This is a genomic window from Streptomyces sp. NPDC088733, assembly GCF_044751185.1.
Lineage (GTDB): Bacteria > Actinomycetota > Actinomycetes > Streptomycetales > Streptomycetaceae > Actinacidiphila.
Genome location: NZ_JBIVLH010000033.1, coordinates 1 through 87,436 on the forward strand (window position 1 = coordinate 1; position 87,436 = coordinate 87,436).

At 73.7% G+C, this 87,436-nt stretch carries 73 protein-coding genes and 2 pseudogenes; 39 read left to right on the plus strand and 36 right to left on the minus strand.

Annotated elements, in window-relative coordinates:
• Nucleotides 1-100, plus strand: a pseudogene (locus tag ACIP64_RS37245) (IS481 family transposase); the annotation flags it as partial.
• Nucleotides 101-151: 51 nt separating this feature from the next.
• On the opposite strand, the gene ACIP64_RS37250 reads toward ACIP64_RS37245, so the two are convergent.
• On the minus strand, nucleotides 152-1,318 hold the full coding sequence (locus ACIP64_RS37250; RefSeq protein WP_401596083.1) for a helix-turn-helix domain-containing protein: 1,167 nt from the start codon (nucleotides 1,316-1,318) through the stop codon (nucleotides 152-154).
• Nucleotides 1,319-1,551: 233 nt separating this feature from the next.
• Between ACIP64_RS37250 and ACIP64_RS37255 the strand changes: the two genes are divergently transcribed.
• Both ACIP64_RS37255 and ACIP64_RS37260 read left to right on the plus strand, forming a co-directional pair.
• Nucleotides 1,552-2,076 carry a hypothetical protein gene (locus ACIP64_RS37255; protein ID WP_401596086.1) on the plus strand — a complete coding sequence of 175 codons (525 nt, stop codon included), beginning with the start codon at nucleotides 1,552-1,554 and terminating at the stop codon, nucleotides 2,074-2,076.
• Between the two features lie 110 nt (nucleotides 2,077-2,186).
• Nucleotides 2,187-2,870, plus strand: a complete 684-nt coding sequence (locus tag ACIP64_RS37260) for a CPCC family cysteine-rich protein (protein WP_401596088.1) — start codon at nucleotides 2,187-2,189, stop codon at nucleotides 2,868-2,870.
• Nucleotides 2,871-2,879: 9 nt separating this feature from the next.
• Here ACIP64_RS37260 and ACIP64_RS37265 read toward each other — a convergent pair whose 3' ends face one another.
• Nucleotides 2,880-3,290 carry an NTP pyrophosphohydrolase gene (locus tag ACIP64_RS37265; protein WP_401596091.1) on the minus strand — a complete coding sequence of 137 codons (411 nt, stop codon included), beginning with the start codon at nucleotides 3,288-3,290 and terminating at the stop codon, nucleotides 2,880-2,882.
• A gap of 101 nt (nucleotides 3,291-3,391) precedes the next feature.
• On the opposite strand from ACIP64_RS37265, the gene ACIP64_RS37270 reads away from it, so the two are divergent.
• The 3 genes from ACIP64_RS37270 to ACIP64_RS37280 all read left to right on the plus strand — a co-directional run bounded on the left by ACIP64_RS37270 (nucleotide 3,392) and on the right by ACIP64_RS37280 (nucleotide 6,559).
• The gene (locus tag ACIP64_RS37270; protein ID WP_401596094.1) at nucleotides 3,392-4,273 is read left to right on the plus strand and encodes a DsbA family protein; all 882 of its coding nucleotides are present in this window, start codon (nucleotides 3,392-3,394) and stop codon (nucleotides 4,271-4,273) included.
• Nucleotides 4,274-4,361: 88 nt separating this feature from the next.
• Entirely contained in the window at nucleotides 4,362-5,606 is a 1,245-nt protein-coding gene (locus ACIP64_RS37275) for a peptidoglycan-binding protein (protein ID WP_401596097.1), read from the plus strand.
• On the plus strand, nucleotides 5,603-6,559 hold the full coding sequence (locus tag ACIP64_RS37280) for an SPFH domain-containing protein (RefSeq protein WP_401596100.1): 957 nt from the start codon (nucleotides 5,603-5,605) through the stop codon (nucleotides 6,557-6,559). The genes ACIP64_RS37275 and ACIP64_RS37280 overlap by 4 nt, the downstream gene beginning before the upstream one ends.
• 70 nt (nucleotides 6,560-6,629) lie before the next feature.
• Here the strand turns inward: ACIP64_RS37280 and ACIP64_RS37285 are convergent, their stop codons facing one another.
• The 5 genes from ACIP64_RS37285 to ACIP64_RS37305 form a co-directional block, all read right to left on the minus strand.
• On the minus strand, nucleotides 6,630-8,768 hold the full coding sequence (locus ACIP64_RS37285) for a 3-hydroxyacyl-CoA dehydrogenase NAD-binding domain-containing protein (protein ID WP_401596103.1): 2,139 nt from the start codon (nucleotides 8,766-8,768) through the stop codon (nucleotides 6,630-6,632).
• Nucleotides 8,765-9,985: a thiolase family protein gene (locus ACIP64_RS37290; RefSeq protein ID WP_401596106.1), complete on the minus strand. Its 1,221-nt coding sequence runs from the start codon at nucleotides 9,983-9,985 to the stop codon at nucleotides 8,765-8,767. The genes ACIP64_RS37285 and ACIP64_RS37290 overlap by 4 nt, the downstream gene beginning before the upstream one ends.
• A 671-nt stretch (nucleotides 9,986-10,656) precedes the next feature.
• Nucleotides 10,657-11,892 carry an HRDC domain-containing protein gene (locus ACIP64_RS37295; protein WP_401596109.1) on the minus strand — a complete coding sequence of 412 codons (1,236 nt, stop codon included), beginning with the start codon at nucleotides 11,890-11,892 and terminating at the stop codon, nucleotides 10,657-10,659.
• 80 nt (nucleotides 11,893-11,972) lie between these two features.
• Nucleotides 11,973-12,635 carry a LuxR C-terminal-related transcriptional regulator gene (locus tag ACIP64_RS37300; protein WP_401596112.1) on the minus strand — a complete coding sequence of 221 codons (663 nt, stop codon included), beginning with the start codon at nucleotides 12,633-12,635 and terminating at the stop codon, nucleotides 11,973-11,975.
• A 208-nt stretch (nucleotides 12,636-12,843) separates the two neighbouring features.
• Entirely contained in the window at nucleotides 12,844-13,491 is a 648-nt protein-coding gene (locus ACIP64_RS37305) for a DUF3000 domain-containing protein (RefSeq protein ID WP_401596115.1), read from the minus strand.
• A gap of 89 nt (nucleotides 13,492-13,580) precedes the next feature.
• Between ACIP64_RS37305 and hemE the strand changes: the two genes are divergently transcribed.
• Nucleotides 13,581-14,624 carry a uroporphyrinogen decarboxylase gene (gene hemE / locus ACIP64_RS37310; protein ID WP_401596117.1) on the plus strand — a complete coding sequence of 348 codons (1,044 nt, stop codon included), beginning with the start codon at nucleotides 13,581-13,583 and terminating at the stop codon, nucleotides 14,622-14,624.
• 58 nt (nucleotides 14,625-14,682) lie between these two features.
• On the opposite strand, the gene ACIP64_RS37315 is transcribed toward hemE, so the two are convergent.
• Complete coding sequence (locus tag ACIP64_RS37315) at nucleotides 14,683-15,636, minus strand: DUF4349 domain-containing protein (RefSeq protein WP_401596120.1); 954 nt, start codon at nucleotides 15,634-15,636, stop codon at nucleotides 14,683-14,685.
• Nucleotides 15,637-15,762: 126 nt separating this feature from the next.
• On the opposite strand from ACIP64_RS37315, the gene hemG reads away from it, so the two are divergent.
• Together hemG and hemQ are read left to right on the plus strand one after the other, a co-directional pair.
• Complete coding sequence (gene hemG / locus ACIP64_RS37320; protein WP_401596123.1) at nucleotides 15,763-17,226, plus strand: protoporphyrinogen oxidase; 1,464 nt, start codon at nucleotides 15,763-15,765, stop codon at nucleotides 17,224-17,226.
• Nucleotides 17,227-17,230: 4 nt separating this feature from the next.
• Nucleotides 17,231-17,962, plus strand: a complete 732-nt coding sequence (hemQ, locus tag ACIP64_RS37325; RefSeq protein ID WP_401596125.1) for a hydrogen peroxide-dependent heme synthase — start codon at nucleotides 17,231-17,233, stop codon at nucleotides 17,960-17,962.
• Nucleotides 17,963-18,029: 67 nt separating this feature from the next.
• On the opposite strand, the gene ACIP64_RS37330 is transcribed toward hemQ, so the two are convergent.
• From ACIP64_RS37330 to ACIP64_RS37350, 5 genes are all read right to left on the minus strand, one after another.
• The gene (locus ACIP64_RS37330) at nucleotides 18,030-18,776 is read right to left on the minus strand and encodes a TIGR04222 domain-containing membrane protein (protein WP_401596128.1); all 747 of its coding nucleotides are present in this window, start codon (nucleotides 18,774-18,776) and stop codon (nucleotides 18,030-18,032) included.
• A 70-nt stretch (nucleotides 18,777-18,846) separates the two neighbouring features.
• A complete protein-coding gene (locus ACIP64_RS37335; protein ID WP_360914719.1) occupies nucleotides 18,847-20,013 on the minus strand; it encodes a DUF1996 domain-containing protein in 1,167 nt (388 codons plus the stop codon).
• 13 nt (nucleotides 20,014-20,026) lie between these two features.
• A complete protein-coding gene (locus tag ACIP64_RS37340) occupies nucleotides 20,027-20,764 on the minus strand; it encodes a DUF4142 domain-containing protein (RefSeq protein WP_401596132.1) in 738 nt (245 codons plus the stop codon).
• A 160-nt stretch (nucleotides 20,765-20,924) separates the two neighbouring features.
• On the minus strand, nucleotides 20,925-22,289 hold the full coding sequence (locus ACIP64_RS37345) for a DUF692 domain-containing protein (protein ID WP_401596135.1): 1,365 nt from the start codon (nucleotides 22,287-22,289) through the stop codon (nucleotides 20,925-20,927).
• Between the two features lie 1,045 nt (nucleotides 22,290-23,334).
• The gene (locus tag ACIP64_RS37350) at nucleotides 23,335-24,012 is read right to left on the minus strand and encodes a peptidyl-tRNA hydrolase (protein ID WP_401596138.1); all 678 of its coding nucleotides are present in this window, start codon (nucleotides 24,010-24,012) and stop codon (nucleotides 23,335-23,337) included.
• A gap of 68 nt (nucleotides 24,013-24,080) precedes the next feature.
• On the opposite strand from ACIP64_RS37350, the gene ACIP64_RS37355 reads away from it, so the two are divergent.
• Genes ACIP64_RS37355 through ACIP64_RS37365 form a run of 3 tightly spaced genes read left to right on the plus strand, consistent with a single transcriptional unit; the run spans nucleotide 24,081 to nucleotide 26,276 of the window.
• Complete coding sequence (locus ACIP64_RS37355) at nucleotides 24,081-24,758, plus strand: AIM24 family protein (protein WP_401596141.1); 678 nt, start codon at nucleotides 24,081-24,083, stop codon at nucleotides 24,756-24,758.
• A gap of 1 nt (nucleotide 24,759) precedes the next feature.
• The gene (locus ACIP64_RS37360; protein WP_401596266.1) at nucleotides 24,760-25,608 is read left to right on the plus strand and encodes an ATP-binding cassette domain-containing protein; all 849 of its coding nucleotides are present in this window, start codon (nucleotides 24,760-24,762) and stop codon (nucleotides 25,606-25,608) included.
• Nucleotides 25,605-26,276: an ABC transporter gene (locus ACIP64_RS37365; protein ID WP_401596143.1), complete on the plus strand. Its 672-nt coding sequence runs from the start codon at nucleotides 25,605-25,607 to the stop codon at nucleotides 26,274-26,276. Before ACIP64_RS37360 ends, ACIP64_RS37365 begins: the two co-directional genes overlap by 4 nt.
• A 15-nt stretch (nucleotides 26,277-26,291) precedes the next feature.
• On the opposite strand, the gene ACIP64_RS37370 is transcribed toward ACIP64_RS37365, so the two are convergent.
• The 5 genes from ACIP64_RS37370 to ACIP64_RS37390 form a co-directional block, all read right to left on the minus strand.
• The gene (locus ACIP64_RS37370; RefSeq protein ID WP_401596146.1) at nucleotides 26,292-26,936 is read right to left on the minus strand and encodes a LysE family translocator; all 645 of its coding nucleotides are present in this window, start codon (nucleotides 26,934-26,936) and stop codon (nucleotides 26,292-26,294) included.
• Nucleotides 26,937-27,021: 85 nt separating this feature from the next.
• Complete coding sequence (gene msrB / locus ACIP64_RS37375; RefSeq protein WP_401596148.1) at nucleotides 27,022-27,429, minus strand: peptide-methionine (R)-S-oxide reductase MsrB; 408 nt, start codon at nucleotides 27,427-27,429, stop codon at nucleotides 27,022-27,024.
• A 37-nt stretch (nucleotides 27,430-27,466) separates the two neighbouring features.
• Nucleotides 27,467-28,858 (minus strand): UDP-N-acetylmuramate--L-alanine ligase, encoded by a 1,392-nt coding sequence (gene murC / locus ACIP64_RS37380; RefSeq protein ID WP_401596151.1) that lies wholly within the window; start codon nucleotides 28,856-28,858, stop codon nucleotides 27,467-27,469.
• A 102-nt stretch (nucleotides 28,859-28,960) separates the two neighbouring features.
• Nucleotides 28,961-29,434: an indole-3-glycerol phosphate synthase gene (locus ACIP64_RS37385; protein ID WP_401596153.1), complete on the minus strand. Its 474-nt coding sequence runs from the start codon at nucleotides 29,432-29,434 to the stop codon at nucleotides 28,961-28,963.
• 168 nt (nucleotides 29,435-29,602) lie between these two features.
• Entirely contained in the window at nucleotides 29,603-30,382 is a 780-nt protein-coding gene (locus tag ACIP64_RS37390) for a pyrimidine reductase family protein (RefSeq protein WP_401596156.1), read from the minus strand.
• 87 nt (nucleotides 30,383-30,469) lie between these two features.
• Here ACIP64_RS37390 and zapE point away from each other — a divergent pair, with 87 nt between their 5' ends.
• On the plus strand, nucleotides 30,470-31,564 hold the full coding sequence (gene zapE, locus ACIP64_RS37395; RefSeq protein WP_401596158.1) for a cell division protein ZapE: 1,095 nt from the start codon (nucleotides 30,470-30,472) through the stop codon (nucleotides 31,562-31,564).
• A 338-nt stretch (nucleotides 31,565-31,902) separates the two neighbouring features.
• Entirely contained in the window at nucleotides 31,903-32,853 is a 951-nt protein-coding gene (locus ACIP64_RS37400) for a PPK2 family polyphosphate kinase (protein WP_401596161.1), read from the plus strand.
• 22 nt (nucleotides 32,854-32,875) lie between these two features.
• Here ACIP64_RS37400 and treZ read toward each other — a convergent pair whose 3' ends face one another.
• Both treZ and ACIP64_RS37410 read right to left on the minus strand, forming a co-directional pair.
• Nucleotides 32,876-34,633 (minus strand): malto-oligosyltrehalose trehalohydrolase, encoded by a 1,758-nt coding sequence (gene treZ, locus ACIP64_RS37405; RefSeq protein ID WP_401596164.1) that lies wholly within the window; start codon nucleotides 34,631-34,633, stop codon nucleotides 32,876-32,878.
• A 29-nt stretch (nucleotides 34,634-34,662) separates the two neighbouring features.
• Complete coding sequence (locus ACIP64_RS37410; RefSeq protein ID WP_401596166.1) at nucleotides 34,663-35,571, minus strand: GNAT family N-acetyltransferase; 909 nt, start codon at nucleotides 35,569-35,571, stop codon at nucleotides 34,663-34,665.
• A gap of 276 nt (nucleotides 35,572-35,847) precedes the next feature.
• Here ACIP64_RS37410 and ACIP64_RS37415 point away from each other — a divergent pair, with 276 nt between their 5' ends.
• Complete coding sequence (locus ACIP64_RS37415) at nucleotides 35,848-36,414, plus strand: FHA domain-containing protein (protein ID WP_401596168.1); 567 nt, start codon at nucleotides 35,848-35,850, stop codon at nucleotides 36,412-36,414.
• 37 nt (nucleotides 36,415-36,451) lie between these two features.
• On the opposite strand, the gene ACIP64_RS37420 is transcribed toward ACIP64_RS37415, so the two are convergent.
• Genes ACIP64_RS37420 through glgX form a run of 3 tightly spaced genes read right to left on the minus strand, consistent with a single transcriptional unit; the run spans nucleotide 36,452 to nucleotide 41,662 of the window.
• Nucleotides 36,452-36,985 carry a hypothetical protein gene (locus ACIP64_RS37420; protein ID WP_401596170.1) on the minus strand — a complete coding sequence of 178 codons (534 nt, stop codon included), beginning with the start codon at nucleotides 36,983-36,985 and terminating at the stop codon, nucleotides 36,452-36,454.
• A 54-nt stretch (nucleotides 36,986-37,039) separates the two neighbouring features.
• Entirely contained in the window at nucleotides 37,040-39,490 is a 2,451-nt protein-coding gene (treY, locus tag ACIP64_RS37425; RefSeq protein ID WP_401596173.1) for a malto-oligosyltrehalose synthase, read from the minus strand.
• A 51-nt stretch (nucleotides 39,491-39,541) separates the two neighbouring features.
• Complete coding sequence (glgX, locus tag ACIP64_RS37430) at nucleotides 39,542-41,662, minus strand: glycogen debranching protein GlgX (protein ID WP_401596176.1); 2,121 nt, start codon at nucleotides 41,660-41,662, stop codon at nucleotides 39,542-39,544.
• Nucleotides 41,663-42,013: 351 nt separating this feature from the next.
• Here glgX and ACIP64_RS37435 point away from each other — a divergent pair, with 351 nt between their 5' ends.
• From ACIP64_RS37435 to ACIP64_RS37450, 4 genes are all read left to right on the plus strand, one after another.
• On the plus strand, nucleotides 42,014-42,772 hold the full coding sequence (locus ACIP64_RS37435; protein ID WP_401596178.1) for a Tat pathway signal sequence domain protein: 759 nt from the start codon (nucleotides 42,014-42,016) through the stop codon (nucleotides 42,770-42,772).
• A 19-nt stretch (nucleotides 42,773-42,791) separates the two neighbouring features.
• Complete coding sequence (locus ACIP64_RS37440) at nucleotides 42,792-44,084, plus strand: copper amine oxidase (protein ID WP_401596180.1); 1,293 nt, start codon at nucleotides 42,792-42,794, stop codon at nucleotides 44,082-44,084.
• Nucleotides 44,085-44,207: 123 nt separating this feature from the next.
• Entirely contained in the window at nucleotides 44,208-45,455 is a 1,248-nt protein-coding gene (locus ACIP64_RS37445) for an SAV2148 family HEPN domain-containing protein (protein ID WP_401596183.1), read from the plus strand.
• A 98-nt stretch (nucleotides 45,456-45,553) separates the two neighbouring features.
• Complete coding sequence (locus tag ACIP64_RS37450) at nucleotides 45,554-46,261, plus strand: 3'-5' exonuclease (RefSeq protein ID WP_401596185.1); 708 nt, start codon at nucleotides 45,554-45,556, stop codon at nucleotides 46,259-46,261.
• A gap of 32 nt (nucleotides 46,262-46,293) precedes the next feature.
• Here ACIP64_RS37450 and ACIP64_RS37455 read toward each other — a convergent pair whose 3' ends face one another.
• The gene (locus ACIP64_RS37455; RefSeq protein WP_401596188.1) at nucleotides 46,294-47,154 is read right to left on the minus strand and encodes a phosphotransferase; all 861 of its coding nucleotides are present in this window, start codon (nucleotides 47,152-47,154) and stop codon (nucleotides 46,294-46,296) included.
• Nucleotides 47,155-47,187: 33 nt separating this feature from the next.
• Between ACIP64_RS37455 and ACIP64_RS37460 the strand changes: the two genes are divergently transcribed.
• Both ACIP64_RS37460 and ACIP64_RS37465 read left to right on the plus strand, forming a co-directional pair.
• A complete protein-coding gene (locus tag ACIP64_RS37460; protein WP_401596191.1) occupies nucleotides 47,188-47,544 on the plus strand; it encodes a hypothetical protein in 357 nt (118 codons plus the stop codon).
• Nucleotides 47,545-47,546: 2 nt separating this feature from the next.
• A complete protein-coding gene (locus tag ACIP64_RS37465) occupies nucleotides 47,547-48,446 on the plus strand; it encodes a hypothetical protein (protein ID WP_401596194.1) in 900 nt (299 codons plus the stop codon).
• A 28-nt stretch (nucleotides 48,447-48,474) separates the two neighbouring features.
• Here ACIP64_RS37465 and ACIP64_RS37470 read toward each other — a convergent pair whose 3' ends face one another.
• The 7 genes from ACIP64_RS37470 to ACIP64_RS37500 form a co-directional block, all read right to left on the minus strand.
• The gene (locus ACIP64_RS37470; protein WP_401596196.1) at nucleotides 48,475-52,158 is read right to left on the minus strand and encodes a CHAT domain-containing protein; all 3,684 of its coding nucleotides are present in this window, start codon (nucleotides 52,156-52,158) and stop codon (nucleotides 48,475-48,477) included.
• A 1,522-nt stretch (nucleotides 52,159-53,680) separates the two neighbouring features.
• Nucleotides 53,681-54,760 carry a glutamate--cysteine ligase gene (locus ACIP64_RS37475; RefSeq protein ID WP_401596198.1) on the minus strand — a complete coding sequence of 360 codons (1,080 nt, stop codon included), beginning with the start codon at nucleotides 54,758-54,760 and terminating at the stop codon, nucleotides 53,681-53,683.
• Between the two features lie 46 nt (nucleotides 54,761-54,806).
• Nucleotides 54,807-56,033 (minus strand): condensation domain-containing protein, encoded by a 1,227-nt coding sequence (locus ACIP64_RS37480; protein ID WP_401596201.1) that lies wholly within the window; start codon nucleotides 56,031-56,033, stop codon nucleotides 54,807-54,809.
• Between the two features lie 41 nt (nucleotides 56,034-56,074).
• Entirely contained in the window at nucleotides 56,075-56,983 is a 909-nt protein-coding gene (locus tag ACIP64_RS37485) for an NAD-dependent epimerase/dehydratase family protein (RefSeq protein WP_401596204.1), read from the minus strand.
• A complete protein-coding gene (locus ACIP64_RS37490) occupies nucleotides 56,980-58,161 on the minus strand; it encodes a GNAT family N-acetyltransferase (RefSeq protein WP_401596207.1) in 1,182 nt (393 codons plus the stop codon). The genes ACIP64_RS37485 and ACIP64_RS37490 overlap by 4 nt, the downstream gene beginning before the upstream one ends.
• On the minus strand, nucleotides 58,158-59,399 hold the full coding sequence (locus ACIP64_RS37495; RefSeq protein WP_401596209.1) for an aminotransferase class I/II-fold pyridoxal phosphate-dependent enzyme: 1,242 nt from the start codon (nucleotides 59,397-59,399) through the stop codon (nucleotides 58,158-58,160). Before ACIP64_RS37495 ends, ACIP64_RS37490 begins: the two co-directional genes overlap by 4 nt.
• Nucleotides 59,400-59,552: 153 nt before the next feature.
• The gene (locus ACIP64_RS37500; protein WP_401596211.1) at nucleotides 59,553-60,827 is read right to left on the minus strand and encodes a cytochrome P450; all 1,275 of its coding nucleotides are present in this window, start codon (nucleotides 60,825-60,827) and stop codon (nucleotides 59,553-59,555) included.
• A 361-nt stretch (nucleotides 60,828-61,188) separates the two neighbouring features.
• On the opposite strand from ACIP64_RS37500, the gene pstC reads away from it, so the two are divergent.
• The 14 genes from pstC to ACIP64_RS37570 all read left to right on the plus strand — a co-directional run bounded on the left by pstC (nucleotide 61,189) and on the right by ACIP64_RS37570 (nucleotide 78,099).
• Complete coding sequence (pstC, locus tag ACIP64_RS37505; protein ID WP_401596214.1) at nucleotides 61,189-62,214, plus strand: phosphate ABC transporter permease subunit PstC; 1,026 nt, start codon at nucleotides 61,189-61,191, stop codon at nucleotides 62,212-62,214.
• Between the two features lies 1 nt (nucleotide 62,215).
• On the plus strand, nucleotides 62,216-63,475 hold the full coding sequence (pstA, locus tag ACIP64_RS37510; RefSeq protein WP_401596217.1) for a phosphate ABC transporter permease PstA: 1,260 nt from the start codon (nucleotides 62,216-62,218) through the stop codon (nucleotides 63,473-63,475).
• Nucleotides 63,475-65,151 carry a phosphate ABC transporter substrate-binding protein PstS gene (locus tag ACIP64_RS37515; protein WP_401596220.1) on the plus strand — a complete coding sequence of 559 codons (1,677 nt, stop codon included), beginning with the start codon at nucleotides 63,475-63,477 and terminating at the stop codon, nucleotides 65,149-65,151. Before pstA ends, ACIP64_RS37515 begins: the two co-directional genes overlap by 1 nt.
• Nucleotides 65,148-67,760, plus strand: a complete 2,613-nt coding sequence (locus ACIP64_RS37520) for a hypothetical protein (RefSeq protein ID WP_401596225.1) — start codon at nucleotides 65,148-65,150, stop codon at nucleotides 67,758-67,760. Before ACIP64_RS37515 ends, ACIP64_RS37520 begins: the two co-directional genes overlap by 4 nt.
• A gap of 134 nt (nucleotides 67,761-67,894) precedes the next feature.
• Entirely contained in the window at nucleotides 67,895-69,865 is a 1,971-nt protein-coding gene (locus ACIP64_RS37525; RefSeq protein ID WP_401596228.1) for an Ig-like domain repeat protein, read from the plus strand.
• A 75-nt stretch (nucleotides 69,866-69,940) separates the two neighbouring features.
• On the plus strand, nucleotides 69,941-70,861 hold the full coding sequence (locus tag ACIP64_RS37530) for a sortase (RefSeq protein ID WP_401596231.1): 921 nt from the start codon (nucleotides 69,941-69,943) through the stop codon (nucleotides 70,859-70,861).
• A 225-nt stretch (nucleotides 70,862-71,086) separates the two neighbouring features.
• Nucleotides 71,087-71,851: a phosphate ABC transporter ATP-binding protein PstB gene (gene pstB, locus ACIP64_RS37535; RefSeq protein WP_401596268.1), complete on the plus strand. Its 765-nt coding sequence runs from the start codon at nucleotides 71,087-71,089 to the stop codon at nucleotides 71,849-71,851.
• Between the two features lie 106 nt (nucleotides 71,852-71,957).
• Nucleotides 71,958-73,085, plus strand: a complete 1,128-nt coding sequence (locus ACIP64_RS37540; RefSeq protein ID WP_401596233.1) for an LLM class flavin-dependent oxidoreductase — start codon at nucleotides 71,958-71,960, stop codon at nucleotides 73,083-73,085.
• Nucleotides 73,082-73,714 carry an FMN reductase gene (locus ACIP64_RS37545; protein WP_401596236.1) on the plus strand — a complete coding sequence of 211 codons (633 nt, stop codon included), beginning with the start codon at nucleotides 73,082-73,084 and terminating at the stop codon, nucleotides 73,712-73,714. The genes ACIP64_RS37540 and ACIP64_RS37545 overlap by 4 nt, the downstream gene beginning before the upstream one ends.
• Nucleotides 73,715-73,730: 16 nt before the next feature.
• A complete protein-coding gene (locus ACIP64_RS37550) occupies nucleotides 73,731-74,054 on the plus strand; it encodes a GNAT family N-acetyltransferase (RefSeq protein WP_401596238.1) in 324 nt (107 codons plus the stop codon).
• Between the two features lie 129 nt (nucleotides 74,055-74,183).
• Nucleotides 74,184-75,173, plus strand: coding sequence for a pirin family protein (locus ACIP64_RS37555; protein WP_401596241.1), 990 nt, complete (start codon nucleotides 74,184-74,186; stop codon nucleotides 75,171-75,173).
• A complete protein-coding gene (locus ACIP64_RS37560; protein ID WP_401596244.1) occupies nucleotides 75,170-75,562 on the plus strand; it encodes a tetratricopeptide repeat protein in 393 nt (130 codons plus the stop codon). Before ACIP64_RS37555 ends, ACIP64_RS37560 begins: the two co-directional genes overlap by 4 nt.
• Before the next feature lie 111 nt (nucleotides 75,563-75,673).
• Entirely contained in the window at nucleotides 75,674-77,866 is a 2,193-nt protein-coding gene (locus ACIP64_RS37565) for a VC0807 family protein (RefSeq protein WP_401596247.1), read from the plus strand.
• A 50-nt stretch (nucleotides 77,867-77,916) separates the two neighbouring features.
• On the plus strand, nucleotides 77,917-78,099 hold the full coding sequence (locus ACIP64_RS37570; RefSeq protein ID WP_401596249.1) for a hypothetical protein: 183 nt from the start codon (nucleotides 77,917-77,919) through the stop codon (nucleotides 78,097-78,099).
• Between the two features lie 108 nt (nucleotides 78,100-78,207).
• On the opposite strand, the gene ACIP64_RS37575 is transcribed toward ACIP64_RS37570, so the two are convergent.
• Both ACIP64_RS37575 and ACIP64_RS37580 read right to left on the minus strand, forming a co-directional pair.
• Nucleotides 78,208-80,436 (minus strand): MMPL family transporter, encoded by a 2,229-nt coding sequence (locus tag ACIP64_RS37575; RefSeq protein WP_401596270.1) that lies wholly within the window; start codon nucleotides 80,434-80,436, stop codon nucleotides 78,208-78,210.
• A gap of 332 nt (nucleotides 80,437-80,768) precedes the next feature.
• Complete coding sequence (locus ACIP64_RS37580) at nucleotides 80,769-81,980, minus strand: pyridoxal phosphate-dependent aminotransferase (RefSeq protein WP_401596251.1); 1,212 nt, start codon at nucleotides 81,978-81,980, stop codon at nucleotides 80,769-80,771.
• Between the two features lie 107 nt (nucleotides 81,981-82,087).
• Between ACIP64_RS37580 and ACIP64_RS37585 the strand changes: the two genes are divergently transcribed.
• From ACIP64_RS37585 to ACIP64_RS37600, 4 genes are all read left to right on the plus strand, one after another.
• Nucleotides 82,088-82,705: a winged helix-turn-helix transcriptional regulator gene (locus ACIP64_RS37585; RefSeq protein WP_401596273.1), complete on the plus strand. Its 618-nt coding sequence runs from the start codon at nucleotides 82,088-82,090 to the stop codon at nucleotides 82,703-82,705.
• Nucleotides 82,706-82,727: 22 nt separating this feature from the next.
• Nucleotides 82,728-83,516 (plus strand): class I SAM-dependent methyltransferase, encoded by a 789-nt coding sequence (locus ACIP64_RS37590; protein ID WP_401596254.1) that lies wholly within the window; start codon nucleotides 82,728-82,730, stop codon nucleotides 83,514-83,516.
• Nucleotides 83,517-83,575: 59 nt separating this feature from the next.
• The gene (locus ACIP64_RS37595; RefSeq protein ID WP_401596257.1) at nucleotides 83,576-85,051 is read left to right on the plus strand and encodes a glycosyltransferase family 39 protein; all 1,476 of its coding nucleotides are present in this window, start codon (nucleotides 83,576-83,578) and stop codon (nucleotides 85,049-85,051) included.
• A 365-nt stretch (nucleotides 85,052-85,416) separates the two neighbouring features.
• Nucleotides 85,417-86,112 carry a DUF4232 domain-containing protein gene (locus ACIP64_RS37600; protein ID WP_401596259.1) on the plus strand — a complete coding sequence of 232 codons (696 nt, stop codon included), beginning with the start codon at nucleotides 85,417-85,419 and terminating at the stop codon, nucleotides 86,110-86,112.
• Between the two features lie 85 nt (nucleotides 86,113-86,197).
• Here the strand turns inward: ACIP64_RS37600 and ACIP64_RS37605 are convergent, their stop codons facing one another.
• The 3 genes and pseudogenes from ACIP64_RS37605 to ACIP64_RS37615 all read right to left on the minus strand — a co-directional run.
• Nucleotides 86,198-86,638 (minus strand): hypothetical protein, encoded by a 441-nt coding sequence (locus ACIP64_RS37605; RefSeq protein ID WP_401596262.1) that lies wholly within the window; start codon nucleotides 86,636-86,638, stop codon nucleotides 86,198-86,200.
• Between the two features lie 203 nt (nucleotides 86,639-86,841).
• Entirely contained in the window at nucleotides 86,842-87,333 is a 492-nt protein-coding gene (locus ACIP64_RS37610) for an MEKHLA domain-containing protein (RefSeq protein ID WP_401596264.1), read from the minus strand.
• Nucleotides 87,326-87,436: pseudogene (locus tag ACIP64_RS37615) on the minus strand (ketol-acid reductoisomerase); the annotation flags it as partial. The gene ACIP64_RS37610 and the pseudogene ACIP64_RS37615, both read right to left, overlap by 8 nt.

Genomic DNA, 87,436 nt, shown 5'->3' on the forward strand with positions numbered 1-87,436 from the left:
AGACTTCCTCCACACCTACAACCACCATCGCTGCCACACCGCACTCGGAGGCAAGCCCCCGATCAGCCGCGTCAACAACGCTCCGGGCCAATACAGCTAGATCGTTCGTGCGGACGTACGGGGCCGGTGGGAGGGCGGGTGCCGGCCCCGCTCAGCCGGTGATCGGGGTCCAGCCGTTGCTGGCGTACCAGTAGTGCGGCAGGCCCCTGATGCCGCTCGTACGGAACGGCCGACCGCGGTCGTCGATGCGCTCGGTGCCCGTGCGGCCCTGCGAGGACCAGTCGAGCTCCAGGTACCAGCGGCAGTCGCAACCGGCGGTTCGGGCGTCGACCAGCAGCGCCTCGGGATCCTTCGAGGACACCCGGTAGGGCATGGGCATCGCCGGGGTGCTGGTGCCGTTCTCACTGCCCGGGACCGGGCGGGCGATCGGCCGGCCCTTGTCCAGGTCCACGGCGAAGGAGCGGGGAGTCATGTCGCTGCCGCAGCCCTGGCCCGTGGCGTAGACGGTGCCCTTCACGGGTGCCGCCCGCCCCACGACGCGGACCCGCAGTGCCTCCAGGACGACGGCGGCCTCCGTCCGCCCCTGCACGGTGATGTCCACCAGCGTCCGGCCGCCGTGGACCGCGCCTTGCGCAAGCGCCCATGAGCCGGCGTCCTGCGGGGCCGGAGGCGGCGGCACCTGCGGGGGTGCCTTGTCGATGACGTAGTCGTGATCGCAACCGGTCTCCCAGAGCTGGGAGTTCGCGGACCAGGTGAGGGGCGCGGCGGCTGAGGGCGGTGTCGGGGAGCCGTACGGTGCGCCCGCGGTCCTCGGGGCCGCCGTGCCGGCGGCCTTGTGGTCGCCGGCGGCCCGGGAGTGCCCGGACGGCAGCAGGGACAGGCCGCCCACGGTGGCGATGGTCGCGGTCACGACAGCCGCGACGACCGCGGCACGACGCCTTGGCCAGGGCTGCCGCGGTGCTGCCGCGGGCTCGGCGGCCTCCTCCGGCACGAGCTCGGCCGCCTCGTCGGCCGCGTGGTCGTCAATGCCCGCCGGACGCGCCGCGGCGTCCTCGGTCCGGGGCCGTTGCCGTGCCGCCACCGCCAGGACCCACCGCCGGTGCAGCTCGATCCGTTCGGCCGTACTGGCCTCGCACAGCACGGCGAAGCGCTCCACGGGCGCGAAGCCGAGCGGCACGGTGTCCCCCGTGCAGTACCGGTGCAGCGTCGAGGCGTTCATGTTCAGGCGGCGGGCGAGTGCCGCGTAACTGCGGTCCGTGCGGGCCTTCAGACGCCGCAACAGCGCCGCGAACTCCTCCACCTCGTCCTGGGACGGCATCGCTTCCCCCGCTCGGCGTCCCGGGACGGCATCCCAGGCACTCCCATAAGAAGAGGTCACAGGGCCTGGGACGGTTCCACCGTTGCGGAGGTGCCGTCGTCCGTTGTGCCCGGACCGCAGTGGCGCGGACGCTCTTGCTGTCGCCGGGGCCGCCCCTGACTCCTCCTGGGTCGAGGAGGCCGCTCCGTCCATGGCGACGCACTCCCGCATCGATCCGGAACGAGGAAGCACAGATGAACACGAGGACGACCGTCCGTAAGCACGCCCGCCGTACCGCTCTGATCGCCGGCTCTGTCGCCGCGGCGGTGGCCCTGCCGTTGGGGCTCACGGCGTCGGCCCAGGGAGCCGCCCCTGCCCCCGCGGCGGTGTCGGCCGCCGCGCCGGGGCCGGTCAGCGGCACGCCCGGCCAGGCGGTGACCCGGGTCGCCGACTTCTACGGCGCGTACATCGACGCGAAGGGCGACTACGAGGACCCCGACGGCGCGCTGGCCGCGGCGCTCCGCACGCACTACCTGACGCCCGACTTCGCCCGCCGGCTGGCGACCTGGGAGGAGGAGAACGGGGCGGACGGCGTCCTGCGTGCCCAGAACGTCCCCGCGCGGTGGACGGTGCGGGACAACGGTGCCGTGGGCAACGGTCACGAGGTCGTCGTCACCCTGACCTACGGCAGCGGCGGGACGACGCAGAAGAACAAGCTCTTCGTGCTGCTGGAGCGGTACGACCGCATCGTCGACATCGAGACGACGAGCAGCCGCTGACGGCGAAGCCGCGCGGGGGAAGCGGCGAAAGGGCTGCCCGGCATCCCACCGGGCAGCCCCGGGCCGGAACGCGGTCGCGTCGCGCGGGCGCGCTCGGCCACACTGCTGCGGTGGATACCCGCCGCCCCTGTCCGTGCTGCGGTCACCTCGTCCTCGTCCTCGACGCCGGGGACGGATGGCCGGGGACCTACGTCGTCTGCCCCGTGTGCCACTGGGAGGACGACCCCGAGCGGCTGCGGTGGCCGTACCGGCGGGGCGCCGCGCACCGGGCCCCCTTGGCCGAGGCCCAGCGCAATGTCGGGGCCTACGGCGCCTGCGATCAGTACGGGCGGCGCTTCGCACGGCCGCCGGCGGACGACGAGCCGCTGGACCCCGACTGGCGCCCGATCGATCCGGCCGTGGACCTCTTCGAGGAGTGGACGGGCGGGGCGCACCGCCCCTGGCCCGAGGACCGGACGGTGCTCTGCTGGTGGCTGCCGTCCTTCTGGGGGCGTCCCGAGGAGCCGGAGCCGCAGGCGCTCCCGCGCGTGGTGATCGACGTCGGCGCGGTCCGGGGCGATCGGGACCTTCACGCGGTCCTGAAGCGCGAGCTCGGTTTCCCGTCCTTCTACGGCATGAACCGGGCCGCCTTCTGGGACGCGATCACCGGGCTGGTCCCGATGCCCGCGGAGCTGTGCTTCACCGGCTGGGCCGGTCTTGAGCGCCGGGTCCCGGAGTCGGCGGCGGCGCTCCGCGGCGAACTCGCTGGGTACGCGGCGGCCGCTCCGGGCTTCACCGTCGTGTACGACGCGTGATCCGGGCGGCTACGGGCGCACTGCCCGCGGGCCGGCCACCGCGGCGCCGTGCGCGGTCACGCGCTCGCGCAGTTCGCGGTCGGCGGTGACGACGAGGCAGGGCCGGTCCGGCGGGTCGCGGTCCGTGACGAGCTCCACGATCAGCTCGTCGCCTGGACCCGCGGCGGCCGCGACCCGGACCCCGGCGACCGCGGCCACGTCGCGGGCCGCGCCCTCCACCACGAGCAGCAGCTCCAGCGGCGGTCTGCGGGCCCACTCCGGCACGTCCGCCCGCTCCCGGAGCCCTGTCCCCGTGAGGGGGGCGAGCGCGTCCCGCAGCCGCTCGGCCGCCCCGCGCCGGTCGCGCCACCAGCCGTCGGGCACGGAGCCCACGACGTTGGCGGCGTCGACGACGACCAGCGGGACGGTGATGCGGTTCACACCCACCAGCCTGGCACAACGGCCGGGGAGGCGGCCCCCGGTTCCGCCGGGACGGCCCCCCGCCCTCATCCGGGCACCGGGCCCGGTGGTAGAAAGACCCGGTGAAGCAGACGAAGTCCAAGCGCTTGCGGTCGTACGCCGGGACCGTGGTCGTCCTGGCCGTGGTGTTCGGCGGGTCGGCCGTCATCGGCGCGCATGTGCGTTCCGAGAAGCAGCACTCGGCCAAGGCGCCGACCGGTGCCGCCGGTCAGGACAGCCTCGCCGTGCCGGTGCGGCCCGATGTCCTGCCGGTGACGCTGACGGTGTACGAGGACCTGCGTGCCCCGGAGTCCAAGGCGTTCGCCGCCGAGTACGCGGACACGTTCGCGCGGCTGCTGGCGGCGGGACAGGTCCAGATCGACTACCGCCTGGTGACGCCCTCCGACGCCGCCAACGGCGGTGAGGGCGCCCTGACCGCGGCCAACGCGGCCGCCTGTGCGCAGGACCAGGGGCACTTCACGCAGTTCGTGGACGCGCTGTGGGCCGTGCAGCCCGTCGACGTGCAGGACGACGGCCTCAACAGCGAGAAGCTGCTCAAGGCCGTGTCGCGGCAGGCCGACGGGATCGACGAGGCCAAGTTCGTGCCGTGCGTCGAGGAGCGCGACCACGACGGCTGGGTGAAGAAGTCCCAGCAGCAGTTCACCGAGGCCGGGTTCACCACCGCCCCGGTCGTGCAGGTCAACGGTGAGACGGTCACCGCCCCGACGGGCGGCGCGGACGGGCTGACGCCGGCGCGGCTGCGCGCTCTGGTGCAGAAGGCCGTGAACCTGGCGGTCCGTCAGGCCGTGAGTCCCAGCCCGAGTTCGTCGGCGGGCGCCACGGACGGCAGCACGGCGGCCGGCACCGGTACCCCGTCGGACGCTGCCACGAGCGGCACGGACACGGCGGGCATCGGCGCCGATCCGTCCGCGACCACGAGCGAGAGCGTCACTCCGGTCGGCTGATCGCGCGCACTCTTACCCCATTTCGCAGCTTTTCCTATGAAATGGGGTAAGGGGGGCGTGTGGCATCCGATTCAGAGGAGTGGTGCGCATGTCCCCGCCGGTGTTCGTCGACGTCGAGCCGCGGCCCGGTTGCGGGTGCGAGGACTGCGCCCGCACACGGTTGGTCCGGTTGACGGCGCGCAGGTCAGGACGGTTCTCCAGGCCGCATGCGGCACCCGCGGCAGTGGCGGTGGTGGCCGTGGCGGGCGCCGTCGCCGCGGTCCCCGGCGTGACCGTCGCGGCCCCGGCGCCGGCCCAGGCCGGCCCCGAACTCGCCGCAGCCCCCCTGCGCCTGTCGGGCAATGAGATCCTGGACCGGGCGCGGAGCTGGGTGGACGCCGAAGTCCCGTACCGCATGAACGAGTACTGGAGCGACGGCTACCGGCAGGACTGCTCGGGCTTCGTCTCCATGGCCTGGGGACTGAACCGCAACGAGTGGACCGGCAGTCTGCCCCGCTTCGCCTACCGCATCGACGTCGACGACCTCGAGCCCGGCGACATCCTGCTCTACCAGAGCCGCAGGAGCCCCCACGGCGGCTCGCACGTGCGGATCTTCGTCGGCTGGGCGGACGACGAGCACACCGCCTACAACGCCTACGAGCAGGCCCCGCCGCACACCCAGATGTCCGAGATCCCGCTGCCGCCGGACTCCGGCTACCGGCCCTACCGCTACAAGTACCTGAGCGAGGGCGGCGACTCCGGCGGCGACCTGTTCGACGACTTCCCCGGGAGCTGGTCGTTCGGCGCCGGTACGTCCAACGCCAACGTCACCCGCCTCGGCCGGATGCTGCGGACCCGCGGCGGCGGCCCGTACTACCAGGCCGGGCCCGGGCCCCGCTGGGGCGCGGCGGACCAGCGCGCCACCCGTGCCTTCCAGCGGGCGCAGGGCTGGAAGGGCCCGGCCGCCAACGGCATCCCCGGTCCGGCGACATGGCGCTACCTCGTCGACGGCCGGGGGGCCGACATCGGGCGGGGAGCACCGGGCCCCGCCTCCCCGGCACCCGCCGCGGCCCCCGTGCCGGCGCAGGACCCGGCCGGCACGGCGCCGGGCGCCGTCCCGGCCTACCCCGGACCCGGCGCCTTTCAACCCGGCCGATCCGGCCCCCACGTCCTCGCTCTGGGCCGGCGACTGGTCGCCAAGGGGTTCGGCACGTCCTACCGGTCCGGTCCCGGCCCCACCTGGGGCGAGGCCGACCGCCGCGCCGTCGAGGCGTTCCAGCGCGCACAGGGCTGGTCGGGCCGCGAGGCCGACGGCCACCCCGGACCCGAGACCTGGAGGCGACTGTTCTCGTGACCACCACCGACACGACGCCCATGCCCGGCTTCCCCGGCCCGAAGCCCGCGGGCCCGCTCATCCCCGCGCCGTCCCCCACCCCCCAGCTCTCCCCTGCGGGCTTCCCGCAGCAGACCACCGACTCCGACTCCGACATCGCGGAGCGCCCGGCACGCGGCCTGCCCGGCATCCCGGTGCTGGCCCTCGCCGTCACCGCGGCGCTCGCGGCGGTCGTCGTCCCGCTGCGCTTCGGCGGCGACCCGCACTCGCTGGGCTACCTGTTCACCGTCATCCTGGCGGCGCTCGCGGCCTTCGCCGCGCTGGGCCTGGCCCGGGGCCGCCCCGGCGCCGTCTGGGTGCTCACCCGGCACGGCGCCTACCGCGGCACCGTACGGCGCACGGGGCTGCTGTGGCTCAACCCGCTGCTGCCGCGGCGGCGTGTGGACATCACCGTCCGGCACTGGCGCGGCAGCCCCGTCGAGGCCACCGACTCCGCCGGCACGCCGGTGCTCGTCACCGTCCTGCTGGTGTGGCGGGTCCGTGACACCGCCCGCGCCTGCTTCGCCGTCGAGGAGCACGAGCGGTTCCTGCGGGAGCAGACCGAGGCCGCCGTGACGCGCTGCGCGTCCCGGCTGCCCGCCGACGACTTCCGCGGCTCCGGCCCCACCCTCCGCGACGTCGACATCCTCGCGGAGGAACTCACCCGTGTGCTTGCCCGGGACCTGCGCCCGGCGGGCGTCGAGGTCTTCTCCGCGCAGCCCGTGCGCGTCGCCTACGCGCCCTCCGTCGCGCCCGCCATGGAGCGGGCCCGGCTGGCGGCCCTGGACGCCCGGCACCGCCGTGCCGTGCTGGACGACGTGCTGACGGCCGTTGACGACACCGTGCGCGGCCTCACCGAGCGCGGTCTGGTCGAACTCGACGACTACGAACGCAGGGCGCTCGTACGGGACCTGACGGTCGCTTACGCGAAGTAGGCCGGCCGCCGTCACGACGAAGGGCCGCCCGGGCACGAAGCCCGGGCGGCCCTTCCCGCGTGCGGCGGCGTTACGCCGGGACGCTCGCGACGCCCGGGGCGAGGAACGGCTTGCCGTTCACCCGCTCGGAGACGCCCTCACGGTCCAGGTACGGCGTGATCCCGCCGAGGTGGAACGGCCAGCCGGCACCGGTGATCAGGCACAGGTCGATGTCCTGCGCCTCGGCGACGACGCCCTCCTCCAGCATGATGCCGATCTCCTGCGCGACGGCGTCCAGGACGCGGGCGCGCACCTGATCCTCCGTCAGCACGCTGTCGCCCTGCACCAGGAGCGCGGCGACCTCCGGGTCCAGCTCCGGCTTGAAGCCGTTCTCGGCGGTGTAGACGTAGAAGCCGCGCTTGCCCGCCTTGACGACGGCCGCGAGGTTCGCCGAGACCGTGAAGCGGTCCGGGAAGGCGCGGTGCAGCGTCTCGGAGACGTGCAGGCCGATCGCCGGGCCGACCAGTTCCAGCAGCACCAGCGGCGACATCGGCAGACCGAGCGGCTCGATGGCCTTCTCCGCGGTCGCCACCGGGGTGCCCTCGTCGATGACGTTCTGGATCTCGCCCATGAAGCGGGTGAGGATGCGGTTGACGACGAACGCCGGGGCGTCCTTCGTCAGGACCGCGGTCTTCTTCAGCTTCTTCGCCACGGCGAACGCGGTGGCCAGCGACGCGTCGTCGGTCTGCTCGCCGCGCACGATCTCCAGCAGCGGCAGCACCGCGACCGGGTTGAAGAAGTGGAAGCCGACGACCCGCTCCGGGTGCTCCAGCTTCGAGGCCATCTCGCTCACCGACAGCGAGGAGGTGTTGGTGGCCAGGATCGCCCCCGGCTTCACCACCGCCTCGACCTCGGCGAACACCTGCTGCTTGACGCCGATCTCCTCGAAGACCGCCTCGATGACGAAGTCCGCGTCGCCGAAGGCCGCGGCCTTGTCGAGCGAGCCGGAGACCAGGCCCTTGAGGCGGTTCGCCTTGTCCTGGTTGACGCGGCCCTTGAGGAGCAGCTTGTCGATCTCGCCGTGGACGTAGCCGACGCCCTTGTCCACGCGCTCCTGGTCGATGTCGGTGAGGACCACCGGCACCTCCAGGCGGCGCGCGAACAGCAGCGCCAGCTGGGAGGCCATCAGACCGGCACCGACGACGCCCACCTTGGTGACCGGGCGGGCCAGGTTCTTGTCGGGGGCGCCGGCGGGGCGCTTGGCGCGCTTCTGCACCAGGTTGAAGGCGTAGATGCCGGAGCGCAGTTCGCCGCCCATGATGAGGTCCGCCAGGGCCTCGTCCTCGGCGTCGAAACCGGCCGACAGGTCACCGCTCTTGGCGGCGGCCATGATGTCCAGCGCCCGGTACGCGGCCGGGGCGGCGCCGTGCACCTTGGAGTCGGCGAAGGCACGGCCCTTGGCGACGGCCTCGTCCCAGGCCGCGCCGCGGTCCACCTCGGGGCGGATGATCTGGATCTCGCCCTTGAGGACGGCGGCGGTCCAGGCGAGCGACTGCTCCAGGAAGTCCGCGGCCTCGAACAGCGCGTCGGCGATGCCGAGGTCGTAGACCTGGCCGCCCTTCAGCTGCTTGTTCTGGTTGAGCGAGTTCTCGATGACGACGCTCACCGCGCGCTCCGCGCCGATGAGGTTCGGCAGCAGCGCGCAGCCGCCCCATCCCGGGACCAGGCCCAGGAAGACCTCGGGGAGGGAGAACGCCGGGATCGCGTCGGAGACCGTGCGGTACGAGCAGTGCAGGCCGATCTCGACACCGCCGCCCATGGCCGCGCCGTTGTAGAACGCGAACGTCGGCACCGCGAGGCCCTGCAGGCGGCGGAAGACGTCGTGGCCGCTCTTGCCGATGGCCAGCGCGTCCTCGCGGCGGCGCAGCAGCTCGACGCCCTTGAGGTCGGCGCCCACCGCGAAGATGAACGGCTTGCCGGTGAGGCCGACGCCGACGATCTCGCCGTCCGCGGCCTCCTTCTCCACCTGGTCGAGAGCGGCGCTCAGGTTGGCCAGCGACTGCGGGCCGAAGGTGGTCGGCTTGGTGTGGTCCAGGCCGTTGTCCAGGGTGATGAGCGCGAAACGCCCGGCGTCCTGGGGGAGGTCGAGGTGGCGCACGTGCGCCTGCGTCACGACCTCGTCCGGGAACAGCTCGGCGGCTCCCTTGAGGAGCTCGGCGGTGGTGGTCACTTGCTGCCTCCGTCGAAGTGCGGGTTCTCCCAGATCACGGTGCCGCCCATGCCGAAACCGACGCACATGGTGGTCAGGCCGTAGCGGACGTGCGGCTGCTCCTCGAACTGACTGGCCAGCTGCGTCATCAGACGGACGCCGGAGGAGGCGAGCGGGTGGCCGAACGCGATGGCGCCGCCGTACTGGTTGACGCGCGCGTCGTCGTCGGCGATGCCGTAGTGGTCGAGGAACGACAGCACCTGCACGGCGAACGCCTCGTTGACCTCGAACAGGCCGATGTCGGAGATCGACAGGCCCGCCTTGGCGAGCGCCTTCTCCGTCGCCGGGACCGGGCCGATGCCCATGACCTCGGGTTCGACGCCCACGAAGGCGTACGACACCAGGCGCATCTTGACCGGGAGGCCCAGCTCCCGGGCGACGTCCTCGGCCGCGATCAGCGACGCGGTGGCACCGTCGTTCAGACCGGCCGAGTTGCCCGCGGTCACATTGCCGTGGGCGCGGAACGGGGTCTTCAGGCCCGCCAGGTTCTCCAGCGTGGTGCCCGGGCGCATCGGCTCGTCGGCCGTCGCCAGGCCCCAGCCGGTCTCCCCGCCCTCGGGGGAGGTGCGGCGCACCGAGACCGGCACCAGGTCCTGCTGGATCCTGCCGTTCGCGTACGCCTTCGCGGCCTTCTCCTGGCTGCGGACCGCGTACTCGTCGGCGCGCTGCCGGGTCAGGTGCGGGAAGCGGTCGTGCAGGTTCTCCGCCGTCATGCCCATGAACAGGGCGGAGTCGTCGACCAGCTTCTCCGACACGAAGCGCGGGTTGGGGTCCACGCCCTCGCCCATCGGGTGGCGGCCCATGTGCTCCACACCGCCGGCCACCGCCACGTCGTACGCGCCGAAGGCGACACCGCCGGCGACACTGGTCACCGCGGTCATCGCGCCCGCGCACATGCGGTCGATCGAGAAGCCGGGCACCGACTTGGGCAGCCCGGCCAGGATCGCGGCCGTACGGCCCAGGGTCAGGCCCTGGTCGCCGATCTGGGTGGTCGCGGCGATGGCGACCTCGTCGATCCGCTCCGGGGAGAGGGCGGGGTTGCGCCGCAGCAGCTCCCTGATGGACTTGATCACCAGGTCGTCGGCACGGGTCTCGTGGTAGATACCCTTCGGGCCCGCCTTGCCGAACGGGGTGCGGACGCCGTCGACGAAGACGACGTCCCTAGCGGTACGAGGCACGTTGGCTCTCCTCAGGATGCGGGTTCGCTTGCCGCGGGCAGAAGACGGCGGCTCCGGGCTCCATGCTACTCATCGGTAACCGATGTGCCCAGTGCGGGTGTGCGGGGTCACACGTTGTGTCTTCCCCGCTTTTTCCCCCACCCTCCCACCCGTGTGCCCCATGAAGTCACGCACCCCGACGCCAGTCGTTGGGGGACCAGGTGCGGGCCCTCCGGGGCTGCCATTCTGGACAGCACATTTAGGTGCCTCAGGTACCCGGTTTGATCACTCCGGGTTGTGCACCCAAATATGCTCCAGTGTCCAGAACGCCACCCCTACGACCCCGCCCCCTCCGTAGCTGCAAGCGCCTGATCCCCGGTGGGTGGATAGAGACCGCACCGTGCTCGGGCACGCGTTGGCGCGGCGCTGTCCAAGTACGCAGCCGTCACCGCCCACAGACATCCCACCGGCCGTAAGTCGCCCCAACGGACCCGGAGGGGGTGTGGCGGGGTGCGCCCGGAAGCGACGAGCGGCGACCGCGGCGCCAGCATGTTGGCGTAACCCGCGAGCGCTGAGGACGTACCCCGGCGCGGCACCGACCCCGCGGCAAACGGGCGGGGCCCGCACTTACCGCGCCGGGCAATCGGGAGGGCGGGCGGGGGAAAAACCCAGGCGGCCAGCGCAGCGCGGCCTCAGGGGTGGGCCGCGAGCGCCTCCGCGAGGATGGGCGTCGTGAGCTCGACCTGCCAGCGCCGCGCCCCCGCATCCGCGAGGAACTCCGCGACAGCGTCCCGCGTCCGCTCCCGCGGCGGCGCCCAGCACAGGCGCCGTACGGTGTCCGGGGTGATGAGGTTCTCCTGCGGCAGATTGAGCTGCTCCGCGAGTTCGGAGACGGCGCTCCGCGCCGCCGTGAGGCGGGCCGCGGCGACCGGGTCCTTGTCGGCCCAGGCGCGCGGCGGCGGGGGGCCGGTGAAGGCGGGGCCCGGCTGGGGGAGCTCGCGTTCGGGGATGAGGCGGGCGTGGTCGATCGCGGCCTGCCACTGCTCCAGTTGGCGCCGTCCCATGCGGTGCCCGAAGCCGGGCAGTGCGGCCAGCGCGTGCGCGTTCGCGGAGGGCTCCAGGGCCGCGGTGACGATGGCGGCGTCGGTGAGGACGCGGCCGGGGGAGACGTCGCGTTCGCGGGCGAGCCGGTCGCGGAGGTTCCACAGTTCGCGGACGACGGCCATCTGGCGGCGGCGGCGCACCTTGTGCATGCCGGAGGTGCGGCGCCAGGGGTCGATCCGCGGCGGGGGCGGCGGGGCGGCCGCGATGGCCTCGAACTCCTGCATCGCCCAGTCCAGCTTGCCCTGCTCGCGCAGTTCCGCCTCCAGCGCGTCGCGGAGGTCGACCAGGAGCTCGACGTCGAGCGCGGCGTAGCGCAGCCACGGTTCGGGGAGCGGCCGGGTGGACCAGTCGACGGCGGAGTGCCCCTTCTCCAGGGCGTAGCCGAGGACGTTCTCCACCATCGCGCCGAGTCCGACCCGTGCGAATCCGGCCAGGCGCCCCGCGAGCTCGGTGTCGAACAGCCGCGTGGGCCGCATGCCGGCCTCGTCGAGGCAGGGCAGGTCCTGCGTGGCGGCGTGGAGCACCCATTCCGTGCCGTCCAGCGCCTCGCTCAGCGGCGACAGGTCGGGGCAGGCGACGGGGTCGATCAGCGCGGTCCCTGCTCCGGTGCGGCGCAGCTGGACCAGGTAGGCCCGCTGTCCGTAGCGGTAACCGGATGCGCGCTCGGCGTCGACGGCGACAGGTCCGGAGCCCGCGGCGAAGGCCGCCACGACGTCGGCGAAGGCCTCCGGGCTTGCGGTCACCGGCGGGATTCCCTCGCGCGGGTCCAGCAGCGGGACCGGCGCCGGTGGTGCTTCTGTTGCGGTCTCTCGGGCGTCGGTCACCAGTCAAGAGTATCCGTGTACGGCGGGCGCCCGCCGACGGAACGTTCCGTCGGCGGGCGCAAAGGGGCCGGTGAACGCGATCAGTGGATGATGCCGGTACGCAGCGCTACCGCGACCATTCCCGCGCGGTCGCCCGTGCCGAGCTTGCGGGCGATGCGCGCCAGATGGCTCTTGACGGTGAGCGCGGACAGGCCCATCGAGACGCCGATCGCCTTGTTCGACTGGCCCTCCGCGACCAGCCGGAGCACTTCGACCTCGCGGCCCGACAGTTCGCGGTAGCCGCCGCCGTGGCCGGGGGCGCCGGGGGGCCGGCGCTGGATGCGCTGTCCTGCCGCGCCGATGGGGGCGCCGCCGGGGCGTCCGGGGATGCCGAGGTTGGTCCGCGTACCGGTCACGACGTAGCCCTTGACGCCGCCGGCGAGGGCGTTGCGGACGGCGCCGATGTCGTCGGCGGCGGACAGGGCCAGGCCGTTGGGCCAGCCCGCGGCGCGGGTCTCTGCGAGCAGGGTCAGCCCGGATCCGTCGGGGAGGTGAACGTCGGCGACGCAGATGTCTCGGGGGGTGCCGACCCGCGGCCTGGCCTCAGCGACGGAGGACGCCTCGATCACGTCGCGCACCCCGAGCGCCCACAGATGGCGGGTCACGGTGGAGCGAACGCGGGGGTCGGCGACAACCACCATTGCGGTCGGCTTGTTCGGGCGGTAGGCGACCAGGCTTGTGGGGTGCTCGAGAAGAACCGACACCGGGCCTCCTGGGACTTGGCTGAAAGGGTCACAGGTTCCTTCGGCAGCAACTTCGCCCGGCTTTAGAGAAAGATCACGATTTGTTTAGTAACAATTCCGGCAATTCGGACGCCCTGTCGATCGTTGTCGATCGAAGGTGTGAAGATCGCGTTCATCGCGTGTGAGGGCGTGTTGACGGCGGTAAAGCGCGAGGTCGGACGGCCGGGGGTCAGCGGGTCTGCTGCGGACCGCGACGCTTCGGCAGCGGTACGACGGACGGCGCGCCGCCCAGCGGCGCGCGCGGCTCGGCCGGCGCCGGGGGCAGCCCGGCGCTCGTGCACATCAGGTCGCACCAGCCCGCCAGGTGCGCGGCGACGTCCGGAACGCCGCCCGTCGGTGCCACCGGTGTCCAGGAGGCGCGGATCTCGATACGGGTGGAGTCCTCGCGCTCCGCGAGCGCGCCGAAGTGGTGCGAGGAACTGCGCGAGACCGTGCCGCCCGCCGCGTCGAAGGCGGCGCCGTGCGTCTCCAGCGCGCCGGTCAGCCACGACCAGCTCACCTCGGGCAGCAGCGGGTCGCCCGCCATCTCCGGTTCCAGCTCGGCCCGGACCAGCGTCACCAGACGGAAGGCGCCCTGCCAGCCCTCCTGGCCGTCGGCGTCGTACAGCAGCACCAGCCGGCCGTCGGCCAGCTCCTCGCCGTCCACCACGACGGCCGCCTCCAGGGCGTACGCGTGGGGGGCCAGGCGCTTGGGCGGCGGTACGGGTTCGAGCTCGACCTCGCTCCGTACGCGAGCGCGCCGCAGCGCGTCGACCGCGTGCTGGAACGGGAGAGGGGCGTCGTTCCCGTCCGAGAGGTGCCCATGAGCCGCTGCCATGCCCGGAAGCGTAGGCCGAAGGGCGGCTTCAGTGAGGGAGGACACCCGGTTGGGCGGGTCGCCCACTTGGCGCATGCGAAGATTCGGGGGTGAGTGCGCACCAGCAGACCGCTGCTTCCCCCTTCATCCTGGCGTGCCGCCGCCGGCACGTGCCGCACACCCCCGTGTGGTTCATGCGCCAGGCAGGCCGCTCCCTGCCCGAGTACCTCAAGGTGCGCGAGGGCATCCCGATGCTCGAGTCGTGCACGCGACCCGACCTCGTCACCGAGATCACGCTGCAGCCGGTGCGCCGCCACAAGGTCGACGCGGCCGTGTACTACAGCGACATCGTGGTCCCCCTCAAGGCCATCGGCCTCGACCTCGACATCAAGCCCGGCGTCGGCCCCGTCGTCGCCGAGCCCATCCGCACCGCCGCCGACCTCGACCGGCTGCGCCCGCTGGAGCCCGACGACGTCAAGTACGTCACCGAGGCGATCGGCATGCTCACCGGCGAACTCGGCGCCACGCCGCTGATCGGCTTCGCCGGCGCGCCCTTCACGCTCGCCAGCTACCTGGTCGAGGGCGGCCCCTCGCGCAACCACGAGCGCACCAAGGCGCTGATGTACGGCGAGCCCGAGCTGTGGGCGCAGCTGCTGGACCGGCTCGCGGACATCACCTCCGCGTTCCTCAAGGTGCAGATCGAGGCCGGCGCGAGCGCCGTGCAGCTCTTCGACTCCTGGGTCGGCGCGCTGGCACCTGAGGACTACCGGCGCTACGTGATGCCGGCCTCGGTGAAGGTCTTCGACGCCGTCGCCGGGTACGACGTGCCGCGCATCCACTTCGGCGTCGGCACCGGCGAACTGCTGGGGCTGATGGGCGAGGCGGGCGCGGACGTCGTCGGCGTCGACTGGCGGGTGCCGCTGGAGGAGGCGGCGCGGCGCGTCGGCCCCGACAAGGCGCTCCAGGGGAACCTGGACCCGGCGGTGCTGTTCGCCCCGACCGCGGCCGTGGAGAAGAAGACGCGCGAGGTGCTGTACTCGGCGCAGGCCGCGCCCGGGCACATCTTCAACCTCGGGCACGGCGTCCTGCCGTCGACCGACCCGGACGCGCTGACGCGGCTCGTGGAGTTCGTCCACCAGGAGACGGCGCGCTGAAGCCTGCCGCTACCGCGCCCGGTCTGTGCGGCACCGCACGGACCGGGCGCGCGGCGCGTCAGGGACGCGGCTGCTCGACCGCGGCGGGCTCGGTGACCGGCGCCGGCGCGACGGGGTCGCGGCGGCGGCGCAGCAGCCGGAAGGCCAGCAGACCCAGCAGGGCGAGGACGGCGAACGGCAGCGCGGCGGCCAGGGCGATCAGCAGGGCGCGCAGGGTCACGTACAGCGCGTGCCAGCCCGCGCCGAGCGCGTCGCCCACGGACGCCCAGAACCCGTCGGCCTTCGCCGGCGCCGCGACCCGGTCCGGCTCGGTGAGGACGAGTGTCACCGTCGCCATGCCGGTGCGCTCCTTGAGCGAGGCCTGCTGCGCCTCCAGCGCCTCCAGATCGGCCTGGCGGCTGCTGAGTTCCCCCTCCAGCGTGACCACGTCGCTCAGCTTCGTCGCCCGGTCCATCAGTTCCCGCACCCGCGCGACGCTCGCCCGCTGCGTCTTGATGCGGCTCTCCACGTCGACGACCTGGCTCGTCACGTCCTGCGCGCTGACCTTGCGCTCCAGGAGCCTGCCGAGGCCCGCGAGGTCGCCGAGCACCCGCTCGTAGTCGGTCGGCGGGACGCGCAGGGTGACGCGGGAGTGCTCATGGCCCTCGTCGTCCAGGGACGTGCTCTCGTCGCCGATGTACCCGCCCGCGGCCTCGACGAGGGTGCGGGACCGGGCGAGCGCGTCGGGGACGTTCCCGGCCTCGACGGTGAGCGTCGCGGTGCGGACGATGAGGGAGCGGTCGAGGACGGGCGGCACCTTGCTCTTGCTCTCCGGCACTCCGGCGGCGTCCGAGTCCTGCTTCACCGGTCCGGCCTCCGGCGCCGGTCCCTGTGCCGGTTCGGCCACGGACTTGTCGTCCGCACTGCTCTGCAGGCTGCCGCCGTCGGACGCGCTGCAACCGGTCAGGACGAGCACACCCGCCAGCGCGACGGCGGCAAGTGCTCTGCGGACGGCGGTCGTTGGTGCGTTCATGGGGTCCCCCCTGGGGCCGGCTCGGATGTCGCAGGTTCGACGCCGCCGAACGGCAGGGGGTTTCGGGCCCGCGATCCCGAAGAGGTCACGGTTAGGGCTCGTTCCGGCGTCTGAGACAGTGGAGGCATGAGCGAAACGCAGCCCCGGGCCGGACATGTGGTGGTCGTCGGCGGCGGGGTCTCCGGACTCTCCGCGGCGCACTTCCTGCTGGAGGGCGGTGCGGCGCGCGTGACGGTGCTGGAGTCCTCCGGCCGGCTCGGCGGCAAGCTGTACGCGGACGAGATCGCCGGCGTGCCCGTCGACCTCGGCGCGGAGTCGCTGCTGGCCCGCCGCCCCGAAGCGGTGGACCTGGCCCGCGCCGTCGGCCTCGGCGACGACCTGGAGCCGCCCGCGACGACCACCGCGGGGCTCTGGACGCGCGGCAGGATGCGCCCGATGCCCAAGGGCGGGGTCATGGGCGTCCCCGGTGACATCGGCTCGCTCGCCGCTTCCGGCGTGCTCTCCGCCGCCGGTCTGGCGCGGCTGCCGCTCGACCACGTGCTGCCCCGCACCAAGGTGGGCGACGACGTCGCCGTCGGCACCTATGTCGCGGCCCGGCTCGGCCACGAGGTCGTCGACCGGCTCGTCGACCCGCTGCTGGGCGGGGTGTACGCGGGCAACGCGTACGAGATCTCCCTGCGCGCCGCCATTCCGCAGCTGTACGAGAGCGCCCGCTCCGGCCGCTCCCTCATCGAGGCGGTCCGCGAGACCCAGCGCCGCGCCGCGACGGCGGCGAGCGCGTCCACCGGGAAGGAGCCGGCGCCGGTCTTCGCGGGCATCCGCGGCGGCGTCGGACGGCTGCCGGTCGCGGTCGCCGAGGCGTGCCGCGCCGCCGGCGCCCGCATCCTCACCGACGCCCCCGTACGGCAGCTGCGGCGCACCCCGGACGGCTGGCAGGTCACCTGGGACCACGACGGCGCGAGCGAGGTGATGGAGGCCGACGCGGTCGTGCTGGCGGTGCCGGCCCCCGCCGCGGCCAGGCTGCTGGGCTCGGAGTCGCCGGGCGCCGCGGCAGATCTGGCGGCGGTGGAGTACGCGAGCGTCGCCCTGGTGACGATGGCCTTCCGGCGCCGCGAGATCACGCACGCCCTGCCCGGCAGCGGCTTCCTCGTGCCGCCGGTCGACGGCCGCACCATCAAGGCGTCCACCTTCTCCAGCCAGAAGTGGCACTGGAGCGGCACCGCCGACTCCGACGTCTACGTGCTGCGCACCTCCGTCGGGCGGTACGGCCAGGAGGCCGACCTCGCCTGGGACGACACCGACCTCGTCCGGCTCTCCCGGGAGGACCTCGGCGAGGCCGTCGGGCTCACCGCCGCGCCGGTCGCCGCCCGGGTCACCCGGTGGGACGGCGGCCTCCCGCAGTACCCGGTCGGCCACCTCGCCCGGGTCGCCCGCGTGCGCGAGCAGGTCGCCAAGCTGCCGGGCCTCGCGGTGTGCGGGGCGGTGTACGAGGGCGTGGGCGTGCCCGCGTGCGTGGCGAGCGCGCGCGGCGCGGCGGACCAGGTCCTGGGCACCCTGCGGCCGTCGGCGGAACCCGGCGCGGGACAATAGCCCCATGACCGACTCGACTGCTTCCGACGCACCGGCCAAGGCCCCCAACGCGGGCAAGAAGGCCAAGGACCTCAACGAGGTCATCCGCTACACCCTCTGGTCGGTGTTCCGGCTCCGCGACGTCCTGCCCGAGGACCGCGCCGGCTGGGCGGAGGAGGTCGAGGAGCTCTTCGAACAGCTCGCCGCCAAGGACGTGACGGTCCGTGGCACCTACGACATCTCCGGTCTGCGTGCCGACGCCGACCTCATGATCTGGTGGCACGCGGAGACCGCGGACGCCCTCCAGGACGCCTACAACCGGTTCCGCCGCACCCGCCTCGGCGGCCGTCTGGAGCCGGTCTGGTCCAACATGGCGCTGCACCGGCCCGCGGAGTTCAACAAGAGCCACATCCCGGCCTTCCTGGCCGACGAGACGGCCCGCGACTGGGTCTCCGTCTACCCCTTCGTCCGCTCCTACGACTGGTACCTGCTGCCCGACGAGGACCGCCGCCGCATGCTCGCCGACCACGGCAAGATGGCGCGCGGCTACCCGGACGTGCGGGCGAACACGGTGGCGTCGTTCTCGCTGGGCGACTACGAGTGGATCCTGGCCTTCGAGGCGGACGAGCTGCACCGCATCGTCGACCTGATGCGGCACCTGCGGGCCTCCGAGGCGCGGATGCACGTCCGCGAGGAGGTCCCCTTCTACACCGGCCGCCGCCGGTCGGTCGCGGAGCTGGTGGCGGGGCTGGCCTGACGGCTCCGGAACGCGTACGAAGGGGGAGCGGCCGGCGGCCGCTCCCCCTTCGTCGTTGTCAGTCGTGTCAGGCCAGGGCGGCGCGGAGCTCGGGGTCGGACAGCGCCGACGGCCCCCGCACCGCGAGGGCGGTGAGCAGGTGCGGGTCGTCGGGGGCGGGGGAGCGCGGGACGGCGACGGCGCGCAGGAGGTCCTGGCCGGTGGGGGAGGCCCAGCGGCTGTAGGGGTGGATCTCGACGCGGGCGATGCCGAGGCAGCCGGCGGCCAGCAGCAGCGGGAGCGCGAACCAGGGCGCGATCGGGGCGGCGCCGCCCGGGTTGCCGACGGTCGCGGCGGCCAGCATGACGACGATGACGACCACGGCCGCGCGCACCTCGCGCATGCCCGAGGCGACGGACTCACGGACGGCCGCGGGGACCGCCAGACCCGCCGCCGTGAGGCGGTCGGCGAGAGCGGCCAGGACGTCGGAGGCGGCGTGCGCGGCGCGGGCCCCGGCGATCTCCCGCTGGCCCCCGGGACCGATCGCGTCGATCAGGGCGCGCTCGACGGCGTTGCGCCCCTCGGGGTCGACGACGGTCGCCCAGCCGGTTCCCGCCAGGTGCAGACGCCGCTGGCGGCCCATGGTGACCATCGCCAGGTCCGTCACCCGGCGCGGGCCGCCGGAGAGATAGGCCATCTCGTACAGCCCGAGCCGGCGTTCGCCCTCGGAGGGCGCCCTCACAGGCGGCTGGGCCGCGGCGACCGCCGCCCTGCACAGGTGTGCGCAGGAGACGATCGCCGCGGCCCAGGCCACGCAGAGGAACAGCATCCACATGGGGGAGTTCTAGCCCAACCCCGCGGGGTCCGCCCGGGATTTCACGGATCGGGCGGGCGGACCGGGGGCGTCAGCCGCAGGTGCGGTTGCGGTTGATGCAGCTGACGAGCTGGTTCATCAGGTTCGCCGGCATGAAGTTGGCGAAGTCGCCGTGGTCGGTCACCGGCTTGTGCTGCTGCTCGGGGAAGCTGTCGACCGCGTAGTTCGGCCCCTGCGGCACCTGGTAGGTCAGGCGCATCTGGAGCTGGGGGACCGGCTTGGTGCCGGCCGGGCACTGGCCCGCGCCGTCGGGGAAGACGACGTGGGTGCGGTGGTTGGCGCTGTCGGTGTTCGCACCGTCCCAGCAGCTGGGGAAGTTGAGGGTGCGGACCACCCGGCTGCCCCGCGGGCAGAGCGGGTACTTGTCGGTGAGCTGGCGGTTCTCGAAGCCCGTGCAGCTCCACGACGCCTTGGCGTTGGCGACGCCGTTGGTGAACGACTTCGCGTCACCGGTGATGATCCTCATGGTGGACGGCATGCCGACCACCTTGGCCGTCGGGTTGCCCCGGAAGGTGAGGCTGACCGACTGCGACTGCAGGATGGTGCCGGTGTTGCCGTCGGCGTCCGGCGCGTCGTTGGCGGTACGGGCCCGCAGCACCGGCCAGAAGTAGGTCGACTTGTCGCCGCGGGCACAGGTGGTGCCGGCCGCCGCCAGGGTCTCGTTGGTCGAGAACCCGTCGGTGCTCAGGTTGCCCACATAGTCGTGGACGTGGTGCGCGCCGTTGGAGACACCCGGGGCCACGATGAAGTTGTCGGGGTTGTTGTGCTTGTTCTCGTTGCGCCCGCAGCGCGCGGTGAAGGTGCCGCGCGAGGCGCTCCGCTGGTTGGCCGCCCGCTGGACGTTCGGCTGGACGGAGCGGATGTCCGCGAAGTCCGCCGCCACCGGGCCGTTGGTCTGCGTACCGCCGGCGGGGGCCGACGCGGAGGCGGAGGCGGACGGTGCGGCGGTGCCGCCGTTCTGGCCGCCGTTGTTCTGGTTCCCTCCGTTGCCGGTCCCGTTGTCGGCCTTCGTGCTGTTCCACGAGCTGGGCTTCTGCCACCCGTTGGAGTGGCCGGAGGAGGGCCTCCAGTGGGCCGAAGCCGTGCCGGTGACCAGGGCGAAGGTGCCGCCGGAGCCGAGCAGTGCCAGCACGGCTATCAGCACGAGTTGCTTGGTGCTCAACCTGCGCCGGTGGTTCATCTGTTGTCGTGTGGGCATGGATAGCTCATTTCTACTGCGACGGCTGGGGTGAGGACGCCGCGGGGGGGAGGGAGTACGTGGGGGACGGGGTGACGATGAAGGTCGGTTCTCCGGGGGCCGGGGAGACCGGTATCGCGGCCGCGGGGTTGGTCGGGCTCGCGGTGGTGTCGACGGCGATCTGGTCGAAGTTCACCAGCCCGGTCTTCTCCAGGACGGTGATGTGGTCGAGCACCGTCGTGTTCGCCTGGTCCGCGAGCTCGCGGACCAGTGAGTTGCGGGTGGTGGCACGAACCTGGGCCACGACCGAGAACACCTGGCCGTGGGCGAGCCTCAGGATGTTCGCGAACTTCTGGTCGAAATCCTTGCCGTTGGCCGCGGACAAAGTGGCAAGAAAGCCCATTTGCTGCGGAGTCGGCTGATTGGGCAGCGTGATGCCCAATTGCGGACCGATCGTCCGGCACGACGAGTCCAGACCCGTGTGCCCGTCGATCAGGTGCTGCCCCGCGCGTTTGACGGCGGAGGTCGTCCCCTTCTGCAGGGCCATCTGCCCGGCCGGGAACTCCCACAGGCCGGCCAGGCGCACCTTGGTGACGAAGGTGCGGTCCAGCGGGGTGAGCGGACCGTACTGCGTGGCGACCGTCTGGGCGGCGGCCGCGGTGACGGCGGGGCTGTTCAGCCCCGACATGACCGGGTAGGCCAGCGCGGCCAGGGTGACCACGAAAGCCCCGACCACGAGGCTCAGTCCGGTGGCGTAACGGGTGGATCGCATGGGACCGCACGTTAGTGCGTTTGAAGCGGTCCGGGCCAGTAAACATCACGTATTTGCGAATCCAGGGAATCGACGCGCAGTTCTTGATACGTTGTTGCGTTTCCCGGCGAACAGCCCCCGCCGCTATTTGCGTTGCAGGTCGGAGGCCTGTTGAAAAAGATTATGGCAGCTTTGAACGGAGCGTGTCCCGCATACGTATGAATACGCGTGAGGGCTGTCGCGGGATCGCGGAACGGTGCCGCAGCAGCCGCCGTTGCCATCCGTTCAGGGGCGCCGGACCCGAACGTTCCCGCCACCACACGTGGAGCCGGCGCAGGGTGGCGCCGTCCGGTGCGCCCGCGGTGTCCGCCCCGTCGAGCAGATGCGCGGCGAAGTCGAGCGCGTCGCGCCGGTAACCCCCGCCGAGCGGGCGGCCGGCGGCGTAGCGCAGGAACGCGGGCCGGTACGCCGGGCCGAGGATCTCCGCCAGTTCGGGCGCGACCTTCGCCACGATGCCGGCCCGCTTGGCCGCCAGGGCCCGGCTCTGCACGCCGACCCGGACCCGGTCGAAGCCCTCGGGCACCGGGGTGCCCGCGACCAGCGCGGACAGCAGCGCCGTCTGGCGCAGGGCCAGCCGCTGCCGCGCGCCCCGCGCCGCCGGCGCGACACCTACGGGCAGGGCGGGCCGCGCACCGTCCGCGGGCCGCGCCGCGGCGTCCACCACGGCCCGCACGGCGGCCAGTTCGGCCGACAGCTCGTCCCCCGCGGGGAAGTCGTCGTCGCGCTCCAGCAGCACACCGGGCGGGCAGGCCCGCTCGTACAGCGCCGCCAGCACCTCCAGGACGGCCGCGGGCACGGGGTGGGCGTGGCTGTCGTGCCACACGCCGTCCTTCTCGTAGCCGCCCGCGACGTGGACGTAGGCGATGGATCCGGCCGGCAGCGCGTCCAGGGCGGCGAGCGGGTCCTCGCCCCGGTTGACGCGGTTGGTGTGCAGGTTGGCCACGTCGATCAGCAGGCGCACACCGGTGCGCTCCACCAGCTCGGCGAGGAAGGCGCCCTCGCTCATCTCCTCGTCCGGCCACGCGACCAGCGCGGCGATGTTCTCCAGCGCGAGCGGCACGGGCAGCGCCTCCTGGGCGATGCGCACGTTCTCGCAGAGCACGTCCAGCGCGTCGCGGGTGCGCGGCACCGGCAGCAGGTGCCCGGCCTCCAGCGGGGCCGAGCCGGTCGTCTCGCCGCCGCCGCGGACGAAGGCGATGTGCTCGGTCACGAGCGGTGCCCCCAGCACCTCCGCGCGCTGCGCGAGCGCGGCCAGCCGCCCCGGGTCGGGCCGCTCGGCGCCCCCGAGCCCGAGCGACACCCCGTGCGGGACGACGGTGACGCCGCGCTCGCGCAGCCGTACCAGGGAGTCCGGGACATGGCCGGGGCACACGTTCTCGGCGACCGCCTCGACCCAGTCGACGCGGCCGGCCTCCGCCAGCGCCTCGACGGTGTCCGCGATCTCCGGCCGCCAGCCGATCCCCGTGCCCAACTTCGCGTGCTCCACCGGGCCCCCCTTTCTCCTGCCGGGGTTGTCGCCCCGCAGAACTGGCACGAACCGCGCCCGCGGGTGGTTCAGAGCTGAATTTGAGCTTCGCGCTGGGCGGTGGCCGACTGTGAGGGCAGACCCGCGACGGCCCGGACGATCCGCAGACCGCGCGGAGCCTTGGACGTACCTGGGCGCGCCTCGGATTGCGGCCGGCGTCGCAGACGGTGTCGGCGGGCCGACGAGCCGTCCGAAGGGGGTTGGCGCGCGTCCGGCGCGACGGGCGAGCGCCTGACGCTGCCGCGCCCCGCGCGGCGGTCCTTGACGCGGCGCTGCCGGTCGACCATGCGGGCGTAGCCGGATACCGGGTGAGGCGGCGACGGCCACCGGCGATCCTGCGATCCCGGGCCAACCCGCGGCGCACCCCCCCCGCCGGGGGCGTCCGGCGTGGCTACCACCTCGGTGCCGGGTCGGCCATGGCGGTGCGCGATCGCGGAGGGGTCCTGGAACGGCGCTGGTGGCCGACCGTGCGGGCGTGGCCGGATACGGGGTCGGTGGCGACGGCCTTCGGTGAGCCTGTGATCCCGGGCCAACCCGCGGCGCACCCTCCGCCGGGGGCGTCCGGCGTCTCGCGCGACGGGCGGACCGCCGCAGGTGAGCGTACGTGGTGCGGTTGGGCTTTGCCGCGTGGCGGGCGCCACCTCGGTGCCGGGTCGGCCATGGCGGTGCGCGATCGCGGAGAGGTTCTGAAACGGCGCTGGTGGCCGACCGTGCGGGCGTGGCCGGATACGGGGTCGGTGGCGACGGCCCTCGGTGAGCCTGCGATCCCGGGCCAACCCGCGGCGCGCCCTCCGCCGGGGGCGTCCGGCGTCCCGCACGACGGGGGCGGACCGCCGGAAGCGAGCGCCCGCGCGGTGCGGTTGACCTTTGTGCGCGGTGGCCCGCCGTGAGAGCGCGGCCGCGACGCCCATCGGTGCGCCTTCGATCGCGGGCGAACCCGTCACGGCCACGGCGATCCGCAGGCCGCGCCGTGCACCTGGGCGCACTCGCGCTTCGCGCTGTCCGCCTAGCGCAGCGCGGGGTGGTCCGCCACGACGGTGCAGGAGCCCGGGGCGATCTCGGTGAAACCGGCGTCGCGGACGACGGGCAGGGTGCCGGAGGTGAGGGCCTGCCATTGTTCGGGCCGGGCGGTGCGGACCGCGAGGGCGAAGCCGGTCTCGCGCCACAGCTCCCGGTCGGCCGCGGACAGCGCGAGCCAGGCGAGCTGCGCGCCGTGCCCGGCCTGCGCCATGGCCTTGCCGGCGGACATCTCCACGTCGGGGTTGAGCCAGAGCACCGGGGTGCCCGGCTCGGGCTCCGCGGGCGCCTCGGGGTCCTCCAGTTCCGTGCCGGAGACCTGGAGCCGTGCCAGGTCCTTCGGCCAGCCGTCGAGCGGGACCGGCGGGAAGACCCGCACCTCGGCCGACTTGCCCGTCACCGTGATCCCGGGCAGCGCCTCCGCGCGCCGCCATTCCGCGCCGCGGGCCCGCCGCACCACCTTGCGGATGCGGGCGTCCTCCCAGTCGTGCACGGCCTCGGCCCAGTCGCCGCCGTCCGCTGTGGCGCGCTCGTCGGAACGCAGGAGCAGGACCGCCCGGGCGGCGGTCTCCAGGGCGTCGGTGCGGGCGGGCGGCGCGTCCCGCTCGATGCGGACGACCAGCGGAAGGACGAACTGGGGACGGCTGTCACGAGGATCGGTGCTCACCGCAACAGTCTGCCACCCGCCCCGGACGGGGCTTGGCAGAGGCGATCCTCCCGGGCCAGGATGACCCCGTGCGCAGCGACCTCTTTGCGACCGAGAACACGGCGCAGCCGGCCACCGAGCCCGGCATGACCCTGCAGAACGCCAAGTCGATCAAGTACGCCGTCAACGGCGAGTGCCTGGCCCGGCAGGGGTCGATGATCGCCTTCCGCGGGAACCTGCAGTTCGAGGTGAAGGGGCAGGGCGTCGGCAAGTTCCTCAAGCGCGCCCTCACCGGCGAGGGCCTGCCGTTGATGACGGTGCGCGGGCAGGGCGAGGCCTGGTTCGCGCACGAGGCGGCCAACTGTTTCGTCATCGACATCGACCCGGGCGACAGCCTCACCATCAACGGCCGCAACGTGCTGGTCTTCGACGCGACGCTCAGCTACGAGATAAAGGTCGTCAAGGGCGCCGGCATGGTCGGCGGCGGCCTGTTCAACAGCGTGTTCACCGGTCACGGCAAGCTGGGCGTGATGTGCGAGGGCAGCCCGATCGTCATCCCGGTCACCCCGCAGGCGCCGGTCTACGTCGACACCGACGCCGTCGTCGGCTGGAGCGCCCAGCTGCAGACCTCGCTGCACCGCTCGCAGAGCTTCGGCTCGATGCTGCGCGGCGGTTCGGGCGAGGCGGTCCAGCTGATGCTGCAGGGCGAGGGATTCGTCATCGTGCGGCCCAGTGAGTCGCAGCCGCACCAGCCCAGCGCCCACTGACGTGCGGCTGGAGGCGGTCGGCCGGCGCTACGGGGCGCGCGGGCCGTGGGTGCTGAGGGACGTGGACCTGGAGCTGCCCGGGCGGCAGCTGCTGCGCGTCGAGGGCGCCAACGGCAGCGGGAAGTCGACCTTCCTGCGGGTCCTGGCCGGCATCGACCGCCCCACCGCCGGACGTGTCACCGGGCGGCCGCGCACCGCGTACGTGCCCGAGCGCTTCCCGCCCGCGCTGCCCTTCGACGCGCTGGGCTATCTCGTCCACCTCGGTCGGGTGCACGGCCTGGGCAGCCGCACGGCCGCCGATCGCGCCGGGCGCTGGCTCGAGCGTTTCGGCATCGCCCCGTACGCCCGTACGCCGCTGCGGGAGCTGTCCAAGGGCACGTGCCAGAAGGTCGCCGTCGTCCAGGCGCTGCTGGCCGAGCCGGAACTGCTCGTGCTGGACGAGGCGTGGACGGGCCTGGACCGGCCGGCGCGCGCCGTGCTGGACGACGCAGTCCGGGCCACCGTCGCGGCGGGCGGAACCGCGGTGTTCGTCGACCACGACCGGCGGCGGCTCGCCGGTGACACAACGGGCGCCCACCGCGTCGAGGACACCCGGCTGGTGCCCGTGGCCGCGCCCCTGGCGGCCGACGGCGCCGGCGCCGCGGACACCGGGCCGCTGGTGGTCGTCGAGGCCGTGGGACGCGGGGCACCGCCCGCGGGCCTCGGCCACGGGACGACCGCGACCGGCACGCTCCGGCTGACCGTCCCGGCCCGTGAATCCGACGCCGTCCTGCGGCGGTTGCTCGACGCCGACCCGCCCTGGCACATCCGAACGGTCCGCCCGGCGGCCGGGCCACCGGAGGACGCATGACCGCGCTGCTGCGCTACCGGACCGCCCTGCTGCTGCGTTCCTACCGCTGGCTGCCGCCGCTGCTGCTCTACGCGGCCGTCCTGGCGATCGGCCTCACCGCGGGGCCGCAGCCGCTGCTGGACTCCCTCGGCTGGAACGCGGCCGCGCTGCTCCCGGCCGCCGCGTGGCTGGTCCGGGTCTGCGTCACCGTCGAGCCCCCCGCCGCCCGCGCGTGCGTGGCCGCGGCCTCGGGACCGGCGCGGGCTCACGTGGCGGGGATGCTGGCCGCGCTGATGTGCTCGGCGCTGACGGGCGCCGCGGGCATCGGCGTGGTCCTGTGGGTCGCCGATCCGCACACCACCGACCACCTCAAGGCGGTCCCGGTGGGGCCGGCCGCCGTGTCGGGTGCGCTGGCGGTCCTGGTGTCGGCGCTGCTCGGCACGGCGGTGGGCGCGCTCACCAATCCGCCGGTGCTGCTCCGTCCCGGCTGGGCGGTGCCCGTCACCACGGGCGCCGCGGTCGCGGTGCTGGTCGCCGGCGGTTCGCCCGCCAACGCCGCCGTCCGCGGCCTGGTGGTGGCCTCGCACACCGGCCGCATCCCCTACCCGCTGCTGTCCCTCCTGGCGGCGGTGGTCCTCGCCGCCGGTGCCGCGGCGGTCGCGGGGCTCCTGAGCTCCCGTCGCGGCTGACGGTCCGTCAGCACGTCAGTTCTCCAGGGCCATGCGCACGCCCAGCGCCACCAGCACCCCGCCCGAGACGAATTCGAGCCGGCGGCGGACGGAGGCGCGGCCGAACACGGACCGCAGCCGGTCGACGAACCAGACGTAGGAGCCGTAGTAGCCGACCTCGAAGACCGCCCACAGCGCCGCCAGCCCCACCATCGTGGGCAGTTGGGGCGCTCCCGCGGGCACGAACTGGGGGAGGAAGGACATCGCGAAGACGGCCGCCTTGGGGTTGGCCAGGTTCATGCCGAGCCCGGCCCGGTAGGCCGCACCCGGGGTCACGGCGGCGGCCTGCGGCTCTGCTTCCTCCCCGTCGCCCCCGTCGCCCCCGTCGCCCCCGCGGCCGCGGCGGGCGGAGCGCAGGGCCTGCACACCGAACCAGAGGAGGACCGCCGCGCCCACGATCCGCACGGCGTCGTACGCCGCCTGCGAGGCCGCGAGCAGCGCGGTGAGCCCGAAAGCCGCCGAGACGCCCCACACGAAGACGCCCGTCTCGTTGCCGAGCACGGTCAGGAAACCCGCGCGCCGGCTCCGCAGCGAGTGGCGGATGATCAGCACGGTGCTGGGTCCCGGGGCGGCCGCGATCAGCAGGCAGGCCCCGAGGAAGGGCAGCAGGAAAGTGGGCATCCGCACATTGTGGCGCCGCGGGCCGTGACCGTACCAGCGGCCCTCGAAAGCAGGCGCCGCCCGGTCCCGGGCGGCGCCTTCCCGGTCAGCCCTCCGTCGGCTCCAGCCGGAGCGAGATCGAGTTGATGCAGTAGCGCTGGTCGGTGGGGGTGGCATACCCCTCGCCCTCGAAGACGTGCCCCAGGTGGGAGCCGCAGCGGGCGCAGCGCACCTCGGTGCGGACCATGCCCATGGTGCGGTCCTCGATCAGCTCGACGGCCTTGCTGTCCCGCGGGTCGTAGAAGGACGGCCAGCCGCAGTGCGACTCGAACTTGGTGCCGGAGGTGAACAGTTCCGCGCCGCAGGCCCGGCAGGAGTAGACACCCTTGGTCTTGGTGTCGGTGTACTCACCGGTGAACGCCCGCTCCGTCCCGGCCTCGCGGAGGACGGCGTACTCCTGGGGCGTCAGCTCTTCGCGCCACTGCTCCTCGGACTTGTCGACTTCGTACGCCATGGTGTCCTCTCCCTCGTGGCCCTGGTGGCCCTCGTGCTCAGCTCTCCAGTCGGGCCAGGATCCGCGGACCGAGGTCCGTCACGTCTCCCGCGCCCATGGTGAGAACAAGGTCACCGGGTCCTGCCATTCCGGCGACGAGCGCGGGCACCGCGTCCTTGTCGTGCCCGGCGGTGACGTCCGCGCCGTGGGCGGCCGCCGCGTCGATGATCAGGGCGCTGGTGACGCCGGGGATCGGGTCCTCGCGGGCCGGGTAGATGTCCAGCACCACGGAGGCGTCGGCCAGCCCCAGGGCCTCGCCCATCTCGCGGCCGAGCTCCTGGGTGCGGCTGAACAGGTGCGGCTGGAACACCACCAGGATGCGCCGGTCGCCCGCGGCCTCGCGCAGGGCCTCCAGGTCCGCGGTCATCTCGGTGGGGTGGTGCGCGTAGGAGTCGATCACCTGGACGCCGCCGGCGGTGCCCTTCAGCTGGAGGCGGCGCTTGACCCCGGTGTACGTGCCGAGCGCCTTGGCCAGGTCCTCCGCGGGCACGTCCAGCGCGATGCCGGCCGCCAGCGCGGCGACGGCGTTGTGCGCGTAGTGGCGGCCGGGGACCGAGACGGTGAAGGTGTGCTCGCGGCCGCCCAGGCACACCGTGACCTCGCTCGCCATGCCCTGCGGGGTGATCCGGGCGATCCTGAGGTCCGCCCCGGCGTCCTCGCCGACCTTGACCACGGTCAGGCCCTCGCGGCCGGCGACACGGGCGGCGAGCTCGCGTGCCCCCGCGTGCTCGCCGACGACCAGGGTGCCGCCAGGGACGATCTTGCCGACGAAGGCCTCGAAGGACTCGTAGATCTCGTCCATGGAGGCGTAGTTCGCGTGGTGGTCCAGCTCCACATTGAGCACGATCGCCACTTCGGGGTCGTACTTCTGGAAGCTGCGGTCGCTCTCGTCCGCCTCGGCCACGAAGATCTCGCCCGTGCCGTGGTGCGCGTTGGAGCCCGGCGCGTCCAGGTCGCCGCCGATGGCGTACGAGGGGTCGAGGCCCAGCGCCGACAGGCTCACGGCGAGCATCGAGGTGGTGGTGGTCTTGCCGTGCGTCCCGGCCACCGCGATCGGGCGCAGGCCCACCATGAGCGCGGCGAGCGCGTCGGACCGGTGCACCACCGGGACGCCGCGCCCGCGTGCGGCGGCCAGCTCCGGGTTGTCGTCCCGGATGGCGCTGGAGACCACCACGCAGGTCGCGTCCGGCGCCAGGTGCTCCTGCGCGTGCCCGATGTGCACGGTCGCGCCGAGCGCCCGCAGCGCCTCGGCGGTCTCGGAGTCCTTCGCGTCACTGCCCGCGACGCTCGCGCCGCGCTGGGCCAGGATCTTCGAGATGCCCGACATCCCGGCGCCGCCGATCCCGATGAAGTGCGGTCGGTCCATGGCGGGGGGAAGAGTGGGGCTCATGCGCGCTGCTCCCTGCGTGCTCGGGCGTGTGCCGTGGTGGTCGGGCACCTCCGATTCTTCCATCCGCACGGGGCGGGGGACGCCCGTCCCCCGCCCCGCCGCTCAGTCCTCGGCGTTGTGGGCGAACAGCTTCAGGACCGGGACGCCGACCTTGTGGCGGGCCCGCGAGGTCCAGTCGCGGTGGAAGAACTCCTCGACCAGGTGCGGTGCGGTCAGGACGATCACCTCGTCGGCGTGGGTCTGCTCGACGACGGACTTCAGCAGCTCGATCGGGTGACGCTCGACGACCTCGCCGACCGCCTCCTTGCCGTTGTCCCGCAGCGCTTTGAGGCTGTGGTTCAGCGCTCGTTCGGCCGGCAGCAGGGCGTTCTCGCCCTCGGGCCGGTCGTGCTCGTGGACGGCCTTGTCGAGTTCACCGAGGACGACGTCGTCGATGGACCGCAGCAGCCGGTCCTGGTCGCCGCGGGGTTGCATCAGCACGACGAAGGAGACGGGCTCGTCGCCGTGCAGGGTGGTGACCAGCTCCACGTCGGCGGGGACGAGCGGCTGCTCGATCATGAGTACGGTCGTGAACACGGACGCGTCCTTCTTTCTCGCGGCCCCACGGGCCGGTGACGGGAACCATCCTGCCCCGTCCGGCTGTGGAGCACGCGGTGGAGTCCTCCCGCAGGGCAGCAGGCGGGTCGTGCGTGGCGGCGGACCGGCGGGCGGGGTCCGCCGGATGCCCGGACCGCCGCCCGTCCGTCATCCGCGCGTGTAGCGCGTGAAGAGGAACCCGTCCTCCTCGAGTATCGACACGGGGGAGAGGCGGACGGGCTCCGCGACACCGGGGCCGTTCATGATCCGCATCGCGTCCCCGGCGGTCAGCAGGGGGGCGACGGTCAGGCAGAGTTCGTCGATCACTCCGGCCGCCGCGAACTGCGCGAGCAGCCGCGGGCCGCCCTCGGTGAGCATGCGCCGCAGTCCGAGCGCGGCGAGCTCCCGCTTGGCGCGGGCCGGGTCCACCCCGGCCCCGTCGCCCGCGACGACCACCCGCGCGCCGGCCGCCTCCGCCGCCGCCACCCGGTCGGCGGGGGCACCGGCGCCGGTCAGCACCAGGGTCGGCACCAGCGGCGAGGTGAACAGCGGCAACGAGAAGTCCAGGTCCAGCCGGGCGCTCACCACGGCGATCACCGCGGCCGGCGGTTGTCCGGCCGCCGCCCGCCGCGCCGCGAACGCCTCCCGGGCACGGGCCGGGCGGTAGCCCTCCTGGCGAACCGTTTCCGCCCCGACGACCACCACGTCGGCCAGTGCCCGCAGCACCCCGAAGACCCGCTTGTCGCCCTCCGACGACAGCGGCTGGGACAGCCCGTCGTGCCGTGCCGCGCCGTCCAGCGACGCCACCATGTTCGCCCTCAGCCACGGAAGCCCGTCTGCCCCGGCCGGGTACGCGTACGCCTCGGCGAGCGACTCGGGTGTGTCCAGGTCCCCGCCGCGCTCGGCGGCGGTGTGCGGGTTCTCGGGCGGGGGGAACAGGCGGCGCATGGCAGCAGTCTTCCACGTGCCCCCGACAGCGTGGGGTGGACCACACGGGACCGGGGACCCCGCCACGAGGCACTAGGCTGGAGAGCTGTGTCCTCGTCCTACACCGCAGCGCCCGAAACCGCCCCGATACCCGGTGGTGAACCCCCTGTGTCGCTGAGCGGCCGCGAGCCGCGGGTGCCGGCCGACCGGCTGGTGGCCGAGATGGTGCCGCCGCCCAGGTTCGACTCCGTACGGTTCGAGAACTACATCCCGGACCCGGGGCAGCCCAGCCAGGCGGAGGCCGTACGCGCGCTCGCCTCCTTCGCCGCGGCGACGGGCGCGCCCGCCGGCCCCGCGCCCCGGCGCTGGTTCCGCCGCTCGGCGGCCCCCGCCGCGCCCGCCGGCCCCGGCGGGGTCTACCTCGACGGCGGCTTCGGCGTCGGCAAGACCCATCTGCTGGCCTCGCTCTGGCACGCCACCGACGCGCCGCGCGAGCAGAAGGCCTTCGGCACCTTCGTGGAGCTGACCAATCTCGTCGGCGCCCTCGGGTTCCAGCAGGCCGTCCAGGCGCTCAGCGGGCACCGGCTGGTCTGCATCGACGAGTTCGAGCTCGACGACCCCGGCGACACCGTGCTGGTCTCGACACTCCTCGGCAAGCTCGCGGACGCCGGCGTGCGGCTCGCCGCCACCTCCAACACCCTGCCCGGCAAGCTCGGCGAGGGCCGCTTCGCCGCCGCGGACTTCCTGCGCGAGATCCAGGGCCTGTCCGCCCGGTTCCGCTCGCTGCGCATCGACGGCCAGGACTACCGCCACCGCGGGCTGCCCGAGGCCCCGGCCCCGTTCTCCGACGACGAGGTCACCGCCGTCGCGGGCCGCACCGCCGGCGCCTCCCTCGACGACTTCGCCACCCTGCTGGCACACCTGGCCCGGGTCCACCCCAGCCGCTACGGGGCCCTGTGCGACGGCGTGGAGGCGGTCTTCCTGCGCGGCGTCGCACCCGTCGAGGACCAGGCCACCGCGCTGCGCCTGGTCGTCCTGGCCGACCGGCTCTACGACCGCGAGGTCCCGGTCATGGCCTCCGGCCTGCCCTTCGACCGCATCTTCAGCGAGGAGATGCTCGCCGGCGGCTACCGCAAGAAGTACTTCCGGGCGATCTCCCGGCTCACCGCCCTGGCCCGCGACGCCGCACGCCTGGCGGGCTGACCGGATCGGGCGAACCCCGGTACGGGGAACGGCGCGGCCGTTCGGGGCGGGGGTTTTCGGGCGGTTGTCGTGGGCCCGGCGGTGTGCGCCCCGGCTCGCAGGTTCTGTCTGCCGCCACCGGGCGGGTCGGTGTGCCGGTGCAGGGAGTCCTTCCGGGCTGCGGGTCCGGCGGGGCGACCGGTTCGGGTGAACTCTGCTGCGGGGAACGGCGCGGCCGTTCGGGCAGGCCCGGATGACCCCGGCTTGGCGGCGCGTGCCGGTTCTCGTGTGCGCCAGGGCGGCCCCGGCGCCGCGGGTCCCGTGACGGGGACTGCGCCTCCGTGCGGAGCGCACTCGGGATGCGGGCCACGTCCGTTGGCGGGCGTCGCGGATCCGTCGGACCATCGGAGAAATCATCCGATGCCAGGGAGGGCGCCGTGCCGCACCACCGACCGGCGGAAGCGAAGGCGAAGGGACTGCGCTCGCTGCTGCGGGTCCCCCCGGGCGGGGGTGCCGTGCGGCTGCGCGCGTACGACACCCGCGCGACACCGGGCGGCCCGGCCGGCAAGCGGGAGGCCCGGGAGGCCGTGCCCTGCACCCGGGAGCGCCTGACCGTGCTGCAGGAACGGCTCTTCGCGCAGGCCACCGCCGGGGACCCGCGGTCCGTCCTCGTCGTCCTCCAGGGCAGCGACACCTCCGGCAAGGGCGGTGCCGTCCGCCATCTCGCGGGACTGCTGAACCCCGCCGGGTGCCGCATCACCGCCTTCAAGTCGCCCACGGCGGAGGAGAAGTCGCACCCCTTCCTCTGGCGGATCAAGCGCGCCCTCCCGCACGCCGGGCAGATCGGCATCTTCGACCGCTCCCACTACGAGGACGTGCTCGCCGCCCGGGTCCGCGGTCTCGTGCCGCGGGAGGTCTGGGAGGAGCGCTTCGAGACCATCAACTCCTTCGAGGCCTCCCTCGCCGACGACGGCGTCAGCGTCGTCAAGATCTTCCTCCACATCGGCTACGACGAGCAGCGCGCCCGCCTGCTCTCACGCCTCGACAACCCGTGCAAGCACTGGAAGTTCACCCCTGACGACCTCGACGACCGCGCCCTGTGGCCCGCCTTCCAGAAGGCGTACGAGGCGGTGCTGAACCGCTGCTCCACCGAGACCGCCCCCTGGTACGTCGTGCCCGCGGACCGCAAGTGGTACCGCGACTGGGCAGTGGGCCGGCTGCTGACGGAGCACTTGGAACTCATCGACCCCCAGTGCCCGCCCGCGTCCTTCGACGTGGAGCACGCCCGCAAGCGGCTGCTCGGGGACTGAACGGCGGCAGGCCCCGGCCCGGTCAGGCCGCGGGCCGCCGCTCCCGCAGGACCGCGACGGAGTGACCCGGCAGCCGCAGGAGCCGGGAGCCCGCGGGCAGGGTGCAGGGCTGCCACGAGGCGAGCACCTCGTAGCCCCGGGCCGCGTCGTGCAGGGGCACCTCGGCCTCCCCGGGGGAGAGGTTCACCGCGACACGGAACGGGCCGCGTTCCAGGCACAGGGTGTGCTCGCCGGTGGCGACCCGCACCGCGTCCAGCGCCGGGTCGGTGAGCGCCGGTTCGGCGTGCCGCAGGGCGATCAGACGGCGGTACCAGGACAGCAGGCCGGCGTGCGGGGCCCCGTCCGGCTCGGACCAGTCCAGGCAGGAGCGCAGCCGGGTCGCCGGGTCCTGGGGGTCCGGGATGTCCTCGGCGTTCCAGCCGTGCGAGGCGAACTCGCGGCGCCGGCCGCGGGTGATGGCCGCCGCGAGCTCGGGGTCGCTGTGGTCGGTGAAGAACTGCCAGGGCGTGCGGGCGCCCCACTCCTCGCCCATGAAGAGCATCGGCGTGTACGGCGAGGTGAGTACGAGCGCCGCCGCCGCGGCCAGCAGGCCCGCGGGCACGGTGGCGCCGAGCCGGTCGCCGGTGGCCCGGTTGCCGATCTGGTCGTGGGTCTGGGTGTACGCCAGGAAGCGGTGCCCGGGCACGGTCGCGCGGTCGACCGGGCGGCCGTGCCGGCGGCCGCGGAAGCCGGAGTACGTGCCGTCGTGGAAGAAGACGCCCTCCAGCACCTTGGCGAGGGCCGCGGCCGGCGAGACGGCGAAGTCCGCGTAGTAGCCCGCGGATTCCCCGGTGACGGCCGCGTGCAGGCTGTGGTGGAAGTCGTCGTTCCACTGGGCGTGCACACCGAGGCCGCCCGCGTCGCGGGGGGTGGTGGTGAGCGGGTCGTTGCGGTCGGACTCGGCGACCAGGAACAGCGGCCGGCCCAGTGACGCCGACAGCGCGTCGACGGCCGTGGACAGCTCCTCCAGCAGGTGCACGGCGCGGGTGTCGACCAGCGCGTGCACGGCGTCGAGCCGCAGCCCGTCGAGGCGGTAGTCGCGCAGCCAGGCCAGGGCGCTGCCGACGAGGAAGTCGCGGACCTCGTCCGAGCCGGGGGCGTCCAGGTTGACGGCGTCGCCCCAGGGGGTGTGGTGCCGGTCGGTGAAGTACGGCCCGAACCGCGGGAGGTAATTGCCGGACGGGCCAAGATGGTTGTGGACGACGTCCAGCACCACCCCGAGCCCGTGGCCGTGCGCGGCGTCCACGAACCGCTTGAGGCCGTCCGGGCCGCCGTAGGGCTCGTGGACCGCCCACAGGGACACGCCCTCGTAGCCCCAGCCGTGCGTGCCGGGGAACGGGCACACCGGCATCAGCTCGATGTGCGTGATCCCCAACTCGGCCAGGTACGGGAGGTGTTCGACGGCAGCGTCGAAGGTGCCCGCGGTGGTGAAGGTGCCGACGTGCAGTTCGTACAGGACCGCGCCGGGCAGCGGGCGGCCCGGCCAGTCGTGGGCCCAGCCGAAGACGCCGTGGTCGACGACCGCGCTCGGCCCGTCCGGTCCGTCCGGCTGGCGGCGGGAGCGGGGGTCGGGCAACGGCGGGCCCTCGTCGAGCGCGAACGCGTACCGCGCACCGTGGGCGGCGGGCACCTCGGCGCACCACCAGCCCTCGCGCACGCGGTCGCGCTCCATGTCGTGGGCCCGTCCGTCGACCCGTACCTCCACCTCACCGGCGTCCGGTGCCCACACGTCGAAGCGCATGGGCACCATGCTGCCCGCCGACCGGGGGATCACACCAGGTTGACGCGCTCCTGGGTGACCGGATATCCCGCCTTGGCGAAGTGCGCCGCCATCGGCGCATTGGTCCGGTCGGTGGCGGCGGCGATCAGCTCCGCGCCGTGTCCGACCAGGTCGTGCGTGCACTCCACCAGCAGGTCGTACGCGTAGCCGTGGCCGCGCTGCTCCGGCAGGACCCCCACGAATCCGACGCAGTACGCGTTCGGGTTGCGCGCCGGCACCTGGATGCCCACGAGCTCGCCCTCGGGCGTCCACGCCAGCCGCCACCATTCGCGCGGCGACGGGAACCAGTTGAGGACGTCCAGCTCCTCGCGGGCCGCGGCGTCGGCACCGTGCAGCTCGACGGCGCGGCGGGTGTGCGCGTCGAGGCTGCCGGCCCCGATGCGCTTGAGGACGTCCAGGATCACGGCGTCGTCCGGCTCCGGCCGGTACTCCAGCCGTCCGGTGCGCGCGGGAATCCCGCACTCGGGCGTCCAGGTGTAGCGGTAGCGCTCGACGAGCGGCTCCATGCCGGAGACGATCGCCGCGTCGATGCGGTTCTGGGCGGCCTCGCGGACCTCCCGCCGCTCCCGCCAGCCCGGCGGCAGCAGCAGTTCGAACTCGGCCTTGAGCGGCGCCGCCCGCAGCAGCCGCACGGCGGCGTCGGCGTCGGTGAAGTCGAACCAGTCCAGCGCCACCGGCTTGTCGTCGGTGGGGGCGCCCCACCAGGCCGCGCGGGCGACGACCGTGCCGCCGCGCAGGGCCACCCAGGTCCAGTCGGGGCGGTACTCGCCGCCCTCGTCGGTCATGGCGTACGTGTGCCCCAGCAGGGACCGGCCGACCAGGCCGTTGTCCTCGGGCACCAGGGAGTGGAACAGATGGGTCTCGCCGGCGACGAGCGGGCGGATCACCAGATCAGTCATGAAAGGAGCAGTCCTCACGGGAGAATGGAGCGCTCCCGGTCAGACGGAGATCGCCCTGCGGACAACGGGGCGGGAGCGCGGAGCGGTGAACAGGTGCATGGCTTCCGCCTCCTTCCTCGGTCCAGGGCGTGCGAGCACCGTAACCGCGCCGACTCCCGGACGTCCACCGTATTTTGGGCCCGGATCCGCGGGGCCGGGCGGCCGGCGCGACCGTCAACGGCGCGTCGGTGGCGGGCTTCTGGACACCCCGGTGCGTTCGGCCCGACAATCACGCACGTGAGCCACGAGTTCCCGACCTATTCAGCGCCGCCCGCGCCACGGCCCACCGAGGCGGAGCGCGAGCGCGTCATCGAGGTGCTGCGCGGGGGTGCCGTGGACGGCCGGCTCTCGCACGACACCTTCCTGCACCGGGTGGAACTCGCCCTCACGACCGGCCGCTCCGACGAGCTGGACGCCCTCGTCGCCGACCTCCCGGCCGCCGAGGGGCGGATGGCACGGCTGGGCCGGTGGCTGGAGCGCGGCGTCGCGAAGGTCTCCGCCCTGCAGGTCCGCGTCCGCGACGCCTGGCAGGCCGAGAAGCTGCCGCCGCTGCTCTTCCCCGCGCCCGGGCCGGTCCCGCTGCGCATAGGCCGCGACCTGTCCTGCGGCTTCCGCCTCAGCCACTCCTCCGCGTCCCGCATGCACGCCGAACTCCGCCACGAGCACGGGATCTGGGTGCTGCGCGACCTCGGCTCCATGAACGGGACCTGGGTGAACGGCCGCCGGGTCATGGGCGCGACCGTCGTCCGCCCCGGCGACCGGGTCACCTTCGGCGCCATGCACTTCCGCCTGGCCGCGGCCTGACGGCACGGAGCGGCACGGACGGCGGGCGTCCGCGGTCCTACCCCTCGATCAGCAGCTCGTAGGGCCCGTGGTCCTCGTCGTCCACGTACGGCAGGAAGTCCGGCACGGTGCGCGCGGCGGTCGCCCGCAGGCGGGCCACCACCTCGTCCGCGGGCGGCGGCGTCAGCCCGAGGGCGGCGACCACCTCCGCCCGTACCCGGTCGAAGTCCGGCATGTCGGCGCGGAGCTGCTCCTCCAGCCCGGGCAGCGGGAAACCGGCCGCCGCGTCCCGCCACAGCGGGCACACGACCACCAGCTCGACCGCCTCCTCCAGACTCGCCCCCACCAGCGCCGCCTGGCCCTCGGAGTCCGCGTAGAGCACCGGCCGGCCGGCCGCGCCCTCCTTGCCCACCAGGAAGTACGTGCCTCCCGCGCCGTCCCCGGCTATCGGCCGCAGCGGATCGCCCGAGGGCAGGGTCAGTTCCTCCACCGGCGTGCGCCGGCCGAGGTCGAAGTCGCCCGGCCACGCCAGGTACGCGACCACGGCCGGGTCGTTCTCGATGCGGGCGAGCAGGGTCTGCGATGCGTCCATGGGCAGAACGCTAGCGGCGGGGTCCGACATCCCCGCGCAGGCGGGCTCCCGCCCTCAGCTGTCGATGTCGCGCACCAGCAGTCCCACGGGCAGCCGGTCCAGCAGCGTCTCCAGCGGCAGCACGCCCTCGAACCGGCGGTCCGTCAGCACCTCGGTCCACACCCCCTCGGGCAGGACCAGTTCGGTGCCGCGCCAGCCGCCGGCATCGGCCAGGCGCCGCGAGAGCCGGGTGACCACCGTCAGCGCCCGGCCGCCCCGGACGAAGGCGACGCAGTGCGCGCCGGCCGCGCCCCGTGCGAAGAGCGGCTCGTAGCCGGCCTCGGGGCCGGTGAACCACTGGGGCCGGGCCCGGCGCAGCCGCAGCGCGGCGACCGTGACGCGGCGCTTCTCGCTCGGCGGACCGGCCGCCGCGCCCGGGTCGTAGGGCGCGCGGTTGGCCGGGTCGACCAGCAGCAGCTGCCGTTCCTCGTCGCCCTGGTACACGTCCGGCACGCCGGGCATGGTCAGATGCGCCAGGTGCGCGCCGAGCGCGTTGACCCGCTCCGGGGCCGCCAGTTCGTCCGCGATGCGCGCGGTGGCGAAGGCGGACGGCCCGCCGACCAGCTCCCGTACGAAATCCGTCAGTTCCTGCTCGTACTCCGGGCGCTGGTCGGTCCACGCGGTGCGCAGGCCCGCCTCCCGCTCGGACTTGAGCATGGTGGCGGCGACCAGGTCCGCCGCGGCCGGGTCGCAGAACACAGCGGCGTACTGCCACGCCTGGTACTCCACGTGCCGTTCGGGCAGCGGCACCCCGCGGCCGGTCAGGTACGCGCGCAGCTGCTCCGACGTCTCCGTCAGCCACCGCTCCCAGGTGCCGGGCAGCTCCGTGAGGGCGGCCAGGCGGGCGCGGACGTCGGCGCCGCGCTTGGTGTCGTGGGTGGAGCGCACGGTGCCGGTCAGCGGCCAGTCGGAGCGCAGCCGTTCGCAGAAGGCGTGGAACTCCTCGGGCGAGGTGGCCGGGCGGGCGGGGTCGCGGCCCACCTCGTTGAGGCACAGCAGCGGGTAGTAGCGGTAGAAGGCGGTGTCCTCGGCGGACTTGGCGCGCAGCGCGGAGGAGACCTGGGCGAAGCGCACGGCGAAGTCGGCCGCGTCCTCGCCACCGCTTCCGTTGCCCGCCCCCTCCTCGGCGCGGTCCTCTCCGGCGTCCCCGTCGCCGCTCCCGAACCGTCCGAGGGCCAGGTCGCGGATCGTCTCCGCGGCCGGCAGCCCGGTGGCCTCGGCCGCGGTCTCCAGCAGCGCGACGTCCTCCTCGGGCGCGGGCTCGCCGGGCACGATGTACGGACGGTAGCGCGGCAGCCGTACGAGGATCCCCCGGAGCGCCTCGCGCAGCACCCGCTCGTCGCCGCCGCTGGCGCGGACGGCGGCCCGGGTCAGCCGGTCCACCTCGGCGGCCAGGTCGTGGACGACGATCCGGTGCGCGGCGGCCCGCACGGTCGGCTCCCACAGGCCGCCCCGGTCGGCGGCGGCGCCGGTGAACGCGCGGTAGAAGCCGGTGATCTCCTCGGCCCCGGCGGGGTCGGTGAACAGCCCGTCCAGGCGGTCGAGGGCGTCGTAGCCGGTGGTGCCGGCGCAGGCCCAGCCGGCCGGGAGGCGTTCGTCGCCGGTGAGGATCTTCTCCACCACCGTCCAGCGGCCGGCGGAGGCCTCCGCGAGCCGCCGCAGATAGCCGGCCGGGTCGGCGAGGCCGTCGGGGTGGTCGATGCGGAGGCCGTCGGCCACGCCCTCGTCCAGCAGCCGCAGCAGGGTGGCGTGGGTGGCGGCGAAGACCTCGGGGTCCTCGACGCGGACGGCGATGAGCTCGGAGATGGTGAAGAAGCGCCGGTAGTTCAGCTCGGAGCGGGCCTGCCGCCACCAGGCCAGCCGGTACCACTGGGCGTCCAGCAGGCGCCGCAGCGGCAGGTCCTCGCTGCCGGCCCGCAGCGGGAACGCGTGGTCGTGGTAGCGCAGGACGCGCTCGCCGGCGTCCCGGTCCCGCTCGACGCGCAGGTCGTCGAGCACGTCCTCCAGGGGCGCGCCGAGCACGGGCAGCAGCAGCCGGTCGCCCTGGGCGGCCCAGTCGATGTCGAACCAGCGCGCGTACGGGGACTCCGGGCCCTCCCGGAGCACCTCCCACAGCGGCCGGGCCAGGTACTCCGGCGCGGGCACCGCCATGTGGTTGGGCACGACGTCCAGCACCAGGCCGAGGCCGTGCGACCGGGCGGTGCGGGCCAGCGACCGCAGACCCTTCTCGCCGCCCAGTTCCTCGCGCACCTGGGTGTGGTCCACGACGTCGTAGCCGTGGGTGGAGCCGGGCACGGCCTGCAGCACGGGGGAGAGGTGGAGGTGGGAGACACCGAGCGCGGCCAGATGGGGGACGACGGCCTCGGCGGCGGCGAAGGGGAAGTCCGGCTGGAGCTGCAGCCGGTAGGTGGCCGTCGGCACGGCGGGGGCGACAGCGGTCGACGGGGTCGCGGCGCTTTCTGTCATAGCTTTCTGCCTACCCCGCCGACCGGTGTGCCCATCACACCGGGACGCCGGTTACGCCGGGCGTTGCAGCACCACCATGCTCCGGTCGGCCAGCCGCAGCCGGTCGCCCTGGGTCACCTTGCGCCCGCTGCCCGCCGGCACGCCCTCCGGCCGCTGGGTGTCCACGACGACCTGCCACTCCTTGCCGTGGTTGACCGGCACCACGAAGTCCAGCGGTTCGTGCCAGGCGTTGCACATCAGCAGGAACGAGTCGTCGGCGATGCGCTCCCCGCGGTCGCCCGGTTCGGAGATCGCGCTGCCGTTGAGGAAGACCACCAGGGCGTTGGCCTGGGCTTCCTGCCAGTCGTCCTGGGTCATCTCCTCACCCTCAGGGGTGAACCACGCGATGTCCGAGAGCTCGTCGTGCGTGCCCTCCATGGGCCGCCCGTGGAAGAAGCGGCGGCGCCGGAAGACCGGGTGGTCGCGGCGGAGCCAGACCATCTGGCGGGTGAACTCGTGCAGCCGCTCGGTCGTTACGTCGCCCTCCTTGGGCCAGGGCACCCAGGCCAGTTCGTTGTCCTGGCAGTAGGCGTTGTTGTTGCCCTGCTGGCTGCGGCCGAACTCGTCGCCGTGGGAGATCATCGGAACGCCCTGGGAGAGCATCAGGGTGGCGATGAAATTGCGCATCTGGCGCTCGCGCAGCGCGAGCACGCCCTCGTCGTCGGTGTCGCCCTCGGCGCCGCAGTTCCAGGAGCGGTTGTGGCTCTCGCCGTCCCGGTTGCTCTCGCCGTTGGCCTCGTTGTGCTTCTCGTTGTACGACACCAGGTCGCGCAGGGTGAAGCCGTCGTGGCAGGTCACGAAGTTGATGGAGGCGAGCGGGCGGCGGCCGTCGTCCTGGTAGAGGTCGGACGAGCCGGTCAGCCGGGAACCGAACTCGGCGAGCGTGGCGGGCTCGCCGCGCCACAGATCGCGCACCGTGTCGCGGAATTTGCCGTTCCACTCGGTCCACAGCGGCGGGAAGTTGCCCACCTGGTAGCCGCCCTCGCCGACGTCCCACGGCTCGGCGATCAACTTGACCTGGCTGACCACCGGGTCCTGCTGCACCAGGTCGAAGAAGGACGACAGCCGGTCCACCTCGTGGAACTGCCGGGCGAGGGTCGCGGCGAGGTCGAAGCGGAAGCCGTCGACGTGCATCTCGGTGACCCAGTAGCGCAGCGAGTCCATGATCAGCTGGAGCACGTGGGGGCTGCGCATCAGCAGCGAGTTCCCGGTGCCCGTGGTGTCCGTGTAGTAGCGCGGGTCGTCGGCCAGCCGGTAGTACGAGGCGTTGTCGATGCCCCGGAAGCACAAGGTGGGTCCCAGGTGGCTGCCCTCGGCGGTGTGGTTGTAGACCACGTCGAGGATCACCTCGATGCCCGCCTTGTGCAGCGCCCGCACCGCGGTCTTGAACTCCAGCACCTGCTGCCCGCGGTCGCCCATGGAGGAGTACGCATTGTGCGGGGCGAAGAAGCCGAGCGTGTTGTAGCCCCAGTAATTGTGCAGCCCCTCGTCCACCAGACGGTGGTCGTGGACGAACTGGTGCACCGGCATCAGTTCCAGCGTGGTGACGCCGAGCTCCACCAGGTGCGAGATGACCGCCGGATGGGCGAGCGCCGCATAGGTGCCGCGGATCTCCTCCGGCAGCTCGGGGTGGAGCATCGTCAGGCCGCGCACATGGGCCTCGTAGATGACGGTGCGGTGGTAGTCGATGCGCGGGCTGCGGTCGTCGGTCCAGTCGAAGTACGGGTTCACCACGACGGAGGACATCGTGTGCGGCGCCGAGTCCAGGTCGTTGCGGGACTCGGGCTGGCCGAACCGGTAGCCGTACACCGCCTCGTCCCAGTCGATCGAGCCGCTTATCGCCTTCGCGTACGGGTCCAGCAGCAGCTTGGCCGAGTTGCAGCGGTGGCCCTGGGTCGGCTCGTGGGGCCCGTGGACCCGGAAGCCGTAGCGCTGCCCGGGCATGATGCCCGGCACATAGGCGTGGCGGACGAAGGCGTCGGCTTCACGCAGCTCGACGGCGGTCTCCGACCCGTCGTCGTGCAGCAGACACAGCTCGATCCGCTCCGCCGCCTCCGAGAAGACCGCGAAATTGGTGCCGGCGCCGTCGTACGTGGCGCCGAGGGGGTATGCCTGACCCGGCCAGACCTGCATGTCGTCGACTCTTCCACTTCACTGCCGGGCGCCGGTAGGCCGCACCCCCGGTCACAACGTGCCGAAAGGGCATCGTCACGCACCCGCACCCGCGATGGCACGCTATTGCCGAGATCTTCCCCGGTACGAGTGTTCCAATTCCCCTGCCTGCCGCAAGAATCCGCTCGTTGTGGGCAACCTGGGTCGTCTTTGCGTCATCTGAACAGGTGACAGTACGACACAGGAGGGACCTACGTGACAGATCAGGGGGAAAGCCGCTCCACGGGGACAGTGGGAGCGGCCGGACGCGGCGTCAGGCGCGTCTTATGGGGCGCCGGCATCGCCGTCGCCGCCACCGCCGTCATGGTCGGCATGACCCTGCCACGTTCCGCGTCCGCGGGCGAGGGCCACTCCACGACGGCCGGCTCCGCCGCCCCGTCGCAGGGGCCCGGGCAGCAGGACGACGGCGGCGGAGGCACCGGCGGCGCCCATGACGGCGTGACGGAGATCCAGGCGCCCCAGGGCGGACAGCAGACCGGACGAGGGCCCCTGACCAAGGCCGAGGTCGACCGGGCGAAGTCCATGGCCCTGGGGCGCGACGGTCTGCGCAGCGCTCAGGACGTCGACGGCGGGCGAGGGCCCGAGTACCTCGACACCGACCTCGCGGACCCGGCGGGCGCGGACGCGGGCGACGGCGCCGCGCCGCCCGGCGAGGACCGCCGGGTCGAGGTGCTGTTCTACGACTACGGGCACGACCGGCTCGTGAAGAAGACCGTCGACCTCACCACCGGCACCGTCGAGCACACCGACACCGCCTCCGGCATGCAGCCGCCTCCCTCGGCCGACGAGACCGCCGAGGCGGCCGCGCTGCTCATCAAGGACCCGCTCGGCTCGGGACTGCGGACCGACTTCGCGGCGGCGACCCGGGGGACCGCACTCGCCACGCCCGACCAGCTGCGGCTGCGCGGCATCTCCTTCAACACCGCGGAGCAGTCCGCACCGGCCGCTTTGGGCAAGTGCGGCCGGCACCGGTGCGTACGCCTGTTCACGCAGGTGAAGGACGGGCCGTGGATCGACACGACCAGGTTCGTCGTCGACCTGAGCGACCGCACCGTCGGCCGGATCCACTAAGAGCGGAGACCCAGCAACCATGCGCACCTCCCACGTGCGCCGGGCCCTCGGTACGGCCTCGGCGCTCCTGCTCCTGCCCGCGCTCGTCGCGGGGACGGCACCCGGCACCGCCGCCGCGGCGGCCCCTCGTGCCGCCCAGGCGGCCGCCGGCTGCGGCACGGCCACCGCCATCACCAAGAAGCTGCCGGGCGGCACCACCTGGACCATGTGCTGGCGTATCAGCGGCACCAAGGGACTGGTCCTGGAGAAGATCGCCTACCAGCCGCGCAGGGAACCGCATCCGATCACGGTGCTGAACTCCGCGGCACTCGCCCAGGTCAACGTGCCCTACGACTCCGGCCTCACCGAGTACAACGACCTGTCGGACATCGGCTTCGGCAACACCGCGGTCGACATCGGCCCCGAGGAGTGCCCCGGCGGCACCATCGCTTCCGCGTACGTCCCGCAGCAGGAACGCACCGTCAAGGCGCTGTGCACCACCACCGCGCCGCGCGGCTACGCCTACCGCAGCGACATCTTCGACGAACGGGGCACCGCAAAGAAATACACCGAGCAGGGCAGCGACCTGGTGGTGTTCTCCGTCTCGCAGCTCGGCTGGTACGAGTACGTCACCCAGTGGAACTTCTCCGACGACGGCACCGTCACCGCCAAGGTCGGCGCCACCGGCGACCTGTCCCCCTCGGACTACAGCGGCGAGGGCACCGGCTGGCCCATCGGCAAGGGCGGCCACGACCACGCCACCAGCCACTACCACTCCGTCTTCTGGCGGCTGGACTTCGCCCCCGACGGCTCGACCCGCTCCAAGGTCGAGCAGTACGACACCAAGAAGGCCGGCCGCGGCAGCGGCTCCGCCGTCCTGAGGACCACCAGGACCCCGGTCGCCAAGGAACTCGCCGCCACCTCGGCGCTGCGCCGCTGGTGGCGCGTGGTCTCCACGGCCGGCAGGAACGCCGACGCGCACCCGCGCTCCTGGGAACTGGTCCAGCAGCACTCCGACCACTACGACGCGCACCCCTACACCTCCAAGGACGTGTACGTCACCCAGTACCGCGCCTGTGAGCAACTCGCCAGCGGCAACAGCGACCCGGCCTGCAACGGCCGGGGCACGTCGGTGGACACGTGGACGAACGGCGAGACCCTCACGCACCCGGTGATGTGGGTCAACGTCGGCTTCCACCAAATCCCGCGCGACGAGGACCAGACGCCCATGCCGATCCACTGGCAGGGCTTCCAGCTCGTCCCCCGGGACGTCACCGCCATGAGCCCGCTCACGCCGGACGACCTCACCGGTCACAACGGCCAGGCGCGCTAGGGGCATTGGCCGCTGAAGCGAGTAAGCATGTGGTGAAGTAGCGTCGTTACGGCTGCACCGCCCCCCGCCCCGCAGTACCCTTCCTTGATCGTGTACGGGGGCGGGAAGGCGGGTGCAGTCGTGATGTCGGGAGGTCTGGTGCTCCCTGGTGGTGGTGATCAGGGGGACCAGGGCGGCATCGGCGAGGGGAACGGCACCGGAACCGCGTCCCTGGCGCTGCCGCTGGAGATCGGAGCGGAACTGGACTGGGGCGCCGACGAGTGGGCCGAGGTGCGCACCCGCGCCCGCCGCGCCGGGCGCGCCTATGTGTGGCTGAATCTGGTCGAGCAGCGGCTCCGGGCCGTGGTGAACGCGATCCTGCGCCCCATCTACGAGCCCGTCCACGGCGAGGAGTGGGTGGTCGCCGCCGCGGGCCCCGCCGGCCACGAATGGGTCCAGCGCGCCGCCGCCGTGCGCGAGGTCAGCCGCCGCAAGGGCTTTCTGCTCGACCCTGCCGACGACAACATCCTCAGCTTCCTGACCCTGCCGCAACTGCGCGAGCTGGTCGTCCAGCACTGGCCGTGCTTCGAGCCCTATCTCGACGACCGCCGGGAACTCGAACTCGCCCTGGACGAGCTGGAGGTGGCCCGGCACGTCGTCTCGCGCAACCGCGCGCTGTCCCGGACCGTCCTGGACCAGGCCGAACGGGCCGCCGCCCGGCTGCTCGACGTACTCGGCTCCGGCCCCGGCTACCCGTCCGCCGACCGACTGCCCGTGGACGCCGTCGAGGAGCTGGTCGCCGACCGCTACGCCGATGTCGTCGGGGTCTACCCGGACCGGGTCCGCCTCCAGCGCCAGCTGCCGGCCGAGGACCTGTTCGGCGCCGCCCGGCGGCTGGACGCCGTCGGCATCGGCCTGAACCTGCTCGTGCAGAACTACTCCGGCAAGCGGCTGGTGCGGCTGGCGGAGTCCGGCTGCCGCATGCGGCTGCTCTTCCTGAACCCGGCCAGCAGCGCGGTCCGCCGGCGCGAGCGCGAACTCGGCCTCGGCCGGGGTGAGCTGAGCCGATCCGTCGAGATGAACATCATGCACATGCGCCGGGTCCGGGCCCGGCTGCGCGACCCCGGCGCCTTCGAGATCCGGGTCTTCGACGAGACCCCCCGCTTCACCGCCTACCTGGTGGACGGCGACACCGCGAACGGCGTCGCGGTGGTCCAGTCGTACCTGCGCAAGGCCCGGGGCATGGAATCCCCGGTGATCATCCTGCGCGGGGGCCCCCGCGACCTCGTGCAGACCAAGGACGGCGCGGCGGCCGAGGCGGAACAGGGACTCTTCGGCATCTACCGCGAGGAGTTCGAGGGCGTGTGGGGGGACTCCCGGCCGGTCTCCTGAGGCCCGCCCCCCGACGCCCGGCGGCGGGACTGTCAGTGGCGCACGGGATGATGGCACAGCACACGGGGGAACCGCGGGAAGGACGTACGCCAATGGCCATGGGATGGCACCGGGAACTGCTGGTCGGCTTCGACCTGGAGACCACGGGCACGGATCCGCTCGGATCGAGGATCGTCACGGCGGCCGTCACCGAGGTCAGGAACGGCGAGCCGATACGTCACCTGGGCTGGCTCGTCGACCCCGGCGTCCCCATTCCCGCCGAGGCCACCGCCGTCCACGGCATCAGCAGCGAGCACGCGGCCGCGCAGGGCCGGCCGGCGGCCGAGGCGGTGGACGAGATCGCCGACGCCCTGGTCGCCCACTGGGCGGCCGGCGTGCCCGTCGTCGTCTACAACGCGCCCTTCGACCTCAGTCTGCTGGCGGCGGAGCTGCGCAGGCATCAGCTGCCGTCCCTGGAGGAGCGGCTGGGCGGCGAGGTCGGCCCCGTCGTCGACCCGCTCGTCATGGACCGCACGCTCGACCGCTACCGCAAGGGCAAGCGGAATCTGGAGGCCGCCTGCCGCGAGTACGGCGTCACCCTCGACGACGCGCACGAGGCGAGCGCGGACGCGCTGGCCGCCGTCCGGGTCGCCTGCGCCATCGCCGAGCGCTATCCGCGGGCCGCGAGCGGCCTGCGCGAACTGCACCGGTCCCAGATCGGCTGGTACGCCGACTGGGCCGAGGGCTACCAGCGCTGGCTGGTCCGCCAGGGCGGTGCACCCGAGGTGGAGATCGACACCCGCTGGCCGCTGCGCGAGCCCGTCTGACGACGGGTGACAGGCCGGGTGCCCGGCGTCGGCTAGAAGGCGTGCCAGCGCACCGTCGGGTCGTCGTCGCGCAGGGACGCGACGCGGCGCTCGAACTCGGCGAGAGCCGCCGGGTTGCCGGGCGCGTGCTGGGCGACCCAGGCGCAGCTGGCGGTCTCCCGGGCGCCGCGGAGCACGGCGCAGCCCTCCCAGGAGCGGACGTCCCAGCCGTAGGCGGCGGTGAAGGTGTCGTAGGCCGCGGGGTCGAGGCCGTAGCGGTCCCGGCTGAGCGCCATGACGACCAGGTCGTGCTCGCGCAGATCGCTGGAGACGGTCTCCAGGTCGACCAGCACCGGCCCCCGCGGGCCGACGTGGATGTTGCGGGGCAGCGCGTCGCCGTGGATCGGGCCCGGCGCGATGTGCGGCGTCAGGGCGGCGGCCGCGGCGGCGAACCCGTCGCGCCGCTCGCGCAGATATGCGGCGTCGGCCGGGTCGATCGCCGTGCCCGCGAGGCGCAGCCAGCGCTCCACCCCGTCCAGCAGATCGCGGCGGGGCAGGGCGAAGTCCGGTTCCGGCAGGGCGTGCACGAGCCGCAGCAGTGCGGCCAGATCGGCGGGCTCCGCGGGGCGCACGCTGTCCGGCAGCCGCTCCCAGTACGTCACCGGGTGGCCGTCCACGAGCCGGGCCTCCGGGTCCGCCGCGCGCACCGCGGGCACCCCGTGGACGGCGAGCCAGGTCGCCGTCCGCAGTTCGCGGGCGGCCCGCTCCAGCAGTTCGGGGCCGCGGCCGACCTTCGCGACGGCGGCGCCGCCCGCGAGCTCGAAGACCGCGTTCTCGCCGAGCGCGATCAGCTTCGCCTCGTGGTGCCCGTCCGCCGCGAGCACGGCCCGCGCGAGCTCTTCGGTGAACGCCATACGGCAATGATCGCAGATCAGTACCCTGGGCCGGTGGACGAGGCCACAGTGATGACGTTCTGTGAGGCGCTGCCGGAGCTGCGGCGCACCGCGCTCGCCGACCCCGACGAGGCGGCCGAGGTCGAGGCGGTGGCGGAGGCCGTCCGCGAGGGCCGCGGCGACACTGTCGTCGTGGGCGACCTGGCCGACCGGCTCGGCGTCCGCCTGGACGGCCGGCGCGGCGACAGCGGGTCGTACGTCACCGTGCCGGGGCTCGCCGGCGGGGGCGGCGGCATCGTCCGCTACCGCTGCCCGCGCGGGACGTGCTCGCGCAGCGAGGACCCCACGGCGTCCGTCTCCGCGCCGCGCTGCGCGGTCTGGGGCGCCGAACTCCGACGCGTGCGGTACTAGCGGTGTCCGGCCTGCTGGACGCGATCGGCGGCAAGCTCGCCGAGCGCTGGGTCGCCCTGCTCGCCCTGCCCGGCATTCTTTTCCTCGGCACCGCCTGGACCGCCCATGTGCTGGGCGCCGGGCGGCCGTTCGACGCCGCGCGGCTGCTGCGGGAGGTGGAACGCCTGGCCGGCTGGACCGACCGCCACGGCGCGGCCGGGGTCCTCCTCGTGCTGGTCGCCCTGCTGCTGCTCGCCGTCGTCCCCGGGCTCGTCGTGCAACTGCTCGCGCACGGTGTCCGGCTGCTGTGGCTCGGGCCGTGGCCGGGCGGCACCGGCGAGCGCCTGGTCCGCCGGCGGCGTGCCCGGCGTGCCCGTGCCGACGAGCGGGTCGCGGAGCACATCCGGCGCTACGAGGCCGGCGGCGACCCGGCCGAACTTGCCGCCGCCCACGCGGCGGAGGCCCGCCGGGACGGCATCTCCGTGGTGCCGCCCGCCCGGCCGACCCGCATGGGGGACCGCATCCACGCCCTGGAGCACCGGGTAGGGGAGTACTACGGCGTGCCCTTCGTGGTGCTGTGGCCGAGGCTGTGGCTGGCCGCGCCCGAGCCGGACCGCGCGGAGATCCGTGCGGCCGCCGCCTCCTTCGACGCGGCGGCCCGGCTGTTCGCCTGGGGCCAGCTCTACGTCCTGCTCGCGGCGGCGACTTTGTGGTGGCCTGCCCTGATCGCCGGAGCGGTCGTCATGGCCGCGGCGTGGCGGGCCGGGAGCGAGCGCCTCTTCGTTCTCGCCGACCTGGCCGACGCGCTCGTCGACCTCCGCATGCGGTCCGTCGCCCGCGCGGCCGGCCTCCCCGTACCGCCGGGACCGGTGCCACCGGCGACCTGGGAGGAACTCGACCTGCTGCTGCGCCGCCGGCGGTGAGGGCGCGTTACGTGTGCCGGTTCGGGCCTCACCGGCCGATGTGGACGAAGCCGGCCCAGGCCTCGGGCGAGCGCGCGTACCGGGTGCGCAGCGCACGGGTGACATGGCTGAGCGCGCGGCCGGTGTCGAGGGAGGCGACCGCACCCGGGGCGGGCGCCCGCAGCGCGGCGTAGAGCCGGCCGGCCAGCACGGCGGAAGCGGTGTCGGCGGCCTCCCAGAGGGCGCCGACGACCTGGGGGTATCCCGCGACCTGGAAGGCGGAGGCCAGGTGGACCGCCTCGTCGGGCAGCGGGCCGGAGTGGGCGGTGTGGCAGGCCAGGAGCACCGCGAGCTCGGCGTAGCGCAGCTCCTGCCGGGAGACGTCGCCGACGCTGAGCGTCCCGTCGTGCAGCGCGAGGTGGCTGGCGGAGGGGTCGGCCGCGTCGCTGACGCCGTGGCAGGCGAAGTGCACCCAGCGCGCGGTGCGCAGTGCCTCCAGCACCCGTCCGGGCGTCGCGGCCTCGCCCTGCAGGGCCCGTACGCCGCCCAGGGCGTCGGAGATCGCGGCGATCTCGTGACCGGAGGCGCCCGCCGAACCTCCCCGCCCGGTCGGCCGGCCGACCGCGAGCAGCCGGCCTCCCGTACGGCCCGAAGGGGCCCGGCGGGCGTGCAGCAGGGCGCGCAGCGTGGGGGTGTAGGAGGACGCGACGCGGTCGAGGACGCTGCGGCGCTCCGCGAGTTCGTGCTTGCGCTGCAACCCGGCCGCGTGCAGGGGCAGATACGCGAGCGGGCCGGAGGCGGACCACCACAGCCGCGGCAGGTCCGCCGCGGGCGCGTCCGGCGGCAGCGGCCGCGTGAGACCGAGCGCGCGCAGCACCGGCTCGGCGGTCGTGTGCCAGAGCCACGCGAGGGTGTCCAGGACGGTCTCGCGCGCGCGTTCCTGATCCTCGCGGGACGCGCCATGGCCCAGGTTCACCGCCGCCAGGAACTTCTGCGCGCGCAGCGCGAGCTGACCTTCCGTCATGTCACGGAGCGGTACGGCGCTGATCCGCTCCGGTGTGACGACGAGCGCGTCGCAGCGCAACCGGTCGACATTGACCACGACGACCGGGCCCTCGGCGGCGACGGCCCGCATCTCCTCCTCGGTCGGCGGCAGCAGGAAACGCTCGAAACCCGGGCGGGTGCGCACCCGCATGAGCAGTGCCTCCCACTCGGCCGCCGCGATGTGCCGTTCCAGGTATCCCGGGATCCCGGTGTCCGCCGCGTCGGCCGTGCCCGTCCCGTCGGGCGCCTCGGCCCGCCGCAGCCGCGCCGCCAGCGTGCGGAACTCGGCGGCCAGCGTCGGGTGCGCGGCGGCGAGGGCGCCGAGGTCGGCGCGGCCCTCCAGGTCCTGGTTCATCAGGACCGCACGGCCCTGTTCCAGCAGGGCGAGCCCCTGCGCGGGGCGCCCGGCGGCGATGGCCGCCGCGCAGCCCGTGCGGCTGAGGCTGGTGCCGGTCAGCGGGTCCGGGCGTCCCGCGGCGGCCGGGTCGGCGGCGCCGTCCGTGCCCAGGTGGGCGACCGGGTAGCGGCCGCCCAGCAGCGCCCGGTCGAGCAGGGTCCTGCGGTCGTCCCGGTCCAGCGCGCGCGAGGCCATCAGGGGCAGCACTTCCAGGGCGCGTTCCGCCGCGTCGGCGGCGTCGCCCCAGGCGTGGCGCTCCAGCGCGTCGCCCATCGCGATCCGCGCCGACTCGAAGCGCACCGCCGGCACTTCGCCGCCGAACACCTCCACGAGCCCGGCCTCCGCCGCCCGTGCCTGTTCGGTGTCGCCGCGCACGATCGCGTCGGTGAAGTCCGCCCACTGGCTGTAGGACGTCACCACGCCGCCCAGCAGGTCCCCCAGGCCCGGGGTCTCCCGGATCCGCCGGTCGGCCCGTGCGATCAGCCGCCGCGCCTCGGCGGCCTGGGCGGGATTCTGCGTCAGGCCCGCGAGGTTGGTCAGCGCGTTGGCGTACTCGACCTCGCCGGCGAGGCGGGCCGGGCCGTCCTCGGGCAGCAGGTCGAGCGCGGCGCGCAGGTCCTCGCAGCAGACGCGCAGCGCGGCCGCGTCCATCGAGATCAGGGCACGCAGGTGCTGCCAGGGCGCGGCGGCCAGGACGAGGTCGGTGTGGGCGCGGGACCCGTACGGCAGCTCGGCCAGGACGCGGTCCCCGAGGGCCGCGGCCTCGCCGATGACGGAGGGGTCCCGGTCCATCGTGTAGCGCAGGCCGATGGCGGCCATCAGCGCGCCCGCGGCCATGGCGCGTTCGGGGCTGCCGGGCGCCGCCTCGTCCACGACCCCCCGCAGCCTCCGCTCGGCGTCGGCGACGAAGGCCGGGTCGAGGGCCGTCCCGGCTCCTTGGCCTTTCGCCAGCGCCTCCGCCAGGGGCGCGAATTCGGGCGGCACGGGGAACGCGAAGGGCGGGTCCGCGGCCGGTCCGGGCTCGGGCCGGGCCTTGGGCGGGTCCGGCGGCGCGGTGTGCGGCGCGGGCTGTGGGCCGTCGGTGCGCGAGCCGGGCGGCGGTAGAGGCGTCCACACCTGTACCGGCGGCAGCGCGGGCGCCACCGGCATCGTCATCGGGAGGAACTTCGCCGCCATCGAGCCCACCGCGCGGGGGAACAGCCGGATCGCGGAGTGCAGTTGGCCCGTCCGGGCCGCCTTGTCCGCGACGTGCGGCAGCAGCGGGTGCCCCGGCGGCAGCCGCCGCAGGACCTCCCCGAGCATCCGCCCGGCCTCCTCTGCGTCGGCCGCGTCCCAGGCCACGACGGCGCGGCCGGCCAGCAGCGAGGCCATGTTGATCTCGTAGGCCGCATTGTCGTCCGGCAGGCCCTCGGCGCGGTAGGCCTCCAGATGCTCCATGGCCTCGTCGACGGTCGCCCGTTCCGGCGCCCACGGCAGGGCGCACATCAGGGCGACGGCCAGGGCCATGTGCACGGTCCGGACCTCGTGCCGGTCGCGCACACCGCCCGCGGCCGCCTGCCCCCGCATCGCGGACAGCGCCAGCCGCCCGCCCCGGACGGCGACGTCCACGGCGTCCCGGTCCCGGGGATGGACCCGCGCCCACGCGACGCCCGCCAGCACCGTAACCCGGCCCACGTCGGGGGCGTCCACATGCTCCGGCGGCGCCGCCTCGAACGCGGCACGGGCCCGCGGCCACAGCGCGGGCAACTCGTCGGTGGCGCCGCACTCGTACCGGATCAGCGCCGCGTGCGCGAGCCCGGCCAGCAGCCCCGGGCGGCTGAGGTCGTCCGCCGGCAGCGTCGCGAGCAGCGCGTCCACCCGCGGCTCGATCGGGTCCGCCGGAGCGAACGGCCGCTGCGCCGGACTGCCCGGAAAGCGGGCGGCGACCGACACGAGGTCGTCGGGCGCGCGGTGCTGGGCCTGCGCGGCAAGGTGGTGGCGCACCTCCGCGGCCGTCCGGAGGTCCCCGTACATCGCCAAGGTGCGCTGGGCCAGCTGCAGATGGAGCACCAGCCGTGCGCGCTGCGGGTGGTCCCGGGGCGCGGTGTCCAGCGCCAGGACGGTCAGCGCGAGCGCGGCGGCGGCCGCGGCCCGGCGCTCACCGCCCCAGGCTGCGCGCAGCAGTTCTCCGGCCGCCCGCAGCAGGCTGCCCGGGGTCGTCCCGGCACCGGCGACGATACGGTCGGTGCGCGGCGGCGCGGACACCCCGAAGCGCGTCAGCATCCGGTCCACCGCCGCGCGTGCGTCGCTCATGCACCGTCCCCCGTGTCCGCCGCATGTGCGTGGGCGTCACACACGTCCCCGGGACGATACCGCTCCGCGCATGCACGCGGTGACCGGTCGATCACGCCCGGGGTCGACTGCCGCCACGTGCACGGGCTTTGTTGCCGACGTGCGCCCGCTCCCTGGGGCGTGAGCCGTCGGCGCCCGTGCGTCGTCGGGGCTGTCCCGCCGGGATGTCAGCGGGTAGCACGTCGACGATCGGGTTCCGCGAGGTGCGTGGCCGGGCCGAGGTGCGGATGCCCCCGACGGGGTTGCCTCGCGTAGGGGGTGGGCTCCGGGACGTCGCCCGAGCCCTTCAAGGCGCCCTCGACCTGGGAGACCAGGGCCCCGATCATGCCGTGTGTGCTCGCGGGTTGGCCCGCCGGGACGCCGGCGGCGGCGTCACTGGGCGTGGCCCGGGAGGGAGGCCGAGGTGTCCCGGCCGGCCTTCGTGCGGCGTCCGGCGGCGGAACTCGGCGCGACGACGCCGGTGGTGGCGGTCCGGGTCGATCCGACGGGGACTCCGGGACCGGGGTCAGGTGGCTGTCGGTGCATTCGGGGGCCGCGTGGTGTGTGGTCAGGCGCGGGTGCGGGCGACCGCTGCTGGGCTGCCGCGGGGCAGGGCCGGTGTTGCCGACAGGCATCTGTGCCTTGGGCGGTGGGCAAGTCGCCGCCCGTGTGCTATCGGGCCTCGTGGGGTTGGGCGCGGGTACGGGCGACTGCCTTCGGGCCGCCCTGACGTGCGTTTGTTCCCTGGGGTGTGAACCGGTCGATGCTCGTGCCGCGTCGGGTGCCGTGGGGCTGGCTCGCCGGCGGAGCACGCCGACGGTCGGGCCCGGTGAGGCGCCTGCTCAGGCGTGGGTGCGGGTGACGGCCTCGCGGGCGATCGCCGCTGGTTTGCCGCGGGGCAGGGCCGGTGTTGCCGACAGGCATCTGCGCCTTGGGCCGTGGGCAAGTCGCCGCCCGTGTGTTGTCGGGCCTCGTGGGGTTGGGCTTGCCGGGATGCACGGGGAGGGCGTCGATGCCGGTGTCGGGCGGCCGGGGCCGCGTGGTGTGTGGGTCCGGCGCCGGTGCGGGCTACTGCGTTCGGGCCGCCCTGACGTGCGTTTGTTCCCTGGGGCGTGAGCCGGTCGATGCTCGTGCCGCGTCGGGTGCCGTGGGGCTGGCTCGCCGGCGGAGCACGCCGACGGTCGGGCCTGGTGAGGCGCCTGCTCTGGCGCGGGTGCGGGTGACGGCCTCGCGGGCGACTGCGTTCGGGCCGCCGCGCGCATAGGTCTCGCGTTGGCGGCGGGCGCCGGTGCCCTGGGTCGTGAGCCGGGCGCCGCCCGTGCCCTCTCGGGCCTCGTGGGGCTGGGATGCGTGGGGGAGTGTGTCGATGTCGGCGGCGCTGTCCGTGCCCAGGTGGGTGACTGCGGTCGGGCCGCCCAGTGTGCGGCGTTTGTGTTGCCCCGGGGCGTGAGCAAGTCGCCGCTCGTGGGCCTTGGCCGCCAGGGGGACGCCGTGAGGCGCCTGCTCAGGCGCGGGTGCGGGTGACGGCCTCGCGGACGACCGCGGTCGGGCCGCCGCGCGCGTAGGTCTCGCGTTGCCGGCGGGCGCCGGTGCCCTGGGTCGTGAGCCGGTCGACACCGGCGCGGACGGCGTACAGGTCGCCGGAGTCCTTCAGCGCGCCCTCGACGTGGGAGACCAGGGCCTCGACCACGTCGTGCGCGCCGGCGGGGCGGTGCGTGAGGGGGTGGAGCAGGGCGCCGTCGAGGCCCGAGCGGCTGGCCCGCCAGGACGCCAGGCGGAGCACGTCGAGGCCGGGGTCGGGGGCCGGGCGGCCGTCCGCCCATTCGCGGGCCGCGGTTTCCACCAGGCCCCGCACCAGCGCGGCCAGCACCACGGAGTCCTGGTAGTCCGCGCACACGTCGCAGATCCGGACCTCCACCGTCGGGAACTTCGCCGACAGCCGGACGTCGAAGTAGACCATGCCCTGGTCGAGCAGGATGCCGGTGGCCAGCAGCCGGGACACCGCCCGGTGGTACTCCTCGGCCGACCCGAAGCCCGCGGTCGGGCCGGCCGTCGGCCAGCGGCCGAAGACCTGGTAGCGGTAGCTGGAGTAGCCCGTGTCGGTGCCCTGCCACAGCGGCGAGTTCGCGCTCAGGGCCAGCAGCGGCGGCAGCCAGGGCCGGATGCGGTCGACGACCGCGACGCCTTCCTCGTCCGAGTCGACGCCCACGTGGACGTGGCAGCCGCAGGTCAGCGTCTCCTGGAGGGTGAGGCCGAAGCTCTGCGCCATCCTGCGGTAGCGCCCCTGCGGGGTCAGGCTCGGGGAGACCGGCAGGGGCGAGGTGCCGAGCGCGGCGATGTCCACGCCCTGGCCGGCGGCGAGCCGTGCCGCCCGGCGGCGCCACGTGCGCAGTTCGCCCCGCAGCTGGTCCAGCGTCACGCACGGTGACGTGTTGAGTTCGAGCTGCTGCTGCTGGAGTTCCACCACCAGTTCGCGGGCCCACGGCCCGCCCCCGTCCAGCACGGCGTCGGCGACGGCCCGCGGCTCTGCGGTCCGCGCGTCCACCAGGAGGAGTTCTTCCTCGACCCCGACGGTGCGTGCCACGAGTGACGGATACCCGCTGAGGGCGCCCGGTACCCGTGCCGGTGCTTCAGACCCCGTCCCCCCCGTTCGCCAGATGCCCCATGGCCCGCCGGCACAGGTCCGCCGAGGCCTCCCCGTCGGTGGACGTCACGCTGCAGAACAGCCGCCCGCCGAAGCCGATGACGATGACGAGCGGGGCACCGGACAGGCTCGTGTGCGCGGCGCCGTGCACCGCGTACAGCCGCAGCGGCCCGTACTCCTCGGGGATGGGCAGCCTGGCGTTGCTGACGGAGACGTCGAAGCGGGGCCCGCGCTCCTCGCCGCGGCGCAGCAGCGCGCCGATCGTGCGGTGCGGGACGGCGGAGGTCAGCCGGAACACGCGGACGAGGGGCCGCAGCGCGTCCGGGGTGAGCCGGGCGTGGATGTCGGTGCGGGCCTCCCTGGCCGCCGTCCACAGGTCGTCCCCGCCGTCCGCGGAGATCACGAAGCTGGCCGCGTACAGGCCGACCGCCTCGCCGGGCGGCGGGTCGAGCACCCGGCGCAGGTCCGCGGCCACCGCGATGCGGGCGGGGCGGCCCGGGGTCGCCGCCCGCGCGAAGGCGGCGCACAGCGCGGACTGCAGCGTCGTGCCCTCGGACCGGCACCGCTTGAGCAGCAGCGCGGTCTCCTCCCGGTCCAGTGTCCACGGGTGGAACACCAGCGGCCCGCCGCGCGGGCGCGGCACGGGCACGGGCCCGCCCAGCGCGCGGGCGGTCCTCAGCAGGTCGGCGGGCCTGGTCCGCGGGCCGGGGACGAGCTGGTCGGCGGGCGGGGCCAGGACGGGGTCGGTGCCGGCGACCGGGGCGGCGGCCAGCCGGGTGAGCAGGTCGCGCACGACCACGCCGGCGGAGACCGCGTCGGCGACGAGGTGGTGGAAGACGGCGACCAGGTCGAACGCCTCACCGGCGTCCACCAGCACGAAGCGCGCCAGCGGCCCGGTGGACGTGTCGAACGGGCGCTGGAGCTCCTCCTCCACCACGCGGGACCAGTCGCCGGGCCCCCCGTTCCCCGTGGCCCGCACCACACGCACCGGCGGGTCCTCCGCGCCCACGGTCGTCAGCCGTGCCTGCCACCACCCGGGGTCCGCCACGCGCACGCCGAGCAGCGGGTGCCGCTCCCGCGCGAAGGCGACGGCCTCGCGCACGCGCGCGGCGGTCGTCCGGCCGGTCACCCGGGCCACGGCGGCGATGTTGACCGGGAGGCGTTCGCCCGCCGCCCAGACGACGCGTTCGTACGGAGACAGCCGACGGCGCATGGCGGTCCCCCCTTCCTCGGGGTGTGCGTGCGGAGAACGGATCAGCCCGTCAGCGAGGCGCGCAGCCCCTCGGCGAGCGGTGTGGCGGGGCCGAAGGGCAGCGTGTCGCTCGGCGCGCAGGTCCAGGCGGGGTGGCGGGCCTCGGCCACCTTGTCGGGGTTGAGCATCGACGAGCGGCCGGCCAGGCGCGCGGCGGCCGCGGCCAGCGGCGCGGGGACGTGGACGACGCGCGGGGCGCGGCGGCGCAGTACGGCGGCGACGGCCGCGCCGATGTCGTCCCAGCGGTGCTCGGTGCCGTCGCAGACGTGGTGGGTGCCGGGGGCCGTCGCCGGGTCGGCCGCGGCGATCAGCGCGCGGCACAGGTCGTCGACGTGGATGAGGCAGTAGTGCCGCGGTCCGGGCCGGCCCACGGCCGGAAGCAGCCCGGTGCGCACCGCGCCCACCAGCCGGGGCAGGAACTCCCGGTCGCCGGGACCGTAGACGATGGGCGGCCGGACGGTGACGGCGGACACCCGGCCGGCCGCTTCGCGCAGCGCCAGTTCGCCGCCGAGCTTGCTGCGGCCGTACAGGGAGACGGGCGCGGGGGGTTGCTCGGCGCGGCGCCGCCGGCCGGGGCCGGACGCCGCCAGCGAGGAGCAGTAGACCAGCCGCGGTGGCACGGGGAGCGCGGCGACGGCGTCGCGCAGCCGCCGCGTGCCGTCGGTGTTGACGGCGGTGTAGGCGCGCGGGTCGGCCGACTTGGTGACCCCCGCGAGGTGGATGACCCGGTCGACGTCGCGCAGCGCGTCATCGAGCCCCTCGCCGGTGCGCAGGTCGCCGGGGGCGAGCCGGGCGCCCGGCACGCGGCGGCCGTCGCGCACCAGGGCGGTGATCTGCTCGCCGCGCTCGGCGAGATGGCGGACGAGGTGACCGCCGACGAAGCCGGTCGCGCCGGTGACCAGGTATCTCATCGGGGGCCGCCGTCGCGCACGTACAGCCGGTGGGTGCGGAAGTGGACGCCGCCCATGGCCTGCGCGTGCCGGTTGGAGCCGCGGTTGTCCTCCAGGATCCAGGACAGGTCGGTCTCGGTGTAGCCGAGCCGGTGCGCCGCGCGCTGCGCGTCCGCGAGCAGCACCGCCACCAGGCCGCGGCTGCGGTGCTCCTTGCGCACGCCCGAAGTCCCGCCGCGCACCCGGGTGATGCGGCCCATGCCGCGGGTGACGCGCAGCAGCCCCACCGGCAGCCCCCAGGTGGTGAGCCGGCCGCGTGCGGCGCGCAGTGCCTGGTTGACGTCGGGCAGCCACATCGTGAAGGCGGCGGGTTCGCCGTCCACCTCGGCGATCCGCACCAGTTCGGGGTTGAGCAGGGACTTCAGCCGGTCGGCCATGTGCCGGAACTCACGGTCCGTCAGCGGGACGGACGCGTAGTTCTCGGCCCAGGCCTCGTTGTAGATGTCCTTGATGACGGCCATCTCCTCGTCCCAGCGGCCCGGGTCCAGGGGCCGCACCCGGACCGCGGGGTCGGACAGGGTGCGCTCGGCGACCCGGCGGATGCCGGCCGGGGGCTCGCCGTCGGCCGGCATCGGCACCAGCCATGACAGCAGGTCCTTGGCCTTGCCGAAGCCGCACTCGGTCAGCAGCCGGTCGTAGTGGGGCGGGTTGTACGGGATGCCGATGCTGGGCGGCCCGTCGAAGCCGTCCACCAGCACTCCGCACTCGTCGTTCACGGAGAAGCTCAGCGGGCCGAGCATCCGGGTCAGTCCGCGCTCGCCCAGCCAGGCGGCGGCCGCGTCGAACAGCGCGGCGGCGGCCTCGGTGTCGTCGGCGCACTCGAAGAGGCCGAAGTGGCCGCAGGTGAAGTCGTGCCGTTCCTGGTAGCGCGGGTCGGAGATCACCGCGATCCTGCCGACGACGGTCCGGCCGCGCCGGGCGAGCAGCAGCCGGATCTCGGCGGTGTCGAAGGTGGGGTTGCGGCGCGGGTCGAGGAAGGCGCGCATCTCCCGCTCCAGGGGGGCGACCCAGTGCGGGTCGTCGCGGTGGAGCGCGTACGGCAGGCGGATGAAGGCGGTGGTGTCCGCCCGGCCGTCGACGGGGGAGACGCGCACGGGTGCGCCCGTGGCGGCGTGCGGGGCGGTGGCGGGGGCGGTCATCGGGTGGCCGCCTGACGGGGGAGCGCGGGCAGCAGCCCGACGCGGCGGCCGGCCGCCTCGAAGGCGTCGAGGATCCGGGCGAGGTGGCTGTCGGAGTGCGTGGCCTGCACGGTCACCCGGATGACGCAGCGTCCTTCCGGCACGGCGGGGGCGCCGACGGCGTTGGTGAACACGCCCTCGTCGAACAGGGCCTGCCACATCCGGGCGCAGTCGGCGGCGTCGCCGATCAGCACGGGCACGACGGGTGTGACGGAGTTCCCGGTGTCGTAGCCGAGGTCGCGCAGGCCCGCGCGGAGCCGGTCGGCGAGCGAGAGGACGCGCAGGCGGCGCCAGGGCTCGGCCTCGGCGATGTCGAACGCGGCCAGTCCCGCGGCCAGCGCGGAGGGCGGCATGGAGGCGGAGAACAGCACGGAGCGGGCGCTGTAGCGCAGGTAGTCGATGACGTGGGCGGGCCCGGCGAGGAAGCCGCCCGTGGAGCCGAAGCACTTCGACAGCGTCCCGGTGAACAGGTCCACCCGGTCCAGCAGCCCGTAGTGCTCGGCGACACCGCGGCCGCCGGTGCCGAGCAGCCCGATGTCGTGCGCGCCGTCGACGATCAGCCGGGCGCGGTGCCGTGCCGTGAGCGCGGTGAGTTCGGGCAGCCGGCACAGGTCGCCGTCCATGGAGAACATGCCGTCCGTGACGACGACCTTGCCCGCGGCCGGGTCGGCGGCGGTGGCCTGCTCCAGCAGGGTGTCCAGGTGCCCGGTGTCGGAGTGCGGGTACAGGACGCGGCGCGCGGCGCCCAGGCGGATGCCGTCGACGAGCGAGGCGTGGTTGGCCATGTCGCTGAAGACGATGTCGCCCTTGCCGAGGAGGGCGGCGACGGCGAGGTTGGCCTGGAAGCCGGTGGTGACGACGGCGGCCGCCTCGGTGCCGAGGAAGTCGGCGACGCGGCGCTCGAGTTCGCCGTGCAGCGGCAGGGTGCCGTTGAGGGTGCGGGCCCCGGAGCAGGAGGCGCCGTAGCGGGTCAGCGCCTGCGCGGCGGCCGCGGTGACCCGCGGGTCGGTGGACAGGCCCAGGTAGTCGTTGCAGCCGGCCATGACCACCGGGCGGCCCTCGACGAGGGCCTCGCCGTCGGCCGAGGCGTGCATCGGCCGGTAGAAGGGCCGGATGCCGGTCGTCTCCATGGCCCGGACGAACGTGGACGAGGACAGGTCCTTGTCGAACACGTCGGTGGCGTCCTGGATGTCGGTCACCTGTCTTCTCCCGGGCTGCCGGCGCCTTGGGGCCGGGGAGGAACGGGTCCTCCGGCCGGGGGCGTGAAGCGGCGGAGTTCTCTGCGCATCTGTTCTGACCTGCGCTCTCTTTCGTTGTCAGTGGGGGCGTCTACGCCTGGGAATCCCGGCCGTTCAGGGCGGGGAGGATGTCGACGGCTCGGTCTCCCTTGCCGAGTGGACGGGAAGGCGGGCGATGTCGGCCATGCTCGGTCCGCGATGGCGCTCGGGCGGCGCCGTGGCGCGCGCTCCCGGCAGCGCGCGGGCGAAGCACCGGGCGAAGGCGACCGCCTGAGTACGGGCCAGATGGGACCCGAGGCAGTAGTGCAGGCCGGTGCCGAAGGCGAGCAGCCGCCGCGGGGGCCGGTCGGGGTCGAAGGCGTGCGGGTCGGGGAAGTGCAGCGGATCGCGGTGGGCGGCGCCGATCAGGGCGTGGACGACCTGCCCGGCGGGCAGGTCGCGGCCCGCGAGTTCGGTGCCGGCCGCGGCGACGCGGGTCACGACGCGCCCGGGCGGGTCCCAGCGCAGGACCTCGTCGGTGAGCGGCTCGGCGAATCCGGGATCCTGGCGGATCCTTTCGGCAAGCAGCGGCCGGGTGGTCAGTGCCAGGGCCACCGAGGCCAGCAGGGCCGCCGTGGTCGGCACCCCCGCGGAGAACAGCGTGAGCAGCAGGTAGCGGGCCCCGTGCGGGTCCTCGGCCGCCCACCGCGACAGCAGGTCGCCGGCGGGGCGCCGGAGGCGTTCGGCCAGGACGCGGTCGTAGCAGGCGAGCAGTGCCACGGCGGCGGCATCGGCGCGCCGCACCACGCTGGGGGGCGCGGCCAGTTCCTCCACGCGCACCATGGCGGCGCTCTCGGCGGCCAGCCAGGCCCGGTCGACCTCGGGCGGCATCCCGGTCAGCCCCGCCAGCACGGCGGTGGGCAGCGGGCGGCACACCTCGGCGACCACGTCGGCGCTGCCGGTGTCCCGCACGGCCGCGGCGAACCGGCCGACGTACCGGGCGACGAGGGGTTCCACGAGGTGCTCCGCGGCCTCGCGCATGGCGCGCGGGGCCAGCGCGGTGTTCAGCGGGCGGCGGCGCGCGGTGTGTTCGGGCGGGTCCTGCTGCAGCGGCGTCTCGCACAGCCCCACCGTGCCGGGGCTGCTCCGCCAGCCCGGGCGGTGGGTGTCGCGCCAGCCGGCGCCGAGGGTGCGCCAGACCCGGTCGGCGAGCACCTGCCGGCAGTCCTCGTGCCCGGTGACCAGAAGGGCGCCCCAGGGGGTCGGCACGAGTGGGCCGGCCTCGGCCAACGCGTCGTAGGCGCAGGCGAGTTCGTCCGGGTCCACCGCCTTGCGCCACCGCCGTACGAGACCCGCCGCGGAGCGCGCGTCGAGGGCGGGGAGGGGCGGGGGCGGGGTCAGCTGGGTCATGGAGGGGGTGGGGACTCCGGCGTCGAGGGCTGGGCTGGGCGGGGCGCGCCGACGGGGGCACCGCGGAAGGCGGGGCGATGGGCACGTGCCCAGCAGAGTGCTCCGCCGGACGGGTCCGGAGCCAGTCGAGTCGCCACATTTCACCCACCCGTGAACGTAATTGGCGCCGGTGCGGGCCGTTCCGCTACGGTCGCCCGTTCACTTGCAACCCCCTCTGCGGTACTTCCACGCGGCCCACGTTTGTAGAACACGCACTGTTCACATTTTCATCACTTGTGAACGCCCCCGACGTCATGCACCCCCCATTGAATCTGCCGGGAACTACGCCCGTAGATGGCGTAATCGAGGGAGGGGCGCAGCAATGTCAACCGCAACGGCGGGAGCGGAGCCGGTCAGACCGGAGCCGGAGAGCGCACCGCCGCGCCCGAAGGACTCGGCCCGCGGGACCGGTGACCGCGTCTTCCGCTGGCAGCTGACCGCGGCCGGCACGACCGTGCTCGCGATCATGGCGGCGGTCGGTCTCTTCCTGCTGCTGAGGGCCGGGTCGGCGCTCAAGGCGACCGGCCTGTCGTTCCTCACGACGGCCGCCTGGCAGCCCGACGTCCACCACTTCGGCATCGCCGCGGTCCTCACCGGAACGCTGCTGATCGCCACCGTGGCCGTGGTCTTCTCCCTGCCCCTGGCCCTCGGCACCGCGCTGTTCATCTCCGATGTCGCGCCGCGCCGGATGCGCCGCACGCTGATCGCGATGGTCGACCTCATGGCCGCCGTGCCGTCCGTGGTCTACGGCCTGTGGGGCCTGTTCTTCCTGCAGGGCCACGTCATTGGCGTGTCGCGCTGGCTGTCGGACTGGTTCGGCTGGATCCCCTTCCTGCACGTGGACGGCACGCAGCCGGGCGAGCCGCTCGCCTCCAGCAGCGTCTACACCGCCTCGTCCTTCGTCGCGGGGCTCGTGGTCGCGCTGATGGTGGCGCCGATCCAGTGCTCCGTGATGCGCGAGGTCTTCGCCCAGGCCCCGGCGGGTGAACGGGAGGGCGCGTACGCGCTCGGCGCGACGCGCTGGGGCGTGATCCGCACCGTCGTCCTGCCGTACGGGCGGGGCGGCATCATCGGCGGCACCATGCTCGGACTCGGCCGGGCGCTCGGCGAGACCATCGCGGTCTACCTGATCATCTCGCCGGTCTTCACCATTCAGCCACACATTCTCCAGACCGGTGCCAACTCGGTCTCGTCGCTGATCGCACTCCACTACGGCGACGCCTCCGACTTCGGCATGTCCGCGCTGATGGCGGCCGGCCTGGCGCTGTTCCTGCTCACGCTGGTGGTCAACTTCACCGCCTCCTCCGTCGTGGCCCGTTCCCGTTCCGGCTCGCAGAGCGAGGCATGACATGACCGTCGTCGAAGAGACCCCCGCGGCCGCCGTGAAGGACGCCGCGACGGCCACTCCCGCTGCCGCCGACGCCGCCGCGCCCGAACTCCCCGACCGGCCGCGCCGGATCGGCGGCGTCGACCGCAACGCGGTGCTGGCGCTCACCGGTGCCGCGGCCTCCGGCCTGTGCCTGGCGGTCCTGCTGTTCGGTGAACTCGCGCCGCTGTCCGGCGCGCTCGGCTTCACCGTCACCGCCTACCTGGCCTTCCTCGCCGCCTACGCCATCCTGACCGGCCTGGAGGACGACGGCCCCGCGATCCGCGACCGGGTGATGACGGTCGTGCTGTGGTCGGCCGCGACCGTGCTGTTCTCCGCGCTCGTCCTCGTCGTCGGCTTCACGCTGTGGCGCGGCCGCACGGCCCTGCCGCACGGCAACTTCTTCACCCAGGACATGCAGGCGGCGGGCCCCCTGGACCCGCTGAGCGCGGGCGGCATCGCGCACGCCATGCTCGGCACCCTGATCATGATCAGCATCGCGCTGGCCATCACCGTGCCGCTCGGCCTGGCCTGCGCGGTCTACCTCAACCAGGTCCCCGGACGCTACTCCCGCTTCGTGCGGACCATCGTCGAGGCCATGACGGCGCTCCCGTCCATCGTGGCCGGCCTGATGGTCTACGCGACCTGGATCCTCGGCCTCGGCATGCAGAAGTCGGGCCTGGCGGCGGCCTTCGCCATCAGCGTGATGATGCTGCCGATCGTGATCCGCGCCTCCGACGTCGTCCTGCGGCTGGTGCCCGGCACCCTGACCGAGGCCTCCGAGGCGCTGGGCGCGCCGCGCTGGCGCACCGTGTGGCACGTGGTGCTGCCCACCGCGCGGTCCGGCCTCGCCACCGCCGTCATCCTCGGCACCGCCCGCGGGGTCGGCGAGACCTCGCCGGTGCTGCTCACCGCGGGCTTCACCGCGGCACTCAACACCGACCCGCTGCAGGGCCCGATGATCTCCCTGCCGCTGGCCGTCTTCAACTTCGTCAAGTCCCCGGAACCCACCATGATCGCCCGGGGCTTCGGCGCGGCCGCCGTGCTGATGGCCCTGGTCCTGGTGCTTTTCGCGATCGCCCGCGTACTGGGCGGCCGGGGACCGGGTCAGCAGACCAAGCGCCAGGCGCGCCGCACGGAGCGTGCCTCCCGCCGCGACGCCGAGCGCTTTGACCAGCTCCACGCCCCCGCCCTTTCCGTGCTCGGTGCAGCCACCGCCACCGCTTCTGGAGACAACGACTGATGCGCAATCCCCTCACCGGACGGCACACGGCCGTCCGGGCCAGATGGCGTGCCCTGAGCGCGCTGGCCGCGCTGTTCGGCGTGCTGGCCGCCGTGGTCGTGCCCGCGGCGCAGCCCGCCGTGGCCGACGCCGGCTACACCCCGATCGCCGGCGCCGGTTCCACCTGGGCCGAGAACGCGGTCGACGAGTGGCGCCGCGGCGTCAACCAGTACGGCATGCGGGTCAGCTACTCCGGTACGGGCAGCTCCGACGGCCGTCGCCAGTTCCTCAACGGCCAGGTCGACTTCGCGGTCTCCGACATCCCGTTCCAGACCAGGCCCACCGACGGCTCCGCGGCCGAGAACCCGGCCAAGGGCACCTACGCGTACATGCCGATCGTGGCCGGCGGCACCGTCTTCATGTACCACCTCACGATCAACGGCAAGCGGGTCGACAACCTGCGGCTGTCCGGCGACGTGGTCACCAAGATCTTCACCCGCGCCGTCAGCTACTGGGACGACAAGGCGATCGCCGCCGACAACCCGGGCGTGAAGCTGCCGCACCGCGCGATCATCCCGGTCGTGCGCTCCGACGGCTCCGGTTCCACCGCGCAGTTCACGATGTGGATGGCCGACCAGCACAAGTCGCTGTGGCAGGCCTACTGCGGCAAGGTCGGACGCTCCGGCGCCTGCGGCCAGACCTCGTACTTCCCGACCCTCCCCGGCATGATCGCCCAGTCCGGCGACCTCGGAGTGGCGGGCTACGTCGCCCAGGGCTACGGCGAGGGCGCGATCGGCTACGTCAACTACTCGTACGCGCTGAACGCGCACTTCCCGGTCGCCAAGGTCCTCAACCACGCGGGCTACTACACCGAGCCCACGGCGCAGAACGTCGCCGTGTCGCTGCTCAAGGCGCGGATCAACACCGACAAGAGCTCCGCCGACTACCTCACCCAGCAGCTCGCGGGCGTCTACAACGACAGCGACCGGCGCAACTACCCGCTGTCCAGCTACTCGTACATGATCCTGCCGCTCAAGGAGCAGGGCACCTTCACCAAGGCCAAGGGCCGGACGCTGGGCGCCTTCTCGTACTACTTCATGTGCCAGGGCCAGCAGCAGGCGCCCCAGCTCGGCTACTCGCCGCTCCCGATCAACCTGGTGCAGGCCGGCTTCGACCAGATCCGCCGCATCCCCGGCGTCAAGACCCAGTCCATCAACATCAAGGGCTGCAACAACCCGACCTTCAGCGCGGACGGCCACAACCGCCTTGCCGAGACCGCCCCGTTCCCGAAGGCCTGCGACAAGAAGGGCGCTGCGCCCTGCACCAACGGGAGCGGCGGCGCCAAGGGCGGCACCGGCTCGTCCTCCGGCGGCTCGGGCAGCTCCGGCGGCGCCGCCACGGGCGGCGGCTCCACCGGCGGCACCGGAACCAGCGGCGCCACGGGCGGCACCGGCGGCACCCCCTCCGTCGACCCCGACACCGGCCAGAACGTCGCCGCCGACGGCGGCGCCACCGGCGGTACCGGTACCTCCGGCGGCGCCACCGGCACGGTCGCGCTGGCCCAGCCGGTCACCGTCGCGGCCCAGAGCGGCTGGGGCGGCGCCCAGACGCTGATGCTGCTCGCCGTGATCACGCTGCTCGGCCTGGTGCTGCTGCCCGCCGCCGTCTCCCAGATCCTGCGAAGGAGATCCCGATGATGCGCCGGAACACCCGGGGGAGCCGCGTGCGGCGGCTCCTGGCGCGCCTCGCCGCCGGTGCGGCCGTCGGCGCCCTGCTGGGCGGCCTGGTCGCCCAGGCCGCGCAGCCGGCCGTCGCGGCGGACCCGGGGAACTCCGCCGTCAGCGTCAAGGGGCGCGGCGAGTTCAAGGACATGACGTTCACGGTCAGCCAGACCAAGCACCTCACCAGCCAGGCCGTCACGGTCTCCTGGAAGGGCGGCACGCCGACCACCTTCGCCGGCACCCAGTTCAACACCGACTTCGTGCAGATCATGCAGTGCTGGGGCGACGACGACGGCACCGTCCCCGGCAACCCCGGCCCGTCGCGCACCCAGTGCCAGTACGGCGCCTCGCCGACCACCGGCCGCGGCACCTGGCCGGGCAACGCCCTGGACGACACGCGCAACGTGTTCTACAGCGCCGACCCCACCAACTACGGCCAGGACAGCCAGTACGGCGCCGCCAACCCCAACGCCCCCGGCGAGGTGCCCTTCAAGGCGGCCGACGGCACGCTGGTCACCAGCAACCTGCAGAACAACCGGCTGTACAACTACAACACCACCAACGAGGTCGACTTCGCCCGCACCAGCGCGGACGGCTCCGGCAAGGAGTTCTTCGAGGTCCAGACCGCCTACGAGGCCCCGCACCTGGGCTGCGGCATGCCGGTCACCAGGAACGGGCACAGCGTGCCGCGGTCCTGCTGGCTGGTCATCGTCCCCCAGGGCCACCTCGACCTGGACGGCAAGCCGTACGCCGACCACACCCAGGTCAACGCCGGCTCGCCGGTCTCCTCCACCAACTGGAAGAACCGGATCGCCGTCAGGCTCGACTTCAACAAGGTCGGCGCCACCTGCCCGCTCGGCTCCGACGAGCGCCCCACCAGCGGCAGCGAGCTGGCCTCCGACGCCATCACCAGCTGGCAGGCGGCCCTCTGCCCCACCGGCAAGGTCTACGGCTACACCGAGCTCGGTGAGCCCGACGCCCGCGCCCGCCTGGAGAACGACGGCAGCAGCGGCCTGGTCTTCACCACCCGGGCGCTGAACGCCACCGACGACGCGTCCTACGCGCCGGTCGCCCTGTCCGGCGTCGTCATCGGCTTCACCATCGAACGCCGCGCCAGGGCGGGCGCCCCGGAGTCGGTGCGCAGACTGACCGGCACGAAGGTGGAGTCCATCGACCTCACCCCGCGCCTGGTGGCCAAGCTGCTCACCGAGTCGTACCGCAACTCCACCTGGGGCTCGGTCACCGGCTCGGCCTCCTCGCCGGTGGCGGCCAAGGGCTACGGGTGGGCCCTGAAGAACCCGGACGGTCTGGCCAGCGACCCCGAATTCCTCAAGTACAACCCGGAGTTCGCGCAGCTGTCGGTCTCCGAGACGCCGGCCACCGACACCGACCTGATCACCGCCCTGGGCCACTCCGACTCCGCCCGCGCGGTGTGGAAGTGGATCGCCTCGGACCGGGACGCCCGCCGTTTCCTGTCGGGTATCCCCGACGACTGGGGCATGACGGTCAACCCGTACTACAGCACCAACCCGGACATGAACACCTCCGGGGTCTTCGACCTCGCCCGGGACGACTTCCCCAAGAGCGACCCCTGGTGCACGGTCCCGCCCGGGGCCAACACCAAGCAACAGCAGTGCATGACCGACTTCCACCCCTATGTGGACGACATGCACTCCGGTGCCGTGCACACCCGCCGCGCCGACACCCTGTGGAAGTCCACCTGGGACGACCTCGCCAGCCCGCCGGCGTACAAGAGCCCGGGCCCGCAGACCGTCGGCTCGCGCTTCGTGCTCACCCTCACCGACGCCGCCTCGGCGGACCGGTACAGCCTGCAGACCGCGCGGCTGCTCAACGCCGCGGGCACCTTCACCGCGCCGACCGCCAAGTCGCTCACCGCGGCCTCCGCGAGCGCGACGGGCGAGGCGGTCCGCGAGATCGACCCGGCCGCGGCCAAGGCCAAGGACGCCTACCCGCTGGCCCAGATCGTCCACGCGGCCGTGCGCCCCGCGGCCCTGGACGCCGACGCCCGCAAGGACTACGCCGGGCTGCTCCGGTTCGCCGCCGGCTCCGGCCAGACCACCGGTACCGGTCCCGGCGAACTCCCGCCCGGCTACGCCCCGCTGCCCGCCGCCCTGCGTGCGCAGGCCGACCAGGCGGCCGACCGGATCGAGGCCTTCAAGCCCGCGCACTCCGCGGGCCACGACGACGGCACGACGGGCGGCGACACCGGCGGCATCGGCGGCACGGGCGGCCTCGGGACGACCGGCGGCACCGGGGACACCCCGGCCCCGCCGTCGGCGAGCCCCGCGCCGAGCGTCAAGCCGTCCTTCGACGGCGGCGACGCGGTCGAGGTCACCGCGGGCGGCACCACCCCCGCCGACCCGGCCGACACCCTGCGCTGGGCCGTACCCGCCGGAGCGGCGCTCGGCGCCGTCGCCGCGGTGGGCGCGCCCTTCGCGGGCGGGGCCAGGCCCCGGCTGCCGCTGCGCATCCCGCTCCCCGGCGGCCGCGCGGTGACGCTGCTGCCGGAGGAGGCGGTCCTGCGGGAGGTGTTCGGGCGGCTGCGCCGCCGCCTCGGACGGTGACCCGCGCGGGCGGCCGAACTGCCGCCCCCACAAACGGCCGTCCGCCCCGAAAGGCAGTCGGGGCGGACGGTTGGCACCACCCTGCCAGATTCCTGGCAACGACCGGTTTCACGTTCATGAGCAGGAGACCTTTCATGCGCTCTACGCGCCTTACGTCGGTGGCCCTCGTGGCCGCCGTCGTGGCCGGCGGCCTGGCTCTCGCGAGCCCGGCCCAGGCCGACCCGGATGCCGGTGCCTTCCGCCAGCTGGTCGGCGTCGGCTCGGACACCACCCAGGACGTGCTCAACGCGCTCGCGGGCGACACCGTCAACGGCAAGAGCTACGCCGGCACCGCCGTGTCCGCGGGCGGCGCCCGCATCGCGTCCTACGACGCGGTCGGATCCGCCACGATCACCACCCACGACAAGGGCGTCGCGTTCGTCCGGCCCAACGGCTCGGGCAACGGACGCATCGCTCTGAGCGCGTCGCTGTCCGGCAGCAAGTACCCCAACGGCGACGGTGTCGCCATCAAGGGCCAGGTGAGCTTCGCCCGTTCCTCGGGAGGCCCCAGCGCCAGCGGTACCGCCCTCACCTACATCCCGATGGCGCGGGACGCGGTGGGCGTCGCCGCCCGAGGTTCCGCGCTGCAGAACCTGACGGTCGACCAGCTGCACGACATCTACAACGGCACGCTGAAGGTGGTGGACGGTCAGGCCGTCACCCCCTTCATCCCGCAGGCCGGCTCCGGCACCCGGAAGTTCTTCGTCGCCGCGCTCGGCCTCAACGACAACGACGTGGCGAAGGTCGCCACGGTCGTCCAGGAGAACCAGGCGGACGACGCCCTCAAGGCGGACGGCGCCCTGGTTCCGTTCTCCGTCGCCAGCTGGATCGCCCAGAACAACGGCATCGCCCCCGACCACAGCGCCACCGCGCGCGCCGGCGGCGCCTACCTGGCCAACATCCAGTTCGCCAACGAGCAGGGCGCCACCTCGCCGGTGACGAAGGTCAACGGCAAGCTCGCCCCGGTCGCCGGCTACTACGACAACGCGACCTTCGGCCGCGACGTCTACAACGTCGTCCCGACCCGGGCGATCGACCCGACCAGCGTCTTCTTCGACAAGGCGCTGTACGACATCTTCGTCACCAGCGGCAGCCACACCGCGGCCCTGGCCTCGGACACGGCCGAGGACGTCATCGACGACTTCGGCTTCATGAACGAGCCCTACAACGGCTCGGTCAGCCTGGCCCGGCACGCCAAGCAGGGCGGCCTGGAGGACGGCACCCAGGTCCAGCTGCCGGCGACCCCCGTGGTCAAGGCCACCCTCGGCAGCGGCAGCCTGAAGCTCAGCTGGGCGGCCCCCGCGGCCGACGGCGTCCCGGTGACCGACTACCGCGTCCTGATCAGCCGCGCCGACGGCTCGATCGTGGTCAACAAGGACCTGGCGGCGACCACCACCTCGTACACGGCGACCGGCCTGACCGCCGGCACGTACTCCGCCATCCTCGTCGCGAACAACCTCGTGGGCACGAGCGAGAAGGCGGCCACCTGGACCGGCGCGGTCCGGTTCTCCAGCAGGACCACCGCCGCGGCCGCCGCGACGGCCTACGGGCGCACGCCGCGGATCGCCGTCACCGTCACCGGCAGCGGCTCGGCCAAGCCGAGCGGCAAGGTCACGGTGAAGGAGGGCAGCTCCACCCGCGGCACCGCCGTCCTCGACAGCCACGGCAAGGCCTCGGTCGCGCTCTCCAGCCACCTCCCGGTCGGTACGCACACGCTGACGGTGTCCTACGCCGGCAACGGCGGCCTGTACACCTCCACCGCCACCGTGCGGCTGACGGTCACCAAGGCCACCGCCGCGGTGTCCACCTCCCACCCGACCTCGGTCAGCCACACCAAGCAGGCCAAGGTCTCGGTGAAGGTCACCGCCTCGGGCACCGTCCCGAGCGGCAAGGTGCAGGTCTTCGACGGCTCCAAGGTCGTCGCGACCCACACCCTGAGCGGCGGCAAGGCGACCGTCACCCTGCCGAAGCTCAAGAAGGGCACGCACACGCTCCACGTGCGCTACCTGGGCTCCACGACGGTGAACGCCCGCAACGGCGCGAACTTCACCATCAAGTCCACCTGATCCACCTGCCGGGGAGGCCGCGTCCGCGCGGCCTCCCCGGCGCCCCCCGACCGCATCCGCAGGAGGCAGACCGCCGTGACGGTCGTCGCACCGAACCCGCCCCGTATCCGTGAACGGGGCGCCACCGTAACGCTGTCCCTCGCACGGATACCCCCCGCACAGCACCTCGCCCGGGGAGCGCTGCTGACCCTGGCCGCGCTGCTCCTCGGGCTCACCGCGCAGCTGCTGGTCGTGAGCCACCTGGAGTACCGGGCCGCGCAGCACGGGGCGTTCGACGCGCTGCGCGCGAACCTGGCGCTGGGCACCGCGCCCGTCGCGCAGACCGACCAGGACGGCAAGCTGCTCGCCCCGGGGACCCCGCTGGCCCTCATCGACATCCCGTCCCTGGACGTGCGCGAGGTGGTCCTGGAGGGGACCGACTCCCACGTGCTCGCCGACGGCCCCGGCCACCGCCGCGACACCCCGATGCCCGGACAGGCCGGCACGAGCGTGGTGATGGGCCGAGCCGCCGCGTACTCGGGTCCCTTCGGGCACCTCGCGCGGCTGCGGGCCGGCGACCCGCTCACGGTCACCACCGGTCAGGGCAAGGTCTCCTACCGCGTCATCGACGTCCGCCGGGCCGGCGACCCCGCGCCCGCGGCCCTCGCCGCCGGCAAGGGCAGGCTCGTGCTGGTGACCGCCACCGGCCCGTCCTATCTGCCGGCCGGTGTGCTGCGGGTCGACGCCGAGCAGGTGTCCGCCACCGTCGAGAGCCCGGCCGCCGTCATCCAGCCCGGCACCCTGCCCGACTCCGAGCAGCCGATGGCCGCCGGCACGGGCGTGCCGTGGCCGCTGGTGATGTGGCTCCAGGCGCTCGCCCTCGTCTCCATCGCCGCCGTGTGGGCCTGGCACCGCTGGGGCCGCCACCAGACCTGGATCGTCTTCCTGCCGGTGGTGGCCGTCGTCGGCCTGAAGGTCGCCGGTCAGGTCACCCAGCTGCTCCCGAACCTGCTGTAGAGGAAACCCACCATGACCGACATCGCCGCGTCCGCGGGGCCCGTCCCCGCCTCCGACGCCCCCGCAGCCCCCGACGCCTCCGGCGCGCCCGTGGAGCTCGTGAAGACCGCCGCGCCCGCCGAGGGCGCCGGGGTGACCGACACCGCCGTCCTGCCGGCTGTGACCGCAGTGACCGCAGTGACCGCAGCGACCGGAGCGACCGGCGCCGCCCCGGCCCCGGCCGAGCTGGAGGCGCGTGCCGTCTCCGCCTGGTTCGGCGACCACAAGGTGCTGGAGCGGGTCTCGCTGACCATGCCCGCCGGCGAGGTCACCGCCCTCATCGGCCCGTCCGGCTGCGGCAAGTCGACGTTCCTGCGGACCCTCAACCGGATGCACGAGATGATCCCGTCCGCCGCCCTGTCCGGCGAGGTGCTCTTCGAGGGCGAGGACATCTACTCGCCCGGCCGCCGCCTCACCGACGCGCGCCGCCGGATCGGCATGGTCTTCCAGAAGCCGAACCCGTTCCCGGCGATGTCGATCTACGACAACGTCGTGGCGGGCCTGAAGCTCACCGGCTCCCGCGCCACGCGCCGGGAGAAGGACGAGCTGGTGGAGGAGTGCCTGAGCCGCGCCGGCCTGTGGAAGGAGGTCCGCGACCGGCTGCGCAAGCCCGGTGGCGCCCTGTCCGGCGGTCAGCAGCAGCGTCTGTGCATCGCCCGCTCGCTGGCCGTGCGGCCGCGCGTGCTGCTGATGGACGAGCCGTGCTCCGCCCTGGACCCGACCTCGACCCGGCGCGTCGAGGAGACGATCATGGAGCTGGCCGGCGAGGTCACCGTCGTGATCGTCACGCACAACATGCAGCAGGCCGCGCGCGTCTCCGCGCAGTGCGCGTTCTTCCTCGCCGAGCAGGGCACGCCCGGCCGGATCGTCGAGCACGGTGCCACCGAGGAGATCTTCGGCAACCCCTCCGACCAGCGCACGGCCGACTACGTGGCGGGCCGCTTCGGGTGATCCGGGCCACGGTGCCGGAGCGGAATAGGAGGGTGGGTGGACTCGTTGGGCGGGGTGGTTGAATAATCAACCACATAGATCGAAGCGACGGAGGAGGACGAGGCCGGTGCAGTTCGGGATTTTCTCAGTGGGTGACGTCACCGCCGACCCCACCACGGGCAGGACGCCGAGCGAGCACGAGCGGATCAAGGCGATGACCGCGATCGCGCTCAAGGCCGAGGAGGTGGGGCTGGACGTCTTCGCCACCGGCGAGCACCACAACCCGCCCTTCGTGCCCTCGTCGCCGACGACGATGCTGGGCTGGATCGCGGCCCGCACCGAGCGGCTGATCCTGTCCACCGCCACCACGCTGATCACCACGAACGACCCGGTGAAGATCGCCGAGGACTTCGCGATGCTCCAGCACCTGGCGGGCGGCCGCGTCGACGTGATGATGGGCCGCGGCAACACCGGCCCGGTCTACCCCTGGTTCGGCCAGGACATCCGGCAGGGCATCCCGCTCGCGGTCGAGCACTACGCGCTGCTGCACCGGCTGTGGCGCGAGGACGTGGTGGACTGGGAGGGCCGCCTGCGCACCCCGCTGCAGGGCTTCACCTCCACGCCGCGGCCGCTGGACGGCGTCCCGCCGTTCGTCTGGCACGGCTCCATCCGCTCGCCGGAGATCGCCGAGCAGGCCGCCTACTACGGTGACGGCTTCTTCCACAACAACATCTTCTGGCCGTCCACCCACACCAAGCGGATGGTCGAGCTGTACCGGACGCGGTTCGCGCACTACGGGCACGGCACGCCGGAGCAGGCGATCGTCGGGCTCGGCGGTCAGGTGTTCATGCGGAAGAACTCGCAGGACGCCGTGCGCGAGTTCCGCCCGTACTTCGACAACGCCCCGGTGTACGGCCACGGCCCGTCGCTGGAGGAGTTCACCGAGCAGACCCCGCTGACCGTCGGCTCGCCCCAGCAGGTCATCGAGAAGACGCTGTCCTTCCGCGAGTACGCGGGCGACTACCAGCGCCAGCTGTTCCTGATGGACCACGCGGGACTGCCGCTGAAGACGGTCCTGGAGCAGCTCGACATGCTCGGCGAGCAGGTCGTGCCGGTCCTGCGCGAGGAGTTCGCCAAGGGCCGCCCGGCCGGTGTGCCGGACGCGCCCGACCACGCCTCGCTGGTCGCCCGGCGGGACGCGGAGTCCGCCGCGGCCGCCGCCGCGGCCGAGAAGGAGACGGAGGACGTCCGATGAACCGCGGACCGGTCAGGCTCGTGGTGGTCTCCGCCGGGCTGAGCGTCCCGTCGTCCACCCGGTTGCTCGGCGACCGGCTCGCCGAGGCCGTGCGGCTGTCCGCCGCCGACGCCGGCCGCCCGGTCGAGGTACGCGTGGTCGAACTGCGCGACCTGGCCGTGGACATCGCCAACAACCTCGTCACCGGCTTCGCCGGGCGCGCGCTGGCCGAGGCGATCACCGCGGTCACCGAGGCCGACGGGCTGATCGCCGTCACGCCGGTGTTCAGCGCCTCGTACAGCGGGCTGTTCAAGTCCTTCTTCGACGTGATCGACAACGACGCGCTCGCCGGCAAGCCCGTGCTGATCGCCGCCACCGGCGGCACCGCCCGGCACTCGCTGTCCCTGGAGCACGCACTGCGCCCGCTCTTCGCCTACCTGCGCGCGGTGGTCGTGCCGACCGCCGTCTACGCGGCCTCCGAGGACTGGGGCGGCAGCGGCGACCCGCTGACCGACACCCTGCCGACCCGGATCGGGCGCGCCGCGGGCGAGCTGGCCGGGCTGCTGGTGACGCGGCCGCCCGCGCCCCGTTCGGCGGCCGATACGGTCGTCCCGTTCGAGCAGCAACTGGCCGCCCTGCGGCCCGAGTAGGAAGAAGGGCCGCACCATGGCAGCACGTGTCGCGGACAACCCGGACAAGTCACGCTTCGAGCTCTTCGACGCGGTGGACGAGGGAGGCGAGGAGGAGCTCGCCGGCTTCGCCGAGTACCACCTGTACAGAAACGAGATCGCGTTCATCCACACCGAGGTGGACCCCCGCTTCGGCGGCCGGGGCCTCGGCGGGGTGCTCGCCCGCGCCGCGCTGGACGCGGCGCGCGACCGGGAGCTGCGGGTCCTGCCGTTCTGCCCCTTCATCCGGGCCTGGATCGGCAAGCACCCGGAGTACGTGGAGCTGGTGCCCGAGGGGCAGCGCGCGCGCTTCGGCCTCTGAGCCGCGGTCCCGGGCGGGCGGGCGAACGGGCGGGGAGGGCCGGAATGAAGCAGGTTGGTTGAATGTTAAATCAGCCGACGGAGGTCCGGCCCCGGACCCCGCACCGTTCCAACGAGCGAGGAGCGTCCCATGCCCGCCGTGACCGTGGAGAACACGCTGCTCCTGCCCCGCGTCGCCGAACCCGACCCGGCGGCCGCCCAGCAGCGCCCCGTACGCACCGTCACCACCGCCCCGCGCGGTTACGAGGGCGAGGGCTTCCCCGTGCACCGGGCCTTCGCCGAGGTCTCCCCGCGCATCCTCGACCCGTTCGTCCACATGGACCAGATGGGCGAGGTCGAGTACGCCCCGGGCGAGCCCAAGGGCACCGCCTGGCACCCGCACCGCGGCTTCGAGACCGTCACCTACATGATCGACGGCCGCATGGAGCACCAGGACTCGCACGGCGGCGGGGGCACCATCGCCGACGGCGCCACGCAGTGGATGACGGCCGGCAGCGGCATCCTCCACATCGAGACGCCGCCGGAGGAACTGGTCGTCTCCGGCGGGCTGTTCCACGGCATCCAGCTGTGGGTCAACCTGCCGCGGGCCCACAAGTGGAACCCGCCGCGCTACCAGAGCATCGAGGGACCCGAGGCCGCGCTGCTGTCGTCCCCGGACGGCGGCGCGCTGGTCCGCGTCATCGCCGGCGACGTCGCCGGGCACCACGGACCGGGCAGCACCTTCACCCCGATCACCCTGGTGCACGCGACCCTGAGCCCCGGGGCCCGCCTGGTCCTGCCCTGGCGTTCCGACTTCAACGCCCTGGCGTACGCGCTGTCGGGGCGCGGCACGGCCGGCGCCGAACGGCGCCCGCTGGACGCGCACCAGCTCGCGGTCTTCGGGGCGGGCGACACCCTGACGCTGGAGGCGGCCGCCCACCCGGACAGCCGCACGCCCGACCTGGACGTGCTGCTGCTCGGAGGCCGTCCGATCCGCGAACCGGTCGCGCACTTCGGGCCGTTCGTGATGAACACCAAGGCCGAGGTCCTGCAGGCGATCGAGGACTTCAACAAGGGCCGGCTCGGCTTCGAGCAGGCGCCCCGCATGCCGCACACCGCACCCGGAGAGGAGCTCACGTGAACCCCGTTCGTTTCGAGTCCCACGAACCCTTCGAGTCCTTCGAGTCCTTCGCGGATGCCGAGGAGACCACGGCGGAGCGCTGGGAGCGCGCCGGGCTCTTCTTCGAGGCCAAGGAGTACACGGAGGCCGCCCGCCTGCTGACGGACGTGGTCGAGGAGGTCCCGGAGCAGGTCGCGCCGCGCCTGCTGCTGGCCCGGGCGTACTACCACTCCGCCCAGCTCGGCCGCGCCGAGCAGCAGTTGCGGGCGGTGATCGAGCGCGACCCCGTCGAGCACTACGCGCACCTGATGCTGGGCCGCACCCTCCAGCGGCAGGGGCGCGGCGACGAGGCGACCCCCTGGCTGCGGCTGGCCGCGGCCTTCTCCGGGGAACTGCCGCCGGAGGACTGAGGCCGTCCCCGCGGTGCCGCGCCACCGCCTCGAGGCCGGGCAAAATGCCCGGCCCGGGCGGTGGCGCGGCACATGTGTTCCCCCGGACATCGGTCGGCAACGGGGGAAATCATGTCCGGACCATCACGCGCGTCCTCGGCGCTCGGCTGGGCGCTCACGATCCTGTGCACCATCGTCCTGCCCGTCGTGACCTACGACGTGCTCACCGACGCGGGCCTGCCGGAGTTCTCCGCCCTGCTGATCTCCGGTGTCCGGCCGGTGCTGGGGACGGTCGTGTCGCCGGCCTGGCGGCGCAAGGCGGACGAGTTCGCGATCATGACCTTGATCTTCCTGGCCATCTCCGTGGTGGTCACCGTTGTCGGGCCGCACTCGACGCGGCTGCTCCTGGTCAAGGACTCGGCCGTGACGGGGCTGTTCGGCGTGGTCCGCCTGGGCAGCCTGCTCGCGCCGCGGCCGCTGATGTTCTGGTTCGGCCGGAGGTTCGGCACCGACGGGACCAAGGAGGGCGCCGCGCGCTTCGACGGCCTCTGGCAGTACGCCGGCTTCCGCCGTGTCATGCGCACCATGACCGTCGTCTGGGGGACGGCGTACGTCCTGGAGGCCCTGACCCGCGTCGGTCTGTCGTACCGGCTGTCCACCGCCACGATGGTGACGCTCAACTCGGTCCTGGCGTACGCCGTCACGGCCCTCCTCGTCGCCTGGACCGTCCTCTACGGCCGCCGATGGCCGCCCGCGGCCAGGAGCGCGCCCGGCAGGCGGCGGCCCCGGAAGCGGAGGGCGGGTCGGCGGCATCGGCCGGGTCCGGCGGGGACGGGGCATTCGGCAGTCCGGGCGTCTTCAGGACCCTCCGGAGGCGCCACGGGGTCCCCCAGCGCGCGCCCGTCATGGCGGGACGGTAGACCAGCAGTCATGGATACCACGCACGAACAGCGCAGGCCGGTGGTGAGCACGGGGAGCGGCTCCGTGCGCGGGGTGGTCGAGGAGGGCGGGGTGACCGCCTTCCGCGGGATCCCCTACGCGGCGTCGCCGGTGGGCGACCTGCGGTTCGGCGCGCCGCGCCCGCACCCCGGCTGGAACGGCGTGCGGGACGCGGCGCGCTCCGGACCCGACGCCCCGCAGCGGCGCAGCCGGATGGAGGCGGTCCTGGGGCCGCACGAGCCCCATGTCGACGAGGCCGGCTGCCTCAATCTCAACGTCTGGGTGCCCGACGGCGCCCTGGACGCCGGCGCGCCGCCCCGGCCGGTGCTGTTCTGGATCCACGGCGGCGGCTTCACCAGCGGTGGGGGCGGCTGGGACCTCTACGACGGCGGCCGGCTGGCGGCGCTCGGCGGGATCGTGGTCGTCACCGTCAACTACCGCCTCGGCCCGCTGGGTTATCTGCACCTGCCGGACATCGGGGCCGACAACCCCGGCAGCCAGGACCAGGCCGCCGCGCTGCGCTGGGTGCGGGACTCCGTCGCGGCCTTCGGCGGCGACCCCGACCGGATCACCGTCGGCGGCCAGTCCGCCGGGGCGTACTCGGCGCTCGGCCTCGCGCTCGACCCGGGGACGCGCGGGATGGTCCGGGGGGTGATCGGCGAGAGCGGCCCGTGGGCGCTGGAACCGCAGGACCCGGCGGAAGCGGCCGACGCCGCCGCGCACTACCTGCGCCTGGCCGGGGTCGCCGCGGCGTCCGAGCTGCGGGCGCTGCCCGTGGAACGCCTGCTGGAGGCGTACGCGCGCCTCGTGGTGGAACGCGCACAGCCGGGCAACACCGCGCCGCCGACCTACCCGGTGCGCGGCGGCGCGCTCGCGGCGACGGGATGGCGGGAGGCGGTGACGGGCGGCGCCCTGCGCGGCACGAACGTCCTGCTGGGCCGTACGCAGGACGAGATGACCGCCTTCTTGTCCATCACGTCCTTCGACGCGCCCCTGGACCTCGTCGCGGACCAGGTCTTCGGCGCGGGCATCGCCGAGATCGCCGGGCAGTGCGCCCGCGACGGGTCCCCCGCGTACGTGTACCGCTTCACCCGGCGGACGCCCGGGGACGGCACCATCGGGGGCACCCCTCTGGGCGCCACGCACTGTGCGGAACTGCCCTTCCTCTTCAACAACTTCCACAGTTTCCGGGACGCGCCCACGCTGGGACGGGTGGACGCGGCCGACCTCGACCTCGGGCGCGCCTTCGCGGGGGCCCTCGCCGCCTTCACGGCGACGGGCAGCCCCAACGGGCCGGGGCTGGAGCCGTGGGGTCCGTGGGAGTCCTCTTCGGCGGGAGCGGAACCGGAGCCGGAGGCCAAGCGGTTCGGTCCCGCTTCCCGATAACCCTTTCGGGGGATCGTACAGATATTCGAACACGGGATACGCTGCTCTGCATGTCGACCTCACACGACGAGCCAGCGCTCTTCTCCGACCCCGACCTCGCGGCTCCCGCCCCGGTCCGGGGACCCGCGCCCTCCCTCGACCCGTTCCACGCCCCCGCCGCCGGTCCCGCGGCCGGCCGGACGGCGGGGGAGGAGCGGGAGCCGATACGCCCGCGCGCCGCGGTCTCCGGCTGACGGACGGTCCGCGGTTCAGCCGCCGGCGCCGCTGTCGTACCCATCGGGCCGGCCCGGCCCCCGCGGCTGCGGGGACCGGGCCGGGAGCGCCGGTCGCGGGCGGCGGGCTCAGCGGGCCGCGCCGGAGGGTGCCACGGGGAGCGGCACGCCCTCCGGGCGGGCCGGCGGCGGGGCGATCACCGTCTCGTCGTGGGTCATGTCGGGCAGCCAGTTGAGCCACGAGGGCAGGTACCAGTTGCGCTCGCCCAGCAGCGCCATCACCGCGGGGAGCAGGATGCCGCGGATGACGGTGGCGTCGATCAGCACCGCGAAGGCCAGCCCCACGCCCATCTGCTTCATGCTCTGCATCGACAGCGTTCCGAAGATCGCGAACACCGCGACCATGATGAGCGCCGCACTGGTCACCACGCCCGCCGTCGTGGTGATGCCGTGCCGGATCGCTTCCTGGGTGCTCAGACCGCGCATACGGGCCTCGCGGATCCGGGAGACCACGAACACGTGGTAGTCCATGCTCAGCCCGAAGAGGATCACGAACAGGAACAGCGGCAGCCAGGCCACGATCGCGCCGACGCCCTCGGCGCCCACCAGGCCCGCGCCCCAGCCGTGCTGGAAGACCACGGTGAGGATGCCGTAGGCGGCGCCCACCGAGAGCAGATTGAGCACGATCGAGGTCAGGGCGATGGTCAGCGACCGGAAGGAGAGCAGCATCAGGAGGAAGGCGAAGACGACGACGAAGGCGAACACCGGGGGCACGGCGGCCCCGATCTTGTCGGTGAAGTCCATCGACGCGGCTGTCGACCCGGCCATGGGCGCGGTGACGCCGGCGACCTTGCCGAGCGTGTCGGGACGGACCTGGTCCCGCAGGATCCGCAGCGATGCCTCGGCCCTGGTCTCGTCCGTGCCGCCGGTCAGCGGCACCTTGAGGACGGCGACGTTCTCCTTGGGGTGGGTCTCGGTCTCCACCGGGCCGGGGCTGGCGCCCTTGGCCACCGCCTCGTGGCTGAAGGCGTCGATGGCCCGGCGCACCTCGGGCGCGGAGATGTCGGAGGCCTTGACGACGACCTGCGCCGGCTCGGGACCACCGGGGAACGCCGCTGAGATGTCCTCGTAGGCGCGGACGACCGGCAGCTTGTCGCCGAGTTCCTGACTGAGGGTCAGGTTGGCGGTGTTCAGGCCCACCGCCGGCAGCGCGATGGCGATCAGTGCCCCGCCGGCGATCGCGGCGGACACGGCGGGGCGGCGCAGGACACCGCCGAGCACGGTGCCCCAGAAGCGGGACTCGCCGCTGCGGGCCCGGCCGCGCCGGCGCAGGAAGGGCACCCGGCCCTTCTCGACCCGCTCGCCCAGCAGGGACAGCAGCGCCGGGAGCACGGTGACCGAACCGAACATCGCGACGGCCACCACCATCATCGTGGCCAGGCCCATCGCCTTGAAGTCGCCGATACCGGTGAAGAGGAGGCCCGCCATCGCCACGATCACCGTCACGCCGGAGACCAGGATCGCCCGTCCGCTGGTCGCGGCGGCGATGCGCAGCGCGGTCTGCGGATCGTGTCCGGCCTCCCGCTCCTCCCGTTCACGGCGCAGGTAGAACAGGCAGTAGTCGACACCGACGGCCAGACCGACCAGCAGCATCACGGAGTTGGCGGTGTCGCTCATGTGCACCGCGTGGCTCACGACCGCGACCAGGCCGCTCGTCGCCAGGAAGGCGGTCATGGCGAGCGCGACCGGCAGCAGTGCGGCCACCAGGGCGCCGAAGGCGATCAGCAGGATGCCGAGCGCGACGGGCAGGGCCGAGTACTCGGCCCGCTGGAAGTCGCTGCCGAAGGCGTCGTCGAACACCTTCTGCGAGCTGGCCTCGCCGAACTGCTCGACGGTGAAGTCCGCGTGCCGGTCCTGGACGCCGTGCACGGCGTCGACCACCGGCTGCACACGGTCGGGCGCGGTGTCCGGGTCGCCGCGCATGTCGAACTTCACCAGGGCCGAACGGCCGTCCGCGGACACGGCCTTGATGTCGTACGGCGACTGGACGGCGGTGGCCTCACCGGTGCCCTTCACCGCCGTGATGACGTCGTCGACGGTGGCCCGGAAGGCCGGGTCGGTCGCCTTCACGGCCGCCGCCCCCGACGCGGCCCGGACGAGCACCATCTCGCCGGCGGGCCCGTTGCTCAGCCCCGCGTCGTCCAGGATCCGTACGGCCTGGCCGAATTCCCCCGGGACCTCCTCGCTGTCCGTCACGTCGACCCGGCCGGCCATCGAGCCGATGGTCAGCGCGAGGGCGACGAAGAGCAGCCAGCCGCCCACCGCCGTCCACCGGTGCCGGGCGCTCCAGCCGCCCATGGCGGCGGCGATCCCTTGCTTGCCGTGTGCCGTACTCGCGGTACGGACGCGGCCGTGTGCGCTTGCCACGGTGTCGAACCCCCTCGGAGCCGGGCCGTGGCACCTCACCACCGCCTCGACCACGACGTTATGGGCCTCCGGATCGACGCCCCATCCGGCTGACCGGTGACTCCGCGGCGGGTTTCTCCTCCCCGGGAAGTGGGGTAAACCCCCGCCCCCAGGTGCCGGTGTCCCCTACACGCACCGCCTGTCCACGGGTCTTCCGGCACGTGGTGGCGGTGGGGTCACCCCCCGGTCGTCCCCCGGTCGTCCACCCGCGCGGCGGGCCCGGGTCACTGGCGGTAGCCGGCGAGGAAGCGGCCGATGCGGCTGATCGCCGCGTCGAGGTCGTCGGCGCGGGGGAGGGTGAGGATGCGGAAGTGGTCGGGGCGCGGCCAGCTGAAGCCGGTGCCCTGGACCACCTGGATCTTCTCGCGCAGCAGCAGGTCCAGTACGAACTTCTCGTCGTCGTGGATGCGGTGCACCTTCGGGTCCAGACGCGGGAACGCGTAGAGGGCGCCCTTGGGCTTGACGCAGGAGACGCCCGGGATCTCGTTGAGCTTCTCCCACGCGCGGTCGCGCTGCTCGTGCAGCCGCCCGCCGGGCAGCACCAGGTCCTTGATGCTCTGCCGCCCGCCTAGGGCGGCCTGGATCGCCTGCTGGGCGGGCACATTGGGGCACAGCCGCATGGAGGCCAGCATCGTCAGGCCCTCCAGATAGCTCTTGGCGTGCTGCCGCGGTCCGGTCACGACCAGCCAGCCCGAGCGGAAGCCGGCGACACGGTAGGCCTTGGACAGCCCGCTGAAGGTCAGGCAGAGCACGTCGGGGGCGAGCTGTGCGGCCGTGTGGTGCACGGCGTCGTCGTAGAGGATCTTGTCGTAGACCTCGTCGGCGAAGACGACCAGGTGGTGCCGGCGGGCCAGGTCGAGCATGCCCTCCAGCAGCTCGCGCGGATACACCGCGCCCGTGGGGTTGTTGGGGTTGATGATCACCAGTGCCCGGGTGCGGCCGGTGATCTTCGAGGCGATGTCGTCGAGGTCGGGGAACCAGTCGGCGGACTCGTCGCAGACGTAGTGCACCGCCTTGCCGCCGGCCAGATGGGTCACGGCCGTCCACAGCGGGAAGTCGGGCGCCGGGATCAGCACCTCGTCGCCGTCGTCCACCAGGGCCTGCACGGCCATCTGCACCAGTTCGGAGACGCCGTTGCCGAGGAAGACGTCGTCCACGTCCACCTCGGCGAGGCCGCGCTCCTGGTAGTGCTGGGCGACCGCGCGGCGCGCCGAGAGGATGCCGCGCGAGTCGCTGTAGCCGTGCGAGGCGGGGAGGGTGCGGATGATGTCCTGGAGCAGTTCCTCGGGGGCCTCGAAGCCGAACAGCGCGGGATTGCCGGTGTTGAGCCGCAGGACGCTGTGCCCGGCCTCCTCCAGTGCGTTGGCGTGCTCGATGACCGGACCGCGGATCTCGTAGCAGACCTCGGCCAGCTTGCTCGACTGCTTGTACTCCATGCGACGGCCTCCCGGTCCGGTCCCGCACCCCGCTGTGTCAGGCACAGGCTACTGCTTGGTTTTACCAAGTACGAGCTTGGAAAGTCCAACTCTTTGTCTACACTGGGATCATGCCGCGCCGAAGTTACGACCAGTACTGCGCCGTCGCCCGTGCCCTCGACACGGTCGGCGAGCGCTGGACGCTCCTGATCGTCCGTGAGCTGCTCGCGGGCCCCCGCCGGTACACCGATCTCCACGCCGACCTGCCCGGCGTGAGCACCGACGTCCTCGCCTCCCGGCTGAAGGAGATGGAGCGCGACGGCCTGGCCACCCGCCGCCGCCTGCCGCCCCCCGGCGCCGCGTACGTCTACGAACTCACCCCGCGCGGCCGGGACCTGCTGTCCGTCCTCGGTGCGCTCGCCGCCTGGGGCGCCGCCGAACTGGGCGAGCCCCGCCCCACCGACGCCGTCCGCGCGCACTGGGCCGCCGTGCCCCTGATGCGCCGGCTGGCCGCGCTCCCCGGACTGCCCGGCGGAGTGGTCGAGGTCCGCCTCGACGAGGGCGCCTTCCACATCGAACTCGGCGGCATCACCCCGGCGTACGCGGACGGACCCGCCAAGAGCCCCGACGCGGTCCTCGCCCTGCCGGCCGGCGCCCGCGCCCTGCCCGACGCGCTGGGGGACGGAGCCGCGGAGGTGACCGGGGAGGGTCCCCTCGCGGAGGCCCTGCGCGGGGCCGGGGCCTGAGACCGCGGGGTACCGTGCTCCCATGGGACGCCGCAGCGTGGAACTCGGCCGGGTTCAGGAGACCCTGCTCATACCGCTGTTCGCCCGCGCGGCCGAGACGGCCCGGCGGCGGCCGCTGACGCGCGACCCGAAGGCCGTGGAGCTGGTGGAGTCCCTGGACTACGACTTCTCCCGCGTCGGCGGCGGCCTGAGGCTCCTCGGGGCGGTGTTCCGCGGCGTCATCCTCGACGCCTGGGTCCGCGAGTTCCTGGACGCCCACCCCGCGGGGACGGTCGTCGAGCTGGGCTGCGGCCTCGGCACCCGCTACGAGCGGCTGGACAACGGCACCGCCACCTGGGTCGAAATCGACCTGCCCGATGTCATCGCGCTCCGCCGCGAGCTGCTGGAGGAGAGCGGACGGCGGCGCATGGTGGCCGGCTCCGTCACCGAACCCGGCTGGACCGCCGCCGTCGGGGCCGCGCCCGGCCCGTACCTCTTCGTCTCCGAGGCCGTGCTCGTCTACCTCACCGAGGCGGCGGTCAGGACCGCGATCGGGCTGGTCACGACGCATTTTCCCGGCTCCGTCCTGCTCATGGACACCGTCCCCGCCGCCGTCGCCCGCCGCGAGCGCGCCGTCAATGTCGCCTGGAGCTGCGAGGACCCGCGGGAACTCGCCGACTGGGGACTGCGGTTGCGTGACTCGCGCGCCCTGTGGGAGCTGCCGCCGGAGGCCCGCACCCGCCTCACCCCGGGACGCCGGGTACTCAGCGGACTCCTCAACCACCTTTCCGCAAAGGGTGGTTCACGCTTCAGCCGGTTCGACATCGACTGAGCAAAGGCCCTTGGCCCCCGTCGCGGCGCCCCGGTACCGTCGTCGCCGGGGGTGGGGGGATGACGTCGACGGCTGGGCGGCCGGCAGTGGTGGCGTACGCGACGCGACCGGTCGCGCTGGTGGCCCTGGTGCTCGCGGCGGTCCTGACCGCGCTGTCGGGGCGGTACGGCTTCCACCGCGACGAGCTGTACTTCCTGGTCGCCGGCGACCACCCCGCCTGGGGCTACGTGGACCAGCCCCCGCTGACCCCGCTCGTCGCGCGGCTGTCGACGTCCGCCTTCGGCGACAGCCCGGCCGGGCTGCGCGTCGCGGCGACCGCCGCGTGCGCCGCGATCGTCTTCCTGGCCGCCGCCATCTGCCGCGAACTGGGCGGGAGCCGCCAGGGACAGGTGCTCGCCGCCGTCTTCACAGGCGTCTCCGGATTCATCCTGGCCGTCGGCCACATGGTCTCCACGGCCACCCTCGACGTGCTCGCCTGGCTCGGGGTCTGCTGGTTCGTGCTGCGGCTGCTGCGCACCGGGGACGGCCGGTGGTGGCTCGGGGTCGGCGCGGCCGTCGGCGTCGGCCTGGAGAACAAGTACCTGGTGGTGCTGCTCGTCCTCGCCCTGTTCTGCGGGCTGCTGCTCACCGGGCCGCGCCGGGTCCTGCGCGGCCCGTGGCCCGCGGCGGGTGCCGCGCTCGCACTGGCGCTGGCCCTGCCCAACCTGTGGTGGCAGGCCCGGAACGGCTGGCCGCAGCTCACCGTCGCGGGCGGCATCAGCACCGACGACGGCATGGAGAACCGCCTGCTGTTCGTCCCCGAGCAACTCCTCTACCTCTCCCCGGTGTTCGTCCCCGTCTGGATCTCCGGCGGCCTGCGGCTGTGGCGCGACCCGGAGCTGCGCTGGGCCCGCTCCTTCGCACCGGCCTACCTGATCCTGTGCGCCCTGGTGCTCGCGAGCGGCGGCAAGCCCTACTACGCGCTCCCGCTGCTGGTCGTCCTGCTCGCCGCGGGCTGCGAGCGCTACGCCGCGAAACCCCGGGACACGGTTCTGCCGGTCGCGCTGACGGCCGTGCTGACCGCGCTGCTGTCGCTGCCCGTGCTGCCGGCGGGCGCGGTCTCCGTCGTGAACGCCATCAACGCAGAGCAGGGCGAGCAGATCGGCTGGCCCCGCCTCGCGGACGCCACCGCCGAGGCGTGGGCCCGCATCCCCGAGGCGGACCGCGGCCGCGCCGTCCTTCTCGCCCAGAACTACGGCGAGGCAGGTGCCCTCGCCCACTACGGCCCCTCGCGCGGCCTGCCCGCCCCGTACTCCGGTCACATGAGCTTCTACGCCTGGGGCCCGCCCCCGGACTCCGCCGACGGTCCCGTCCTGCTGGTCCGCCAGCGCGACGCCGACGGCATCGAAGCCCACTTCACGGGCTGCCGGCAGGTCGGCACGGTCGACAACGGCCACGGCGTCGACAACGAGGAACAGCAGGCCGCCATCGTCCTCTGCGACGGCCCCGCCGCCCCCTGGTCGACCCTCTGGCCGTCGCTGCGGCACTTCTACTGAGCCCCGGGGCGGCCAAAAGGCGGTGTGACCTGAAACGTCGCGCACCCTCCTTCCATACGGCCGTTCCCATGTCCCGGCCGCTTCTTCACGATCGCCGGTGGCCCGGAACGCCCGCCACCGGCACGCCGCATACCCGCGGAACGCAATAGAATTTCGGTGCCGAATTCCGAATGGCATTGGCGCGGATATCCATCGGGAAATCGTGAAGGTTGGCCCGGCCGGATCCTCAATGTCCGCGGATCGTAACTGCTCATCAGTGGTGCTGTCACGGCGCCATTTCTGGCTGGCGTCGTGCCGGAATGCATTGCCAAAGTGGGGTCCGTGACGGGGAGAAGCCCCGGCACGGAAAAGAAAGCAGGCACGTCATGAAGGTCTCGACCGCACTCCGCGCCATACCCGTTCTCGCTGTGGCGCTCGCCGCCCTCACCGCGTGCGGGCCGGAGACCGGCAAGGCCGCCGGAAGCTCTTCGGATTCCTCTTCGGGGGCGGCCCAGGGGTCCTCGTCGTCGGCGGGTGTTGCTTCGCCCACCTCCCGGGGCGATCGCAGCGGGGAGGACTCACCCTCCGACGGGGCCGTGACGACGGACCGTTCGGGCGCGCAGGACGCGGACTCCGAGGCGGTTCGCGACGGTGGGCCCCAGCGGTGCACCTCGGAACACCTGCGGGTTTCCGTCGAGAACCAGGACAGTGGCGTGGGCAGCACGCACTTCCAGTTGGTGTTCCGGAACACGGGCACTGCACCGTGCACCCTGGCGGGCTTCCCCGGGGTGTCCTTCCGCGGCCGTGACGGCGCCCAGATCGGTGCGGCCGCCGACCGTGCGCCCGGAATGCGTGCCACGAGTGTCACCTTGATCCCCCGTGCCCACGCGGCCGTCGACGCACAGGCGCTGAACGGGCAGGCCGGACTCTCCGACGCGCAGTGCCAGTTGACGAGCGTGTCCTTCCTGGCCGTTTTCCCGCCGGAGTCGCGGGAGCAGATCGACGTGCCGTGGAAGACCTCGGAGTGCGGCGTCCGTGGCGCACACGGCCTCCAGACCGGCCCGGTCCACCCCGTCCGCTGACCCCCGATACGGGAGCCGCCCCCCCGGCGCCACTGTTCCCGGCCGGCCCCCACGTCGGGGCCGGCCCCGCCTCCTTTGGAGCCCGTCACGGGATACGGCTCAGTCGCCGGCTTCGAAGTCGAGTCGCCGGGCGTCGTCGGGGAGCCGGGGGACCGGGGGTCCGTTGCGCCAGCTGTCGTCGCACGCCGGCACGGCATCGACGAAGGGCCTCGGCGGGCGAGGCCGGGACGCGGATCTCGCTGCTGCCGCGGGGCGCACTTGGTGCGGTGTCGTTCGCGGTGTCGCACAGGTCGCACGGGTGTGTCCCCAGGGCGGCGTTGACGTACTGGCCGTGCAGGATGCGGTCGAGTTGTTCCTCGAAGCCGGCAGGGGGCAAGCCGGCGTCGAAGGGGTGGTCGGCCGCGAGCCAGCCGACGTTGATCCGCGTGCAGCGGGGGGTGAAGGTCACCGCGCGAGTGCCCTCGCCCTCCCGGAAGGTGTCTTCCGGCTCGTCGACGTAGGGGCTCAGGTCTACGTGGAAGGTCACCGCTGATCTCCAGCAGGTCCTGTCGCGCCGCCCGCGGCGGCCGCAGGGAAGGCACGATGGGGAACCGCATGGCACCGGGTCGCTTCGGAGCGGTTCGGCCGGCCGCGACGAGTGCGGCGACGCCGTCCCCGGTCGGGGTGGACGACCCGCCGTGTGGTGCAGCGCTGCGTGCCCGCGCCGCCCCCCGCCCCCAGCGGAAGGCCTCAGGCGGCCGACCAGGTGCGGAACACGGCGGCCTGGCCGTGATGGGTTCCGTCGGCGTCCGTCAGATTCCACATGCAGACGTCCTCGATCCGGAAGATCCGGCCGTCCTTGCGCAGCCGCAGCCCCCGGTATCCGTCGGCGTAGCCGAGGGCGTTCACCGACGCGAGCAGCGCGTCCCGGTCCGGCTGTGCCTCGGGCGCTGCCGACCGGCGCGAGGGAAGGCCGATGAACTCCTCCCAGGTGTAGCCGAAGGACCGCTGCGCCGTGCGGTTGGCGTAGACGAACAGCGGGTCGGCCGACGCATCGTGCGCCAGCAGCCCGAAGGGCGCCTTCTCGTACAGCCACCGGGCCGCTTCGGCGTCCGACGCCCACACCGGCGGGCCCAGGCTGACGCCCACCAGGCGGCGGTAGCTGCCCAGGAGGAGGCTGGCGAAGCACGGATCCCCGCGCCGGTCGGACGGCGCGGGGATCCGCGGGGAGGGGTCAGTCACCGTTCTCGACCCAGCTCATGAGCTTGCGGAGCTTCTTGCCGGTGGTCTCCAGCAGGTGGCTCTCGTCGGCCTTCTTGTACTCGTTGTACTTCGGCAGGCCGGC

Coding starts and splice junctions, on each gene's coding strand:
- ACIP64_RS37250 (WP_401596083.1), bottom strand. CDS start 1,318: ATGCCGTCCCAGGACGAGGTGGAGGAGTTCGCGGCGCTGTTGCGGCGT.
- ACIP64_RS37255 (WP_401596086.1), top strand. CDS start 1,552: ATGAACACGAGGACGACCGTCCGTAAGCACGCCCGCCGTACCGCTCTG.
- ACIP64_RS37275 (WP_401596097.1), top strand. CDS start 4,362: ATGTCCCCGCCGGTGTTCGTCGACGTCGAGCCGCGGCCCGGTTGCGGG.
- ACIP64_RS37305 (WP_401596115.1), bottom strand. CDS start 13,491: ATGGCAGCGGCTCATGGGCACCTCTCGGACGGGAACGACGCCCCTCTC.
- ACIP64_RS37315 (WP_401596120.1), bottom strand. CDS start 15,636: ATGAACGCACCAACGACCGCCGTCCGCAGAGCACTTGCCGCCGTCGCG.
- hemG (WP_401596123.1), top strand. CDS start 15,763: ATGAGCGAAACGCAGCCCCGGGCCGGACATGTGGTGGTCGTCGGCGGC.
- hemQ (WP_401596125.1), top strand. CDS start 17,231: ATGACCGACTCGACTGCTTCCGACGCACCGGCCAAGGCCCCCAACGCG.
- ACIP64_RS37330 (WP_401596128.1), bottom strand. CDS start 18,776: ATGTGGATGCTGTTCCTCTGCGTGGCCTGGGCCGCGGCGATCGTCTCC.
- ACIP64_RS37335 (WP_360914719.1), bottom strand. CDS start 20,013: ATGCCCACACGACAACAGATGAACCACCGGCGCAGGTTGAGCACCAAG.
- ACIP64_RS37340 (WP_401596132.1), bottom strand. CDS start 20,764: ATGCGATCCACCCGTTACGCCACCGGACTGAGCCTCGTGGTCGGGGCT.
- ACIP64_RS37365 (WP_401596143.1), top strand. CDS start 25,605: ATGACCGCGCTGCTGCGCTACCGGACCGCCCTGCTGCTGCGTTCCTAC.
- ACIP64_RS37370 (WP_401596146.1), bottom strand. CDS start 26,936: ATGCCCACTTTCCTGCTGCCCTTCCTCGGGGCCTGCCTGCTGATCGCG.
- msrB (WP_401596148.1), bottom strand. CDS start 27,429: ATGGCGTACGAAGTCGACAAGTCCGAGGAGCAGTGGCGCGAAGAGCTG.
- murC (WP_401596151.1), bottom strand. CDS start 28,858: ATGAGCCCCACTCTTCCCCCCGCCATGGACCGACCGCACTTCATCGGG.
- ACIP64_RS37390 (WP_401596156.1), bottom strand. CDS start 30,382: ATGCGCCGCCTGTTCCCCCCGCCCGAGAACCCGCACACCGCCGCCGAG.
- ACIP64_RS37400 (WP_401596161.1), top strand. CDS start 31,903: ATGCGGGCCACGTCCGTTGGCGGGCGTCGCGGATCCGTCGGACCATCG.
- treZ (WP_401596164.1), bottom strand. CDS start 34,633: ATGCGCTTCGACGTGTGGGCACCGGACGCCGGTGAGGTGGAGGTACGG.
- ACIP64_RS37410 (WP_401596166.1), bottom strand. CDS start 35,571: ATGACTGATCTGGTGATCCGCCCGCTCGTCGCCGGCGAGACCCATCTG.
- ACIP64_RS37420 (WP_401596170.1), bottom strand. CDS start 36,985: ATGGACGCATCGCAGACCCTGCTCGCCCGCATCGAGAACGACCCGGCC.
- treY (WP_401596173.1), bottom strand. CDS start 39,490: ATGACAGAAAGCGCCGCGACCCCGTCGACCGCTGTCGCCCCCGCCGTG.
- glgX (WP_401596176.1), bottom strand. CDS start 41,662: ATGCAGGTCTGGCCGGGTCAGGCATACCCCCTCGGCGCCACGTACGAC.
- ACIP64_RS37435 (WP_401596178.1), top strand. CDS start 42,014: ATGACCCTGCCACGTTCCGCGTCCGCGGGCGAGGGCCACTCCACGACG.
- ACIP64_RS37440 (WP_401596180.1), top strand. CDS start 42,792: ATGCGCACCTCCCACGTGCGCCGGGCCCTCGGTACGGCCTCGGCGCTC.
- ACIP64_RS37445 (WP_401596183.1), top strand. CDS start 44,208: ATGTCGGGAGGTCTGGTGCTCCCTGGTGGTGGTGATCAGGGGGACCAG.
- ACIP64_RS37450 (WP_401596185.1), top strand. CDS start 45,554: ATGGGATGGCACCGGGAACTGCTGGTCGGCTTCGACCTGGAGACCACG.
- ACIP64_RS37455 (WP_401596188.1), bottom strand. CDS start 47,154: ATGGCGTTCACCGAAGAGCTCGCGCGGGCCGTGCTCGCGGCGGACGGG.
- ACIP64_RS37470 (WP_401596196.1), bottom strand. CDS start 52,158: ATGAGCGACGCACGCGCGGCGGTGGACCGGATGCTGACGCGCTTCGGG.
- ACIP64_RS37480 (WP_401596201.1), bottom strand. CDS start 56,033: ATGCGCCGTCGGCTGTCTCCGTACGAACGCGTCGTCTGGGCGGCGGGC.
- ACIP64_RS37485 (WP_401596204.1), bottom strand. CDS start 56,983: ATGAGATACCTGGTCACCGGCGCGACCGGCTTCGTCGGCGGTCACCTC.
- ACIP64_RS37490 (WP_401596207.1), bottom strand. CDS start 58,161: ATGACCGCCCCCGCCACCGCCCCGCACGCCGCCACGGGCGCACCCGTG.
- ACIP64_RS37500 (WP_401596211.1), bottom strand. CDS start 60,827: ATGACCCAGCTGACCCCGCCCCCGCCCCTCCCCGCCCTCGACGCGCGC.
- pstC (WP_401596214.1), top strand. CDS start 61,189: ATGTCAACCGCAACGGCGGGAGCGGAGCCGGTCAGACCGGAGCCGGAG.
- pstA (WP_401596217.1), top strand. CDS start 62,216: ATGACCGTCGTCGAAGAGACCCCCGCGGCCGCCGTGAAGGACGCCGCG.
- ACIP64_RS37515 (WP_401596220.1), top strand. CDS start 63,475: ATGCGCAATCCCCTCACCGGACGGCACACGGCCGTCCGGGCCAGATGG.
- ACIP64_RS37520 (WP_401596225.1), top strand. CDS start 65,148: ATGATGCGCCGGAACACCCGGGGGAGCCGCGTGCGGCGGCTCCTGGCG.
- ACIP64_RS37525 (WP_401596228.1), top strand. CDS start 67,895: ATGCGCTCTACGCGCCTTACGTCGGTGGCCCTCGTGGCCGCCGTCGTG.
- ACIP64_RS37545 (WP_401596236.1), top strand. CDS start 73,082: ATGAACCGCGGACCGGTCAGGCTCGTGGTGGTCTCCGCCGGGCTGAGC.
- ACIP64_RS37550 (WP_401596238.1), top strand. CDS start 73,731: ATGGCAGCACGTGTCGCGGACAACCCGGACAAGTCACGCTTCGAGCTC.
- ACIP64_RS37555 (WP_401596241.1), top strand. CDS start 74,184: ATGCCCGCCGTGACCGTGGAGAACACGCTGCTCCTGCCCCGCGTCGCC.
- ACIP64_RS37565 (WP_401596247.1), top strand. CDS start 75,674: ATGTCCGGACCATCACGCGCGTCCTCGGCGCTCGGCTGGGCGCTCACG.
- ACIP64_RS37570 (WP_401596249.1), top strand. CDS start 77,917: ATGTCGACCTCACACGACGAGCCAGCGCTCTTCTCCGACCCCGACCTC.
- ACIP64_RS37575 (WP_401596270.1), bottom strand. CDS start 80,436: ATGGGCGGCTGGAGCGCCCGGCACCGGTGGACGGCGGTGGGCGGCTGG.
- ACIP64_RS37580 (WP_401596251.1), bottom strand. CDS start 81,980: ATGGAGTACAAGCAGTCGAGCAAGCTGGCCGAGGTCTGCTACGAGATC.
- ACIP64_RS37590 (WP_401596254.1), top strand. CDS start 82,728: ATGGGACGCCGCAGCGTGGAACTCGGCCGGGTTCAGGAGACCCTGCTC.
- ACIP64_RS37595 (WP_401596257.1), top strand. CDS start 83,576: ATGACGTCGACGGCTGGGCGGCCGGCAGTGGTGGCGTACGCGACGCGA.
- ACIP64_RS37600 (WP_401596259.1), top strand. CDS start 85,417: ATGAAGGTCTCGACCGCACTCCGCGCCATACCCGTTCTCGCTGTGGCG.